Origin of the sequence: Oceanihabitans sediminis (genome assembly GCF_003337215.1) — a bacterium.
Lineage (GTDB): Bacteria > Bacteroidota > Bacteroidia > Flavobacteriales > Flavobacteriaceae > Oceanihabitans > Oceanihabitans sediminis.
Genome location: NZ_QPIG01000002.1, coordinates 461372 through 570785 on the forward strand (window position 1 = coordinate 461372; position 109414 = coordinate 570785).

Here is a 109414-nt window from a genome sequence, read left to right on the forward strand (position 1 = left end):
GCTCTGTTTTTACAATTAACACAGGAGTGCTGCTGTTTCTAACCATTTTTTCTGCGTTAGAACCAGCAAATATACCGTCTTGAAGTGTAAGACCTTGAGATCCCATGATAATTAAATCTGCTTGTAACTCTTTAGCTACAGCATCAACTTCACTATAAACTTTGTGTTTTTTAATTACAGGTACTACTTCAATTCCTTTCAAATAATCTTTATCTAAAAAAGCTTCAAATTTCTTTCTTGCTAAAGCAAGCATGAACATCATTTCGTTTTGGGTATCTGAACTAGAAATAGAAATTATAGAATCTGATAACTCTAACATATGCAAAACATGTAAGGTTGCCCCATGCTTTTTTGCTAGTATAGCTCCTGTTTGTAATGCGTATTCAGATTGTTGAGAGAAATCAACTGGAATGATAATGTTTTTCATAATAAATTGGTTTTGCCTAAATATATTAAGAATTATTTAATTGTAAGCAGAGTTTAGTTTTCTTTAGCTTTTTCTGTTTCATTTTTAATATAAACAGTTCTAGTAGGAAATGCTAAACCGACACCTTCTGCATCAAATCGCTTTTTTGTACTCTCAAAAACATCACATTTTAAAGTAAAAGCATTTCCAAAAGTTTCCGCCCAAGCCCAAGCTCTAATGGTTACAGATGAATCATTAAATCTCGTTAAAGCTGTTTTTACCATTGGTAAACCATCTTTCTTATCAGCCTCTGTTCTGTTATCAAAAATAAATGGATGTTTCTCACATTCTTCTCGAAGTATTTTCTTTGCTAGCTCAACATTACTGTCGTAGGTAATTCCCAATTCAATATGTTCACAGCATTTCTTTTCTCCAAGGTCGTAGTTAATTAACTTCTCTTTGTTTATAATCGCATTAGGAATTACAATCATTTTATTCTCAAAGTTTCTAATAACAGTATGACGCAAAGTAATATCTGTTACAGTTCCAACCATTGTATCGGTTACCTTAATGACATCGCCAATTTTAAAAGGTTTAAATGAAATGATAAACACCCCTCCTACAAGGTTAGATAATGCTTCTTGAGATGCAACACCCGCAATAATAGCAATAACTCCTGCTCCACCTAAAGCTGTTTGTGCAACACTTTTCATAGAAGGAAAAGCCATTAACCCAACAAGAACTCCTATAAAACAAATAGTAAAAACAGCTACGTAACGTAAAAACCTATAGCTTGTTGCATCATAATCTAAAGAAACTTTCTCTTCTATTTTCTGCTTAAACCATACATTACAACCAGTAGCTAATATGATGGTAATAACCGCTACAAAACCTAAATAACTAATTAGCTTAAAATAACCTACAAGTACAATGTCTGTTTCGCGATCTACAAAAACAAAAGATACAGCTATAAAAGCAAGCAATAACCAAAGAGTATTTAAGACCTTTTTCATTATGGTTAAAGATCTTCCTGAAGAGTGTGAAAACTGCTCTGACTTTTTCTTTAATAACCACTTATGAAGAACATTTGTCAACATACGAAGTAGCATAAATGCTACTAAAACTATAGCTATATAGATAAGATGTGACTTGTATGCTTCTAATAATTCTGTCATTTTATTTCAATAGGTTTTAAAACTACTTATTTCATTTACTAAAGATAAACAAAGTAATGCTATTATACATTACTTCCACCCACCTCCAAGTGCTTGATATAAATCAATAATAGCTTGTAACTGACTGTTTTTTGCAGTAACTAATCCTAAACTTGAATTAAGTGCATTTTCTTCTGCTCTTAATACTTCTAAATAATTAGCTAAACCGTTGTTTAATAATTCTTCTGAATAATCTGTAGCTACATCGTAGGCATCAAATTCTTTTTGTTTGATTTCGATTTTTTCTGAAGCTGCATTATACGCATACATTGCATCAGAAACTTCTTTTGAAGCTACTAATAAAGATTGTACAAAGTTTAAACGAGCTTGTTCTTGTCTAGCTTCTGAAACCTCGTATTGCGTTTTAATTTTTCTTCCATTTAAAATTGGTTGTGCTATTCCTCCAATAACATTTGCAAACAGAGAGTTAGCGCTAAACAAATCTTCTAATTCTAAGCTTTGTAATCCTCCATTTGCTGATAAAGATAAAGAAGGATAAAAGTTAGTACGTGCAACGTTAGTCAGTTCAAAGGCATTTCTTAAATTATATTCAGCTGCAATAACATCTGGCCTATTACTTAATAATTGCGCAGGAACACCGTGCGTAAGTTCTGTATCAATTTTCTGCTCCGCTAAAGTTCCTCTTTCTATTTCTTTTGGCATGTCTCCTAAAAGAATAGATAAGGTATTTTCTAAAATATGCGATTGCTGTTTTAAATCAACTAAAAGAGCTTGCGCTGTATAAAGCTGTGCTTCGGTTTGCTTTACACCAACTTCTGTTACACTTCCAGCTTCTTTTAAAGCTTTAGAAGTTTCTAATCCATTCTCTCTAGTTTTAATAGTTTGCTCTGTAATTTTGATTTGCTCATCTACAGCAAGCAATTGATAATAAACGGAAGCAATATTTGCTATTAAACGAGTTTTAACGGCTTTATGTGCTGCTACTGTTTGCAAATAACTTGCTTGAAAAGCGCGCTCATTAGATCTAATTTTACCCCAAATATCTGCCTCCCATGATAAAGCTCCAGAGAGTTCATATTGGTCTAAAGAACTACCAAATGCTCCCATCTGACTGTTTTTAGACATTTCTTGATGTGTATATTTTGCATTTGCAGATAAAGTTGGATAATATCCAGCTTTACCTTGTTTGAAATAAGCTTCAGAAGCTACGATTTGCTGTAAAGCTACACGGATGTCGATATTATTTGCTAATCCTTTCTCTATGTGCTTCGTAAGAACAGGATCGGTAAATATTTCTTTCCAAGAAACATCTGCTATAGTCAAGCTATCTTCAGCAATGTTATCTGTTCTAAACTTCGCTTCGTCTATATTTAATTCTGTTAATTCTGGTTGCGTATATTCTTTCGCTACAAAACAAGATTGAAGCGTTAGCATTAAAGCAATAAACGAACTGAATTTTATAATTGTATTTTTCATTTCTTTAAAATTTTCAAAAATTAATGCTTAAGCTTCTTCTGTTACTACTGCTGGTTTTGTACTCACTTTTTCGTGTAACCATTGGAATAATATATACAGAATAGGAATAATAAATAAACCTAAAATAGTACCAATTACCATTCCTCCTACAGCTCCAGTACCAATTGCACGGTTTCCTTCTGCTCCAACTCCTGTTGCAATTACTAATGGTGTTAAACCGAAGATAAATGCAAGAGATGTCATTAAAATTGGTCTTAAACGTGCTTTAGCTCCTTCAAATGCTGCATCAGCAATACTTAATCCTTGACGTCTTCTTTGAATAGCAAACTCCACAATTAGAATCGCGTTTTTCGCTAATAAACCAATTAACATGACCAGTGCAATTTGGAAATAAATATTGTTCTCTAATCCAGACAACTTGGTAGTTATAAATGCTCCAAAGATTCCTAACGGTAATGATAAAATAACTGCAAACGGAATTAAGTAACTCTCATATTGCGCTGCTAATAAGAAGTACACGAATACAACAACTAATATTAAAATCATAGTTGTTTGGTTTCCTGCTGCTAACTCCTCACGAGTTAAACCGGAATATACCGTTGTATAATTACTTGGTAAAGAAGCAGCAACTTCTTCTACAGCTGCAATACCATCTCCAGTACTAAATCCAGGATTTAAAGCTCCTGTAATAGATGTAGAGTTAAATAAGTTGAAACGAGTTACCGATTGTGGTCCAAAATCACGTTCTAAGGTTACGAATTGTGTAATTGGCGCCATTTCTCCAGAACCAGTTTTTACATACAAGTTATTTAAGGCTTGCTTATCTGCTCTATCTTCTGGTTTTGCTTGAATATAAACTCTAAACTGTTTACCGAAACGAGAGAAATCTGCAGCATAAACACTACCTATATAACCTTGCATAGTATTAAAAATACTATTGATATTTACACCATATTCCTTTGCAAGTGGCACATTGATATCTAACTTATACTGTGGATATCTTGTACTAAATGAAGAGTTTGCATATTGAAACTCAGGTCTCATACTTAAGTTTCTAATAAACTCTTGGTTAGCAGCATCTAAATCTGTAAAACTTCCTCCAGAACGATCTAATAAGTTCACTTCTACACCAGCAGAATTTCCGAATCCTGGAATACTTGGTGGAGAGAAGAATATAATCTTAGCTTCTGGAATTGTAGCGGCCATACCAAATAACTGACCAATAATAGCTTTTGCTGAAGTAGCTTCAGTAGTACGTTCTTCCCAGTTTTTAAGTTTAATAAATCCTAAACCGTAGTTACTACCTTCACCACTAATTAAACTTCTACCATTTACCAAAGTAACAGCTTCAACTCCTTCAATTTGTCTAATCTTTTTGCTTAACATTTCGTTTACCTCAGCAGTTCTATCTACAGATGCTCCTGTTGGTAATTCGATATTTGTAAAGATAATTCCTCTATCCTCATCTGGAACGAAACCAGTTGGTGTTGTATTTGCAGCATACCAAATTCCTACTACTGCTCCTACAAGAATAACAACATTGATCCATTTGTGTCTATATAAGAAACCTAATGACTGACCGTATTTTCTAGTCATTGCACTAAAACCTCTGTTAAATGCATCATAGAAACGCTGTAACATAGATTTCTTTTTATCTTCTTCGGAATGTGGTTTTAAGAAAATAGCACATAAAGCAGGACTCAGTGTTAATGCGTTTACTGCAGAAATCATAATAGCTACAATAAGTGTAACACCAAATTGTTCATAGAAAACTCCTGTTGGACCTGTGATAAATGTTACCGGAACGAATACCGCTGCCATTACTAAAGTAATAGAAACAATTGCTCCAGAAATTTCACTCATCGCTGTTATTGTTGCTTTCTGCACATCTTTTGCTCCTTCATCAATCTTAGCATGTACGGCTTCTACCACAACAATGGCATCATCTACCACAATACCAATGGCAAGCAGTAAGGCGAATAAGGTTAATAAGTTAATAGAGTAACCGAATAAATTCAGGAAAAAGAAAGTACCAACAATAGATACCGGAACCGCAATTGCCGGAATTAATGTGGATCTGAAATCTTGTAAAAACAAGAATACAACTAAGAAAACTAATATAAAGGCTTCAATTAAAGTAGAAACTACCTTATTTACCGAAGCATTTAAGAATTCATTTGTGTCATACGGAATCAGGTAATTAATTCCTTTTGGGAAATCTTTCTCTAAACTAGCTAATTCTGTTTTTACTTCTTCAATAATTGCTTGTGCATCGGAACCTTTTGTTTGAAAAACCCCTAAAGCAACAGCTGGATTACCATTTGTTTTTGCACTAGAAGCGTAAGACAAGGCATCTAATTCAATTTCAGCTACATCTTTTAATCTTAAGAATTCACCATTACCTAAAGATTTAATGATAATATTCTCATACTGTTCTTGGTTATTAAAACGTCCATCGTAAGTAATTACATACGAAAAAGATTCTCCACTGTTTTCACCTAGTGTACCTGCAGCTACTTCCTGACTCTGCTCATTAATAGCAGCAGAAATATCTGAAGGAGCTAAACCGTATGCCGCTAACTTATCTGGCTTAATCCAAATACGCATTGCGTAGTCTTTACCACCAAAAATAGATACATTACCAACCCCTTTTACACGTTGGAAAGCTGGTACTACGTTAATCTTTAAGTAGTTTTGAAGATAAGTATCGTTATAAGCTTCGTTTTCACTAAAGAAACTAATAAACATTAACGCACTAGTTTGTTGTTTTTGCGTTAAAACTCCTGTTTGTCTAACAGCAGCAGGTAATAATGGATTTGCACGTGCTACACGGTTTTGAACGTTTACAGCTGCAATATCTGGATCAACATCTTGATCAAAATACACAGTGATACTTGCCGTACCTGAGTTTGTTGCAGTAGAAGTAATATATGTCATTCCTTCTACCCCATTAATTTGTTCTTCAATAGGAATAATAACACTCTCTAATACTGTTGCAGCAGTTGCTCCTGGATAGGATGCTGAAACTTGAATGGTTGGAGGTGCAATATCTGGATATTGGGTTACAGAAAGGGATTGCAACCCTAAAATTCCCAATATTACTATAATGATGGAGATTACTGTAGAAAGTACAGGTCTCGTTATAAATGTTTTTAACATGATTGCTTATGTTTTGATTTCGTTATGAAACACTAAAATTTATTGAAACTCTGCTTTGATAGGTTCTGTTACGCTATCAAAATCTGTTTTTTGAGGCTCTACTGGTGTACCATCACGAAGTTTACCAATACCAGTAACAATAACAGCTTCTCCTTTTTCTAGACCTGATTCAACAATAAATAAATTATCTGTTTTACCTTTAATTTTAATCGCTTTTGCTAATGCAAGCATTGCATTACTAGAGTCCTTTTTAACTGTATAAACAAATCTGCTATTTTGGTTTTCAAAAGTTGCCGATTGTGGAATCACTAAAACATCTTCAAAAACAGTTGGTACTTTTAAGGTTCCACTATTTCCGTTGTTTAAAATTCCGCTTGCATTATCAAACAAAGCTCTAAAAGAAATAGTACCTGTTTGTTTGTTTACTTGTGAGTTGATGGTTTCAATTTTTCCTTTTGAAGCATATTCGCTTCCGTTTGCTAAAACTAAAGTTACTTTGTCAAGATTTTTGATCTTTTCATCTTTTGTTTCTCCTTTAGCATTCTGAATAAAATCAATATACTCACTTTCGTTCATAGAAAAATAAGCAAATACATTACTAATATCTGAAACGGTAGTTAAAGGCATTTGATTTGAAGGACTAACTAACGACCCTTTTCTTAATCTTATTTCACCAACATAACCATCTACTGGACTTTTTATAGTACCATAACCAATATTAGAAGCAATACTGTTATAACTACTTTTAGCTTGTTCTAACTTAGCTTTAGCAGTTTCTAATTGTACAGCACTAATAATATTTTTTTCTACTAATGGTTTTAATTTATTCACCTCCACTTGAGCAGCATTTACATTAGCCCTTGCTGCTGCAGCATCTTGGTTCATAGATTGGGTTTCTAGTTTGAATAAGGTTTGACCTTTACGAACTTTCTGCCCTTCATCAACTAATACATCTGTGATATAACCTGTGATTTTAGCTCTAACTTCACTATTTACAACACCTTCAATACGGGTCGGGTATTCTTTATAAGTTGTAACTGTTTTAGTTGGCACTTCTATTACTGGTAATGGCATTGCTCTTTGCTGTGCAGCCATTGGGTTTTGAGATGCTTTATCATCTCCGCAAGAAGTTGCTAAAAATAGCAACGAAATAGATAAAATGGATTTAGTGATTGTATTCATTTTTTGGTAGTGTTTATTTGCTTGTTTCTTTTAATTTTTCAAATTGTATTAAGGTGTCGTTCAATTTTGTTAATTGATCATGTAACAAGTCCTTGTATAAAGTGCCTATTGCTTTTTCAACTTCAAATTTATTAGGATTATTATTTTCATTAAAATCATTTACCTTTTGGATAATTTTAAGCGACTTCTCTATAAGATGCGCCTGTTGTTCCATGGTGTTTTTAAGATAATAATCCGATGTTCTAAAATATCTTTTCCGATCACCAGGCTTTGTGTAGTACTCTATATAATGTAATTGTAAAAGCACATTAACATTATTAGACACCGAGCTTTTACTTGCTTGCATGGCGCAAACAATGTTTTCAAAACTCATTCCTTCGCGAGAAGACAGAATTAGTAGCGCGTAAATTCTAGAAGCTAAAGGCGAAAGTCCTGCCCGCTCTTCTAAATACACCCCTACTTCTTCAATAAGTTGTTGCTTTTGGTTTGACAACTCCATTTTCTTAACTATCATTTAAATTAACTTTGCAAAGATAGCTTTAGTTCGTTTACTTACGAACTAAACAACGTTAAGTGTTTGTTAAAAATTTAATAGGTAAGATTGGAGATAAAAAAAACTAACTAAAAGACTGCCAATCAACCTTTTAATTAGTTCATGTATTATTTGAGTAAGCTTATTAGTTAGGAAAGCTTTGCTTCCGATTTTTTCTTGTTAAAGTCTATTCGTAGAATAGTGTATCCTATAATTGCGGAAATAAAGGATCCAATTAATATTCCGATTTTAGCGGAATCTATATATTCTGGATGGGTTGCAAATGCTAAACTAGCAATAAAAATAGCCATAGTAAAGCCGATTCCTGCTAAGAATGAAACCCCAATAATTTCTTTAGTTTTAATGTCTGAAGGAACTTCAATTAACTTCACTTTTTTAGCAATCCATACAATTGAAGAAATTCCTACACTCTTACCTACTACTAAACAAACAATAATATTAACTACTAATACAGTATCTAGGTTTTCTGAACCAGCAATTAAAACTCCTGCATTAGCTAATGCAAATACCGGAATAATAAAATAGGCCACAATGCTGTGTAAGTTATGTTCTAAGTTTTGTAATGGTGATTGGAATTTAGAAGACCAATCGTTTAAATCATCCATATAACGAAGCTGTTCATGTGAAAGAATAGGTTTCTGTAAAACACTCGCATTCTTAATGTTATTATACACATTAGACAGTTGAGATAAGAACTCTGTACTCTCTATTTTTTGTCTAATAGGGACTGCAAAGGCCATTAAAATACCTGCTACTGTAGGGTGTATTCCTGAATTTAAGAATAAGAACCAAATAATAATTCCGAAGAATAAATATACGTAAGTATTGTAAGCACCTTTACTAGAGTACCAATATAAAATTCCTAATAACGCTAAAGCAATTAACAAAGAGCTAATAACAATACTACCACTATAAAACAATGCAATTACTAAAACTGCACCTATATCATCTACTATTGCAAAAGCCGTTAAGAATACTTTTAAACTTAATGGTACACGGGAACCTAAAGCATTTAAAATAGCCAAAGAAAAGGCTATATCTGTAGCCATAGGAATACCCCAACCTTTTACTGTTTCTGGATTTTGATTAATTAACAAGTAAAACATTACAGGAATTAACATCCCTCCTAGAGCCCCCACTAAAGGAAAAGCTATTTTTCTTGCAGAATTAAGCTCTCCAATTAAAAGCTCTCGTTTAATTTCTAAACCAATTAGAAAGAAGAAAATTGCCATTAATCCATCATTAACCCATAAGATTAAAGGCATTTTAAATTCGAAAGATTCTGTAACAATTCCTAAATCATACTGCCATATATCCCTATACAAATCTCCAAAGCCTGAATTAGCCCAAGCTAAAGCTACCATAGTTGCGAGTAAAAGTAAAATACCACTAGAACTTTGTAGTTGAAAAAACTTTCTAAAAGGAGACAGGAATACTTTCTTTATCATATAATTAGATTTGTTACTGCGAAAATAAATTCAAAGATAAGATTTCAATATTAGAAATTTTAATATTAAATCTTCATTTTAGAATTTTTAACTAAAAAACAATATACGAAATTCAGCAAGGTTTCAAAAAATCGACGCTTGTTTTTTAAGAATATTCTTTAACAAACATCACATTAAACACTAAAAATCAAAATCTTATAAAAACACTTTAAAACTCTTCCTGTTCCTTCCTAAATCAAATCCAAGCAGTTTTAAGCTAAAAGAGAAGTTTATAATCTTAACAGACAATTAACATTGAAAAGGTATTTTGAAATAGAAAAATCAAGATAAAACCGGATTAAATAAACTAAAACAGATCTTGTTTTTTATAAAAATGGAGACAGTAGTCGCACAAATTTTTCCCATAACTTGACATATTTTGGTCGACTAAGCCAAGCTTCAGCATCAATTTGCTCGGAGTCTTTTAAATCGTTCTCGAAGGCTTCTGCTAGTTGTTTATTTAGGTTTTTACTATACAACATGGCATTTACTTCAAAATTAAGATCGAAGCTTCTATAGTCCATATTAGCAGAGCCTATAATAGCTAAATCATCATCTATCACCATTGTTTTAGCATGTACAAATCCTTTATCGTATTTATAAATTTTCGCACCGTACTGAAGTAATTCGGTATAATAAGAACTAGCTGCAATATTTACCGTTTTAGAATCTGAAACTCCTGGAACTAAAAGCTTAACATCCAATCCGCTTTGAATTGCTATAATTAAAGCATCCATTAAACTCTCTCCTGGAATAAAATAAGGACTTGTAATATAAATTCTATTTTTAGCAGAATTAATAGCTTCTAATAGGGAGTAAAAAATTACCGGTTGCGGACTATCGGGTCCGGATGCTGCTATTTGCACTACTTCATGCTCTATAGTTTCTTGCTTAAGAAAATCTGGAAAATAATTTTGTGTGTACTCTAATTTATTTTTACTACAAAAATTCCAATCACACATAAACAGGTATTGCAGGTATGAAACCGCTTGCCCCCTTAACAAGACATGTGTATCACGCCAATAAATATGTTTTTCTATATGTAAATCATTTCGGTATTTATCACTCATATTAATGCCTCCAACAAAACCAACATTGCCATCTATAACCACTATCTTTCTATGGTTTCTGTAGTTGATTCGGTTTGCAAAAGCGTACCAGGTGATTTTATAAAAAGGAGCCGTTTCTATACCTGCATCGTTTAACTTTTGAATAAAACTTTGTCCTAATCCATGACTTCCATAGTCGTCATACAAAAAACGAACCTCAACACCTTCTCTAGCCTTTTTAATTAAAACGTCTGCAACTTGATTTCCAGTGATATCATTTTGATATACATAATATTCGATATGTATATGAGAAGTTGCTTTTTCTAAAGCTTTTAATAATTCCGGAAACTTCTCCTCGCCATTAATAAGTAGTTTTACTTCATTGTTCGCTGTTAATGGACTTGTTCCTGATCTCCGAAGATATTCGGTTAAATTTGCACGTTTACTTGACACTAATCCGGAATCTCTAACAGATTCTGAATAACGTTTCATCTTTTCCTTAATTCGGTTTCGGAAAGGTTCGTCATGGGAGATTTTCTTGGTGTAGAGCTTTCTTTTTCGATAGTTAATTCCGAAAGAAAAATAAAAAATCACTCCTATCAACGGAAAAAACACAATAAACAATATATATGCAAGTGCCTTTGTACTACTTCTTGTATCGTGTAATACTCTAAGAATAGCGAATACTACAATTAAAACATAAACTAATTGCCCAAGTAAAAACCAACTCATAAAATAGATTTAAATATGAGGTTAAATTAAGATAGTTTTTTGAAACAGCCCATTTAATCTATAAAAAAACCTCATAAGCTTTAACACTTATGAGGTTTTATGATTAAGAGATTTTAGTTCTTAATTATAAAAAAACTTTATACTGGTTCTTTTTCTAATTTAGCATCCTCTTCTACTTCTTCTTTATCTTCAGCGTATAAGTAACGTTCTTTACTATCGTCTAATTCATCCATCCATTCGGTATGGTGCTTTTCAGCCATAGTTCCTGTTACAACACTTTGGAAAGTTTTATCTCTATACGTTAAGATGTTCTCATCTTTATCTTTTAGCCATTCTTTAAACATTTCTGCTACTTTATCTACATTAAAGTCTGGATAATCAGATAAGCTTAATAGGTCTTTGATATAATCTGATTGGAAATCAACATGGTCAAAACTAGTTTTTAGTTTTTCATTTTGAATTAACCATTTGTTTATATCTAAACGACGCTCTGCTTTCGCAGGAATTTTATATGTTCCCATGATATAATCTCTAGAAACCCATGCCTGAGCATCAAACATATTAAAGGTATAATACTGATCTTGCATACCTAAGTAAATTAAGTTTGGTGCATCGTTGAAGAATATTCCTTTATATAAATGATCTGGGTAAAGATTGTTTTTCGTTTTTAAACGTAATTCATCTGGTAAGAATGGGAATTTATGTTGGTAGCCCGTACACATAACAACTGCATCAAACCTTTTAGAAGTTCCATCTTTAAAGTGTGCAACATCTCCTTCAAAATATTTCAATAAAGGTACTTCTGTAATACCTTCTGGCCAATTTACCCCAATTGGATTACTTCTATAACTTAAAGTAACAGATTTTGCTCCGTGCTTATGACATTGTACCCCAATATCTTCTGCCGAATAACTACTACCTATTATTAATAAGTCCTGATCTTTATAAGGATCTGCCCCTCTAAAGTCGTGAGCATGTAATACTTGTCCTGGGAATTCGTCAATTCCTTCAAAATATGGCATGTTTGGTGTGGAGAAATGTCCGGATGCTACAACTAAGTAGTCAAACTCTTCTGTGTACGTTTTATCTAGTTTTAGGTTATCTAAAACAATTTTAAATTTCTGAGTATCCTCATCATAATTTACCCAACGAACAGTAGTATCAAAACGAATATAATCACGAACGTTGTTCTTTTTAATTCTTCCTTGAATATAATCGAATAATACAGGTCTTGGAGGATAAGATGAAATTGGTTTTTTAAAATGCTCATCAAAAGAATAATCTGAAAACTCTAAGCACTCTTTCGGTCCGTTAGACCATAAGTACTTATACATACTCCCGTGAATTGGTTCTCCGTATTTACCAACCCCAGTTCTCCAAGAGTAATTCCACATTCCTCCCCAGTTACTTTGTTTTTCAAAACAAACAACCTCTGGCACATCTAATCCTTTCTTTTTTGCGGCCTCAAAAGCTCTCAGTTGTGCTAATCCACTGGGACCAGCTCCGATAATTCCTACGCGTTTTTTACTCATATTTAATATAATACTGTTTTGGTCTATAAGTATATTCCATTGAAAAAAGGAAACACCTACAAACAATTAATATTTAATAATTCATTTTTAAAAGCTGCGATTTTGCAGCAAAGGAAATAATAAGTCCATGTAAACTATAGTAAGTACTACTATGTAAAATCGAATTTACAATGGAAAAATATTTATTATTTCAAACGCGGAGAATATAAGCATTCCTTTAGGTCTTTACAAGCCAGGAACAACACTTAACAAAACATTAGCAAATCCTTTAAATTTGAGGATTTCCTTCTTTCTTAATTAGGAACGAGGAACAAGCTTCGGGTTCTTCCTTTTTTCTCTAATAAGATAAATTCCTATTAAAATTAAAACGCCTCCTAAAATATACCAAAAGGTAAATTTCTCGCCATCTATCACACCCCAAATTACAGCTACTATAGGCAATAAGTAACTTACCGAACTTGCAAATACAGCCGAAGTATTCTGAATTAATTTATAATATAAAAGCATCGCTATGGCAGTACCAAAAGTGGTTAGAAAAAGTAAGTAAATAAAAGGCTCTACATACGCGTCTTGCATTTCGAAGTTTTGCACAAAACCAGTAGCATATAAAATCACTAAGGAAGGAACTGCCCAAACGGTATATATAGCTGCAGTTAATTCCACAGCCTTCACCTCTGCTGTTTTTTGTTTTATTAGAACCGCATTAACACCATAAGATGCTCCTGCAAGCACAATTAACATAGCGTAAGCAAATTGAGATGTTTCGGAATTTGCTTCTGAAAAATAGATAAGGCTAGTTGCTCCTATAAAACCTATAATAGCACCAAGTATCTGTGATTTTTCACTTTTTATTTTGAAGAATATATAGCCGAAAATCAACACAAATATTGGCACTAAAGAATCTAAAATACCCGCTAATGAACTACTAACTCTTGTTTGTGCTATAGGAAATAAGAACATTGGTAAAAAGTTTCCGAAGAAACCTACAATCGTTACCCAAAGCAAAGTACTTCTAGACATTTTTCTAATTGCTGGAATTCCTATAAAAGCTAATAACAATCCAGAACCAACAACACGAATAGCTCCAATTTCATAAGGAGTAAACGCCACAAGGGTTTTCTTTATAAGCATAAAAGAGCTCCCCCAAGTTAATGTGATAATCAACAATAAAAACCAACGATTATTAAAAACCTTGCCCATAACACAAAAGATTAAAGCAGCTATTTTTACATAACTGCTTTATTAAAAACTAAAACTAACGAAAATTCTAAAGAATCTAGCGGAGTTTTTTCATTTTAAATTACTCCGCTATACTCTTATTTTTATCGTAACTTAATATCACCACCATCTGCCATAAGTGTTTGTCCTGTCATATACTGGCTGTCATCACTTAATAAAAAGGCTACGATTGGTGCTACATCTTTTTGTGGATCTCCAAAACGTCCTAGCGGATTTTTACTAATAATTTCCTCATATTGCTCTGGAAAATGCTCTTTCCATTGCTTTACACCTTCGGTAAGTGCTAAGGGACAAACAACATTTACTCTAATACCATCTTCTGCCCATTCATTTGCTACCACACGAGACAAGCCTCTAATTGCTTCCTTTGCTGCAGCATAACTTCCTTGGTTTTTTTGACCAAGTAAACCTGCTCCGGAACCAAAGTTTACAATAGATCCTTTTGTTTTTTTAAGTTCTGGGTAGGCTGCTTTCATAAAGTTTAATGTTCCTTTTAAACCTGTATTCATAGATAGCTCCCAATCTGCATCGGTAAGTTCCAGTATTGGTTTTTGACGAGATGCATGTGCATTATTCACCACACTTGTTAATTTTCCGAATTTAGAAACAGCTAATGCTACAGCTTCTTTTGCAACAGCTTCTTTGGATATATCTCCTTTTATAAATGCAATTTGTTCTGGATTTGATGCTACTTTCTCTTTTCCTGCTTCTTCATTCAAATCTACTGCAACCACACAAGCTCCTCTTTCGGTTAGTTCTGTTGTCATTGCTCCACCAATTCCTGCAGCTCCTCCTGTGATGATTATCACTTTGTCTTTTAAATTTTTCATAATATTTATGTATTTTAATTTAATTAGAGAATTCTTTTCTTTTTTAGTTAACAGCTAAAGTCATAACAATACGCGCTTCATTATCTAAAAAATAGTTGTTTAAAACCGGACTTCCTTCAAAACCTAAATCCTTATAAATTTTTATAGCTGCTTTATTTTCTGGAAATACTGTCAAAGCAATTTCTTTAAGATCTTCCGTTTTTAAAACTTCAATCAATTGTTCTGTTAATTGCTTACCTAAGCCTCTACCTCTAGCCTTTTCTGATACACCGAGAGATAAAACCCATGCCTGCTTTTGTTTAGTATTAACCGCCCCTAAAGCATAACCTAAAATCTGATTATCTTCTTCTGCTACTATAAAATAATGCCCTGAAACATCAAAAAGTTGCCTTACTACAAATGCCGGATAACTACCAGAGCCAAAAATTTTCTTTTCTATTGCAATGATGCTTTCTAGGTCTGTTAACGCTGCTTTTCTAAAGTTTACCATTTAAACTATATTTAGATTTTACTTATTCTTAATTAACTACAACTGATTGCTTAAAAACACGTTATTCTTAGTGCATGTAAATAGCTTCAAAAACTGCTAAAGGTGCTCTTCTGCCAACATTTAAAGATAATACATCTCCATCTATAATATAGTTATCTGCAATTTCGAAAATCTTTAAAAATTCTGCTTCGTTAAAATCAACATCTGGACAAGCCTTTAAAGTTGTTGCCATGTTTGTAAAACGAATTCTGTTTCCTTCTTCTAAAACATATACTCCTTGCATAATATTACAACCTGCAAATCCGGTAACGCTGTTATTATGTCCTTTTAAAGTGAAATAAACTTCTCGCTCTTGGTTGTCTGTCATGCTAACTTCTTTCCCTTCTAGAGTTTTAAGTTTCCAGTATTTTTCAACAATAGGTTCGTTTGAAACTACAGCTTTTTTAAACACTGCTAAAGGTGCTCGCTTCGCTTTGTTTAAAGAAAGAGTTCCATCTGAAACAGTAAAATTATCGGCAAGCTCAAAAACACTTAAAACTTCCGCTTCATTAATTTTTAGATCTGGACACATCATTCGTGTAGATCCTAATTCAGAAAACGAAATACGATTTCCTTCCTCTATAGTATATGTCCCCATAAAGGTATTACATCCTGATTTTCCGCTTACACGATTCGTTTCAGCATCTAAAATGAAATATATTTCTTGTTCCCCTGTAAGGTCTTGCCCTTCCAAGGAACTGATAAGCCATTTTGTGTTTTCAATGCTTTTTTCTACTGTAGTCATTGTTTTCTCTGTAGATGTTTCCGGATTTGCTTCAATAGCTTTCTCTCCTTTTTTCTTGTCTGAATTACAGCTTACCATAGACAATGTTATAACTGCAATTAATAATGCTTTCGTTTTCAATAGTATGTTATTTAGTTTTTCAATAATTAATTTACACAAAAGTACGTTTAGTTCGTTACGTTGCGAACTAAAATCACTTAAGATATTGTTAAAGTTGTATTTTAAGTACTTAAACTAAAAAAAGAATAAAGGTAGCGCCTAAAAATAAAATAGTTAATCTCCAACTTAAAACTTAGCTGTAATCTTGATCATTTTTTCGCTTATAGAAAACAACCAATATAATTGCTCCCAAACTAAATGTGCTTCTTTATGGTTACGTTCGTCATTGCTTTGCAGAATTGCTTCATAAGTAATTCGGCTAGCAGGAAATTCAAATTTTTCTGTTTTCAGCGTAACATCTTTTACATGGGCTTTCGGAAGTTCAAAATCAACAGATTTTAAATTTTCGCAAACTATATCTAAATTATCAGAAATTTTATTAGATATAACCTTAAAGTCTTCTGAAGCTTCCGTTGTTTGATGGTTTTGAATATAGGTATTCAAAGAAGACAATGAAGATAAGAAACTATGGTTTAACACCACCAACTCATAAATATCTTCGATGTGGTTTTGTTTAGATTCAGGTTCTTGCGCCATTCGTTGAAAAGCAGAACTTAAGTTAGAGGTTTGTAAAAAGGCTTCTTTTCTTTTTACTTTCAAGGAAGTAGGCACTTTTCCTTTGATTTGATAATAATTGCTAATGGCATTAAAAAATTCGGCATTCGCTTTTAAACTATCTTTTAGGTTGGAACCAATTTCCATAAAAGACCAGGCTGGCCATAACCAAAGCATAGCAATAAAGGATAGCACAGAACCAATCACGGTATCTAATACTCTAAAACCAATTACCTCTATAATATTAGGTTGGAGAATAGCATATATGAAAATAACACTCAGTGTAATAAAAACTGCAGATGCTTTAAAATTCTTCTGAACCATCGAAAAGGCTACCACTAAAGTGATTACCCCTAAAGCTCCATAAACGTATGGATTCTGAATTAAAAACACCAAACCACTTGCTAAAACCGCACCAATAAGTGTTCCTATAATCCTATCTTTAGAACGCGTTTTTGTAAGTCCGTAACTTGGTCGCATGATTATAATAATGGTAAGCATGATCCAGTACGGATTTTGTAAATGGAAAAATACTCCTATTCCATAACCTAGCATCATGGTTACCGACAAACGCAATGAGTGCTTAAAAATAGTAGATCGGAAACTTAAACTTCTAAGCAATAACTTAGGGTTATAATCTGGCGAATTTATAAAGTTTTTAAGAATATCTTTCTTTATATAATCTTCAGAACTCAGGTTTGGGTTACCTAACAACCATTTTATCTTATTGAGTTTATTGTATTGTTTTTTCTGATATTCAAAGTAATTCTGAAGCATTAAATAATGTTCATAATCTTCTGGATTATCTCTTTCCTTTAACTCTAAAATATCCTGTTCTAGAGTTTTAAAAGCTTCAGAAAACTTTTTATTAACAGTTATGGTTTTCGATTTACCAATTTGCTCAGCAATCCATCGTAAATGCGTAGAAAGCTCTAAAAGAATATCCTGAAAATCGGTTTTAAACTTTGGATGTTTTTCAAAAAGCGCATCCATTTTTTTATAATTAACCGGATTTGCAACAGCTGTTTCTAAAAACTCAATAAGCTGAATAAAAACCAACAAACGCTTTCCTTGGTAATTAGATTTACCTGAACTACGTCTAGAAGTAAGAAGTATTTCACGCAAAGTATCATGACGCTCCATCAAATCACTTTGAATAGTCATAAGTTTGGTTTGCAAGGCTTCTCTATCTGGCTGCTCACCTATTAACTGTCTTCTGGTATCTAAAAAATCTGCAGTAAGCGTAAAGGTTTCTATAAAGGTTTCTTCGGTATGTGCCTTTGGATTTATATAATGTAAAATAGTAGATAGCAATAAATACCAAATCCCACCAAGACCAACAAGTAAAGCATATTCATAAATTTCTAAGGTTTTAGAATCATAGGCAAAACTCAAAACAAGTGCCAATAAGCCCGAAAAACTAATTAACGAAGCTCTAAACCCATAAATAGAAATAAAAGCAATACTAAAAGTTAGTATTCCTAAAACAGGAAATAAAATAATATTTGAAACATCTAAATAACCTCCTACAAAACTGATAACAGCTACCAATATAGCGGAAATAAGAATTCCTATTTGTTTGTGCTTTAAACTTCCCGGTACATCACTTGGCGAACACCAAAATGCACCAAAACAAATGGCTAAACCAACATCTAAATGTTCATAAACTATACCTAAAACAACAGGAATAGTAACCGCTAACCCTATTAAAATGGATTTTGAAAAGTTGGTGCTTTTAAAGAATTCTAATAATTCCCTAAGGTTATTTGATAAGAATTTAATGATAACTTACAGTTTAAATTTCCTTTACAAAGGTACAATTTGATTAAAGATGAAGACAATTTAAAACATATTTATTAATCAAAAAAACGAGCTGTTTTTCTAAAACCTTTAGCTAAAAATTTTAAGACAGATTTACAGTTTAGATTTATAATATGATTTATCTTTATATTTTAATATAGAAAGATACTAGCTTATGCTTACTTGGAAAAACATTATAAATTTCACTGTAAAAGGAAATCCTACTCCAGACAAACGAGTAGAAAAAACCGAAACCCAATGGAGAGAATTACTTACTCCAGAACAATATAGAATTACTAGACAAAAAGGAACCGAAGCTCCTAACAGTGGCGCTTTATGCACCACTTATGATGACGGACAATACAACTGTATTTGTTGCGATACTCCTTTGTTTGATTCTACCATAAAATTCAGTTCCGGATCTGGTTGGCCAAGCTTTACACAACCTATCAAGGAAAATGCTATCAAGTATGAAAAAGACACTGCTTTTGGAATGATACGCGTAGAAGTTATGTGCAATACTTGCGATGCGCATTTAGGACATGTTTTCCCTGACGGACCAGAACCAAGCGGATTACGTTATTGTATAAACTCTGCTTCCATGCAACTACACAAAGAAGAAACCAATGACCAATAAAAATATGCAAATTGCTACCCTTGGCGGTGGTTGCTTTTGGTGTACCGAAGCTGTTTTTCAAGAAGTAAAAGGAGTAGAAAAGGTTGTTTCTGGATATGCTGGAGGAACAGTACCGGGCCACCCAACCTACAGAGAAATTTGTTCTGGATTAACTGGTCATGCTGAAGTTATTCAAATCACATTCGATGCAAACATTATTTCTTATGAGGATATTTTAGTTGTTTTTATGACTACTCACGATCCTACAACTCTAAACCAACAAGGAGCCGATAAAGGAACCCAATATAGGTCTGTAATTTTTTACCATAACGAAGAACAAAAAAACATTGCAGAGGTGGTAATAAAAGAAGTCGCTAAGTTCTACGAAAAACCAATCGTTACAGAGATAAGTCCCTTAGAAACTTTTTACGAAGCCGAAAAAGAACATCAAAATTATTACAGAAACAACCCAACACAAGGTTATTGTAGTTTTGTAATTAGTCCGAAGTTAACAAGACTCAGAAAGCTACATGCAGAAAAATTAAAATAGCCATTGAAACGCACCATTATTATAAATATTCTAAATATATATTAGGTTAAATGCTTCGGCATAATTCATGCTCTATTCTTATATATTTGAAAATTATAAACTTTATGAAAAAAATAGTTTTAGTACTTTCTTTACTTGTCAGCATTGCTTCCATAGCACAAAACAATGCCTTTCAAGCTGGTGAAAAATTAGTTTTCACTGCGGCCTATAATATGTCTGGTGTTTTAACCGAACTCGCCGAAGTGCGTATGGAAACAAGCGAAGTAAAAACTTCAAAAGCTACCTTAATGCGTTTAAAATGTACCGCTACAACTTATAGTAAGTGGGATAACTTTTTTAAGATTCGTGATATATACGAGAGTTACGTAAACCCGAAAACGCTTACCCCTTACTTATATCAAAGAGATATTGATGAAGGCGGACATGATAAATTTGTAAAGTATACCTTCAACCATAAAACAAATACGGTTAAAAGCCTTATTAGAAAGAAAAGTAAAAACTTCCCCTCTGGTTTTTGGGATAGGAACAATAACGTTTCCATAAATCCTGGAACAAAAGATTTGGTAACTACTTTATACTATATTCGAACTTTAGATATTCATAAAGCTGCTATTGGAAGTACCGATACTTTTACTGTTTTATTTGACAATAAAGAAACTAAAGTTTCCTTCAAACTTTTGGCAAAAGAAAGCATACAAACGAATATAGGTAAAAAAGAGTGCTATAAACTTGCTATTAATGTAATAGGTAGCGATGTTTTAAAAGGTAATAACGATAATCTTATTTGGCTAACTGCCGACGAAAACAAAATACCAGTTTATGCTAAATTTAAAATTCCGGTAGGAAACGGAGAGCTTAGAATTAAATCGGTAACAGGACTAAAAAACTAAACATATATTATGAGAAAAATTTCTATCATTTTAGGCTTAATCACAGCAATAGCCGCAATTATCTTATCTACGCTACCGCTTTCAAATATGGCATTTATTCCTGCAATTGCTTCTTTAGTTTTTGGTTTATTGGCTTTCTTTTTATCTAAGCAACAAAACGAATCTAATAAAATAGTACAGCTTATATTCTTACTAACTATAATTGCTTTAGGACTTTCTACATACAAAGCTATTTTTGATAAAACAGAAGTTGGCGATACACAAGAGCTAGAGGAACGAGTAAATAAAGCAGAAGAAAATGCTATGGAAGAATTAGAAGGTCTTGATCTAGAAGATATAGATCTTTCAGAATAGTCTCTTTTAAAAAAAACCAAGCTTTAAAACACAATTGTTAAAGCTTTAATAAAACAAAGGTGTTATGTTAGATAATACCTTTGTTTTTTTGTATTATAGTAGCTTCATATTTCTTATAAAATAAAATTACATCAATACTTAAAAATTTATTCTTATGAAAAAATTCCTATTCCTTATAGGTATATCAACAGCTTTAGTCGCTTGTGGTTCTTCTCAAAAAAAGAATACAACAAGTAACAATACTATTATTTCAGAAAAATCAGATGCTACCACCTATGCAAATAGCATTACGGAAGCAGAATTAAAAGAAATGCTCTATACCTATGCTTCCGATGAATTTGAAGGAAGAGAAACAGGACAACCAGGCCAAAAGAAAGCTGTAGAATATTTAAAAAACCATTATATCGATTTAGGTGTAGCATCGGCTTTAGCAAATGACAAATACTTTCAAACGGTTCCTTTACAAACATTAAAAACACCAAGCGTAAGTTTAACAGTAAACGGAAAAAACTACGAAGGATTAGAAGATTTCGTTTCTGTAAACCTAAGTCCTGACGGAAAAATAAACACAGAAGATATTGTTTATGTAGCTTACGGAATTGACGATGAAAAATATTCTAACTACGAAGGATTAGATGTAAAAGGCAAAGTAGTTTTAATTAAAGCTGGCGAACCAAAAAATACCGATGGTGAATACATCATTTCAGGTTCTTCAACAACTTCTAAATGGTCTAACTTCAGACAAGAATTTGCAGCAAAACGAGATGCAGCAAAAAACAACGGAGCAAAAGCTGTTTTATTCTACAACCCAGAAAACTTCCATTTTGCTGTAAGACGCTATGGTAGCCCAAGCGGAAGAATGGATTTAATAGAAACCAAAGGAGACTTTTACTATTTCATGATTACCAATGAGCTAGCCAAAGCAATACATAGCGATATTGAAAAATCTGATGAAACAAAAACACTAGCAGCTTCTATAGCTATAGATTATAAAAATGACGGAGAAATTTTTGATTCTGAAAACGTTGTAGCTTTTATTGAAGGAAGCGAAAAACCAGAAGAATACATTGTAATATCTGCTCACTTAGACCACGAAGGTATAAAAGATGGCGAAGTTTATAACGGAGCAGACGATGATGGTTCTGGAACAGTTGCTATTTTAGAAATTGCAGAAGCATTTAAAAAGGCCGTAAAAGATGGCAAAGGACCAAAGCGTTCGGTAGTATTTTTACATGTAACTGCAGAAGAAAAAGGCTTACTAGGCTCTAGATACTACACAGATGTAGACCCAATTTTCCCTTTAGAAAAAACGGTTGCAAACCTTAATATAGATATGATTGGTCGTACAGACCCTAAGAGAAAGAAAACCAACAGAAACTACCTATACTTAATAGGAAGTGATAAATTAAGCACAGAACTTCATGAGATTTCTGAAGCCGTAAACAGCAAGTATTGTAATATAGATTTAGACTATACTTTTAATGCCGATAATGACCCAAATCGTTTTTACTACAGAAGCGATCATTACAACTTTGCTAAAAACAATATTCCAGTAATTTTCTATTTTAACGGTACTCATGAGGACTATCACAAACCAGGAGATACTCCAGATAAAATTCAGTATGATTTATTAGAAAACAGAACTCGTTTAATTTTTCATACCGCTTGGGAACTAGCTAATCGTGATAAAAAAATTATAGTAGACAAAGCTAAATAACACATAAGAGTAATGTATATGAGGGCGTTACCTAAAGGTCGCGCTCTCACTACTCGCTCTCTGCGAGGAGCTCAAACAAACCGTTCCATCGCTAACGCAAAAAATGCTTCCAATCGAAATTTGGAAGCATTTTTTTATTTCTAATTCCAACAGAAAAATAAATGCAAAAAAATCTAAAAAATTTTCAAAAAAGTCTTTGTAATAATCCTTAAATAATATACATTTGCACTCGCAATAACTATTGCACTCGAATGCAGATTTATCTAACGGATAAACTAAACATTTGAGAAACTTTTTCGAAAGTTTGACATGGTGGTTGTAGCTCAGCTGGTTAGAGCATCGGTTTGTGGTACCGAGGGTCGCGGGTTCGAATCCCGTCTTCCACCCAAAAGCAAAAGCTTCTCTATTTTAGAGAAGCTTTTTTTGTTTCTAATGTTTTGTGATTGAATTGTATAACTATTACACCTGGAGCAAACCAACTATATTAACTTGAAAAACAAACTTCATATATTTTTCTACTTATTCATTATCTGAAACCTTGACAATCTTTTTATCTATTTGGTTTCCGTGTTTATCGTAGGTGTATAAATATATTTCTTCGTTTTTGATAATTGGCAACTGGTACTGCATCCCACTTTTTAAAATAGAAGTATAATACGGGACCTTATTATGGTAATCGAATTTATGTTTGATTTCGCTTCCATAAAACAAAACTACCTGAACGTCAGATGGTGAATTATTTGTATATAAAAATGAAGAAGCACTTTCCATATCAGCAATACTTTTATTGTTAAGCATAAAATAATCTACGGAATTGAACTTATCATTTTCCAATATTTCACTGCTTATCAATCCGTAAGTAGCCTTAATTTCTGAACGATAAGAGTTTAAATGTGTCTGACTCATGGTAAGAGGATCCATCTTATATTTATTTTTAAAAATAGAGGCCATCCATTCCTTACCACTGAAACTTGGTTTTTCGAGAATATGATCAATTCCTGCTAGTACCAATACTTTACTTTCAGGGTTTATCTTGAAGGTTTTATTATATAAATTTTCTGCTTGCCCCTGTTCTCTGTTTTTATTTGCATCGTTGTTTTCATAAGCAACAAATTCATATCCTAGATGCTTTGCTTTTCTAATTAGATTGCTAAAATGCTGCTCTGAAGTATAAAAACCCGTCTTTAAAGCTGGATAAGAACCCTCTAAGTTTAGCAAACTATCTTGTTTAACATCTAATGCTTCTATTGCTATATGTGTATAGCCAATTTCTTTTAATTCCTCTAACAAATCTAAGACTAGTAACCTATGATTGGGATAGAAATGATTTTCGTTAATCATTACAATTTTATGCTTTTCAGCTTCTTTTAAAATTGTATTTATTGCTTCTGAATCTCTTAAAAAATTCTCTTTTATCGTTTTTGAAATTATATTGTTAGGCTTAAACCTAGACTCGAGCAGTTTTAAAGATTCTTTATAAAATGTATTATCCCCAAGAAAAGAAGAAAAAGTTAACTGCATTTGAAGCTTTACCCATTCTTCTTGTTTATCATAGGCAGGAAATTCATTGATTTCTTTTAGTGCAGCCAAAAACTTATTTGAGTTTTGATGTTTTTTTACAACATCCATAACCGTACTAATATCTTTTCTATAAGTAGCTCCTACCTCCAAACTAGAAAACATATTATGCAAATCTGGCTCTAAAGATTTTCTAGAATTTTCAGCTAAAGGCTTACCAATAAATTGAATATTTAAGCTTCCAACTACGGTATCTAAAACGATAAGTTTTTTTGGATACTCTTTTTTCGCACCTTTAGATACGGTTACAAAATATTCATAAGGAGGATCATTGGTTCTTCCATAAACTAAAACTTTATCTTTTAGCTTAAAACCTGCATTTTGAATAGCATTTTTTAGTTCTTCACTTTCTGTTATATAGTTTATATCTGCTGGTGATTTAAAATATAATTGTAATGAATCATTTATAATATGAACACTGTAATTTCGTATGTAATTATTGTGTTCGAAGTGCTTACTTATCTTTGGGGAGTATGCAGAAGAAACCAATATCAGGAATAAAAATATTAGTCTGCTTGTTTTAATGAACCCCAACACCACACTTTAATTATTTCAAATCAAATAAACTATCAACAGTAACATAGCGACTTGTAGTAAAGCCTTCTGCATACTCAACTCCTACTAGCCTACCTAAGTCTCTTGCTCTATACTCTATACTATCGGTAAAGTTTTTACTTGAAATAGGCGTTTCTGGCTCCTTACTTGAAGGATCAAAGAATTGGGTTTTATAAGCAAATACAGATTTCATTTTAGCTTCTATATCTTCTGAAATGTCCACAATAAAATCAGGCTCTATGTTTTTCCATTGTATGTAGTGGTAAACTTGTTTTGGTCTCCAAGCATTTTGCTGCTTCCCTTCTATTTCCGTTTCAATTTTTATTAAACCACTTAAAAAACAAGCATCGGCAACCAACTTACTTCCCTTTGCATGATCAATATGCCTGTCTTCAATAGCATTACAAAGCACTATTTCTGGTTGATACTTACGTATCATTTTAATTACCTCTAACTGGTGCTTTTTATCGTTAACAAAAAAACCATCTGCAAAACCAAGGTTTTCTCGTACAGTAACTCCCAATGCTTTTGCTGCATTTGCAGCCTCTTCATCTCTAGTTTCTGCCGTTCCTCGGGTTCCAAGTTCTCCACGTGTTAAATCAATTATTCCAACTGTTTTACCTTTTTTTATTTCTCTTGCAATGGTTCCACCACAACCTAATTCTACATCATCTGGGTGTGCTCCAAAAGCTAATATATCTAATTTCATAAAGTTTGTGTTTTATGTATTTATACCCCAAAAACTACAGGGATGATCTAATTTTTAATAGATTACGAATTTACAATTATTTTTTAGCTTGTTAGCTAAACCTAGCTTAGCCAATCTTGCTGTTCTTTTTTACTTAAAAAGGTCCAAGCTACTACTCTACTTATTTTATTTCCCAACTTCATTTGTATCACTTTAACTTGGGTAGCTCCGAGTTTTTTTAAGGATTTCTGCATAGACTTTACTAGGTCTTTATTAGAAACCAAACTCGTGTACCAAAAACAATTGGTTTTAAACAAAGAGCTCTCATACAAGTAACTGTGCAAAAATGCCTTTTCTCCGCCTGAAAACCAAAGCTCACTCGCTGTACCACTAAAATTTCTAGTAACAGAACTCACATCCTTACCTAAGCCTTTTAATTTTCGTTTTGTAGCTTCTAAAGCTTCTGCTTCATTTTTATAAAATGGCGGATTACACATACTTAAAGTAAAAGCATCAGATTGTTTTAAAACACCTTGTAGAATCTGCGATTTATCATTTTGTAATCGAAGTTCTATATTTTCTGATAAAGCATTTTTATCTATTATTTTCTGTGCATTTTTCAAAGAATCCTTATCAACATCTGAAGTAACAAAATTCCAATTATAAACTGCATTTCCTAGTAAAGGATAAATACAAGTTGCCCCTGTACCAATATCTAAAACCTGAATTTCTTTTTGAAAAGAATAGCCTTGTAACAAATCGGCTAAATGATGAATATAATCTACTCTTCCCGGAATTGGCGGACATAAATGTGCATCATCAAACTCCCAATAAGATATGTTATAATACGTATTTAACAACGCTTTATTGAGTGTTTTTACAGCATCCGGATTAGCAAAATCAATGGTTTGGGTATTATAGCTATTGGTGAAAACAAAAGGTTTTAAATCTGGATACTCCTTTATTAGAGTTTCAAATTCGTAACCTTTTAAATGCTTATTATTTTTATGCAAAATATCGATAATTATGTTTTGAAAAGAAAAATAAATTATTGAGCACCTTCTTCTTTTGCTCGTTTTACTATTTCTTTTAATCTTTCTTTTCGCAAAGCTTTTTCAGCTTTCTGTTTATTCACCTTTCTAGCCATTAGCTTTGAGTGCTTGGTTTTGTTTTTAGTGTTTTTCTGTGCTCCTTTTTTCGACATAAGTAAATGTAAAATATTTTTTAGTTTTACTATATAAAACACGGACACTTTTTAAATAAAGTGTGTAATTTGCTACAATTAGAAAAGATAAACAATTTGAGTAACACCATAAAACATCATCATTTTATACTTCATAAACCTTATGGTTATTTGAGTCAGCTAATAAACAACCAAAACAAAAGAAGAAACAAACGTTTATTAGGGGAATTGTTCGACTTTCCAGAAGGGACCATGGCTATAGGTAGGCTGGATGAAAACTCGGAAGGATTACTTCTCTTAACTACAAACGGAAAAGTTAGCGAAGAAATACGAAGTGCCAAGTATGAAAAAGAATATTACGCACAAGTAGATGGTATTATTAACCCGGAAGCAATAAAACAATTACAGGAAGGAGTTGAAATAGGAATTAACGGAAAGAAGTATAAAACAAAACCATGTAAAGCTAAAAGTATTACAAATCTTGATCATATACCTTTAGCAGATAGAAAGGTAAGAGACGAACGTCACGGACCTACCTCATGGCTTAGCATCACACTAACCGAAGGAAAGTTTAGACAAGTAAGAAAAATGACAGCTGCAGTTGGCTTTCCAACCTTAAGGCTTGTTAGGGTTAGGATAGCAAATATAAAGTTAAACTGCAGTGTTGGAGAGGTATACGAAGTGAATAATCTTCATTAGCAAAATCACAACTAATTGATTTTTAATTCGATAGGTTTTGATTGAAAATTTTTGTATCTTTCGAATTATGATAACAACAGATAAAAAAGAAAACTTAGAGTTTTTAAAAGAAAGCATTTCCTATTTAGAAAACAAAGGCTACAGCAACATTAAAGCAGATGTTGAAGGCTACGAAAAACCAAAGTCTTACATTAAAAAAGGAAAAGACAGTGAATCTTCAATCACACCAAACATTGTCGCTGAAAAAGCTGGAAGAAAACACTATTTTGAAATAGGTTTAAAAAGTGAAGAGCCTACGCTGTTAAAGTCTAAATGGCGTTTTTTAGATGTACTTACAAGAATGCGTGACGACAGATTTAAAATTATTACTCGTCGTGGTCATTACAAGTTTACACAGGATATGCTAGATGATTTAAATTTGGACAAAGAGCCAATTAAACTCACTTAGTTTTTAGAATTTTTCATTAATTTATTTTGCTCCTCCATTAATTCGGTAAGCTTTGCTAAAAGCTCGATATCTTTTGGAGTAGCAACTGTTTTGTCTTTTTCGTCGTGAGCCTTTTTACGTAATCGGTTCATTGCTTTTACTACCAAAAACACCGTTACACCAACAATAAGAAAGTCTATAAAAGCTTCAATAAGCGCTCCGTATTCTAGAGCTAAAGATTGTTTAATTACTTCACCATCCTCATTTAAAATAGCTTCTCGTATTATATACTTTTGATCCTTAAAGTCAATAGTATCTGTAAGTAAGGATAATGGTGGCATCATAACCTTTTTAACCAATACATCTATCACTCTATTGAAAGATGCACCAATTATGATACCAATAGCCATGTCCATCATATTACCTTTTACGGCAAACTCCTTGAACTCCTTAATAAACTTCATTGGTAAAAGTAGTTAGGTTTTATTTTTTATAGAACTTCAAGTACTTTCTGTATGCAAAACCTCCTAGCATTGCTACTACAGCGCAGCAGATTCCTATAATTTTAACACTCATTACTTGGTCTCCACTTGCATAAGAATGTAATCCTGCTAAGTAGAAGTTTACTCCAAAGTATGTCATCATAATACTTGCAAAAGCAATAATAGAAGCTAAATTATAAGCAAAAAGACCACGTAAACCAGGAACTAATCGCATATGAATAACAAACGCATATACCATAATACTAATTAAAGCCCAAGTTTCTTTAGGGTCCCATCCCCAGTATCTTCCCCAACTTTCATTCGCCCACATTCCTCCAAGGAAGTTTCCTATGGTAAGCATTACTAATCCAACCGTAAGAGCCATTTCGTTAATAATAGTTAGTTCTCTGATGTTGATTAACATCTTCTTTTTGTTTTTCTCTGTAGTTGAAATCATAAGGAAAAGTGAAACTACTCCTAAGATTAAACCTAGAACAAATGGTCCGTAACTTGCAACAATTACCGAAACGTGAATCATTAACCAGTAACTATTTAATACAGGTTGCAGGTTAGCAATAGCTGGATCTAACCAGTTTTGATGTGCAAAGAATAAGATGATAGATGCAACAAAAGCTGTAGATGCTACTGTTAAATCACTCTTCTTAATAAATATTAACCCGAATAAAACGGCAGACCATGCTACATAAAGCATTGTTTCATACGTATCACTCCACGGTGCGTGACCTGATATATACCAACGAACTATAAGTCCAAGGGTATGAATAGCAAATAGGGCAACAATAAAACATTTACTTATATTAACAGATACATTAATCCATTTTTTATTGCTGTTTAATATCTGAATAATTAAAAATACAAACATTAAAACACCCGCCAATAAGTAATATCTGTACAGTTTCTTGAAAATATTGTACTTATTATAACTAATCTCAGCATCAATTTTATTGTCGCTAAGCATTACAGCACTACCGTATTTATGTTGTGTTTTACTAAAAGACTCTAAAAGTTTTTCAGCTTCAGTATAATCACCTGTTTGCTTGGCTTGATTTAAAGTAAATAAATAAGCTGAAAAACCAGAGTTTATAAAGTTTCCGTAAAGGGAATCTGAAATCTTTTCTCTGTAGTTTTCTTTTCTATATTCTAAAGGAGAAATCCATTTGTTATTTTCATCATCTGGAACAGGGAATATCTTTAAAGTTAACCCTTCAATAGCATTAGATAAAATAGAAGCACGTTGATCTGCTAATTTAATTTCCTTTTGGTATCCGTTAGGCGACTGCGCTTTATACGCGTCTTCTAGGTACGGATTTAATTTATAATTTAAATTATCATCAAAGAAATCTACAATAGTTGCGTATTTCTGTTCCTTCGGAATACCTAAAATAGACTTTAATGAGTCTGTTTGCATAGGCTTCATATAAATGATTGGCACATTGTACCAAAGCAAAGGACTTTCGCTTATAGAAAGTAAAATTTGATTCGGACTTAATCCAGCGTATGTTTCATCGTGATGGATTTTTCTTACTAACTCTGATGCATATGTATTCATTGGCATCATACGCCCGCTTAAATCTTGAATAACTAATCTACCAAACTTATCGGCATGCGCTTTAGGCGTTTTATTAGCTACTAAAATAGAATCTATTTGTTCTGGAGTTGGAGCTTGATGATCTCCTTCGTGTTGCTCTTGTGAGAATGTTTGTAGTGCAAAACAGAAAAACACTAGAGAAAGCAACTTCGCTTTTTTCGTCTTAATTTTATTAAGCTGTCTACGTAAGTCTCCAAACCTTGTTCCTTTTGCAATTAAAATTGCTATCATACCAATATAAAGTAAAATGTATCCTATATATGTAATCCAAGTTCCCCAGAAATCGTGGTTTACAGAGAGAATGGTTCCTTTTTCGTCTGGATCAAAATTCGATTGAAAGAATTTATAGCCACCATGATCTAGAATATTATTCATATAAATTCTATAATCAAAATCACCTTTTTCTTTATCAAAAACAGTCACTTCACTCGCGTAAGAAGAATAACTTTTTTCTGTACCAGGGTAACGTTCTGCAATAAAATCGTTTAGTTTAATATCAAAAGGTAACTCAAGAATCTGAGCTCCATAACGGAATGCAAAATCTAAGCCCCCAATTTTAACTTGTTTAAAAGCATTGTTTTTATATTGACCGCCTAGTAAACCTACTTTTTTAGTTTCACCATTTGCAGTAACATTTAGAATTAATCCATTTTCATCTCCTTGTAGCAGTTCTGATTTTTTTACGATACCAAAAACACCTTTAGTTACAGGCTTAGGAAATACCATTTGCATCCCACCAATAATATAACGAGAACGTAAGATTAAAGGTTGAATACTATCTTTTTCTAGCTTACCAGTAGCACCTGTTGCCATGGTCATATATTCTCCTTCAAATGGCGACTCTATAGTAAGGTTGTCACCGTCTTTAGTGATATTTACAGCTCCTTTAGTTGGTTTGTTTAAAGCAAATAAAACATTATGCAAACTCTGAACTTCTCCGGATTTTAAAAAGTGATTATGAGGTCCTGCTCCACCAGATTCTACAATCTTTAAATATTCTTCTCCACTTTCATCTGGAATAATATCTTCCTCTGCTCCACCAATATAATCTTCTAAAACGATACTAACTGGTTGGTTATTATAATCTGTATGAACTTCAAAATTGTTTTTCATACGAGGAGAAAAATCTACTTCCTTCTCTATTGGCAAACGTTGCGGCACACCATCAATTTCATAGTCACCATCTATATATGCAATTAAATATGTTTTCTGTGATAAGAATTTATTTTCGGTTTCTCCTTCACGAATAGCCATTACACCTTCGTAACTAATATACCTTGTAACAAAAGCTCCAACAAGTATTAAAATAAAAGATAAATGCAGAACTAAAGTTGCCCATTTTTCCTTTTTATGTAATCTATATCGAAATATATTTCCAACAAAATTGATAACAAAAAACACCATAACAGCTTCAAACCACCATGTGTTGTATATTAAGTTTCTACTATAAGGAGTTGGAGAAGTATCCATTCCAGCATCTAGAAAAGTACCAACACCCATCGCTACAGCGAAAACAACAAAAAGTATAGCCGTTAGCCTTGTTGAGAACAGAATATTAGAAATTTTTTTTTGCATAATAAAATAGCTTTTTTTTGCTCGTGCAAATTTAAGGATTTTTGTTTGTTAAAAACCGTTAAAACCCAAAAGAGTTTTTTATATAAAAGAAAACTGCAAATAGACATCTAAATGCAGTTATATAATTAATTATAAATGGGAATTTATGCTACTTTTCACCTCTAGCAGCAAAAATATTCATAAACATAAATGTTCCCATTTTCCGAGCTCTTCTCTTTGCGTTTTCAGCGACTTCTCCTTCAAAAAGCTCATCAAGAGTTTCAAACCATAAGTTTAACCATAAACCAAAATGTGTATTGGTTATAGAGTGGTTAAATCTCCTATCTACCTCAACATGTGCAGCTAATGGGTTACCGTAGTACTTTTTATCTAACTTTTTTGTCATAAAAAGACTGGTTTCCCAGAAAGTAGTTAAACGGTCTAGGTGCTCGTCCCAATCTTTAATAACCTTATTAAAAATAGGTCCTAAAGTTTCGTCTACTCGTATTTTTTTATAAAAACTATTTACTAAAGCGGAAACATCCTCTCGGTTTTGAATATCTTTTTTATTCATTTATAATAACAGGTATACGTTTAAAGCCACTAATATAATGTTTATGATTATAGAAGCCAGCAATAAATTAAAAGTTAACTTATAATTAAGTTGCGCCATAACTGCTGCATTAAATGCCATAGTTATAATTACACATAAACTTAATTGAAGAAAAGGGAAAGAATCAGCACTAGCATTTGTTAAAATATATAAAGCCGCTACAGAACCCAGGCAACTTTGAAAAATTATGCTTAAGGGTATAAACATAATGTAGTTGTTTTTAAAATCTTCTAAACTATTTTTATAAAGTCTCATTTTTGATATGTTTTAAATTCATAAACAAAATTCTAAAAGTTATCTTTGTTTATTTATGATTCAAATCATAAACAAGCATGATTCCTACAGAAATTCTTAACGATTTTAAGGCCGTAATAAAGTCTTATGCAAAGGACCAACTTATATTCAACGAGTTAGATCCTGCGAATTTTTATTTCCAAATTTTAAAGGGGCATGTAAAAATGTTTAATCAAACAGAAGATGGTAAAGAATTTGTACAAGGTTTTTTTAAAGATGGAAAATCTTTTGGAGAGCCTCCTCTATTTTCCGATTCGAACTACCCTGCTTCTGCTGTGTGTTTAGAAGACTCTGAAATATTTGTCCTACCCAAGAAAGCTTTCTTTAATCTTCTAAAAATGCATGAGAATATTCATTTAGGCTTTACAAAGTTAATATGTAAGAGAATGCTTTATAAGGCAAAAATCATACAGGAGGTTTCTATACATCCACCTGATCATCGGATTTTAACCTTATTGAATCATTTAAAAGAAAATTCTAAATCTGAAGGTTTATACGAAGTAACCTTAACTAGGCAACAAATTTCTGACCTTACTGGATTACGAGTAGAAACAGTAATTCGCACCATTAAACAATTAGAAAAATCAAATAAATTAAGCATCAAACAGCATAAGGTTTATTTATAATAATATTTATTTTAGCAAAATGATTCACGTAGTATTACTAGGCGCAGGAAATGTAGCAACGCATTTATATAAAGCTTTTGAAAAATCGGGAGAAGTTACCGTTAAACAATGGTATAACAGAAACCTAAAAACTATTGAAACCTATAAAAACCAAGTTACAATCACCAATGATTTAAGCAAACTAGTGGAAGCCGATATTTATATTTTGGCTGTAAGCGATGATGCTGTTTCAGAAATTTCTGCTAAACTTCCGTTTGAAAACAGATTGGTAGTGCACACTTCTGGAAGCGTTAGTGTTTATGATATTGATATGAAGCACAAACGCGGTGTTTTCTATCCTTTACAAACATTTAGCAAAGGAGCTTCCATTGATTTTTCTCAAATTCCTCTTTGTGTTGAAGCGATCAAAAGCAAGGAAGACTTACCTATCTTAAAGAAGTTAGCTAAAGCGATAGGTAGCAAACCACATAGAGTGAATAGCGACCAACGTGCGTCTTTGCATTTGGCAGCCGTTTATGTAAATAATTTCACTAATCAGATATATAGGATTGCGCATGAGATTACAGAATCTACCGGTGCTGATTTTGAAATTTTAAAACCTTTAATTAAAGAAACTGCAAGAAAACTAGACGACCTTACTCCCTATCTTGCTCAAACCGGACCTGCCAAACGAAACGACAAAAAAACTATTAAAAAACATAAAAAGGCACTTACAGACCCAATTCATAAAGAGGTGTACCAACTTTTAACAAAGTCTATTCAAAAAACACACGGAATATAAAACAAACCTGTAAGCAAGACTAAAAAAGAAAATTAAAATGGAAGAGAAAAGCTATAAAGAATACCTAAACCAAATTACTACACTAATATTTGATGTAGATGGTGTTTTAACAGATGGAACTGTTACTGTTACAACTTCAGGAGAAATGCTAAGACGCATGAATATTAAAGATGGTTACGCCTTAAAAACTGCTGTAGATAAAGGCTATAATATTTGTATTATTTCTGGAGGAAGCAACGAAGGTGTTCGAAAAAGATTAGAAGGCTTAGGGCTAACAGATATTTACCTTGGTGCTCATAACAAGATAGAGCAACTAGAAGAATATTTAAATAAAATGAATGTAAAAACAGAAAATGTTTTATACATGGGAGATGATATTCCTGATTATCCTGTAATGAAATTAGTCGCTTTACCTTGTTGCCCACAAGACGCCGCTCCAGAAATCAAATCTATTTCCAAATATGTTTCACATAAAAATGGAGGAAAAGGAGCTGCTCGCGATGTTGTTGAACAAGTACTAAAAGTACAAGGAAAATGGAATGGCAGCTTTGATGCAAAATATGATTAATCACAGATTCATCTACTTGTAACCCCTTTATAAATCTTTATTCTATACTATTAATTTTAAATGTACAGCTTTCTTAACCTTATTCGTTGGAAAAACTTATTACTTATAGCCTTAGTCCAGGTTTTAATAAAATATGCTTTATTCGAGCCTTTTTATATTGATACTTCACTAGATGCCTTTACATTTCCTATATTAATGGCTGCTACACTATTTCTTGCTGCAGCTGGAAACATCATTAATGATATCTACGATATAGAAACCGATACGGTAAACAAACCGGATCGAGTGGTTGTTGGTAAATCTATTTCAGAAAAAGTTGCTTACAACCTGTTTTTTGTTTTTAATATTATTGGTGTGGCGCTAGGATTTTATATTTCACATCACGTGGGGAAGAGTCCGTTTTTTGCATTATTTGTATTAGTTTCAGCATCCTTATATATATATGCTTCTTATTTAAAGCAACTTCCTTTTATAGGTAATTTAATAATATCTGCTTTAGTTGCATTGAGTTTAATTATTGTTCCAATTTTCGATTTACTTCCAGCGATAACGCCTTTTAACAGAGCGACACAAATCACTTTTTTTAAGATTTTATTAGACTATGCATTTTTCGCTTTCATCATCAACCTTATTCGTGAAATGGTAAAAGACATGGAGGATATTGATGGAGATTATAAAGCCGGAATGAATACGATACCTATCGCGATTGGAAGATACCGAGCAGGTAGAATTATTTTCCTTCTATCTATAATTCCGTTGTTTGCAGTTATAAATTATGTTCTACTCTATTTATACAAACAAGAAGTTGCAGTAATTTATTTCTTACTATTTATTGTTGCTCCCCTTATTTACATTAGCATCAAACTATTTACAGCAAAAACTAAAAAAGACTATACACATGTTAGTATAGTATTAAAATTAGTAATGCTATTTGGTATGCTTTCTATGTTACTATATCCGTTTATTTTAAAATAAAAAAAGAACATGTTACAAGAGAAATTAAAAAATCATTATATCATTTTAGCTTCCGCTTCCCCTAGAAGACAAAAGTTTTTTTCTGAATTAGGTATAGATTTCGATATTCAATTGAAACCTGTAAAAGAAGAATATCCGGAAAGACTACGTCATTTTGAAATAACCGATTATTTAGCGCAACTAAAATCACTTCCTTTTAAAGTAGACTTAAAAGACAAAGACATTCTTGTTACTAGTGATACCATTGTTTGGCATAAGGATAAAGCATTAGGAAAACCAAGAGATAAAGAGGAAGCATTTCAAATACTTACTTCTTTAAGCAATACTACCCATGAAGTGATAACCTCTGTTTGTTTTACCACAAAAACAACTCAAAAAACCGTTAGCGCGGTTACCAAAGTAACTTTTAAAGAATTAACTTCGGATGAAATTAACTACTATATAGACAACTACAAACCTTTTGATAAAGCTGGTGCTTACGGTATTCAAGAATGGATTGGATATATTGCTGTTACAAAGATTGAAGGCTCTCATTATAATGTTATAGGGCTGCCTGTTCATTTAGTTTATCAGACACTTTTAGAATTAGTAAACTAAAGTACATAACTATATTTTTTGAATAAAATCTAGAGTATCTTTGCACTTTATTTAAGCTATGACAAATTTTATAGACACCTATCAAAACCAAATTTTCAACTCCCTTATTATTCTTGGGGTTTTCTTTGCTATTTTGATGATTCTAAAAATTTCTATTAGAAAAATAGGGAAGAAATCCGGAATTAACGATGCTAGAATTCATTTAATTATAAGATATACAACCGTATCTTTATTTCTACTTTCCTTACTTGTTTTAGCCTTTATTTTTGGCGCACAATTTGAAGATCTTGCTTTGGTATTTTCCTCTGTTTTTGCAGTAATCGGAATTGCACTATTTGCTATTTGGTCTATCTTAAGTAATATCACTTCGGGAGTAATCATGTTCTTCTCCTTTCCTTATAAAGTTGGAGATAAAATTCAAATTCATGATAAAGATTATCCTATTGAAGCGATTATTGAAGATATTAGAGCTTTCCAATTACACTTACGCCTAGACAACGGAAACTTAATAACTTACCCAAATAACCTAATCCTACAAAAACCTGTAACACTAGTACAAAAAGACGCTATAGAGGATTTTGAAAATGGCACCGATTTAATTTAATTTTATACGTTAAATTATTTCTAAAACTATTAGTTTCCATAGTTACTTTTCTATATTTGACTACAAAAACTAATCAAAACCATGCGAAAGCTAGTATTCTGCTTTGTTGTTCTTTTTTCATTTTTAAACACACAAGCACAACAACCACAAAAACCAAATGCTTCTCAGATATATGAATCTATAAAAAAACTAAACTTTTTAGGTTCTGTTTTATACGTTGCTGCTCATCCAGATGATGAAAACACCCGATTAATTTCCTACATGGCAAACCATGTAAAAGCACGTACAGCATATCTTTCTCTAACTCGTGGAGATGGCGGACAAAACCTTATCGGTCCTGAAATTAGAGAATTATTAGGAGTAATAAGAACACAAGAGCTTCTAGCCGCAAGAAGACTAGATGGTGGTGAACAACTTTTCACTAGAGCTAATGATTTTGGTTACTCAAAACACCCTGATGAAACTTTAGAAATCTGGAATAAAGAAGAAGTTTTAAGCGATGTAGTTTTAGCCATAAGAGAATTTAAACCAGACATTATCATCAATCGTTTTGACCACAGATCACCAGGAAAAACGCACGGACATCACACAAGTTCTGCCATGCTAAGTCTAGAAGCTTTTGATTTAGCAAACGACAAAACAGCTTTTCCTAGCCAATTAGAAAAAACTAGTTTATGGCAAACAAAACGAGCATTTTTTAATACATCGTGGTGGTTTTATGGAAGTCAAGAAAAATTTGACAAAGCAGATAAAAGTAATCACTACACACTTGACATTGGTCAATACTACGCATCCCTTGGTTTAAGTAATACCGAAATTGCTTCCTTAAGCCGTAGTCAGCATAAATCACAAGGTTTTGGAGACACAGGAACTCGCGGAAGTCAATTAGATTATATCGAACTTGTTAAAGGAGAAAAACCTTCGGATAAATCAAATATATTTGAAGGAATTGATACTACTTGGAATAGAGTTAAAGGCGGAAATGCCATAGGAAACATTTTACATCAAGTAGAAAAGAATTTTGATTTCACCAATCCAGCAGCTTCTATTCCGGAACTACTTAAAGCCTATCAGTTAATTGAAAAGTTAGAGGATGCCCACTGGAGAAAAATTAAAAGTAAAGAGATTAAAAACCTCATCTATAATTGTGCAGGATTATACCTAGAAGCTGCTGCCGAAACAAATCATGCTACCGCAAACGAAACCGTCAACCTAAACTTAGAGCTTATAAACAGAGCCTCTGAAAATATTACTCTAAAAGCTATAAACATTTACAATAGCGAAACAATTACAGATGAAAAAGTTTTAGCTAAAAACGAGAAATTAGTACTTACAAAACCTGTTACCATCAAGCATAATCAAAAACCAACTACTCCATATTGGTTAACAAACAAAGGAACTTTAGGTATGTATCAGGTAGCGGATAAAAATCTAATTGGTAAAGCAGAAACCCCTAGAGACTTAAATGTTACTTTCGATTTAAGCATCCATAACGTCGAAATTAGCTACACAAAACCAATCATATACAAAACCAACGACCCAGTAAAAGGGGAAGTGTACAAACCGTTTGAAATCATTCCGGAAGCATCGGCAAAAATCTCAGAAAAAGTATTCATTTTTGAAAATGATCAACAAAAGGAATTACCTGTAATTATCAAAGCAGGAAAAGACAACTTAGAAGGTTTTGTTGAAATATCTCATCCTAAAAATTGGAGTGTCTATCCAGCAAAACAAAAGTTTTCTATTACCCATAAAGGACAAGAGCAAACGCTAACATTTACTGTAATTCCGCCGAAAAATCAGAGTGAAGGCTTTATTAAGCCAAAGATTCATATTGGAGAAAAAATCTACTACAAAGAACTTATTGAAGTAGATTATGACCATATTCCGTTTCAAACAGTTTTACTACCAAGCGAAAGTAAAGTGGTTCGTTTAGACATTAAAAAACGCGGGAATAACATAGGCTATATCGAAGGGGCAGGAGATGTTGTCCCTGAAAGCCTTCAACAAATTGGTTATGATGTTACTATTATCAAACCAGAAAATATTTCAGCAGAAAACCTAAAGGAATTTGATGCTGTTGTTATTGGTATTAGAGCGTATAATACGATTGAAGTATTAAAATTTAAACAAGAGGCTCTGTTTGATTATGTTGCCAATGGTGGAAACCTAATCGTACAGTATAATACAAACCACAGACTTTTAGTTGATGAAGTTGCTCCTTATCCACTTAGATTATCTAAAGATAGAGTAACAGATGAATATGCAAAAGTTTCCTTGTTAGAACCAAATCATGAGCTTCTTAATTTTCCGAATAAAATAACGGAAACAGATTTTGATGGGTGGACGCAAGAAAGAGGTTTATATTTTCCAGACAAATGGTCTAAAGAGTTTACTCCTATCCTTTCGATGCACGACAAAGGGGAAACTCCTAAAAAAGGAAGTTTACTGGTTGCTAAACACGGAAAAGGCTATTATATCTATACCGGTCTAAGTTTCTTTAGAGAGTTTCCGGCTGGAGTTTCTGGTGCTTACCGTTTATTTACCAATATGCTTTCTATAGGAAAAGAAAATAACCGCGAAAATTAATTAATATCTATAGGCAGAAATCCATTAAAAGGAATGCTGTTTCAAAAAATTGAAAATATAATTATGAAAAAATACAAATGGGATAACATGTACACGATAGTGCTTGTTGCAAATGTGATTTATATTATAGCATTCTATTTTATAACCAAAGCCTTTTAGATTATGCAGACTATAGATTGGATTGTACTTATCGGAACCTTATTATTAATTGTTGTTTACGGAACTTGGCAAACCCGAGGAAGCAAAAATGTACAGGACTATTTAAAAGGAGGAAATACTTCTAAATGGTGGACCATAGGACTTTCGGTTATGGCAACACAAGCAAGCGCCATCACCTTCCTCTCTACCCCTGGACAAGCTTTTAATGACGGAATGGGCTTTGTGCAATTCTATTTCGGGCTACCACTAGCAATGGTTATTATTTGTATGGTTTTCATACCCCTATACCATAGATTAAAAGTATATACTGCCTATGAATTTTTAGAAAACAGATTCGATCTTAAAACTAGAACCCTTACTGCTATACTGTTTTTAATACAACGTGGTTTGGCAGCTGGTATCACCATATTTGCACCTGCAATTATTCTTTCTGCTGTCCTAGGTTGGAACTTACTTTTCCTAAATATCATTATAGGTGTTTTAGTAATTATTTACACCGTTTCTGGTGGAACTCGAGCTGTAAACGTTACTCAAAAACATCAAATGGTGGTAATTTTTACCGGAATGATTATAGCATTTATCTTAATCATAAATAAACTTCCTGCAGACATCACCTTTTCAAAAGCATTAGATATTGCTGGAGCTAGTGGAAAAATGGAGGTTTTAGATTTTTCTTTCAACCTTAATAATCGTTATACCTTTTGGTCTGGAGTTATTGGTGGAACCTTTTTAATGCTTTCCTATTTTGGAACAGATCAATCGCAGGTACAACGCTATTTATCTGGAAAGTCCTTAAGAGAAATGCAATTGGGTTTAATTTTTAACGGAATTCTAAAAGTTCCAATGCAGTTTTTTATTTTGTTAGTTGGGGTGATGGTTTTCGTTTTTTACCAGTTTAATCCTGCCCCTGTAAACTTCAACCCTACTGCTTCCGAATTGGTTTTAAATTCTGATTACGCGGAAGAATACAAACAATTACAAGTAGAGCAAGAAAAGATTTTCAACGACAAACAGACTATTATTAACGCATACAATAAATCGGAATCAAAAGAATATGCGAAACTCATTCATTTAGCAAACGAAGCTAGTGATGAATTAAGGACCGAAGCAAGACTTTTAATTGATAAAGCGGCAGATGCAAAACAACTTAAGGTAGAAAGTAACGATAAAGATTATGTTTTCATTCATTTTATACTAAACAACCTACCAAGAGGTTTAATCGGACTACTTCTAGCGGTAATTTTAAGCGCAGCAATGTCTAGTACAGCAAGTGAATTAAATGCTTTAGCTAGTACAACAACTATAGATTTATACAAGAGAAACACGCCTGAGAAATCAGAAACTGAAATGGTAAAAGCTTCTAAATGGTTTACATTAGCCTGGGGAATTATTGCTATTGCAGTTGCTTGTATTGCCAATTTAGCAGAAAACTTAATTCAGCTTGTAAATATTATTGGTTCTATTTTCTACGGAAATGTTTTAGGTATCTTCCTTCTTGCCTTTTTCTTTAAAACGGTAAAAGGGAATGCGGTGTTTATTGCTGCACTTATCACTCAAGTTATAATAATCGGTCTTTTTCTTTTAAATCAATACGAATTAATCAACCTGCCTTTCTTATGGCTAAACTTTGTTGGTTGTTTAGTAGTAATAACGCTAGCGCTTATTATTTCATTTAAAGATTTAAGAAAAAATAGCAGATTGGCATTAGTTTCTATTGCTGCAGTTTTAGGAGTGTTTGGGTATATCGTGATGCAATAAAGATTTTGCAAGTAAAATTTATTCGGTAATCGGAATACCTTGTGTTGTAAAAGACAAGCCTTGTTGGCCATAAGTAGTTACCATTATGGCTTCAAAATAAGGCGCTTGTACATTTTTAGCTGCAGACCAATCAAAAACAAATTTAGCTCCTGTACCACCAGTAGCATCTTTTTCATCTATAATAATTTCGATAGTCTGCAATGGTTTAACAAAAATCGGTTCCTTTATATAACTTTTCACCAAATCGCCTTTGGTATCAAAATAATTTGCTTTAGTCACATAAACAGTATCTCTTTTATTTAAGTTCCTAATGCTCACTGTTGCTGTTAAATCATTTGTTTTATGCTCGGTAGTACTATACACCTGTGAGTAGACTGATAAATAAGTAGATCCTGTCAGCAAAGAATCCGATAGTTTCTTTTTCAACTTTACCGACTGCAAATTAGTTGATGGCAAGTTCTCCTGTTTCGTTTTGTCATCACAAGCAAATACCAATAAAAAGCTAAATAATATAAAAAATACCTTTTTCATATTTTAAATATATTTTGTCAAATCAATTCCACTAATAGCACTATGACTAGCATGAGTAACAACTACGCCATTTTTAATAACTATTAATTGAGGAGATTGATGCATGACTTGAAATTTATATCCAACCTCATTAGACACATCTCTATAACTCAATAAGTCTAAGTAGTACAAATCTACAGGAAGATCTACATCGTAAGCAGAAACAAACTGATTCATCACCATACTACTAATTCCGCATCTAGTAGAATGCTTAAAAATAACCTGAGGTTTTGTTTTCGATTTTTCCGAAATATCCTCCAATTGCTCCACGGTCGCTAAAGCAATCCAAGGCAATACCTTCTCTTCTTTTGGCTCCTTAGAGCCTCCAAATAATTTATTTATTAAACTCATTTTTTAACTATATTTTTTATTAAGTCGTAAACTTTTCAAAAACCTTCCAACTGACTAAAAGTCACTCATTTTACTGGTTATCAAGACATTTTGTCCCCTAATTCTAATTGGTAAGGTAATTGAATAATACTAATCAGAAAAAGAAAAAACGCACAACAATATGAACTTTAACAATTATACAATAAAATCACAAGAAGCCATACAACTTGCACAGCAAATTGCGCAAGGCAATGGACACCAACAAATAGAAAACGAACACATTATCAAAGCAATATTTGATGTAGATGAAAATGTTTTACCATTCTTATTAAAAAAACTGAATGTAAACATTTCTCTTTTACAACAAGTATTAGATAAAGAAATTGAAAGTTTCCCGAAAGTTTCGGGAGGAGATATCATGCTATCTCGTGAAGCTGGAAGGTCTTTCAACGAAGCATCTATTATTGCTAAAAAAATGAAAGATGATTACGTTTCTATAGAACACTTAATCTTAGCAATTTTCAAATCTAACAGTAAAATTGCACAGATTTTAAAAGATCAAGGCGTAACCGAAAAAGGTTTACAAGCTGCTATTGATGAATTACGTAAAGGAGACCGTGTAACTTCACAAAATCAAGAAGAAACATATAACTCTCTAAACAAATATGCTAAAAACCTCAACCAACTAGCTAAAGATGGTAAACTAGATCCAATCATTGGGCGTGATGAGGAGATTAGAAGAATTCTTCAAATCTTATCACGTAGAACCAAAAACAACCCAATTTTGGTAGGAGAACCAGGAACTGGTAAAACAGCTATTGCAGAAGGTTTAGCACATAGAATTATTGACGGAGATATTCCTGAAAACTTAAAAGACAAGCAAATTTTCTCTCTAGATATGGGAGCATTAATCGCTGGCGCAAAGTATAAAGGAGAGTTTGAAGAAAGACTAAAAGCCGTTATTAAAGAGGTTACCGAAAGTGAAGGAGATATCGTTCTATTTATCGACGAAATCCATACACTAGTTGGAGCTGGAGGCGGACAAGGAGCTATGGATGCTGCCAACATCTTAAAACCAGCATTGGCAAGAGGCGAGCTACGCGCAATTGGAGCAACCACTTTAGACGAGTACCAAAAGTACTTTGAGAAAGATAAAGCCCTAGAGCGTCGTTTCCAAAAAGTAATGGTAGATGAACCAGATACAGAAAGCGCTATTTCTATCTTAAGAGGTATTAAAGAAAAGTACGAAACACATCATAAGGTTCGTATTAAAGACGAAGCTATTATTGGTGCGGTAGAACTTTCCGAAAGATATATTACAAATCGTTTCCTTCCAGATAAAGCTATTGATTTAATGGATGAAGCTGCCTCAAAACTTCGTATGGAAATAAACTCTAAACCAGAAGAGTTAGATGTTTTAGACAGAAAGGTAATGCAGCTGGAAATTGAAATTGAAGCTATCAAACGTGAGAAAGATGAAGTAAAACTGAAAGCTCTACGTGCAGATCTTGCTAATTTAAAAGAAGAAAGAAACGAGATTAATGCGAAGTGGCAAAGTGAAAAAGAAGTCGTTGATAATATTCAATCTTATAAATCTAAAATTGAAGAATACAAACTAGAAGCAGAACGTGCAGAGCGTAATGGAGACTACGGAAAAGTAGCAGAAATACGTTACGGAAAAATCAAGGAAGCACAAGAAACCCTAGAAAAACTTCAAAAAGAGTTACAAGAAAACCAAAACCAAAGTTCTTTAATTAAAGAAGAAGTAACTTACGAAGACATTGCAGAAGTTATTGCAAAATGGACAGGAATTCCTGTTACCAAAATGTTACAGAGTGACAGAGAAAAACTTTTAAAATTAGAAGACGAGTTACACAAACGTGTTATCGGACAAGAAGAAGCTATTGTTGCAGTAAGTGATGCCGTTCGTAGATCTAGAGCAGGTTTACAAAACCCAGACAAACCAATAGGAACCTTCTTATTCCTAGGAACAACTGGTGTAGGTAAAACCGAATTAGCGAAAGCATTGGCAGAATACCTGTTTGATGATGAGAATGCTATGACAAGAATTGATATGAGTGAATATCAAGAACGTCATGCAGTAAGTAGATTGGTTGGTGCACCTCCAGGGTATGTTGGTTATGATGAAGGAGGACAACTTACAGAAGCAGTTAGAAGAAAACCATACTCTGTAGTACTATTAGATGAAATTGAAAAAGCACATCCTGACACCTTTAATATCTTATTACAAGTATTAGATGAAGGTCGATTAACAGACAATAAAGGTCGTGTTGCGGATTTCAAAAACACCATAATCATCATGACATCCAATATGGGGTCGGAGCTTATACAAGAACGTTTTGAAGCTATAAAAGATATCGACTCTGCAATGGAAGCAGCTAAAATTGATGTACTGGCGGTGTTAAAACAAAATGTAAGACCGGAATTCTTAAACAGAATTGATGACACCATTATGTTTACTCCTTTAAGCAAAGAAAACATTGTTGATATTGTTGACTTGCAATTAAAGTCTGTAACTAGAATGGTTGCGCAACAAGGTATCACTTTTGATGCTACAGATGAAGCAATCAAATATCTTGCAGAAAAAGGATACAACCCAGAGTACGGAGCAAGGCCTGTAAAACGAGTAATTCAGAAAGAAGTATTAAATGCTTTAAGTAAAGAAATACTTGCAGGAACAGTAACTACAGATAGTATTATTCTGTTAGATGCTTTTGACGGAGAGCTAGTATTTAGAAACCAAAACCACTTGGTTACTGAAGAAATCTAATCCGAAATATATTAAAATATTGTTAACGTAAAATAACTGCAAGGTTATTCCGTTTTCTTTATAAGTTGGTTAGTTAGTTTAAAAACAGCGTAAGTCTTATTCTTAAGATGCACGCTGTTTTTTTAAATACTACTAAATCACCAAGCATTCTTCCTTCCTGCACAAGCAATTAAAGATTTAGTTCTTTATATTGTGTGATAATTATCATATTTTCAAATTAATAAAAATCATAATTTTGTTTACTATGAAATTAAACAAATACATCGATCACACACTTTTAAAAGCTATTGCAACAAAAAGCGACATTATTCAACTTTGTAACGAAGCCAAAGAAAACGATTTTTTTTCCGTTTGCGTAAATTCTTCTTATGTAGCCTTAGCTAAAAAGGAATTACAAAGCTCTTCGGTAAAAGTTTGTAGTGTTATTGGTTTCCCTTTAGGAGCTATGAGCACACAAGCAAAAGTAGCCGAAACCAAACAAGCCCTTCTAGATGGAGCAGATGAAATTGATATGGTAATGAATATTGGTGCTTTAAAAAGTAAGGATTTTGAATTCCTTAGCAAGGATATTGAAGCGGTAAAAAATGCGATGCCTAATAACACGCTAAAAGTTATTTTAGAAACTTGCTATTTAGAGGAATCAGAGATTATAAAAGCTAGTATATTAGCTATAAAGGCTGGTGCAGATTTCATTAAAACTTCTACAGGATTTGGAACTGGCGGAGCAAGCATCAAAGATGTTGAACTAATGAAAAGTGTACTAGGCGATTCTAAAGTTAAAATTAAAGCTTCAGGAGGAATTAGAGATACTAGCACCGCTTTAGCATATATAAATATTGGTGTAGAAAGAATTGGAACTTCCAACGGAATAGCAATTGTAACCGGAGGTAATTCTAAAGAAAATAATTACTAATAAACAGTAAAAAAAGAAATATGAGCAGCATACATATTGGAGCCAACAAAGGCGATATAGCCGAAACTATCTTATTACCAGGAGATCCATTAAGAGCAAAATGGATTGCAGAAACTTTTTTTGAAAACCCTGTTTGCTTTAATGAAGTTAGAGGAATGCTTGGTTACACCGGAACCTATAATGGAAAACGTGTTTCGGTAATGGGAACAGGAATGGGAGTTCCTAGTATTTCTATTTATGCACACGAATTGATTACGCAGTTTGGCGTTAAAAATCTTATCCGTGTTGGTAGCGCAGGCTCTTACCAAAAGCATGTGGAGGTTAGAGATATTGTAATAGCAATGGCTGCATCATCTAATTCTGGAGTAAACGAATTACGTTTTAGTGGTGCCGACTACGCCCCTACTGCAAACTTTGAGTTATTTCAAAAAGCTGTAGATGCTGCCAAAGTCAAAAACATCCCTATTAAAGCTGGAAATGTTTTTACAAGCGATGAGTTTTATGCAGATGATTTTGAGTCTTATAAAAAATGGAGCAAGTTTGGGGTGCTTTGTGTAGAAATGGAAACAGCAGGACTATATACCGTTGCTGCAAAACACGATGTAAAAGCATTAGCTATTTTAACTATATCCGACTCTTTAGTTACTGGAGAGAAAACAACAAGTAAAGAAAGAGAAACCACTTTTAAAGAAATGATTGAGATTGCTTTAGAGTTAGCTTAATATACCTTAAATTAAAACCATTATTGTAAGTATTGCCTGTTTTATAAACACGCACAAGTACTAACGATAATGGTTTTAAAATTTAATAAAGTCAAATTGTTTTATTTGACGCTTATATTTTTAAGTTCTATTTTAGATAATAACTTTAACTTATCATTCTCAAAAACCTTATCTAAATCGAAAAGTTGCAAGCTTTTATCTTCGGTTTTAAAATTATTATAATCTACAAATCGCAAACCATTTACTGTACGTGAGTTGTAGGCTTCACGAAAACGAAGACCTAAATCTCCTGTATATTCTTTAAAAGAATAAGCTAAATAATCCACCGTAAAGGTTTCTGTATTTACCCAATATACAAACACATCATCATGGTCCTCTCCCCCACCTTCTTCATTAAAAGTTACTTGAACCTTATGGTAGTTTTTCTCTTTTATAGAAACTTCTCCTAAATACTTTTTATTTACAGCAGGATCATTTAATCCGTATGGAAGTAAAGCAAAGTAATGTACCGAGTTTACTGAAGCTGCATATTTCACAGCCATACTATCGGCCACGGCAACAACTTTACCATCAATATATCTTTTAAATCCATCGTTATTTAAAACATCTCGAATTACTTGTGTTGAATCTTTAAATTCTCGCTCGTATTGATAGATTCCATGGTCACGAGTAGCTTTATAGTGTTTATCTCTAAAGTCGAATTCTATTTCTACTTGCAGAAACTTTTCACCTCCAGAAACTTCAATGGTCTTGTCAATTATACTTTCAGCATTTACTAAGGTTTCTTCTTTGCAAGCCGTAAAAACTAAAAAAAATAGTATTAAATATTTTAAATTCTGCATATTATAAAAGTTCTTTAGATTGTTGTAAAATTAAACAATTAATAACATATTAGCTCTTGAAATAATTGTGTAATTTTGGCAAACATGCAGAACAGAGTAAACATAAAAAACAAAAGAGCAAAATTCGAGTACGAAATACTTGATAAATATACTGCTGGAATTGTTTTAACGGGAACCGAAATAAAGTCTATTAGAGACAGTAAAGCTTCTATTGCTGAAAGTTTTTGTGAGTTTAACGAGCAAAACGAATTGTTTGTTATAAACATGACTATTCAAGAGTATGTTTATGGAAATTACTACAACCACAAACCTAAAGCTGAACGCAAACTTCTATTAAACAAACGCGAGTTGAAAAAACTTGCGAAAGACGTTAATACAAAAGGATTGACTATTGTTCCTCTTCGATTATTTATAAACGAAAGAGGTTTGGCAAAATTAGAAATAGCGTTAGCTAAAGGAAAGAAACTTTACGATAAACGTGACACTATTAAAGATAGAGACAACAAAAGAAACTTAGATAGAATAAAGAAAATCTACAAGTAAAGTAGATTTTCTTTATAAGCCAAGTAGAAGTTTTGCTTTATCTATAGTTTATTAGTTTTTATCTTCTAACAAAGGAACAAATCGGAATTCACCAAACTCATGTTTTTCGAACTCTTTTTCACTTTTTCTAATAAATAAAGTCATTGTTTGTACCTCATCGCCTACAGGAATAACCAGCCTTCCTCCTATTGCCAACTGACTCAATAATGGCTTTGGAACAAATGGTGCTCCTGCTGTTACAATAATTCCTTTAAAAGGTGCTTCTGTTTTTAATCCTTTATAACCATCACCAAAAATTAGTTGTTTAGCACGAAAACCTAATTTAGGCAAGAATTTGCTGGTTTTCTTAAACAACTCCAACTGTCTTTCAATACTATATACGGTTGCACCTAACTTACATAAAACTGCAGTTTGATAACCACTACCAGTTCCTATTTCTAGAATTTTATCTTTAGGTTTTACCTGTAATAATTCTGTTTGAAAAGCAACAGTATACGGCTGTGAGATGGTTTGGTCTGCAGCAATAGGAAACGCTTTATCTTGATAAGCATGATCTAAAAAACTAGAATCCATAAACAAATGTCTAGGTATTGTATTAATAGCTGCAAGTACATTTTTATCTGTTATCCCCTTAGCTATTAGTATATCAACTAGCTTCTGTCTTAATCCCTGATGTTTAAAAGTATCCTTCAAAAGTATAATAGTTTAAAAGGCTAAAATTACACAAAGATTTTATAGACTGTAAACAAAAAAGCATAAAAAAAGCACCAAGCTTTATAACTTGGTGCTTTACATTTACTTAGTTGTAAATTTTATTTCGATATAACTTTTTTATAGGTAATAATGTCTTTTTTACCAACCAATGCAACCATTTTATTGGCTTCTTCTAAAGAATTTGCATAACCTGTAACTTTCCCATAGTTACTCTCCACCCCCCAATAATACATATTTTCAATACTTGTAACTGTACCCGTATTCGATTTTGAATCTTTAGTACCTAAAGTTGGTGTTTCACTGTTTGCAGAAACACTTGTTGCAATTAACAAAACTGATCCTAATGTCAAAATTAATCTCTTCATAAATAATAATTTTTAAGTTATACATTATCGTGCTATAGTTAGCAGCACAGCTCATTAACTATCTATAATATAACACATTAAAACTATATTATTCTTAAATGGGAGTTAAACCTTGGTTAAGACATTGTTAAAACCTGTGCGTTTCAAAAAGATTGACTAGAATTGACAATTAAAAAATTAAAAATCTTATTTTTGTGGAAAACGTATATCTATGCTAAAAGCTGGTGTTCTTGGTGCCGGTCACCTTGGAAAAATTCATTTAAGACTATTACAACAATCTGAAAAATATAACCTTGTAGGTTTCTATGATGCAGATCCTGAAAACGGAAAAAAAGTGGAAGCCGAATTTGGCTATACTTACTTTGATTCTATTGAAAAACTTATAGATGCTGTTGATGTTGTTGATATTGTAACTCCTACTCTTTCGCATTACGATTGTGCAAAACAAGCTATTGCTAAAGGGAAACATATATTTATTGAAAAGCCTATAACAAATACTGTAGAAGAAGCCGAAACATTAAGAGCTTTGGTTGCAGAACACGGAGTAAAAGGACAGGTAGGTCATGTTGAAAGATTCAACCCTGCATTTATGGCTGTAAAAGACATGCTAGATAAACCAATGTTTATTGAAACGCATCGTTTGGCAGAATTTAATCCACGCGGGACAGATGTTCCTGTTGTTTTAGATTTAATGATTCATGATATAGACATTATTCTAAGTGTGGTACAGTCTAAAGTAAAACATGTTTCAGCAAGTGGTGTTTCGGTAATTAGTGAAACTCCAGACATTGCAAACGCTAGAATAGAATTTGTAAACGGTTGCGTAGCAAACTTAACAGCAAGTAGGATTTCTTTAAAAAACATGCGTAAAACACGCTTCTTCCAACGTGACGCCTATATATCGGTAGATTTTCTTGAGAAAAAATGCGAGGTTGTAAAAATGAAAGATGCTCCAGAAAACCCTGGAGATTTTGATATGGTTTTACAAAATGCCGAAGGAGTAAAAAAACAAATCTATTTTGACAATCCGGAAATTTCTAGCAACAATGCCATTTTAGACGAATTAGAATCGTTTGCAGATGCTATAAATAACAACACAAAACCTATCGTAACACTTCATGATGGAACGGAAGCACTACGTGTTGCTACCATGATTATAGATCAGTTTTAAAAATTTCAGAAAAAAGAAAAATTAATAATAAACAGATTCCTGCAAGCACAGGAATAAAAAATAATATTTTATGAAAAACGTAGCAGTAATTGGAGCTGGAACCATGGGAAATGGAATTGCGCATACATTTGCTCAATCTGGATTTAATGTTCAACTTATAGATATTAGCGAAGCTTCTTTAAAAAGAGGAATGGACACCATTGCTAAGAACTTAGACAGAATGGTTGCTAGAGAAAAAATTTCAGAAGCTGATAAAGCTGAAACTTTAGGAAATATTACAACTTTTACTAGTATTACAGATGGGGTTAAAAACGTAGACCTTGTAGTAGAAGCTGCAACAGAAAATGTTGAATTAAAACTAAATATATTTAAACAACTAGATGAAGCTTGCCAAGCAGAAACCATTTTAGCTTCTAACACCTCATCTATTTCTATTACTCTAATAGCAGCAGTAACTAAGCGTCCAGAAAAAGTAATTGGAATGCACTTTATGAACCCTGTACCAATTATGAAATTGGTTGAAATTATTAGAGGGTATAGCACAAGTGACGAGGTTACCAACACAATCATGGAGCTTTCTAAAAAACTAGGAAAAACACCTACAGAAGTAAACGACTACCCTGGATTTGTTGCTAACAGAATTTTAATGCCAATGCTAAACGAAGCTATAGAAACTTTATATAACGGAGTTGCTGGAGTGGAAGAAATTGATACAGTTATGAAATTAGGAATGGCTCATCCTATGGGACCTTTACAGTTAGCTGATTTTATTGGACTAGACATTTGCCTATCGATTTTAAATGTAATGTACGACGGATTCAAAAATCCTAAATATGCTCCTTGTCCATTATTAGTAAATATGGTCAGAGCTGGTAAATTAGGTGTTAAATCTGGAGAAGGTTTCTATGACTATTCTGAAAGTAGAAAAGCAGAACATGTTTCTAAACAATTTTCTAAGTAAGCATTGAAAAAATCATTGGAAGAATATATAGAAACGTGGTAGTGTTTTAAATATTACCACGTTTTTATCCTTAAAATGTAAACTTTTAACATGGCAAAAATAACTCCATTTAAAGCAGTAAGACCTACTAGAGATAAGGTTAGCCTAGTTGCGTCTCGTTCCTACCAATCCTATACACAGGCACAGCGAGAAGCGAGGTTGGACAACAATCCGTTTTCGTTTTTACACATTGTAAACCCTGGTTATAAATATGCCAGAGAAATTACGGGTGTAGAGCGTTATACTTTGGTAAAAAACCGCTACTTAGAGTTTAAAGAAGAAAACATCTTTATACAAGACGAAACTCCTTCGTTTTATATGTATAAAATTGTAGATAGAGACAAACAAGTATTTCATGGTATTGTTGCTGCAGCAAGTGCTGAAGATTATGAAAATAATATCATAAAAAAACATGAAGACACCATTGAATACAAAGAGATTGTTTTTAAAGACTACCTAAAAACAGTTGGCTTTAATACAGAGCCTGTACTCCTAACCTACCCGGACAACAAAACTATTAATTCCATTTTTAACAAAATGGAAAATGAACGTGCAGAATACGAGTTTACAACCACATTTAGAGATACACATTACCTGTGGAAAATTGATGACAAAGAAACCATAAAAACCATTCAAGATGAGTTTCAAAATATGGAAACCATTTATATTGCAGATGGTCATCATCGTACTTCTTCTTCGTATCTATTAAGTAAAGACTTAAAAGAAAAAAATTCTGAACATAACGGTACAGAAGCATATAACTACTTCATGACTTTTTTAATTCCGGAATCTGAGTTAAAAATTCATGAATTTAATCGTTTAGTAAAAGACTTAAACGGATTAACTAAAGAAGAATTTCTAATAAAACTAGATGCTTCATTCAAAATTGAAAATAGAGGTATTATACCATATAAACCTACGCAGAAGCATCACTTTAGTATGTATCTAGACGGGGAGTTTTATTCCCTCTCTTTAAGAAAAGTAAATCATTCCTTTTCAAATTCATTAGACGCCTTAGATGCACAGCTATTATACAACACTATCTTACAACCTATTTTAGGTATTGAAGATTTACGTAACGACACAAGAATAAATTATCTAAACGGAAAAAAAGATATTATCAATTTAAAAAGCAATATTGATAATGGAGATTTTGCAGTTGGATTCGGTATGGTTCCTGTTACTATTGAAGAAATGAAACAACTTGCAGACGACGGCTTAAAAATGCCACCTAAAAGCACCTATATTGAGCCAAAACTTAGAAGCGGTGTTACTATTTACGAGTTTTAAAATCCGTAATACTAGAAGTTTGATATCTAGTAAATAATTCGTTAATTTCATTCTCTTATAAAAAAACAAATATCTAAATGAGCATTACAAAAAACCTACAAGACATACAATCTCAGCTTCCTGAACAGATAACTCTTGTAGCTGTTTCTAAAACCAAACCTGTTTCAGAAATTATGGAAGCCTACCAAGCGGGACAACGTATTTTTGGTGAAAACAGAATACAAGACATGGTAGAGAAATATGACGAAATGCCTAAAGATATTCAGTGGCATATGATTGGTCATGTACAACGCAATAAAGTGAAGTATATGGCGCATTTTGTTAGCCTGATTCATGGTGTTGAAAATTTCAAAACACTAAAAGAAATAAACAAACAAGCTGCAAGACACGACAGAACTATTGATTGCTTATTACAAATAAAAATAGCTACAGAAGATTCTAAATTTGGTATGTCTGCAACCGAAGCTTCAGAAATATTACAATCTGAAGAGTTTTCAGATCTTAAAAATGTAAACGTAGTTGGCGTGATGGGAATGGCAACCTTCACGGAAAACCAAGAACAAATAAAAAGAGAATTTCTTTCTTTAAAAGCTGTATTCCAAGATTTAAAAAAAATAATCCCAAAACTAGAAACTATTTCTATGGGAATGAGTGGCGACTATAAACTAGCAATTAAATGTGGAAGCACCATGGTTAGAGTTGGAAGTAGTATCTTTGGAGCTAGAAACTATTAAACTGTATTTGTTTTATAAAACAATACACACTTAAATCTTTAAAAACCTACATCGTCACTACCCTTTCGTATTGACAAGTACTAAAAAAACAGAACTCATTTACACAATAGTAGACATAGAAACCACTGGTGGTAAGTATAATGAAGAAGGCATAACAGAAATTGCCATTTATAAATATGATGGCCATGAAGTGGTTGACCAGTTTATTAGTTTAATAAATCCAGAGCGCGAAATTCAACCTTTTGTAGTAAACCTAACCGGAATTAACAGCAAAATGTTACGCAATGCGCCTAAATTTTACGAAGTAGCAAAACGTATAGTTGAAATCACCGAAGACACAATATTAGTTGCTCATAATGCAAAATTTGATTACCGAATTCTGCGTACTGAGTTTAAGCGCTTAGGCTTCGATTTTACACGCAAGACTTTATGTACTTTAGAACTTTCTAAAGAACTAATTCCGGAACAAGAATCCTATAGTCTTGGGAAGCTTACTAGAGCATTAGGCATTCCTGTTGCAGATAGGCACAGAGCTGCCGGAGATGCTTTTGCAACGGTTAAATTATTTAAAATTCTTTTAGAAAAAGATGTAAAGAAAAACATCATTCAAGAATCTATAAAGCACGAACCTAAAACTCAAGTAGAGTCTAGACTTTTAAGTATTATTGAAAGCCTACCTGCTATTACCGGTGTATATTATATACACGAAGCAGATGGAGAAATAATCTATATTGGAAAGAGTAAAAATATTAGAAAGCGTATTAACCAGCACTTTACAGGAACTACTCGTAAGGCTAAAAAAATTCAACTTCAAGTTGCTGCAGTAACATACGAAGCATGCGGTAGCGAACTTGTTGCACTTTTAAAAGAAAGTGAAGCTATAAAACAAAATAAACCCATCTACAATAGAGCATTGCGAAAAACTGTTTTCACCCACGCTCTATACAGTTTTACAGATGAAAATGGCTATATCAATCTAAAAATTGATAAGGTAGACGGAAGAAAAAAACCTATTACTACTTTTAGTAACAGACAAAGTGCTAAAAGTTTTATGTTTAATAAAGTAGAAGAATATCAATTATGCCAAAAGCTTACAGGTTTATATGATTCTAAAAGCCACTGTTTTAATTACACCGTAAAAACTTGCGAAGGAGCTTGTGTACAAGAAGAAGCTCCCGAGGAATACAATAAAAGAGTTCAACAGCTAATTGATAAAAACTCTTTTTCTAATGAAAATATAGTAATTGTAGATAGAGGTCGTGAAGTAGATGAACGCTCTGCTATTTTAATTCAAAATGGTGTTTTTAAAGGAATTGGATTCTTTAATTTAAACTATCAAATAAATAATTTAGATGTCTTAGAATCTATAATTACACCAATGGAAAACAATAAAGATACCCAACATATTATTAAAAGCTATTTAAGACGAAATAAAAATATAAAAGTTTTAAATATAAAGTAAATGAAAAAAATATACCTACTAATTAGCTTTCTTCTTACTACCGTTTTTTTGGGGCAAGCACAGCAGTTTCATCATAATTATTATGCTGCAACCAAAGCTGATTTAGAAACCAATATTTTTGAAAAAGATTCTACAGCAAATGCTTTAGTTATCTACGAATTTGGTAAAACCTATGTTGATGATAGTTCTTTTGAATTAAAACACGAGTTCAAACAAAAATTAAAGATATTAAATAAAAAAGGCTATAATCATGCTACGGTTATGATTTACCTTTATAACTCGGGAAGTAAAAAGGAAAAAGTTTCTGATATTCAAGCCACCACACATAATCTTGTTAATGGAAACATCCATAAAACAGAGCTTAATAAAAATGAAATCTACACAGAAAAATATAATGAGAATTACACTTTAGTTAAATTTACATTTCCAAATATTCAAGAAGGCTCTGTAATAACTTATAGTTACACCCTTACATTACCTTTTATTTACAAGTTTAAAGGTTGGGAGTTTCAAAGTGAAATACCTAAACTATATAGCGAATACAATACTAGCATTCCTGCTAATTATGATTATAATATAAAACTTGTAGGCACTATTCCACTAGCAAAAAACAAATCAGATTTAAAACATCATTGCCTAGAAACTGCTAGAGGAGGTTCTTCAGACTGTACCGAATCTATTTATATCATGAAAAACATTCCTGCTTTTATTGAAGAAGATTTTATGACAACTAAAAGCAATTACCTATCAAGAATAGAATATGAATTAAAAACTTTTAAAGGATTTGACGGAACTGTTGAAAACATAACCAAAACCTGGAAAAACACAGATAGAGAAATTAGAGACAACAAAAACATAGGCAAACAATTAAAAAGAAAAGTAGATAAAAAACAGCTCTTAAGTGCCGATATTTTAGAAGAAAAAGACGCTCTGAAAAAAGCTGAACAGATTTACAAACACATTCAGGACAACTATACTTGGAATAGCAATTATAGTATTTTTGAAGATGTTTCTATAAAAAATTTAATAGATAAAAAATCTGGAAGTGTTTCCGAAATTAATATTCTTTTGCATAATTTACTAGAAGCATGCAATATAGAAGTAAAACCCATAATTCTTTCTACTAGAAACAATGGTTTACCAACAACTATATATCCTGTAATTTCCGATTTTAATTATTTAATTGTACAAGCAAGCATTAATAATAAAACCTATTTATTAGATGCTACAGATAGGTATTTAAGCTTTGGTCAAATTCCGTTTAGAGCTTTAAATCAATATGGAAGACTTCTAGATTTTAAAAACGGAAGCAAATGGGTAGATATTGAAGCGCTTCCTGGTTCTAATATAAACTATAGAGTAAATCTTCAATTACATGCAGATCAAAATATAACTGGCGAGATTCAATTTAATAATAGAGGATATCCTGCTTTAACTGAAAAAAAATCGTATTTCGAAAACCCAATACAACACCAAAAGGATTTACAAGATGAATATGAGAATTTAGAAATTTTTGAATACCAAGCAGAAACCGAAGCAAAAAACAGCTTAGACTTTAATGAGAGTTTTAAAATTAATTACGAAGCAGAACAAATTGGAGAACAGCTTTATATAAACCCGTTTATCTTTACTTTTTTTGAAGAAAACCCTTTTAAACTTCAAGAACGTAGCTATCCATTAGATTTTGGATATAAAAGAGCTTATATATATTCGTATAAAATTAAAATAGATACTGCTTTTGAAATTCTAGAAACACCAAAAGAAACTATTTTACAATTACCAGAAAATACAGGACAATTACTATTTAATACCCTTGTAAATAATAATGAAATAATTGTTTATTTTAAACTAAGCTTTAACCAAGAAATATATACTAAAGAATTTTATCCGTATATAAAAAAAGCAATGAGTACCGTTGTAAATATCCAAAAGAACAGTACTATTGTATTAAAACGAAGTAATTAATCTCTTTTCACTACTTTTGAGAATATAAGTAATTATTTAAATACTTAATGGCCGAAAAAAAACCACATATAGATTGGAAAATAAAAGTTCATGATATTATTTATGAAGCGGAAACTCCTGCCGGTAAGCTATTTGACATTATTTTACTTATAGCCATACTAGCGAGTATCTTATTAGTGATGCTAGAGAGTGTGGAATCTTTAGATAATCAATACCATGCATTCTTTGATATTTCAGAATGGGTAATTACCATTATGTTTTCTATAGAATATATCTTACGTATTATCTCTGTAAAAAAACCCCTGAAATACATTACCAGTTTCTATGGTGTTATCGATTTACTTTCTACCCTCCCAAAATATCTATCTTTAATATTTGTAGGAACGCATGCACTTGTAGCATTTAGAGCTATTAGGCTATTGCGTGTTTTTAGAATCTTAAAACTTGTAAGATTTCTTTCTGCATCGAACCATTTAGCAACAGCTTTAAAAGCAAGTAGGGCCAAAATTTTAGTGTTTGTATTAACCATGTTAATTACCACTATTATTCTAGGAACAGTAATGTACCTGGTTGAAGGAAAAGAAAACGGCTTCGACAATATTCCGAAAAGTGTTTATTGGTGTATTGTTACACTTACAACTGTTGGTTTTGGAGATATTACTCCGCAAACACCACTAGGGCAAGTTATCGCCTCCTTTGTAATGATTATGGGGTATGGAATAATTGCTGTACCTACAGGAATTGTTACCGCAGAATACGCTAAACAAGACAGCAAAATGAATGACTCTGACGATAAACATAAGCATAGTGTTTCACCTATACCTCCGCACCCAAGTGAAATAGACACAAACTCCTTATCCTGCCATAACTGTATGCAAGAAGGTCACAAAGATGGAGCTAAGTTCTGCTTCAACTGCGGTCACGATTTAAATACCTAACCTCAATACTCCTAAATTATCTCTAGTATAGAAAATAATAAGTATCTAATTTCTATTGTAGGTCCTACTGCAATAGGAAAAACTTCGCTAAGCATTAAATTAGCGCAGCATTTTAATACGGAAATTATTTCGGCAGACTCTAGGCAGTTTTTTAAAGAAATGCAAATAGGAACTGCTGCACCAACTCCTGAAGAATTAGCAGCTGCACCGCATCATTTCATTCACCATAAATCTATTGAAAATAAATATAGTGTTGGTTCTTTTGAAAAAGACGCTATACAAAAGCTAGATACGCTTTACAAAAAACACGATATAGTTATTATGGTTGGTGGCTCTGGGTTATATGTAGATGCTGTAACCAGAGGCTTAGATCATTTTCCTGATGTAGATAAAAGTATTAGAGAAGAATTAAACTTAAGGCTAGAAAACGAAGGTCTAGAAAAACTACAAGAGCAGCTTAAAAACCTTGACGAGGAAACCTATAACACTATTGCCTTAAAAAACCCACAACGAGTGGTAAGAGCCTTGGAAGTGTGTTTAGGAACAGGTAAACCTTATTCCTCCTTTTTAAACAAAGACAAAAACAAAAGAAACTTTAAGACGATATCTATTGGCTTAACTGCTGAAAGAGAAATTATATACGACAGAATAAACCAAAGAGTAGATATAATGGTTTCGGAAGGTTTATTAGGCGAAGTTCAAAAACTAATACCGAAGAAACATTTAAACGCATTAAATACGGTAGGCTACAAAGAATTATTCCAATATTTTGACCAAGAATGGACATTGGAATTTGCTATAAGCGAAATTAAAAAGAACAGTCGTCGCTTTGCAAAACGCCAATTAACATGGTTTAAAAGAAATGAAAACACACTTTGGTTTGATTATAAAACCAATGTAGAAGACATTATAAAAGAAATAAATAACAAGAAATTATAATTAAGCTCAAAAAAAAATCCAACTTTAAAAGTTGGATTTTTTTATACTATAAAGTTAAGTCTTACTTAGCTTCGTTATTAACAACTAATCTAAAACCTTCCCCATGAATATTAAGAATTTCTACATTTTCATCTAATTTTAGATACTTACGTAATTTAGCAATGTATACATCCATACTTCTAGACGTAAAATAATTATCGTCTCTCCATATTTTAGTTAACGCTAATTCTCGAGGCATTAAATCGTTTTCATGTAAAGCTAATAGTCTTAAAAGTTCGTTTTCTTTTGGAGATAATTTCACTTGATCACCACCTTTATAAGTTAAAAAACGAAGCTTAGAGTTTAGATTAAATCCACCAATTTGAAATTCAAACTGTTTACTATCTGTAACAGAGTCTGAAGCTTTACGCTGAATGATTGCTTTAATCTTCATTAAAAGTACTTCACTATCAAATGGTTTATTTAAATAATCATCTGCACCTACCTTATAACCTTTCAGCACATCTTCTTTCATTGCTTTTGCAGTCAAGAATATAATAGGCACATCTGTATTTTTCTCACGTATTTCTTTAGCTAAAGTAAATCCGTCTTTATAAGGCATCATTACATCTAAAATACATAAGTCGAAATCATCTTTTTTAAATTTCTCAAAGCCTTCCATACCATTTTTGGCATGTGTAACTTCATAATCATTCATCATTAAATAATCCTTCAAGACTGTTCCAAAGTTAGGATCATCTTCTACTAGTAAAATTTTCTTTTGTTGTTCATTCATAACTTTATGATATTAACGGAAGCCTTATAGTAAAGGTACTTCCCTTGTCTTTTTCACTTTCTACTGTAATATAACCATGATGGTCATCTACAATTCTTTTTACATACGCCAATCCTAGTCCGTGACCTTTTACATTGTGTATGTCTCCTGTGTGTTCTCTATAAAACTTTTCAAACACTCTTTTTTGAGCTGCTTTGCTCATTCCACTTCCGTGGTCTTTTATTTTAATTAAAATGTTTTCTCCAACATTTTCTGTACTTACTTCTATTATTGGTGCTTCTGGCGAATACTTTATAGCATTATCCAGCACGTTTACTAAAACATTAACAAAATGCGTATCATTTGCTAAAACTGAAGTTTTTTCTGCTTCCAGTTTTGATGTTATAGCACCTTGTCTATCTTCCACTATTAGTTCTACATGCGTGATTGCATCTTCTAATAAGTCGTGTAAATCCACATTTTCCTTACTAATGTTTAACTCGTTTTTTTCAAGTTTAGATATTCGTAATACATTTTCTACCTGTGCATGCATACGTTTGTTTTCCTCCTTAATCATTCCTAAGTAACGAAGCACCTTTTCCTTATCATCTATAATCTTTGGGTTTCTAATAGCATCTAAAGCTAGATTAATAGTAGCAATAGGTGTTTTAAACTCATGCGTCATATTATTGATGAAATCGGTTTTAATTTCAGAAATTTTACGTTGCCTAAAAAGCTGAAGTAATGCACTTGCATAAGCAATAATGATAATGGTTGTAAAAACGAAAGACAACACAATCATACTGATTATAGAAGACCAAATGAATTTATTATGTTTCGGAAAATTAAGTAGCAACCTGTAGTTATTTTCTTTTAATTCATTATCGAAAATTGGTACGCTAAAAGTAGAACCATTCTGCAATTCGAAAGCTTCACTTTGTACTTTAGTTGCTAAATCGTTATCATAAATTGCAAATTCAAAATCTATATCAATATTATCTTCTCTCAATTGTTTTTTAAGCAATCTCTTTATTTCACTTGGAGATACTCTTTTATAAATTGGCATTCTACTTGCAAAAAACCTAAAAGCCTTTTCAAAGGAAATTTTTTCTGCTTCGGTAAGTCTTCCAGAGTTGGAAATACTTAATACCGGATTCGTATTTAAATCATTTGAAGTAGAAGAATTTGAGTAAATCTTCGTTTCAGAATTACTTAATATTTTCTGAATATTAATACTATCTCTATCTAAACCTAAGTCAAAGAACGCAGAAGACAATGTGTAATTCTCTTCAAAAATACCGCTTTTATATACTATCGTTTCATTGGTATTTTGGTTTTGCTGTACAATAAATAAGTTTCTAATTGCTACGGTATCTGCTAGCTTTTCTTGATCTGCTAATTGCTGATACTTGGTATAGTACTTATCAATCTCTTTATTCTCTATTGTAGAAGTAGTATAACTTAATGCCTTTTTTACATTAAAAGTAAACTGTTCCTTTTTATTATCTACAGAGTTTTTTATATAGTACGCCTGCAATGAGATAATCCCAATTAGAGATAAACTCATTAAAACCACCAATAAGATGAATAGTTTTTTGCTCATCTGTTCAAAATTAACATTTTAACATTTAGAAGGCCTACCATTTAACCTTACCTTAACAAAAATGTTAAAGTTAACGTTTATAAATAGAATTAAGTAGTTGGTTATGTGTTTCTTGAACCTGTTTTACAGTATCTTCTAACACATTATTTTTAATGACAAAATCAGACAAGGCAATTTTCTTATCATCTTGCCATTGGTTTTTCATAATTGCTTCAATTTTAGAGACTGTAGTATTATCTCTTTTAAGCAAACGTTCTATTCTAGTCTGTATTTTTGCAGTAACTGTTATTATAAAGTCGCAGTGTTTGTAGCTTCCGTTTTCAAATAAAATTGCTACCTCTTTAATTATATATGGAGAATCTTGTTTTTTTACCCACTTTTGAAAGTGTTTTGCTACTCTAGGATGCACAATAGCATTCATTTTTTGTAAGTAGCTTTCATCATTAAAAATAATTTTAGCCAAATAAGGTCTGTTTAATTCCTCATTAATATAAGCTTCTTCTCCAAATAACTCTACCAACTTTCTTTTAATTACCTTAGAAGTATTCATGAGTTTTTTAGCTTCATCATCTGCAATATATATAGGAACACCTAATTTCTTAAACTCTTTTGCTACGGTAGTTTTACCACTACCAATACCTCCTGTAAGACCAACTATTTTCATGGGATGCTTATATTTATTTTGGCAGACTATCTTCTTTATTTCTAAAACGCTATTCGGTTATTATAAATTCTACAAACTCTTGTTTTAATTTACAATACTTCGCGAATTCTGGCTTTTTTACCAATTCTGGAATTAAAGAGGTTTGCCCTTCTACTAATTTACTATAATCGCAAACAACTTTAAAATCTGCCACATGAATATCATTAAAATTCGCCAAGCTAGTATAATACGATACGTTTACTGATTTAGGGAAATGTTTCAAGTTAATATCTATAGGGACATTAATTACCTGAACAGGAATAGGCAAGGTTCCTTCGGTATATTTTTCTACAACTGCAGAAAGCATAGTTTCTTTATTCGAAAACTTTAAATCTTTATCAAAATCTTCTAACTTCAGCACTACTCTTTTAGTAATATTTTGATTCACGTTACTTAAAGTAATTGTATCTGTTTTTATAGTTTTAATATTATCTAATAAAGACTTAGCCCCTATCACTCTTATAGAGTCAGGCTCTAACACAACTTTATCGGTTAGATTATACCCTGGACTATAACTTATATTTGAAACAAGCTCTATTGGTACATTCTTTACGTCATATACATCATAAGAAAACCACAAACTGTCCGGAACTATATTAACTAGCTCAATGTTTTTATTAAACTGTTTATGTAAGGATGCAAAGCCTTTGTTTTTAGACCATATATATAGAGAGTCGGTTTGATCTATATCTGTTGAAAAGTCAATTTTTATAGTTGGTTTAGATAAATGATACTGTAATAATTCAAATCCATAAGCTTTCATGGTTATTTCTAGCACTTGGCTAGAATCGTTTAAAACCACTTGCTCCTCAGGAATATTAGTTTTAGCTATATTGAATGTAAAGGTGTTGGTATAGCTTTTTGAAAGTTTTGTCAGCAATAAAATTCCAAAAGATAAAACTAGAAACAATAAAAAAATATTGATTTTTTTAGTTCTTATAAAAGAAAGTAATTTCGTTTTAATTGTGTTTATCATTATTTTTTGAAAAATAAATCTGGAAATTTTTGTTCCGGTTTTTTGTTTAAGACACTAATAAATAAAGTTGTTTTTAAAAACCCGTAACCGTAACCTAAAAACTGTATACAGATTGCAAACAATGCTTGTAATGCTATAATTATATTTTTAGTCTGAAATAAAGCTGCTATAAATACTATTATAAAATAAGCTATATATACATAAAGTAACACTTTAAATCCAAACAACCACAATAATAACGAAGCAATTAGTCCTATAGTAAAAACTGTTGGAAACCAATAAGTGATTTTCTTGGTATGTGGATGCCAAGAGTTAAGTATTGGCCTTACTAAACCAAATTTATGCACTTGCTTGTAAAATTTAAACCATGAAATTCTTCTTTTATGATATACAAAGGCTTCTGGAATTAGTTTTGTATTATAACCAAGTTTCCATAATCGAATAGACAAATCCGGATCTTCACCAGGGTGTATATTTCCAAAACCTCCTGTTTTTTGAAAGGCTTCTTTAGAAATTCCCATATTAAAACTTCTAGGCTGAAAAGTATTCACGCTATTCTTCTTACCTCTTATCCCTCCTGTTGTTAAAAAAGAAGTCATAGCAAAATTTATTGCCTTCTGAATATTAGAAAAAGATTCATGCGCTGCATCTGGCCCACCAAAACAGTCTACATAATCATTATCTAGACTTTTTGTTACCTCACTTAGATACTGTGGGGGCAAAATACAATCACTATCTAAAATTATATAATAATTCCCTTTTGCTTTTTGCATTCCGAAGTTTCTAGAATCTCCAGGTCCGGAATTTGCTTTAAAGTAATAGGAAATATTTAATTTATCAGAATAGCTTTCAACTACTTCCTTAGAGCTTACAGCCGAACCATCTTCCACAATTACGATTTCGTAATCTACAGTTGTTTTTAGTTGAAAAAAACTAGCTAATAACTCTTCAATCTCTTGAGGTCTATTATAAACAGGAATGATAAATGAAAACTGTAATTGCATAACACAAATGTACGTGTTACGCATAAAAAAAGCCACTCTTTCGAGTGGCTTTTTAATAATATATAAAGAGTTAAGATTAGTTCTTAATAATTCTTACTGTTTCTGTAGCATTACCAATAGTAACTTTTACAAAGTAAGCCCCTGTACGTAATGCAGACATATTAACTTCTGTATTAACTGTATTTGGTGCTGTACGTAAAACTTCTTGACCTAACATATTATAAACAGCTACACCATCTATATTTTGTTTAGCATTTAAAGTTAGCGTATTGTTTACTGGGTTTGGATAATATCTAAATGAATTAAGATTATCAAACGACTCTGTAGATAAGGATTGATCTACAACAATATTATCTAGGCGTAATTGATTCATATTCGCATCAGAATACGCATGAAAACCAAAGTAATATACTCCAGTAGCAGGAGCCGTAAAAGTCACGCTATCACTTTGTAAATCTCCACCTGAAACTGCTGGGTAATCTGCTAATACAGTTGTCATAGCTGCTGAAGTGTTAGCTGTTCCGTAAGCTACTTTCATTTTTTCATCCCAAGAACCTGAATTACCGAAATCGTAAGAAATATAATATTCCTGACCTGCTACTAAGTTAATAGCTTGTGTAAAGTACCAAGAATCTGCAGGATTTGAGTAATTGTAAGAGTAACGCATATGATTCGTTGTAAAGCCAGCACCCATTGTAGACGAATATGTCCATTCATTACCTGTACCCTCATTAATCACAGTACCACAAACTGTTGCAGCTTCAAAATTATCTAAGAAAGGAACATCCAAAGGTGTTGGGTCACATCCTGTTGAAAAACTAAATGGTCCCGACCAAGCACTTAAATCACCACCACCACAATCTGCTTGAACATAAAACTCGTAATTATTTAGAGCTATCAAGCCTGTTATAGTAAATGGATTTGATGTTACTCCTGCGTTTGTAGCTGTCATAGTCTGAGTCCCTCCAGCTGATAAATCAACCAATTCAATGTTCCATGCTGTCTCAGAACTTCCTACTGTCCAAACTAAATCAGCAGAATCATGATTAATATTTGATACATTTAAACTTAAAGGTTCTGGGCAAGTTGGAGCTTCAATTATAGACATATCATCTATAGCAATGTCATTTTCATAATTAGAATTTGTTTCTGTATCTACTACGAATCTCACTTTTATATTTCCTGTAATTGTTAAAGAGGATAAGTCTATACCTACCATTTCCCAAGCATCAACATCTCCATTACCATCCATATATACTTGATTCCAAGCTGCACCATCCCAGACATCTACAGTAATTGTGTTTGAGTTAGTCCCTCCTGCTACATAATGATGTACATAAAATTTAAGGTAAGGTGTTGTTAAACTAGTTACATCAATTTCAGGAGTCTCTAAAGTCGCATCAGTTGCTGTATCAGAAGTTGACGCATCTACATAGGCAAAATATCCAGACCCCGAAGTATTATCAAAGTAATCATTTCCAAATGTAGGAGATGTATTAAAATCCCAAACTCTTGTCCCTGTACTATATGTACTCCAACAATTAGGAATTGTTCCGCCATTTTCAAATGACTCTGTTAAAGGTGTTGTAAAAGCATCACAAAGCGTTGCAAAACTATAAGGCCCTATCCATGCACTTTGCTCTCCTGCTCCACAAAAAGCTTGCACATAAAACTCATAAGTTGCTGATGGATTTAAGCCAGTAAGACTATAAGGCTTTGTCGATGTTTCTGAAACTATTGTTCCCGTTCCTTGGGTAAAACCTAATTCACCGTATTCTATATTCCAAGATGTTTCTGCATCTCCAATAGTCCAATCTAAATCTGCGCTAGTAGTGGTAATATTTGTTGCTGTTAAACCAGAAGGTGACGGACAAGTTTGTGCAATTCCTTCAAATATAATATTAGAAGTATAGCTTAAACGAGCACTAGCATCTAAAGGTGATGCAGGATCTGGATTCGTCGAATCACTTCTATAGTACATTGCAATATTAGCAGCTCCATCTGTTTTTCTCCAAGACATTGAGCAGTTATACCCTTGCTTGTTTTCATCAATAGCTACTATTAAATTATCAGTGCCATTATAAGTAAATGGTGCATCTAATGTTAATGTAAACCAATTATCCTCTGCTGGAAATGTAACAACTCCAGTAAAAGCTTGTGTTAAATTAGCAACTGGTTCCCAATCACTTGTTGATGCGAATTCTGTTTTTGTTGAATGTCCTAAATAAACTGTCCACTCATCACTAGAGGAGAAATCTGATGTGCTTGATGCTGCATCTAAATAAAAAGACAAAGCAGTTATATCACCTGAAGCATTAATGTCTGAAGCAAAATAGATTTGCTGCGAATAAGTATATCCATAACAACTGGATATAGGAAGCAGGGTTGTTGTCCCTGTGTCATCACCTACTTGCACCTGACCAATGGATAGCCAAGAACTAATAAGCATAAATAATAATAAAGTAGTTTTCTTCATAATAAATTATTTGGTTAGTTAATTAACTACGAAAAATATCTATTTTAATTCAATATTAACATACGAAAAAATCATTATCGACAAAATACTTATTTTATCGATAAAATGATTTACAAAAAAAGCCACTCTATCGAGTGGCTTTTTAATAATATATAAAGAGCTAAGATTAGTTCTTAATAATTCTAACTGTTTCTGTAGCGTTACCTATAGTAACTTTTACAAAGTAAGCCCCTGTACCTAATGCAGACATATTAACTTCTGTATTAACTGTATTTGGCGCTGTATGTAAAACTTCTTGACCTAACATATTATAAACAGCTACACCATCTATATTTTGTTTAGCATTTAAAGTTAGTGTATTGTTTACAGGGTTTGGATAGTATGATAATCCATTAGAAGCTTCGAAGTCATCAATAGAAGCTGTAGGACACTCTATATTAATAGTATGTGTTCCTGTAGTCGTCCCTGACCCACTCCAATGTGCTATATATACATAATAAGTTTCTCCATCTACAGAATCTGTGATAGTATATGTCTCTTGACCAGATGAACTATCTTTACACCCTACATTAACTAAAGCACCACAAGTTCCACTTGTAATTGCTAGTTCATGATCAAAAGAAGCATCTACTGTTACGATAATATCTCCTCCATAACCAGTAAATGTATACCAAACTCCATTACTTCCCATAGTACAACCACTACCTTCTTGATTCCCTGTAGAACCAGCACTAGTTCCCGAAATAGTTTCTCCACAAGCAATAGGAGTAGCTGTTGCACACGCTATATTACTTGGCGGTGGTGGTGGTGTTCCTACACAAATATCAAAAGTAGTTTGCGCTCCGCTATTACTGCTATATGAATTAACTCTCACAAAATACGTTTCTCCAATCGTTAACCCGTTTGCTGTACTTGAATCAGGATCACTACAATTTATATTTGTTAACGTACCACATGAACCCGACCAAACAGAATGATATAAATCTGAAGGGGAATTTGCTTTATTTAAAATAGAAATAAGATGAGATTCATTTGTTGCTGTAAAAGAAAACCATACATCATCATTTTCTGTACCAAAACAAGTTGATTCATCTTCTCCAGAAGCTGTTGCAGCAGCAATAGTTCCTGATGTTGTTACAGTACAGCTATCATCTCCATTTACTGTCAATTCGATAGCGTTTATACATTCATCATTTGCTGGTGGACAAACAGATTGTGTGATTGCTGAACTAGTTACCGTACAGCTATCATCATCATTATCATCATCAATAGTAATTATAACATCTGTTCCATTTACATAAGGACCAAACTGTAAAGTTCCTGCAGCTGTTAAAGCTTGAGATGGACTCGCTTGATCATCTGAAACTGTTAAGGCTGTAGCACTTCCCATATCTGTAACATTTACATCAATATAGAAGCCTCCACTTACGTCACAATCACTAACAACATTATAAGATGCAGTAACAGGCGAACATGTGTTTTCTGTAATATCTAAGGTGTATGCAGTACTTTGTGGTGAAGGATATGTAGATATTGCAATATAATAAGTTGTTCCTCCAACCAAATCAACATTTGGTAAACTTGGGTTTCCTCCAGATTGAGTATCAGAAGCAACACAAGTAACTAAAGGACACTCTTCAAACACAAACAAGCCTGTCCATGAACCTGTTCCAGATGTTGCTATATTTACAGACATATCTACTGCAGGTGTAAAGCTATAAAAAACATCATCCCCATTCATGTAATTTGAAGAACAAGGTGTGTCTGCTGAACTATAATCATCTCCATAATTCACTGTATTGTCTGTTGTTGTATAAGGAAGTGAACCAACGGTTATTGCATTTTCACAAACTTCACCTGGAAGAGTACATGCAGTATTAAAATCTCCTAATGAGAAGTCACATGCTCCATCAGAATGCTGTACGGTTAATGTTACCGTTTCTCCTATAGTGTATGGCCCTGCTGTTACTGTTCCTGCTACAATTGGGAAAGTATTAGTACCGTCTGAAACAACCGTTCCATCTCCTTCAGTAGAAACCACTAAATCTATAGAAAACTGAGATGCACCACAGTTATCAACTACTGTTGAACTATCAACTACGGTTGGTGTACATGTAGGAGCTGCATCATTTACAAACTCATCTATATGCAAATAAAATCTATCTGTATCAGTAGCTCTAATCGCTATATAAACCTGAGTCCCTACATAAGCAGATAAATTATAAGTAAATTTCTCATAAGTTGAAACATCAACTGTTGCTGTTTCACTACCTAAAAGTTCTGTAAAGTCAGCTGGAGCTGTTCCGGTAGTTGATAATCTTACCTCAAAAGTTTCAGTCCACCCTGAACTTATAGCTGCCCAAAAAGAAATTTGATCTGACACACCGGCAGTTACGTCAAATTGTGGAGTTATTAAATAATCATCATGAGCATTAGAATCCCACTTAATATAGGCATGACCAGCCCCTAGATAATTATTAGTTGTAATATGCTCCCAAGTATCCCCACCATCTACATCTACAATTGTCCATGTAGCAGGAATCTCGGTATCGAAACTCTCTGTAAACTGTGCTTTACTTTGCCAAGAAAAGGCTAGCATCGCAAATAATAAAAAAGTAATTTTTTTCATAATATTTTTTTTTAATTAGTTAATCAATTACTAAAAATATCTATTTTAATTCAATATTAACATACGAAAAAATCATTATCGACAAAATACTTATTTTATCGACAAAATGATTTGCAAAAAAAAGCCACTCTTTCGAGTGGCTTTTTAATAATATATAAAGAGCTAAGATTAGTTCTTAATAATTCTTACTGTTTCTGTAGCGTTACCTATAGTAACTTTTACAAAGTAAGCCCCTGAACGTAATGCAGACATATTAATTTCTGTATTAACTGTATTTGGTGCTGTACGTAATACTTCTTGACCTAACATATTATAAACGGCTACACCATCTATATTTTGTTTAGCATCTAAAGTTAGTGTATTGTTTACAGGGTTTGGATAGTATGATAATCCATTAGAAGCTTCGAAGTCATCAATAGAAGCTGTAGGACACTCTATATTAATAGTATGTGTTCCTGTAGTCGTACTTGATGAACTATAATGAGCTATATATACATAATAAGTTTCTCCATCAACTGAATCTGTAATTGTGTATACCTCTTGCCCCACTGAACCATCTCTACATCCAACATTTACTAATGCACCACAAGTTCCGCTTGTAATTGCTAGTTCATGATCAAAGGATGCATCTACTGTTACAATTATATCTCCTCCATAACCAGTAAATGTATACCAAACTCCATTACTTCCCATTGTACAACCACTACCTTCTTGAGTTCCAGTAGAACCAACACTAGTTCCCGAAATAGTTTCTCCACAAACAATATCTGTAGCTGTTGCACAAGATATATTAGTTGGCGGTGGTGGTGGTGTATTTAAGCAAAAAGCAACACTTCCAAAATCATCATTACCCCAATCATACATTCTTAAATAATATGTTTCTCCAGAAGTTAATCCTGTAAAAGTATTATTTGAAGCTGTAGTACAAGCCACTTCCACTAAAGTCCCACAAGAACCACTATAAAGCTCTACTTGAGTTGTAGAGAAGTCTGAAGAAAATCTTGAATAAATAACACTAGTATCTGTTGTTGGCACAACAAATTCATACCAAAAGTCCCCTCCTGCATATGTTGCCGTTGCACAACTAGCTTGAGCTACTCCAGAGTCGGTTGCCCCAATATTATGACCTGTTACTTCTGCTCCACAAGCCTCTATTCCAACAGTTATAAGCTCTGCATTTGCACAGTCATCGTTTGCTGGAGGCGCTAGTGCAACAAAATTGTATGGGCCAGCCCAAGTACTTAATCCACTTGTATCACAGTTAGATTGGACATATAAGTCATAACTAGCTCCTGCAGTTAAACCTGTAGCAGTATCGGTTGTAACACCGACTCCTGTAGTCCCCATAGACACAGCTGTATCTACAGTAGGATCTTCTCCTGCTAACATTACAGACCAATTATAACCTGCTGTTGCCCCTGATTCCACGTCCCAAGAAACAGTTGCTGAAGTATCTCCCGTAAGCACTGTTGCATTTAAATTTAAAGGTTCCAAACAAGTTGGTGCAGCATTTACAACACTATTAAGCGTAAATGGTGTTGGACTTTCTGCCCAGTCCATTACAACAATATAATATGTTGTTCCTGCTATTAAATCAGGTGTTGTAACTGCAAGATCATCTGTAGAATTACTATTTCTAACAGATACAACACAATTAGGAGAGGAATCTGGACAGTTATCAAATATAAAAACACCATAATAAGGTATTTCTAAATCTGAAACAGAAATATCTAATGTTTCCCCTGTTTCGACAGCAGTATATTCAAACCAATACTCATGGTCGTCAGAAGATCCATGACAAGGATTACTCGCTCCAGAACCATCATCTGCAAAACTTCCTCCTTCAGTAGTATTCCCAGCTTGTGATGTTCCTGGCGTCAATTCTACAGCTAAATCACAAGAGTCTCCTGGTAAAACACATGAAGTATTAAAGCTTCCTAATGTATAATTACAAACAGTGTCAGAATGCTCCACCATAAGCGTAACTTCTGTCCCGATGGTGTATGGTCCAACGGACATTGGTCCTGATACAACAGCATAAGAACCTCCTAATCCATCTGTAATAAATGTACCATCACCAACTGAAGATACTACTATATCTATTGTAAATTGAGATGCTGCACAATCATCTACTACTACAGAACTATCAACAATAGTTTGCGTACATGAAGGACACGAACCTGTTATTGTCCCAGTTGTTATACTTGTTTCAGCTCCAGCACCTACTGCTGTTCCAAAAAAGTCCAATATCCTATAAGATGTTTCAAAGGCATAAGAGCCTCCTCCTAACCATTCCGTAGTTATGTCATCACCATCATTAACAGGAAATAGTAAAGTACCTTGAGCTCCACCATCTAGTGTTACTCCAGATAAAACAACCGTTCCATTTACTAAAACGTTCATGGTGTTGCCATTCCATCCATCTCCGTAGGAGTCATTCATTTCTAATGTATAATTACACTGGGAATTAGCATTAAAGCTAAATGCAAGTGAGATTACACAAAAAAACAATAAAGTAATTTTTTTCATAAGTAAGTTTTTAATTAGTTAGTTAATATCTAAAAATATTGCTTTTAATTTAATTTTAACACATCATAAACAAACATTCGACAAAACAACCATTTTACCGATGAACTGTATTTTAGGGTATAAAAAAAGCGAACCCCAAAAGATTCGCTTTAACACTTTATAAGATTTTAAATAAATCTACTCTAATCCTTTTACAAAAGCTTCCATTACATCGTCGCTAACTCCTGTATTACTAAATCCACCATCATGGAAAAGATTCTGTAAAGTTACCATTCTAGTTAAATCACTAAACATTGCTACGGTATAGTTTGCACAATCTAATGCTGAAGCATTTCCTAATGGAGCCATTTTGTCTGCATAAGCAAGGAATCCATCAAAACCTTTAACACCAGAACCTGCAGTTGTTGGTGTTGGTGACTGTGAAATCGTATTTACTCTAACCGTTTTTTCTTTTCCGAAGAAATACCCAAAACTACGAGCTATACTTTCTAAATAAGCTTTATTGTCTGCCATATCATTATAATCTGGAAAAACACGCTGTGCTGCCATATAGGTTAAAGCAACAATGCTTCCCCATTGGTTCATAGCTTCTTTTTTGTATAGAGTTTGCATCACTTTATGAAAAGACATTGCAGAGATATCTGTACCTTTTTGGGTCCAATCGTAATTTTGACTTGTATAGTGGTTTCCTTTTCTTACGTTAATAGACATCCCTATAGAGTGAAGAACAAAATCTATCTTACCTCCTAAAATCTCCATAGATTTTTCAACAAGGTTTTCTAAGTCTTCTAAAGATGTTGCATCTGCAGGGATTACTTGCGAACCTGTTTTTTCTGCTAAAGCATTAATTTGCCCCATTCTTAAAGCTACTGGCGCATTAGTAAGTACAAACTCACCACCTTCTTCATGAACACGTTCTGCTGTTTTCCATGCAATTGAATTCTCATCTAAAGCTCCAAAGATGATTCCTTTTTTTCCTTTTAATAAATTATACATATTTATTACTTTATTTGGTATGATTATTTTTACAAATTGTAATTCAAAGATAACTAAATTAATATTTAACAGCCATCAAATATCTAGCTTTTAGTTATGCTTATTTTGTTTATTATTTAATTGAGTAATTCTTTTGCATGCGCCAATGCAGAGTTAGTAACCTCTATCCCTCCCAACATTTGCGCTATTTCTACAATACGATCTTCTTGGCTTAACTTTACCAAATTGGTAGTGGTAACCTCATCTATATCTTGTTTATACACTTTATAATGTGTATTCCCTTTTGCTGCTATTTGCGGTAAATGCGTAATGGCAAATACTTGCATAGTCTCACTCATGCCCTGCATGATCCAAGCCATTTTATGAGCAATTTCACCAGAAACACCGGTATCAATCTCATCAAACATAATGGTTGGTAACTGAATGTATTTTGCTAAAATAGATTTTATAGCAAGCATGATTCTAGCCATTTCCCCTCCAGATGCAGCTTTTTTCAATTCATTAAACTGCCCGCCTTTATTTGCTGAAAACAAAAAGGACAATTGATCTTTACCATGATGTAAATATTCTTCTCCTAAGTTAACTTCAATTTTAAATTGGGCATTTGGCATTCCTAAATCCTGTAAAATACTTTCCAATTGCTTGGTTAAACCTGGAATTGTTTTCTTTCGGTTTTCGTGGATTTTTGAAGCTATGCTATCTAGTTTATCGGAAACAGCTTTAATTTCTTTTTGCTTAGAATGAATGGTTTCTTCCATATTTTCTGTAACCGAAACTTTTTCTGTTAAGGCTTCTCTAATTTCAATTAATTCTGAAACATTTTCTGCTACATGTTTCTGCATTAAGTTATGTAGAAGCTGAAGTTTATTATTTACTACCACCAACCTATCTGGATCTGCATCTAATTTTTCTTGAAGCGATTCAATTTCCGCGAAAGCGTCATCTAAATCTATAAGACTGCTATTTACTCTTGTGTATAACTCGTTATAAGTAGTTGAATAATTGGCTAGTTTCTGTAAGTTGTTTTTTAACAAGGTAAGAGTTGTAAGTATTCCGACCTCTTCATCTTGTAATAACTGATGCGACTCGGTTAATCGCTCTTGGATTACTTCAACATTATTTAAAGTTTCAAACTCTTCTTCTAATAATTCTAATTCGCCGTCTATTAAATTAGCTTCGGTAAGCTCTTTTAATAAGAAAGTATTAAAATCTTGTTCTTTTAGTGCTTCGGCTTGAAAAGCAAATAATTCTTTAAGTTCCTTTTGAAGTTTTTTATAGCTTTTTAACTGCGATTGATACATCTCCAAAGAGGTTCCATTTTTAGCTAAGGCATCTATAACCTGAAATTGAAACTCATCATCGACCAATTGCATAGTCTCATGTTGTGAGTGTACATCTATCAAATGTTTTCCCAAAGTTTGTAGTGCACTTAAATTAACCGGAGTATCATTTACAAAGGCTCTTGACTTACCAGAAGGAAGAATTTCTCTTCGTATAATGGTTTGCTTTTCAAAATCTAAATCTTCGGTTTTAAAAAGACTTTCTAACTTATAATTAGATATATCGAAAACCGCTTCGATAATACATTTTTGTTCTTTGTTTTTTAAGCTACTTAAATCTGCTCGTTTTCCTAAAATCAAAGATAAACCACCAAGTAAGATCGACTTACCTGCTCCTGTTTCTCCTGTAATAATGGTAAAACCTTGTTCAAAACGAACCTGAAGTTGGTCTATTAAAGCGTAATTTTTTATAGAAAGTGAGGTTAGCATCCTTAAATTTAAAAGTTAAAAATGAAAATTGAAAGTGTGTTCTACAACATGAAGTATACGAACAAATACTGATTTAATACGTGATATTTCGCCACTTACTAGAATGCATTGGCGCTACTTTATTAAGTACTTCTATTAACTTACTGATATCTACTCTTGGTCCGCCAGTAAATATTTGTTCTATTTCGTCTGCTTTAGCATCAAAAAACACACGAGATAAGTAAGAGTTTGGACGTTGTCTGTGAAGTTTATCCATTTGCATAATAGCTTCTGCAATTTGCCCTTTTGCCTCCTTATCATTACTACTCATAAGGTCTAAACCTTTACGATGGTAATTGTACATAACACTTCTAAAGTCCTTATATGTTTGAGATAAAACATTATCAATTAAAACATATCTACTTTGTAAACCATCTTCAAGTTTCCACCCTTTAAAGTTTTCTTGCTGCGAATAGCTTACAATATTTTGTGCTTGTTTAAAAAAATCATCTCCTCCATTTAACTCAAAAGAATCAGCATCTAATCCTAAAATCATATACACGTGAAAAGCTAATACAGAAACTAAGTTAGATTCAAATTGATTTGGATTATAAACAAGGTTTTCAAACTCTAAATACTTAAACGAAAAGTTTTTATCATTTACATTATAAATAGGTGTTGCATAAGTTGAACCATACACTGGTCTTGCAGATTGCACCTGTATAGAAGCACTAAATGTATCGCTACTTTGCCCTGTAACATTTATTACCATGCTACAATCAATAAGCTCTTGTTGTGAGAACTTTCTCCCAGACCATTCGGTTTGATTTATAAATTCGTTTAACTGCTTTTCAAGAGTTTTAAAAACTTGTAAATTTTCGTTTCCTGTAAGCTGCGCATTAACAACTACATTACAGTTTAATTCTTGCGAATAACCTGCAATAGAAAAACACATAAAAAGTACTAAAAGTATATTACGCATGTATTTGAGTTATAATTTTGTTTAAAATATCTATAGCAACTTCGGCTTTAGATTTTAATTCATATTCTGTAATATTCTCCTCTGCATCAATAAGTGTAACCTTATTTGTTTCGTTTTTGAAACCTGCTCCCTTATCATTTAACGAATTTAAGACAATTAAATTTAAATTCTTTCTTTTTAGTTTTCCTTTAGCGTTTTCTAATTCATTATTAGTTTCTAAAGCAAAGCCAACCAAGAATTGTTTTGTTTTAACTTCACCTAAAGAAGCTAGAATATCTTTTGTTTTTTCTAACTCTAATGTTAACGTTGTATACTTCTTTTTTATTTTTTGTGTTGCAATATTTTTAGGTCTGTAATCTGCTACTGCTGCCGAAAGAATAGCAATATCTACCTCTTTAAAATATCTATGCGCTGCCTCATACATATCCTGAGCACTAGTAACAGGAACAATTTGTATAAAACTATGGGAAGCTTTTTGATTTGTAGGCCCGGTAATTAAAGTAACCTCAGCACCTAAATTAGCCGCTGCTTTAGCTAGCTCAAAGCCCATTTTCCCCGAAGAATGATTCCCTACAAAACGAACAGGATCTATAGCTTCATAAGTTGGGCCTGCAGTAATTAATATTTTTTTATTGCGTAGCGGAAGTTTACTGACAATATCTTTTTCAATAAACGAAACAATATCTTCTGGCTCTGCCATTCTGCCTTCACCTACTAAGCCACTAGCAAGTTCGCCACTAGTTGCTGGAATTATAGTATTTCCGAAGGATTTAAGTTTATCAAAAGAAGCTTTTGTTGAAGGATGTTTGTACATATCTAAATCCATTGCTGGAGCGAAATATACAGGGCATTTAGCAGAAAGGTAGGTTGCTAAAAGCAAGTTGTCACAAACGCCATTTGCCATTTTAGACATGGTATTTGCTGTTGCTGGAGCGATTACAAAATAATCGGCCCAAAGACCAAGGTCTACGTGGTTATTCCAAATCGCATTGTCATCTTCTTCATTTGTAAAAGAAGAATGCACTGGATTTTTAGAAAGTGTAGATAAGGTTAAGGGGGTTATAAAATCTTTAGAAGCTGGAGTCATAACGACTTTAACGTTTGCTCCAGCTTTTATAAATAACCTCACTAATGATGCTGTCTTATAAGCAGCAATACCAGCACTTATGCCTAGAAGTATATTTTTGCTACCTAGTACAGACATCTTATTGCTTTTTACTGATTGTCTTCTTCTGTGTTTCTATGGTAAATTTTACCATCTAACCATTCTTTTACCGCTAAAGCGTGTGGCTTTGGTAATCTTTCGTAGAATTTAGAAACTTCAATTTGCTCTTTGTTTTCAAAGATTTCCTCTAAACTATCGTTATAAGTAGCAAACTCTTCTAATTTCTCGATTAATTCTTTTTTGATTTCAGAATTAATTTGCTCTGCTCTTTTAGATATAATTGAAATAGACTCATAGATGTTACCGGTAGCTTCATCTAATGCATTTCTATTATAAGTAACTGTAGTTGTTGGAGCATCAATTTTCTTTAAATCCATAGTATATATTAACTTTTAGTACTGTATTTTTTTAATTCTTCTTCTATATTTTCTAGCATATCTTTCGTGTCATCAAGATGTTCTGAATTTGCATATCTATTTACAAAAGAATGGTAGTAAACTTTAGCTTTTTCTAATCTTTCCTGTTTCTTTCTCTCTACACTATTCATAGCTAGTTTATATGCAGCGTCTAATCTATAAAACAATGCTGTTTCACGTAAAGTAGATCCAGGAAATTCAATGATAAAGTTATCAAATGATTTTATTGCTGCATTATAATCTCTAGTATATTCTACTGTTTTATAATATTGATAAGCAATATCAAATGCTTTTTTCTCTAATTTACCATCTAATTCTCTTACTAGTTCATTCGCTTCTTCTATATATTCAGAGTCTGGGTAAGAGTTAATAAATAACTGAAATTTTGTAATGGCATCTTTAGTTGGGTGCTGTTCTTTTCCGTACTCTGGAGAAAGCATATAACTACTTTTTGCTGATAAAAATTCTGCTTCTTCACGTTTCTCACTGTTAGGATAAGAAGATGCAAAACGATCGTATTGATATCCTGCTGTATAATAATCCTTCATATTGTAAAAGGAATTAGCATACAAAAACATTAGCTTTTCTGCTTGTGGCTTACCGCGGTAACTAGGAACTATTTGTGCAAATAATCTGTTTGCTTTACCAAATTTCCCATTGTTATATAACTCTTCGCCAATAGAAAATTTAGCAGCCAAATCTTCGCCATTTAAGGCCTTTTGATATTCGCTACAAGAACTTAAAATTGAGCCAATTAATAATATGTATATATATTTCTTCATAATTTTTAAACAGAATGCAAAATTAGTCTTTTAATATGGATTTTAAAAATATTTTATTAAGCTAATATATAGGTTGAAATCTAAGCATTTAAGGCTTTGTGCTAAATTTAACTTTTATTTAAACTCTTTTAATGCTTGGGTGATTTTTTGTTTTAATTCAGCAGTAGCTTCAACAAGCGGAAGCCTTACCGTTGCATCACATATATTTAAAGACTCAAAAACAGCTTTTATTCCTGAAGGATTATTTTCTGAAAAGATTAAGCCAGTAATTTCCATTAATTTATAATGCAAAAAATATGCATCTTTTACATTTCCTTCTAAGCCTAATTTTATCATTTTAGCAAACTCCTTTGGAAGTGCCTGACCAATTACAGATATCACTCCTGCTCCACCAGCTAAAACAACACTTAAAGCAAGGTCGTCATCTCCTGAAATCACTAAAAAGTTTTTTGGTTTATCTTTTAGTAACTGCAAGTATTGATGCATATCGCCCGCAGCCTCTTTTACTGCAATAATATTTTCAAAATCATTTGCTAAGCTTATTATTGTTTCTGGCAACATGTTTTTAGAAGTTCTCCCTGGTACATTATATAAAATTACAGGAACCGGACTAGCCTCTGCAACTGTTTTAAAATGTTGATAAAGTCCTTCTTGTGTTGGTTTACTGTAATACGGAGAAACAGATAAAATAGCATCTATACCTGTGAAATCTGTGTTTTTAATTTCTTCTACAACAGATAAAGTATTATTACCTCCTATTCCTAAAACCAATGGTAATCTTCCTTGATTAGTATTAGAAATCGTTTTAATTATTTCCTTTTTTTCTTCAGCAGTTATGGTTACACTTTCACCGGTAGTTCCACTTATTACTAGGTAATCTGTCCCGTTTTTAATATTATTTTCAACAATATTAGCCAGAGATTTATGGTCTACACTTAAGTCTTTATTAAAAGGGGTTACTAGTGCAACACCAGTTCCTACAAACTTTTTATTCATTATTAATTTTATTAAATATGTTAAGGTATTTTATTGTTTCCGATTGAAACAATTCAACATCCTTTAATTCGGTTTTTATAATTAAGTCGTTTATTCTATTATCCGACTGTAAAATTCCAATTTTACATTTTGCTTGTGATGCTGCTGTTATATACTTCAACTCCAATATATCTTCTTGATAAAAACTTATTAAAGCATCAAAAGGTTGGTTTATAAATGCTTGAAGTTCTTCATTCTTTACCTTTCCTTTCCATCCAAAATCTTTAGCGCTGAAAAAAGCTTCAGCAACAGCATTCTTTTTGTTTTTATTATTAGATGTAAACGAAATAATCTTCAAATTATTTGGCTTAACATGTAAAGCTTCCGCTAGTTTTTCAAAAGCCTTAAAATCATTCATTTCATCTATATGAAGCACAACACCTAGACTTTTAATTTTATCATCATTCAACAAAACCTGCCTAGCATGTAACATAGCCTCCAAGCTTTTTTTAGTAGAATTTTGTTTGAATCCTTTTAAAATCATTTATATTTATGCTTTATTACAAAGGTAACAAAAGTAGTTAGTTTTGTTTATTAAACCATACACCAATGCACATGAATTACAAACATCTTATTGTATTTCTTTTTACAATTCTCCTTTTTAATTGTAAAGAAGAAAAAATGAACCTTGTAAGAATCGAGGGAAAAAAAATAAACATTAACGACAGTATAGAACTTAATCAAGAAATTGATGATTTTGTAAAACCTTATAGAGAACATGTAAACAAGGATTTAGACAGTGTCATTTCTTACGCCGTAGACACCTATTCAAAATCGGATGGAGATTTTAACACAGCTATAGGTAACTTATTTGCAGACGCGGTTTTAGAACAATCTAATATCATCTTCAATAAGCGAACTGGTGAAAATTTAGATATGACTTTATTAAACCACGGTGGAATAAGATCGATTATATCTAAAGGGAATATCACTACAAGAACTGCTTTTGAAATTATGCCTTTTGAAAATAGCTTAGTAGCCGTAGCAATGAAAGGACAAACGATTCAAGATAGCCTAGTTCGTTATTTAAGTAGAGCAAAACGCGCACACCCAATCGCAGGTTTAAAAATAAAATTAGACAAAGATTTTAAAGCTATTGAAGCTACCATAAACAATAAACCTATTGATCCTAATAAAACATACTATGTAGTTACTAATGATTATTTATATCATGGTGGAGACGGAATGTCTTTCTTTCAAACAAATGATAGTTTGTATGATTTAAACTACAAAGTTAGAAATGCTCTTTTAGATCACTTTAAAAAAGTAGACACTATTAACCCTGTTAGAGACGACAGATTTATTAAATTAAATTAAAAACTTATGAAACGTAGAGAATTTTTACAACAATCAACCGCTGCTACAGCATTAGTTACTCTTGGCGGATTAAGTTTACCATCTTTTACAACAGGAAGCAGAGAAACTAAAATAACCATTTTACATACCAACGACGTACATAGTCATATTGATGCATTTGGTCCAAACGATGGAAGAAATCCAAATCAAGGTGGAGTTGCTAGGAGAGCTACATTAATACAGAATATTAGAAACGAAAACCCGAATACACTCTTACTAGACGCTGGAGATATTTTTCAAGGAACCCCATATTTTAACTACTATGGTGGCGAACTGGAATTTAAACTAATGAGTAAACTTAAGTATGATGCCGCAACGGTTGGAAACCACGATTTTGATAATGGTATAGATGGTTTACTAGCGCAGCTACCACATGCTAAATTCGATTTTCTTTCTGCTAATTACGATTTTTCAAATACCGTTTTAGACACTTTTGTAAAACCATATAAAGTATTTAAAAAAGACGGAATTAAAATTGGAGTTTTCGGCTTAGGAATTAAGCTAGACGGTTTAGTGGATAAGAAAATGTATAAGGAAACTAAATATCTGGATCCTGTTGAAATTGCTACAGATATGAGTAGAATACTAAAAGACGAAGAAAAATGCGATTTAGTGATTTGCTTATCGCATCTTGGTTACCATTACAGAAATGCTCCAAACAAAATAAGCGATTTAAATTTAGCAAAAGCAACTAAAAATATCGATTTAATTATAGGAGGACACACACACACATTCTTGCCAAAGCCTACAGTTGCTCAAAACATGGAAGGCAAAAATGTACTTGTAAATCAAGTTGGATGTTTCGGTATTAACTTAGGAAAAATAGATTTCTACTTTGATTCTGACAAGAACAAATCTGCAAAAGGAACATCTATTATAGTTTAAAAAACTTAGCTAAAAAGAAGTCATAAAGATCAAAAAGGAAGTCTTACTTATGAGGTAAAAAGACTTCCTTTTTTATTTGCTCTTAAGCTAGTTTTAAAACGTGTTTGAATAAAAAGTAAGGAAAAGGAAATCACATTTAAAGCTATCGCTAAATATTTTAATGTATCTAATTCTAGAACAAAATAGTATCCTATTAGCAGTATTTCAGAAAAGATGATCCCTATACAACCTAGAAATAAGAACAATGATTTACGGTTAGACTTTTCCAGAAACAGTAAAAAGGAAAATGATAAAAGCAACAATAAAACGAAGTTATAAGCATATTCCATAGTTTTTACCCAAACAACATAATCTGTTGCATACATAAACTCTTCTATTAGTCCGTACAAAACTATAAACAGATATGCATCCAATATAAACAAAACAATTATTTGCAGTAAAAAATTCTTATAAAGTCTTTTAAAATCTATCGCCCTAATAATAATGGCCAATAAAAACACATTTGAGAGCAAGTATAAGGAGTTACAAACAAAATATAAGGTTGTTGAATCATTATTTGTATCCGACAAGTGTAGAATATCTGCTACAGAGTAACTGACTAAAAACAGAACAAAGAGTAAAGATTTGTTTTTGGAAACTAATAAATATATGATAGTTATAAGAGGTACAAAAAGCAGTTCAACCCTTGGCAGAACTGATAATTCAATCATTTCTAAAAGAGTTAGAGTATTAAGCGCAGAACTTAAAAAGCTAGCTAGCATATAGTTATTAAATCACTTTTAATAGATTAATAGCGTTCAAATATAACAAAAAAAAATGCAATTAATCTATTTAATCGTACACTTTACCGATGCAACACTAACTTCGTCGGTAAAAAACACTCTTTATCCTATAAAAAAGTAAGATATAAACTACAGCCCTAGCATAAGTAAAAACTCTTGTTCCGTTATAATAGCAACACCTAATTTATCTGCTTTATCTTTTTTACTTGGCCCCATTTTATCACCTGCAACTACATAACTTGTTTTAGAAGAAATAGAAGATGAAACCTTACCTCCATTATCTTCGATAAGTTTTTTAAGTTCATTTCTAGAGATCGTTTCAAAAACACCAGAAACAACAAAAGTTTGTCCTTCTAATTTATTTGTTTGATTCGCTAGTTTTTCTGCAGAAACTTCTAACTGCACTCCACTATTTCGAAGCTTATTTATAATATCTCTGTTTTCTTCTGAAGCAAAAAATGCCACAACACTTTCTGCTATCTTCACTCCTATTTCATCTACTGTTACTAATTCTTCTAACGAAGCATTAGCGATGGCTTCAATACTTTTATAATGTTTAGCTAATTTTTTAGCTACCGTTTCTCCAACAAAACGAATTCCTAAAGCAAAAAGAACTCTCTCAAACGGGATTTCTTTTGAAGCTTCAATACCATTAATCAAGTTTTCTGCACTTTTTTCAGCCATTCGCTCTAAAGGCATCACTTGCTCTTTAGTTAATGTGTATAAATCGGAATAATTTAAAATAAGTCCTTCGTTTACTAAAAGTGCAACCGTTTCCCCTCCTAATCCTTCAATATCCATTGCTTTTCTCGAAATATAATGCTGAATTCTTCCAACAATCTGCGGATTACAACCATTATAATTCGGACAAAAGTGCTTTGCTTCCCCTTCCAACCTTTCTAATGGCGTATTACACTCTGGGCAGTTCGTGATATATTCCGTAGGTTTTGAGTTTTCAGGACGCTTACTAAAATCTACTGCAATTATCTTTGGAATAATCTCTCCTCCTTTTTCGACAAAAACCGTATCATTTACTCGAATATCTAATTTTTCAATCTGATCGCTATTATGAAGTGAAGCTCGTTTTACAGTGGTTCCTGCCAATTCCACTGGCTCTAAATTAGCTACAGGAGTTATAGCTCCCGTTCTTCCAACTTGATATGAAATACTATTTAATAATGTAGAAACTTGTACTGCTTTAAATTTATAAGCCATTGCCCAACGTGGCGCCTTAGCTGTATAACCTAATTCTTCTTGTTGTTGCAGATCATTTACCTTAACTACAACCCCATCTGTTTCGTATGGTAAATTATGACGCTCCTTATCCCAATAATTTACAAACTGCAAAACTTCGTTTATAGAATTTACAAGCTTTGCGGTTTCAGGAACCTTAAATCCCATTTGTCTAGCTCTTTCTAAACTTTCCATTTGGGTTGCTATCCCTAAATTATTTCCGGTAATATTGTACAATAAACACTCTAAAGGTCGCTTTGCAACCTCTGCACTATCTTGAAGTTTTAAACTTCCTGAAGCTGTATTTCTTGTGTTTCTATATGGCTCCTCTCCCATCTCAATACGCTCCTCATTCATTTTATTAAAACCTTCAAAAGGCAAAACAATTTCTCCTCTTATATCAAACTTAGCCGGATAATCTCCTTTTAACTGCAAAGGAACAGTCTTGATTGTCTTGATATTTGCTGTAACCTCATCTCCTTGCACACCATCACCACGAGTTACTGCTCGTAACAGATTACCGTTTTCATAGGTTAGACTAATAGATGCTCCGTCATATTTTAACTCACAGACATATTGGATATCGCCATCAACCATTTTTTTGATTCTAGCCTCCCAATCTAGCAGATCTTCTAAGGAATAGGAATTATCTAAAGAATACATTCTATGATCATGAACCACCGTATTAAAGTTTTTGGTAACCTCTCCTCCAACTCGATGCGTTGGTGAATTAGCATCATAAAACTCAGGATGTTTTTCCTCTAAAGCTTGAAGCTCTTTTAGTTTTATATCAAAATCATAATCACTAATAGTAGGATTATCTAAAACGTAATAATTATAATTATGCTCACGAAGCTCATTTCGTAAGTTTTCTATGTATTCCTTCGTATTCATTTATTTCTTAATTCCTTTTAACATTCTATCTTTTCTAAAAAAGTCTTGTTTCAGCTCTATATTTCTGAAATTATTTTCCTCTAATAAAGCAATCATTTCTTTCCCAAGATACTCGTTTATTTCAAAATATAATTCGCCACTAGACTGCAACTTTCTATCTGCAAATTTGCTAATTGCCTTATAAAATAACAACGGATTCTCATCTCCTACAAACAAAGCTAAATGTGGTTCGTTATTTAACACATTTGGCTTCATTTGCTGCTTTTCTAGTTCTCGCACATACGGCGGATTTGAAACTATTATATCAAATTCTAACGCTGAAAATTTTACATCCCAGGATTCTTTATCTAAAATATCTGTTTCTATAAAAGCGACTTCTACATTGTTTAAAGCTGCGTTTTCTTTTGCTTTTTCTATCGCTTCCGCAGAAACATCTACAGCATAAACCTTTGCGTTTGGTAAGTTTTTAGCTAATGTAATTGCTATACAACCTGTTCCCGTACCTATATCAAGTATAGAAAAAGACCTATCCTTTTCAATTTTTTCTTTCGTATTTTCAATGATAAGATTTACCAACTCTTCTGTCTCTGGACGTGGTATTAAAGTATTTTCATTTACTTTAAATGGAAGTCCGTAAAACTCTGTTTCACCAATAATATACTGTATAGGCTCTTGGTCTTTTAATCTTGTTAGAGCTTTAAGAATAGTATCTACTTCCGACTTTGTAATTGATTTTTCGGGATCTAATGCCAATTTAAGTCTATTGAAATCGAATAGTTCTTCAATTAGTAAATAGAAAAAACTCCGCACTTCATCTTTTCCATAAATAGCATCTAACTCCTTATGAAACCTTTCTTTTATTTCTTTTAACTTCATTAAATATAGTATTTCACAAAGGTTTTATGATTAAAAAAATGTGTGTTCGTAAATAGATTATTACAATTTTTTAAGCATCCAAACTCCGCAAGAAGAATGTCCTGTATCCCCTAAAGGAGCATCTAGATGGTTAAACCCGAAGGTTTCATAAATATGAATTGCTGCTTTAAGTTGCGGTGCAGACTCTAAATAAATTTGTTTAAAACCTAAGTCTTTTGCTGTTTCAATACATTTTTTAAATAGTAATTTCCCTAAACCTTTTCCTCGTAATGCAGGAGAAAAGTACATTTTTTGAATCTCGCAAACGTCAGCATCAAAATCCTTTAAAGGCTTTACTCCGCCACCTCCACAAACTTTTTCGTCTAATTCTATCACAAAATAAACTTCCTTTTCATCTTGATAGGACTCAAACATTTGTGTGGTTTCAATGTCTTCATAAGCAGTACCCACCAAAGGAATTCCAAACTCATGAAAACAAGCTCTAATAGCAGCTTCTATCTGCGCATTATCTTTTTGCTGAATTTCTCTTATAATGATATTATTAGTCACTTATAAATATTATTTTTGCGTAGGTGAAGATACGTTAAATCTCAAAATTTTAATATGAAGAAACTTATAATTTTATTAACAGTAGCGCTTAGTTTCGCAAGTTGTTCTATAAAAGAAAAACCTGAATTTTTGAGAGTTGACAATATAAAGGTAGACGATTCTAATTCTAAATACATTACCCTTACTGCCGACGCCTATTTTCTAAACAAAAATGACATAAGTGGTGAGTTAAAAACAGACGAAATAAAGGTGTTTGTTAACAACAACCAGATGGCTACAGTTACTACCGAGAGTTTTAAAGTACCTGCGAAAAAAGAATTCTCTATACCACTTTCTGCAAATGTACCTACAGATAGTCTTTTGAGTAATAAAAATTTAAGCGGATTATTAGGTAGTTTGCTTACTCAAAAAATGACAGTACAGTATAAAGGACAAATAAAATATAAGGTTTTTGGGTTCTCACACACTTATGATGTAGACAAAACCGAAGACATAAAAATTAAATTCTAAATCCACTAAATATTACACACGAAGATTACATAAAACGCTGCATACAAATTGCCAAACTTGGACTAGGAACAACTAGACCAAACCCAACGGTAGGTGCTGTAATTGTTTATAACAACACGATTATTGGTGAAGGATTTACAGACCCTTACGGTGGTAATCACGCAGAGGTAAACGCTATTCGCGCTGTAAAAAACAAAGAGCTTTTAAAAGAAGCTACTCTGTATGTGACTTTAGAACCTTGCAGCCATTTTGGAAAAACCCCACCTTGCAGTGATTTAATTATAAAGAATAAAATTCCTAATATTGTTATAGGTTGTGTAGATGACAATCCAGAAGTTGCCGGCAAAGGAATTAAAAAACTTCGTGATGCTGGGCATCAAGTTACAGTTGGTGTTCTTGAAGCTGCTTGCAAAAAACATCATAAGCGCTTTTTTACATTTCATAATAAAAAAAGACCATACATTATATTGAAATGGGTAGAAACCGAAGATGGATTTATTGCCCCTAAAACAAAAAATGAAAACAAACCTGTTTGGATTACCAATGAAATTTCTAGACAACTAGTTCATAAATGGCGTGACGAAGAACATGCTATACTTGTTGGCACCAATACAGTTATTCAGGACAATCCGAGTTTAACAGTTAGAGATTATACAGGAAACAATCCTATTCGGGTGGTTTTAGATAAAGAAAATAGCCTAGACAAAAACTATGCTGTTTTTAATGAAGCTGCGGAAACCATTATTCTTAAGGAGCATACAGCTAAAGATATTTGCGACTCCTTATTTAGTCGTCAAATTCAATCTATCATTATTGAAGGCGGATCTAAAACGCTACAAATGTTTATAGATGAAAATCTTTGGGATGAAGCTAGAGTTTTCTACGGAAAAACACTATTTAACGAAGGAATAAAAGCTCCCGTTTTCTCAGGCAAACTTCATGCAACAGAAAAAATACTAGAGGACACTCTTGAAGTATTTACTAAGGAATAAAAAACATATAATTCCTGTAAAAGGAGTTTTATAACACTAAAAATCAAGTTTCAAATTTTATTGAAACAACTTAAAATATGATTAAAACACTAATATTTGATTTCGGAGACGTTTTTATAAATCTAGATAAAGCTGGAGCCATGCAAAATGCTTTAGATTTATTTGAAGAAAAAGAGCTTCCGGAAGAACTTGTTGCAATTAACACCTTATACGAACAAGGCTTGCTTGAAACCGAAGAATTTGTATCGTTTTACAAAGAAAATTTTCCAAAGTTAAGCGAAGAAGAAATCATAGATGCTTGGAATTATATTCTAAAAGACTTTCCTACATACAGATTGGAGTTTATTCAGAAACTAGCTTCAGAAAAAAAACACAAACTTATTTTATTAAGTAATACCAATGAGCTTCATATAAATTGGATTAAAGAAAAAGTTTCGTTTTACGAAGATTTCAAAAAATGCTTTGATGCTTTCTACCTTTCGCATGAAATTCAATTACGAAAACCAAACAGTAATATTTACGAATTCGTTTTAAACGAAAACAACATAAAACCGGAAGAGTCATTGTTTATCGACGATACAAAAGAAAACACAGAAGCCGCAAGAGAACTGGGAATTCACGTTTGGAATATTGATGAAACCAAAGAGGATGTCATACATCTTTTCAACATTAAAAAAGAGTTATTTTGATATACCTTTTACTAAGCATACTAGCTTCTACCTGTATATTTATAATTTTCAAGCAACTTGGAAAGTATAAAATTAACACCATACAAGCCATTGTAGCAAATTACTTCACTGCTTGTTTAACTGGTATACTAGCCTATTCCGAAACTATAAATGTTACTAAAATTGTAAGTGAAGATTGGTTTTGGGGAGCTATATTCTTAGGTTTTCTTTTTATTACAATTTTTAACGTTATGGCTTTAACAGCACAACGTAACGGACTTTCTGTTACTGCAGTTGCAGGAAAAATGAGTGTTGTAATTCCTATACTTTTTGGATTATATGCCTATCAAGAAAGTTTAGGCTGGCAAAAAGGAATTGGTATTATTTTGGCTTTAGTTGCGGTGTATCTAACTTCGGTGAAAACACAAACAAACAAAGTAAATTTAAAAAGTTTATGGCTTCCAATTATCTTATTTTTAGGTTCAGGAACCATAGACACAACTATTAAATACGTAGAATCCTCTTATGTTTCACAAAATGATGTTCCGGTATTTTCGGCAACTATATTTTGTTTTGCAGGAATTATAGGCGTAGGAACCTTAATTGTACAAGCTATAAAAGGAACTTTTAAATTTGACTACCGAAGTATTTTTGGAGGAATCCTTTTAGGAGTTGTAAATTACTACTCCATATATATGTTACTAAAAGCGCTACAATATGAAGGTGTTGAAAGTTCTACTATATTTACCGTAAACAATGTGGCCATAGTGATGCTTTCTACAATAATTGGACTAATTGTATTTAAAGAAAAATTAGAAAAGAAGAACTGGATAGGAATTCTACTTGCAATAATTTCTATTGTATTAGTTACTTTAGCATAAATGGAAGAAAAAGACACCTATAAAACAATTACAAAACCTTCGGAAGAAGTTCTATTTAAAGACAGGAATTCTAAATTCTTAGGCTATGCCTTTCCTGTTACTACAGAAGAAGAGGTCAAAGAGCATCTAGAAGAATTAAAAAAACAACACCATACAGCAGGACATTTTTGCTATGCATACCAATTTGGTACAGATGAAAAAAACCTGACTTACAGGGCAAATGATGACGGCGAACCTAACAATAGCGCCGGAATGCCTATTTACGGACAAATACAATCTTTTGAATTTACCAACATTCTTATTATAGTACTACGTTATTATGGCGGAGTAAAACTTGGCGTTGGAGGATTAATAAACGCATACCGAACCACAGCTCAGTTAGCTTTAGAAGCTTCAAAAATTGTTAAGAAGACTATTAACATAGAATATTGCATCTCTTTTGAATACAAAAACATGAATAAAGTGATGCGTATTATAAAAGAGAAGAATTTGAATGTAACGAATCAGATTCTAGAATTAGATTGTAAAGTTTTTATTTCTGTTAGAAAAAGTAAATCTCAAGAAATATTTGAAACTTTTGATAATCTATTTGAGATTAAAATTATAGAAGTTTAAAAACTACTTTTCTAATTTTTCTAAGATATAATCTGGACATCGCATTGGGCGTTTTGTTTGCATGTTAATAAATGCCAAAACAGTATTCGCTTCTACTAAAAGTTCACCCGCCTGATTAGTAATCTCATAATCAAATTCTATCTTTACAGAAGGTGTTTTTGTGAGTTTCGTTTTCACCCTAATCACCTCATCATAATGCGCAGATTTTTTAAAATTTAAAGACATAGAAATCACCGGCAACATAACGCCGTCCTTCTCCATCTGGCTGTATGAAATCCCAGATGATCTTAACCACTCTGTTCTACCCATTTCTAAGTATAATGCGTAATTTCCGTGATGTACTACTCCCATTTGATCGGTTTCACCGTATCTAATTCTTATTAAAATTTCATTGTCTTGCATTCGTAAATTTGATTTATTTTTTGTAGTTTGACCTTTCGTTTAAACATGCGAAATTTTTTCTTAATAATCAACCCTTAAAGATTTTTTTATTAAGAATTTTGTTCACATATTTGTCGAGCTATAAACAATAGACGAGGAAATGCAATTCCTCTTATTTAATAACACTAAATTTCACTAATTATAATGAGTATCACTGCGCAATCGGTATGGACTAACTGTCTTCATTTTATACAAGATAACATCCAACCGCAAGCTTATAAAACTTGGTTTGAACCAATTGTTGCAGTTAAACTTGCAGATAACGCTTTAAGCATTCAGGTACCAAGCAAATTCTTTTACGAATGGTTAGAGGAGCACTATGTAAAAATCTTAAAAAGTGCACTTACTAAGGAATTAGGAGAGAATGCCAAACTTGTTTACATTATTAAAATGGAAAACACTTATGGCAACAAGCAACCTTTTACTGAGAAAATCCCAAGTTCAAACAGATCTGCAATGAAAACGCAGGATGTTGATATTCCATTAAATAATAAAAACCCAGAACTGCGTAACCCATTTGTTATACCTGGAATTAGGAATATTAAAATAGAATCGCAGTTAAACCCTAACTACAGCTTTGACAACTTCTTAGAAGGTGATTCTAACCGTTTGGCTAGAAGTGCCGGATTAGCAGTTGCAAACAAGCCTGGAGGTACTTCTTTCAATCCATTATTAATATTTGGAGGAGTAGGTTTAGGAAAAACCCATTTAGCACACGCTATTGGTATTAATATAAAAGATAAGTACCCAGAAAAGACGGTCTTATTTATTTCAGCTGAAAAATTTACACAACAATATATAGATTCTGTAAAGAAGAATAACAGAAACGACTTTATTCATTTCTATCAAATAATTGACATCTTAATTATTGATGATGTACAATTTTTATCTGGTAAATCTGGAACACAAGACGTGTTCTTCCATATTTTCAACCATTTACACCAAAACGGAAAGCAGGTTATTTTAACAAGTGACAAGGCTCCTGTAGATATGCAAGATATTGAGCAACGCTTATTATCTAGATTTAAATGGGGACTTTCTGCAGAATTACAAAGTCCAGATTTTGAAACTCGTGTGTCTATCTTAAAAAACAAACTATATCGTGACGGAGTTGAAATGCCTGATGATATTGTTGAATATGTTGCAAAACACATTAAGTCCAACATTAGAGAGCTTGAAGGAGCAATTATATCTTTAATCGCACAATCTTCTTTCAACAAAAAAGAAGTTACTATTGAACTTGCTAAACAAGTTGTAGAGAAGTTTGTTAAAAATACGAAGCGCGAAGTTTCTATAGATTATATTCAGAAAATAGTTTCTGATTATTTCCAAATGGATGTAGATACGCTTCAATCTAAAACGAGAAAACGTCATATTGTACAAGCTAGACAACTAGCAATGTTTTTCGCAAAGAAACTAACTAAAGCTTCCTTGGCAAGTATAGGTTCTCAAATTGGAAAACGTGATCACGCTACCGTACTACATGCTTGTAAAACAGTAGACAACTTATCTTCTACAGATAAGCAGTTTAAAAAATACGTAGAAGACTTAACGAAGAAGCTTTCGGTTTAAATTTATAAATCTTTTTAAATAAATTTTTATGACTAAAATACTTATGGTATGCCTTGGTAACATTTGCCGTTCGCCTTTGGCTGAAGGTATTTTACAAGCTAAGCTTCCGAAAGATAAATTCCAAGTTGATTCTGCTGGTACAGGTAACTACCATGTTGGTGAGCTTCCTGATAGTCGCTCTATTAAAGTGGCAAAAAAATACGGTATCGATATTACTAACCAACGAGGTAGACAATTTAAAGTTTCCGATTTTGATGCATTTGACTTCATTTACGTGATGGATAACTCAAACTTCAAAAATGTTGTAAAGCTAGCTAGAAATGAAACAGATATAGCTAAAGTAAAACTCATTTTAAACCAAGTATACCCGAATCAAAACTACGATGTTCCTGATCCTTATACAGACACGCAACAAGGATTTGAAAACGTGTTTAAAATGCTAGACGAAGCTACAGATGTTATAAAAGAAAATCTTACGAACTAAGATAATTCGTTTTACAGCCCTTTCTTCCCCTAAAATAATTGTAAATTTATAAGCTTTTAATGTTTGGATTTTTTGTGTTTATTTCAACAAAACAAGTATCAGAAAACACACAAGAAGCTTGAAACAAACAACATACTTTAATTTAGAATACTAAAATCATGGATAAAACTATTGGAAAATTATATTTAATTCCTACAACACTTGGTGATAATGCGCCATTAGAGGTTTTACCTATTTCAGTAAAAAAAGTAATAGAACAAATTGATATTTTTATTGTAGAAAATGAAAAAACAGCTAGACGCTTTATCAAAAGCATCCATCCTAGCAAAAAACAATCTACTCTAACTTTATTTCCTTTAAATAAATTTACCGAAATAACCGAACTACCAACCTATTTAGATCCGTGTTTAGAAGGTAAAAACGTAGGAATTCTTTCTGAAGCTGGTTGTCCTGGGGTAGCAGATCCCGGTGCCGATGTTGTTAAAATTGCACACTCTAAAAACATACAGGTTGTTCCTCTTGTAGGTCCTTCTTCTATCCTATTAGCTATTATGAGCTCTGGCATGAATGGCCAAAGTTTTACTTTTAATGGCTATCTACCTATTGATAAAGGAGAAAGAAAACAAGAACTAAAAAACTTAGAACGTCTTTCTTTTGAAAAGAACCAATCTCAGTTATTTATTGAAACACCTTACAGAAACAATAAAATGCTTGAAGACATCTGTCAGGCATTAGGAAACAATACACAGGTTTGTGTTGCTTGTGATATCACGCTTCCAACAGAGTTTATTAAAACAAAATCTGTTCAAGAGTGGAAAAAAAATATGGTCGAACTTCATAAAAGACCAACCATATTTATAATTCATAAAAACTAAAACCTAAACAGTCGTAGCTTTTGCTTTTTTATTTGCTTTTAAAGAAGAGGTATCATAACCAGAGAACCTTTTCATATAAGAACGTATAGAAGTTCCAAAAGCATCCTTAAAACCTGTTTTACCAAAACTTCTTAAGTATTTTTTTACGCTTCCTGGTCCTGCAAGATGTGCAGCAGCAAGAATACCTGACTCGGTAATATACACACCGTTAATAGTCATTCCGTTAAAACGCTTAATGTCTTTACGTAGAATCCATTTATTACGTTGTGCATTTGCTATGAATGCTTTTTCTTGCAATTCTGGATTCTTTAAAAATTGATTTGGATTATAAATCCCAATAGTTTTTAATGTTTCAGCACCAAATTGGTATTTACCAAGGTATCCAAATTCATTTACAACAAAATAATCTCCTCTAGATTCTTTAAAAGCTAATGCTTCCTTAAAACCTACAAATGATTTCCCTAAAGTTGGTGTGAATTTTTCTTTTGGAGTGTGAAACGTAAAATGTTGGCTTTCGTAATTGGTTGCTAATTCTTCTTGTTCTTCAAAATGAATGAAATTTACAAAAGCTTCCGATGAAAAGGAAAGCTTTAATAATGTACAAATAGCAAACAATAAGCTAAACTTTACAATGTTTTTTATCATATAGAAATATTTTTCAGCAACAATTATTAGTAATAGTCACTTTTAAATTTCAGCTTGCAAATATACAACTTTATTTCTAAACCTCAAAATCAGACAGTTAGCCTAAAAAATAACTTTTAAATTGGGCGATTTACCGTTCTAAAAGATTCATTTAAAAATAAATAGGATGAAACTTAAAACCACTTTCATCATGAAACTCCAATGTTGGAAATGGCACCTTAAGTACGTTTAAAATACTGAAAACGGATTTCAATAGGTGAGAATTTGTTTTTATACGAGTAAAATCAACATCTAAGCTTAGATAATATTGTCTTGCTCTTTGCTGTGGACTAGACATTCCGTCGATTGGTTCTGAAATTCCTGTAAGCATTCCATCTGCGCCACAACCCAAAGCAATATTTAGCCATTTTGGTATTTTTTCGTTCTTTACAAAGGAATGCAGGTTTGCACTTAACCAATAAGTTTGTCCATTATAATCTTTTAATATTTCTTCTAAAAAGCCTTCTCCCAACTTATCTGGTCGCTGCTTGGCGTATTTTGTTCTATGGAAAGAATATTTTAAAGAGATACGTTGCTCCTTCCATAGCAACTCTTGTCCAATATACAAGCCGGTACCGGAAGCATTTGCAAGCACATCGCCCCAAGAAAAACCCCATTCTTTAGAATATCCATCCAAAATTTCTACAGCAGTTAAAAAACCAAATCCTAGAGTTGCGCCATATAATAATTGGTCTTTTTCTCTAACTCCAGACCAATTTAAAAGCTCTGCTCCTGCTCTACCCATTTGATAGGATGTAAACACATGGCCAAACTTATCCATTTGCAACCACTCAGCATTATCATCAAGCGTATGAAACTTTGACTTCTCGTAATCTGCATACCAAAGCTGGTTTAAACCAACTAAAGTTAGTCCGACAACGGAAGCTTCAGACATAATTATAGCGTTTCTTCTCTGCTTATGAAGCGTATCGCTTGGTGTAAGAAAAGCATTCATTTTAGATTGTGAATACAGACTAGTAGAAACAACCAAAAAATATACAATAAGGAAAAGTCTTTTCAAGATTACTTATTTATTCCTTGTCTAGACAAATAGCTTTGATATTCTCTAGCATTTGCATTATGCTGTGCTAAGGTTTTTGCGAATTTATGAAAGCCTAAATTTTTAGCATCTGCGCAGAAATACAAATACTTATGTGTTTCGAAATTTAAAACTGCATCGATAGCTGATATATCCGGCATAGCTATAAGCCCAGGAGGCAATCCTAAATTCTTATAAGTATTGTAAGGAGATTCAATTTCTTTATGCACATTTAAAACACGTTTAATAATGGTGTTTTTATATTCTGGTAATTGATAAGCTGCATATTTTAAGGTTGGATCGGCCTGTAAGGGCATACCAATTCGTATTCTATTTAAGTAAACACCTGCAATTCTTGGTTGTTCACTTGCTTGTTTAGACTCTTCATGAACTATAGAAGCTAAAGTCATAACTTCATCTTTAGTTAAGTTTAATGCCTTTGCTTTTGCTAATCGCTTTTCATTCCAAAATCTATTGTATTCTTTTAACATTCTAGCTCTAAAAGATTCGGCTGAAGTATTCCAGAAAAACTCATAACTATTGGGAATATACATTCCCAAAGCTGTTTTATCAGAAAAGTTATTTTCATTTAAAAAGGCTTTGTCTGTCATTGCCTGCAATAAGCTTAAACTATCTGCTTCAATTTGAGAGGCAATTCTTCCTGCTAATTTTTCAATAGTTTCTTGATTATTAAAGGCTATATTTATTGGTAAGTTTTTGCTTCTAATGGTATTAATAATATCATTATTACTCATTCCTTTTTTAATAGCATACTTCCCAGCCTTTATGTTTGAAGTATATTTTTTTTGTTTAGCTAAAGCATCGAAAGATTCTAAATCTATTAAAAGAGAAGATAGTTGCTGCTGAACATCTTTATATTTTGCGTCGGAGGGAATGTAAATATATGCTTCTTCATTATTAAAAGCGGTGTTTGGTTTAAACATTGCTTTATATACGAAGTTTGCAAAAAATGCCGCAACGACTAGTCCGATTAAAGCGATTGCTAAAAGTATTTTCTTAATGTACATTTATTTATGAATGAGTTGGTATAAATATTCGTTTTTGAATTTTCCGTTAAGGTAGTTCCAATCTTTTTTTAGTCCAATTTCTTTAAACCCTTGGCCTGTAAAAAGTTGAATACTTGCTTTATTATCTTCAGAAATATTACAATATAATTGGTGTAAATCTAAGTGCGTAAAGCAATAATTAATCAGCAAACTTAAAGCTTCTTTTCCAAAACCTTTTTGTCTATTAGCTTCTTCTTTTACTAAAATTCCAATTCCTGCTCTTCGGTTTTTAAAGTCGAAATCAAAAATATCAATCATACCAAGTGCTTCATCATCATAACTAGAAATTACTAGCCTTAATTGTTTCACTTCGTAAATATCTTTATGAGCATGTTCTAAATATTGTTTTATTAAATATTTAGAATATGGCGTTTGGGTATTACTAATTTCCCAAATACTTTCATCATTTTCAATAGTATGAATGAATTGTAAATCTTCAGGTTCTAAAGCACGCAGATATATTTGTTTGCCTTTTAATGTTATCATGAAATTGTGCCTTTAAAAACTTGTTTTGCTGGACCAATTAGCCAAATATCTTGATATGAATCTCCGTTTTTCTGGAAAGACACTTGAAGTTTCCCTCCCTTGGTTTCTAGAGTAATGAGATTTTTTTCTGTTTTCCCTATATAATTCATAGCAAGTGCTACTGCAGTTACTCCCGTGCCACAGGAAAGAGTTTCACCTTCTACCCCACGTTCATAAGTTCTTACTGCAAAAATGTCATCAGCAATTTTTGAAACAAAGTTTACATTAGTCCCTTCAGAATGATAAGGAGCTCCATATCTTATTTTAGCACCTACTGATTTAATTTCTAAATTTTCTAAATCTTTTTCAATTTGTACATGATGTGGTGATCCTGTATCTAAAAACACATGCTTTTCATAACTATTTACATCATGCACATCTTGCATTTGTAGTTGGATAGTTTCACCATCAATCACGGCCTTATGCATACCATCTATGGCTTCAAAAGTAGTAGCCTTATCTACAATATTTAAATACTTAGCAAAAGCTACAATACATCTTCCTCCATTACCACACATAGAGCTTTCATTTCCATCTGCATTAAAATAAACCATTTTAAAATCTGCAGATTCATGATTTTCTAATAATATCAAGCCATCAGCTCCTATACCAAAGCGCCTGTCACACAAAAAAGAAATGTATTTGGCATCTTTTTTGTTAAAATTACCTTGACGATTATCTATCATCACAAAGTCGTTACCGGCACCTTGGTATTTATAAAAAGTATTTGTCATTAAATAGAAATTAATGCGACAAATATAGTGATATTAAACGGTTTTTTGGGGTGTTAAATACTCGTTAAAGTTGAATTTATTGAGCAACAAATTTTTAAATTTAATCGTTAACCTTTTAAACTAAACAGAAAAAGATGAAGAAGATTTTAACCATGTTATTTGTTTCAGCATTAGGAGGAGCCTTAACTCTAGGTGCTTACAAGACTTTTATTGAAAAAGAAGAAAATAATACACCACTAGCAAATCAAGAACAAGCTTTCACATTCCCTGTTAGCAATACAACAAACGCTAAATTTATAGCAGATACCGAAGTTAGTTTTGTTAGTGCTGCAGAAAAAACCGTTCATACAGTAGTTCACGTTAAAAACGTAACCATAAACTCTAGACAAATGACTTTTGAAGATTTGTTTTTTGGAAGACAACCACAACGTTCACAAGTAGGTTCTGGTTCTGGAGTTATTATTTCACCAGACGGTTATATTATTACCAACAATCACGTAATTGCAGGTTCTAGGGAACTTTCGGTTACTTTAAATAACAATAAAACTTACGATGCCAAAATAATTGGTGCAGATGATAAAACAGATATTGCTTTAATTAAAATTGATCCAGAAGAAGAATTACCTTTTACAACCTTTGGTGATAGCGATCAAGCAAAAATTGGAGAATGGGTTTTAGCGGTTGGTAATCCTTTTAACCTAACTTCTACCGTAACTGCAGGAATTATTAGTGCAAAATCTAGAGATTTATCAGGATTACAAAACCAGTCTTTTATACAAACCGATGCTGCTGTGAACCCAGGAAACTCTGGAGGTGCTCTAGTAAATACTAACGGAGATTTAATTGGTATAAACACAGCAATTACTTCGCAAACTGGTTCATATATAGGATATTCGTTTGCGGTACCAAGTAATATTGCAAGGAAGGTTGTGCAAGACATTATGGAGTATGGTAATGTTCAGCATGGAATTTTAGGAGTTACCGGAGGTTCTGTAAGTGCGGGTTATGCAGAGAAATTCGGACTAGAAACAACAGAAGGATTCTATATTGAAGAGGTAGAGGAAGATTCTGGAGCAGATATGGCTGGATTAAAAAGCGGAGATGTTATTCAAAAAATTGAAAATATTAAGATTAAAAAATTCACAGATTTAAAAGGGTTTTTAAACTCTAAAAGCCCTAACGATGTGGTAAATGTTACCGTGTTAAGAGACGGAAAACAAAAAACATTCTCTGTAACCTTACTTAAAAATCAAACTTTAGCAGTACCTATTATAGGTATAATAAAAAATGCTAAGCCAGAAGACTTAAGAAAATATAAAACTAAAAATGGAGTAAAAATATCTAGACTTACTACCAATAAAAGCTATTTAAGTTATTGGATAAGCAACGGTGTTAAAGAAGGAGACATTATAACTTCCATCAATAATTCTAAAGTAAATAGTATAGAAGATGTTCAGGAAGTTTTAAAAAACAGACACCCAAATGAATTGCTACGTATTGAATTAATTAATTCTAAAGGCGAGAAAGAACGCTATAACTTTAGATAAGATATAGTATTCAACAACAACACTAAACGCTCTAGTACATCCTAGAGCGTTTTTTATATAATATTTAGTAACTAAAACGTTAAAAATGTGTTACTTTTGCACCCAAATTCAACTAGGGCTTATTGCCATGTTGAAAAAACGTAAACAACACAAAAAAATATTTTAACAATGCCTATTAACGAAACTTATGAAAGCGAATTAGCTTTTCAAGCAGATAGACGTAGAGCTACTGTAGAATTTATTAAAATTGTTAGTGACCTTTGGTATGACAAATCTATTGAATTAGTTATTTTTAGAAATCAATTAATTGATAGAAATGTTAGCGAAATTTTAAACCTTCACGAATACGCTTGTGAGTTTGTTCAAAAACCTATTTCTATTTTTGATTCTGTAGAAATAGCTCAAGCTATCAAAACATTAGATCTCCCACCAGCAAAGTTAGACATAGGAAAACTTACCTATGAATATCATATGGAAGAGGATAAATACAACAATGCTACTGCCTTTGTTTCTGCTAAACTTAAAGGAGCTAGCGATAACGAAACAATCAAACCTAAAGATGTAGTTCTATATGGTTTTGGAAGAATTGGTCGTTTAGTTGCTAGAGAATTAGTTAGCAAGGCTGGAAAAGGAAACCAATTACGTTTAAGAGCTATTGTTACTCGTGGAGCTATAGATAAAGTTGTATTAGAAAAAAGAGCTTCGTTATTACGTAACGATTCTGTACATGGTGATTTCTTAGGAACCGTTTCTGTTGATGTAGAAAACAGTGCTTTAATCATTAATGGTATTTCAGTAAATATTATTTCTGCAAACGCGCCAGAAGATATTGACTATACAAAATACGGGATTAAAGATGCATTAGTAATTGATAATACTGGAGCATTTAGAGATAAAGAAGCTTTAAGCAGACATTTAAAATCTAAAGGTGCAGATAAAGTATTATTAACTGCTCCTGGAAAAGGTGTTCCTAATATTGTTCACGGTGTAAACCACTTAGAAAACAATCCTGATGAAGTAAATATTTTCTCTGCTGCATCTTGTACTACAAATGCTATTACGCCTATCTTAAAGGTTGTGGAAGATTCTTTTGGAGTAAAATCAGGTCACTTAGAAACTATTCACGCATATACTAACGATCAAAACTTAGTAGATAACTTCCATAAAAAATATAGACGTGGACGTGCTGCTGCTTTAAACATGGTAATTACAGAAACTGGTGCAGGAAGCGCAGTATCTAAAGCTTTACCAAGTTTTGAAGGAAAATTAACTTCTAACGCTATTCGTGTTCCTGTTCCTAATGGTTCTTTAGCTATTTTAAATTTAGAGCTAGAAAACCCAACTTCTGTTGAAGGGATGAATACTATCATGAAAAAATATGCTCTTGAAGGTGACTTAGTAGAGCAAATTAAATATGAATTAAGTGACGAATTAGTATCTAGTGATATTGTTGGTAGCTCTGCTCCTTCTATCTACGATAGTAAAGCAACTATTGTAAGAAAAGATGGTAAAAACGTTGTACTATATATATGGTATGATAATGAGTACGGATATAGCCACCAAGTTATACGATTAGCAAAATATATTGCTAAAGTTAGACGTCACACTTACTATTAGTAGTAAACTCTTTATCAGTCTATTTAACTTCTATTAAGTAGATAAATAAAGATAGATTATACAAAAAACCTATATGGGGAAGATCTAAATTTTATTTAGCATCGTATATATTAAAGCCTCACATTTTTGTGAGGCTTTTCAATTAAATCAAATATACTAAACATAATTTATTATTTTCGTAACTCATAAAATCAACATACCCCTAATGAATATCTCAAAATTTATTGTAGTTCTATCCGTTTCACTTTTTTCAATCAATATTAGTGCACAAACTACGCAGGAAGACGAGGAAAAACTATCTTTAAACAGTGGAACAATAGATAATCAATTTGAATATGTTATAACAAAATCTAACAACTACCAAGAGTATAAAGTTGTAAAGAAAAATTGGTTATACAGCCTAAAAGCACATACTTTAGATTCTTTAAAAGCTGTTCAAAAAAACTTACTAGACACCCAAGCAATTGTAGATAAACAAGCAGAAGAAATTACTTCTCTAAAAGAAAGCTTATCAGATACACAGAATACTTTAGAGCAAACTAATCTTGAAAAAGACAGCATGTCTTTATTTGGTTTCCCTATGAGTAAGTCTGGTTACAATGTTTTAATGTGGTCAATAATTGGTGGTTTATTAGCCCTATTATTACTTTTTATATTCAAATTTAAAAGCAGTAATGCTATAACAAAAAATGCTAATAAAGCTTTAGCTGATATCGAAGAAGAATTTGAAGAGCACAGAAAAAGAGCTTTAGAACGTGAGCAAAAAGTTAGAAGACAATTGCAAGACGAACTAAACAAACAAAAGAACAACAACTAGAATATACAATTCCATTTTCTTTAATCCTTTTTCAGTTTCAAAAGGCTGAACTATTTACATCTATACAATGCGAATTGACATTATAACCGTTTTACCAGAATTACTAAAAAGCCCATTTGAAGCTTCTATTTTAAAGCGTGCAATTGAAGCTGATTTAGTAGAAGTACATTTTCACAATCTACGCGATTATACTACAGATAACTATAAAACCATAGACGATTACCAATTTGGCGGAGGCGCTGGAATGGTAATGATGATCGAACCTATAGATAAATGTATTTCTAAACTAAAATCTGAAAGAGATTACGACGAAGTCATTTATATGACTCCAGATGGCGAAACCTTAAACCAAGGAATTGCTAATCATTTATCTTTAAAAGAAAACATTATTATTCTTTGCGGACATTATAAAGGTGTAGACCAAAGGGTACGCGACCAATTTATAACACGTGAAATTTCTATTGGAGATTACGTTTTATCTGGAGGTGAATTAGGAGCCGCAGTTTTATGTGATGCTATTATTAGATTAATTCCTGGAGTTTTAGGAAATGAAACTTCTGCACTAACAGATTCCTTTCAAGATAACTTATTAGCACCACCTATTTATACAAGACCTAGAGATTATAAGGGATGGAAAGTCCCAGAACTTCTATTTAGTGGGAATTTCCCTGAAATAGAAAAATGGCGAGAAGAACAAGCATATAAGAGAACAAAAGAAAGAAGACCTGATTTGCTTGATGAATAAAATTATTCCTTTTTGGCAATGAAAATACACATCAAAAAATATAATTTTTGGTTGTCTATTCTTAATTATTACTTATATTTGCACCACTTTTGAGTTAACCTCTGGCGAGAATCGTGAATGTTACCTTGAAATAACTAATAAAATCAATAAAGATGGAATCTTTAGTAAAATTTGTACAAGACGAGTTTGTAACAAAAAAAGACTTTCCAGAGTTCGCAGCTGGAGACACTATTACAGTGTATTACGAAATTAGAGAAGGAGAAAAAGTACGTACACAGTTCTTTAGAGGTGTTGTTTTACAACGCAGAGGAACTGGAACATCAGAGACATTCACAATTAGAAAAATGTCTGGAACAATTGGTGTAGAGCGTATCTTCCCTATCAACTTACCTGCTTTACAGAAAATCGAAGTAAACAAAAGAGGTAAAGTACGTAGAGCACGTATCTTCTACTTCAGAGGTCTTACTGGTAAGAAAGCAAGAATTAAAGAAGAAAGACGTTAATAAACGTTCATAATTTTAAAAAGCCTTGAGAAATCAAGGCTTTTTTTATGAACAAATGTTAACAATCCGTGTTGATAACCCACTGAAAACTAATGTGTTAAATTCATTTGATTTATCAAGAATCTGACTTATATTAGCAATAGAATTACAAACCACAAAAGGTGGGTTTCTTTTAGAAAGAATGAAAATTGAAATTCTATTAAACACACGTTCTTATTATAATTATTTTTTGAGGTTTATAAGAAATGTATATTATTATGTTTTCCGAAAACCATGAAGTCTTAAAAAGTGTCCTTAATCTGGCACAAAAGACAGAAAGCTTCTGTATATAGTTAAACGAAAGTGATAACTAGAAATGAAGCAGTGTCTACAAAACATGAATCACTCAGTGAAACATTATAGCTAGGCATAAAGAAAAATAATTAACTAAAACATTTTAGTAACAAGTCATTTTATTTTGAAGTTACATGTATAAAATGTTTTATTGAAATAGGGAAACTGAAATCGAAAGACAAAGTTAAACTATTTCAAAAAAGCCATATCAGACAAGGGTAAAATCTATGTGATATGGCTTTTGTATTTTGTATAAAATCTTCCTCCCTATTTCCTATATTCGCATTTAAATTGAAAACATGAACCTTCCTTTAATAGTTGACAAAACATACAATAATGTAGATTTTACCATTTCAGAATTACCCAAAGCAGAATATGATAATTGTACTTTTACAGAATGTGATTTAAGCAATAGCTTTCTTTCTAATATCTCATTTTCAGATTGTGAATTTATAGATTGTAACCTTAGTAACATAAAAATCAAGGGAGCTTCTTTTAAAAATATAAGTTTTTCTAATTGTAAAATGTTAGGCTTTCCATTATATGAATGTAATCCCTTTTTGCTAGAATGCAGTTTTAATCATTGCAACTTAAGCTTGGCTTCCTTTTATAAACTGAATCTAAAAAATACAAAATTTCACACTTGTAACTTACAAGCTGTAGACTTTACTGAAACAAACTTAGTTAACGCTTCTTTTGAAATTTGCAATTTAGCAGAAGCAACTTTCGATAATAGTAATCTTGAAAAAGCTGATTTTACTTCAGCAAAGAATTATTCTATCCATCCAGAAAGAAATAAATTAAAAGGAGCAAAATTTAGTCAAGAAGGACTTATCGGGCTATTAAGTATGTACAATATTAAGGTAGAATAAATCATATTTCATAAAAAAGGCTATAGTTTTTTAAAGTCTTTGTAAATCTTAATATCTACATCCTTCACACTTCTATAAGCAACTGATTTTTTGTATATTTGCAACTCTTAAATTGGAAGCAATCTTTTATTATTCAAACTAATTAAACATGACAAAAATTTCTACAATCTTTTATACAAAAACAGATGAAGCTCCAGCTTTAGCTACGCATTCATTTTTACCAATAGTTCAAGCATTTACAAACTCTGCAGGAGTTAAAGTAGAGACTAGAGATATTTCTTTAGCAGCAAGAATCTTAGGGGTGTTTTCTGATATGTTACCAGAAGACCAACGAGTAAATGATACATTGGCAGAATTAGGAGAATTAGTTAAAAAGCCAGAAGCAAACATAATTAAATTACCAAATATTAGTGCTTCTGTACCGCAATTAAAAGCAGCTATTTCAGAATTACAAGCAAAAGGATACGCATTACCTTACTATCCAGATGAGCCTAAAACAGCTGAAGAAAAAGATATTAAATCAAGATATGATAAAGTAAAAGGTAGTGCTGTAAACCCAGTATTACGTGAAGGAAACTCAGATCGTCGTGCACCAAAAGCGGTTAAGAACTATGCAAAAAAGAACCCACATTCTATGGGAGCTTGGAGCAAAGACTCTAAATCACATGTAGCAACAATGACTCATGGGGATTTCGCTCACAACGAGAAGTCTGTTGTAATGGATGCTGCAGATAGTATCAATATTCAATTTGTTTCAGAAAACGGAAACACTTCTTACCTAAAAGAAAACTTAGAATTATTAGAAGGTGAAATCATCGATGCAACGGTAATGAGCAAAAAAGCATTAATCAGCTTTTTACAAGAACAAGTTGCAGACGCTAAAAAACAAGGCGTTCTGTTTTCATTACATATGAAAGCTACGATGATGAAAGTAAGTGACCCTATTATTTTTGGTCATGCTGTTCGTGTATTCTTTGCTGATCTTTTTGAAAAGCACGGAGATACTTTTGAAAAAATTGGTGTAGATGTAAATAATGGTTTTGGTAACCTAGTAGCACAACTTCAAGAATTACCTGAAGCAAAACGCAAAGAAATTGAAGCCGATATCCAAGAGGTATTTGCTAATGGTCCAGACTTAGCTATGGTAAATAGCGATAAAGGAATCACAAACTTACACGTACCAAGTGATGTAATTATTGATGCTTCTATGCCAGCAATGATTAGAACTTCTGGTCAAATGTGGAATGCTGAAGGAAAACATCAAGATACAAAAGCTGTTATTCCAGATAGTAGTTATGCAGGAATGTACACAGCAACTATAGATTTCTGTAAAGAACACGGTGCTTTTGATCCTACAACAATGGGAACTGTTCCTAACGTTGGACTTATGGCGCAAAAAGCAGAAGAATATGGTTCTCATGATAAAACTTTCGAAATTGCAGAAAACGGAACGGTTAAAGTAATCGACTCTAAAGGAAACACTTTAATGGAGCATAAAGTTGAAGCTGGTGATATCTGGAGAATGTGTCAAGTAAAAGATGCACCTATTCAAGACTGGGTAAAATTAGCTGTTACAAGAGCTAGAGCTTCTCAAACTCCTGCTGTTTTCTGGTTAGACGAAAACAGAGCACACGATGCACAACTAATCAAAAAAGTAAATGCATATTTACCAAATCACGATACTTCAGGATTAGACATTAGAATTTTAGATCCTATTTCTGCAACTAAATTTACACTAGAAAGAATCAAAGATGGTAAAGACACTATTTCTGTTTCTGGAAACGTATTACGTGATTACTTAACAGACTTATTCCCTATTTTAGAATTAGGTACTTCAGCAAAAATGCTTTCTATTGTTCCTTTAATGAATGGAGGAGGTTTATTTGAAACTGGAGCTGGTGGATCTGCACCAAAACACGTACAACAGTTTGTTGAAGAAAACCACTTACGTTGGGATTCTTTAGGTGAATTCTTAGCATTAGCAGTTTCATTAGAGCACTTAGGAGAATCAACAGATAATGCAAGAGCTCTAGTTTTAAGCGAAGCTTTAGATGAAGCAACAGAGAAATTATTAGAAAACAAAAAAGGTCCTTCTCGTAAAGCAGGTGAGTTAGACAACAGAGGAAGTCACTTCTATTTAGCAATGTATTGGGCTGAAGCTTTAGCAAACCAGTCTAAAGACGCACAGCTAAAAGAAACCTTTACTCCAATAGCTAAATCCTTATTAGAGAATGAAGCTAAAATTGTTAACGAGCTTAACGAAGTACAAGGAAAGCCTGTAAATATTGATGGTTACTATGAGCCAAACGATGGTTTAACTAGCAATGCTATGAGGCCAAGTGAAACCTTCAACAGTATTTTAAATACAATAAAGTAATTAACAATGTTACTAATAAAAAAGCTCCTTTTTAGGGGCTTTTTTTATACATTTAAGTAAAATCATTTTTATGTTTAAAAAGCATTTATTTTTATACCTTCTTTTTTTCTTTAGCATTGCATTTATTCATGCTCAAGAAAAATTTACACTTAGCGGTACCATTCTAGAAGCAGCAAGTAATGAAACCTTGATAAGTGTAAATATTATTATTCCAGATTTACAAACAGGAACTACTACTAATGAGTATGGCTTCTACTCTATTACTTTACCAGAAGGTACTTATCAAATTATTATAAGTTATATTGGTTTTGCAGATGTAGTGGAAACTATAGAACTAACACAAAACATTACCAAAAACTTTAAACTAAAAGAAGCTACAGAAAATTTAGACGAAGTAGTAATTATTGAAAATATAGAAAAATTAAATATTAAAAAACCACAAATGAGTGTAAACGCTCTCTCTGCAAGCACCATAAAACAAATTCCGGTAGTTCTTGGTGAAGCAGATGTAATTAAGGCAATAACTCTACTTCCTGGTGTTACTACAGCAGGAGAAGGTGCTTCTGGTTTTAATGTTCGTGGTGGTGCAGCAGATCAAAACTTAATTTTATTAGACGAGGCTACTATTTATAATTCTTCACACTTATTTGGTTTCTTTTCTGTGTTTAATCCAGATGCAATTAAAGATTTAAAACTATATAAAGGCGGTATCCCTGCTAGGTATGGCGGACGCGTTTCTTCGGTTTTAGATATGTATCAGAAAGAAGGAAATAGCAATGAGTTTCATGCCAATGGGGGCATCGGACTAGTTTCTAGCAGATTATTATTAGAAGGACCAATAAAAAAAGAAAAGGCTTCTTTCCTGTTAGGAGGGAGAAGTTCATATGCGCATTTATTTCTTCCACTTTTTGATGTAGACAATAAGGCTTATTTCTATGACTTAAATACTAAAATAAGCTATAAAATAAATCCAAATAATAATATTTATCTATCTGGATACTTCGGAAGAGATGTATTTAGCATCAACGACAGCTTCAAAAACACTTACGGAAATTCCGTTTTAAACTTTAGATGGAATCACTTGTTTTCAGATAAATTATTCTCTAATATGTCTTTAATCTATTCAGACTATTACTACGGGTTAAACCTGAATTTTGTGGAATTTAAATGGGACTCCGGAATAAAAAACTTCAATTTAAAATATGATTTTAAACATTACCTAAACAATAAAATAAAGCTTCAATATGGTTTAAACAGTATATACCATGCTTTTAATCCCGGAGAAATAAATCCTTCAACAGAAACTTCAGGAATAAACACCAGGAAATTAATTGATAAATATGCTTTAGAAAATGCGATTTATATAGACACAGAACATAGTATTTCTAAAAGACTTACAGCTTCTTATGGTTTGCGGTATAGTTCCTTTTTACGCTTAGGGCAAAAAGAATTGAATATTTACGAAAACAACAACCCAATTATTTTTAATGAAGAGCTTCAAATTTACGAAAAAGCAAATCCCATAGGTACAGAGAGCTTCAGTAAAAGCAAAGCAATTAAAACATTTGGAAACCTAGAGCCTAGATTAGCTTTGGCATATCAATTAAACGATGAGTCTTCAATAAAAGCGAGTTATAACAGACTAAGTCAATATCTACATTTGCTTTCTAATACAAGTTCTCCTGCACCATTAGACGTTTGGACACCTAGCGGTAAATACATAAAACCACAAATTCTAGATCAAGTTGCAATAGGGTACTTCCAGAATTTTAAAGACAGAATCTATTCTTTAGAAGTGGAATCTTTCTATAAAAAAGTAAAAAATAGAATTGATTATATAGACGGTGCCGATTTAATTGCTAACGATGCAATTGAACAAGTGATACTAAACGGAAAAGCTAGAGCCTATGGCTTAGAAATGCTATTTCGTAAAAACGAAGGCCGGTATAAAGGTTGGTTAGCCTATACTTTGTCTAAGTCAGAACAACAAACACCGGGAAGAACTACTTCAGAAACTGGTATAAACAATGGCAATTGGTACAGTACGGCTTACGATAAAACACATGATATATCAATTACAGGAACCTATGATTTAAATCCTAAATGGACTATAAGTGCAAATTTTCTATTGCAGACAGGACAACCAATCACATACCCTAACGGTCAATATGAATATAACGGTATAAAGATTCCTAGTTATACTAATAGAAATGAATACAGATTACCAACTTATCACCGCTTAGATATTTCAGCGAATTACACTCCAAAACCTAAAAATAAAAAAGGATGGCAAAGCTATTGGACATTTGGTGTTTATAACATGTATAACCGACGAAATGCCGCATCTATAAGCTTTAGACAAAATAGAGATACCAGAGAAAATGAATCTGTAAAACTTTCTATATTCGGTATAGTACCAGCAGTTTCTTATAACTTTAAGTTTTAAATCATGAATAATCTTATCCAAAATATAAAACACAACAAACTCATAAAAAAGATACTTATATGTTTTATAACTGTATTTGTTATTTCTTGCGAAGATGTTGTAGAACTAGATTTACCAACTACAGAACCTAAATTAGTTATAGACGCATCTATAAATTGGTTTAAAGGAACATCTGGCAATGAACAAGCTATAAAGCTATCTCTTTCCGCTCCTTATTATACAAACCATGTTACACCTGCCAACAACGCTGATGTGATAATAACAGATTCAAATAATAATACCTATTTTTTTATAGAAGATGAAAATACAGGAATCTATCAAAATAATAATTTCACACCAATTATAAATGAAACTTATACACTAAACATCAGTTATAAAGGTGAGGAATATATTGCTACAGAAACTTTAAAACCCGTAGCAGACATTGAATATGTCGAACAAAATCTAGAAGGAGGTTTTTCAGGAGAAGACACAGAAATTAAAGCCTTTTTCACAGATCCTGCTGAAGAAGAAAATTTTTATTTCTTTGAGTTTTCACCAAGTTTAAATGTGACTTCTACCCTTTCTGTTTTAAAAGATGAATTTGTAAACGGAAATGAAATTTTTGGGTTTTATGTAGAAGAAGATTTAAATCCAGGACAAAGTGTTGTTATAAGAAACTATGGCGTTTCTCAACGTTTTTATGAATTTATGTTTGTGCTTTTACAACAAAGCGGTCAGTCGGGTGGCGGACCATTTGAAACGCAGCCTGCAACCGTCCGCGGAAACTGTATCAATCAAACTAATCCAGAAAATTATCCTTTTGGTTATTTCAGACTCTCAGAAGTTTCAGAAATAAATTATACTATAGAATAAAATTATTTGGGCGTTACAATACAAATTTTTCAGAAATTTGTATTGTCGTGCTGTACACTATATCTTTTGCTTAGGCAAAAGGATGCCGTTTCCATCACTAACGCAAAACAAAAATCCCTATTTTTACAAAATGACATTTATTAAAACTACAGAACAAGACTCCAATTATAACCATCTCGAAAAGATGAGTATTGCTGAGTCACTTAAAAATATAAATACAGAAGATAAATCTGTTCCATTAGCTGTTGAAAAAGCCTTACCGCAAATTGAAAAACTAGTAGAACAAATAGTTTATAAACTACAATCTGGAGGAAGATTATTTTATTTAGGAGCAGGAACAAGTGGTAGACTAGGTATTCTAGACGCAAGCGAATGTCCTCCAACTTTTGGAGTTTCACACGATCTTGTTATAGGAATCATTGCAGGTGGAGATATTGCAATAAGAAAAGCTGTTGAATTTGCAGAAGACTCAACCAATTTAGGTTGGGAAGATTTACAGGAGTATAAAGTAAACGAAAATGATATTGTAGTTGGTATTGCTGCCTCTGGAACAACTCCTTATGTAATCGCTGCACTAGAAGCTTGTAATAGAAACAATATTATAACAGGTTGCGTAACTTGCAATAAAAATAGTCCTCTTTCCAAAACTGCACAGTTTCCAATTGAAGCTATAGTCGGACCTGAATTCGTAACTGGAAGCTCAAGAATGAAAGCAGGTACAGCACAGAAATTAATTCTTAATATGATTACTACCACAACCATGATTCAATTGGGTCACGTAAAAGGAAACAAAATGGTAGATATGCAGTTGAGTAATAACAAACTTGTAGAAAGAGGTATAAAAATGATTATGCAAGAGATTAATGTTTCTAATAAAGAAGCAGAAAATCTATTAAAAAAACATAAAAGCGTTAGAGTAGCTATTCAAAACTTTAAAGATGGAAACAAATAGAACAGATAAAGAAATATTGGTTAAAGGAATAAAAACAATGCTTTTTACATTAGGACTAATGTTTATTGGTCCAATACTATTATATATTGGTTTTAGTAATCCTGAAAAACCTTTGCATTATCCTTTAGTAATAGCTGGAGCGCTTGCATGTATAGGTGCTATATATTTCGCCTTTAAAGGAATAAACACTATAATGGATAGTATGTTTGGCAAAAAATCTAAGAAGAAATAACTCAAGTATATAGTTCCTTTTTATATAGAACATATTAAATATATAGGAGAGCTAATATAAACTTATACTAAAAAAGGTTCTTTGCTTAATTAATAAGTATAAAACCTTTTTTAGTACCTAGTTAGTTGATGAATAATATTATTTGGAAGCAATAACCTTGACAATAAAGCATAAAAAAACCCTTCATTAAATAAATAATGAAGGGTTTAAAAAAGGCGACGACCTACTCTTCCACAATGTAGTACCATCGGCGCTAATGGGCTTAACTTCTCTGTTCGGAATGGTAAGAGGTGAG

At 32.5% G+C, this 109414-nt stretch carries 101 protein-coding genes, 1 tRNA gene and 1 rRNA gene (1 of these 103 only partly in view); 49 read left to right on the forward strand and 54 right to left on the reverse strand.

Going from position 1 to position 109414, the window contains the following annotated elements:
- From DU428_RS07845 to DU428_RS07910, 14 genes are all read right to left on the reverse strand, one after another.
- On the reverse strand, positions 1-427 hold the 5' portion of the coding sequence (locus DU428_RS07845; RefSeq protein WP_072351647.1) for a universal stress protein. Its footprint begins 392 nt before the window's first position; the window shows 427 of its 819 coding nt (coding positions 1-427); its start codon is at positions 425-427; its stop codon lies beyond the left edge, outside the window.
- A 53-nt stretch (positions 428-480) separates the two neighbouring features.
- Positions 481-1581 (reverse strand): mechanosensitive ion channel family protein, encoded by a 1101-nt coding sequence (locus DU428_RS07850; RefSeq protein ID WP_072351646.1) that lies wholly within the window; start codon positions 1579-1581, stop codon positions 481-483.
- A 69-nt stretch (positions 1582-1650) separates the two neighbouring features.
- Positions 1651-3057, reverse strand: coding sequence for an efflux transporter outer membrane subunit (locus DU428_RS07855; protein ID WP_072351645.1), 1407 nt, complete (start codon positions 3055-3057; stop codon positions 1651-1653).
- Between the two features lie 27 nt (positions 3058-3084).
- Complete coding sequence (locus tag DU428_RS07860; RefSeq protein ID WP_113965953.1) at positions 3085-6216, reverse strand: efflux RND transporter permease subunit; 3132 nt, start codon at positions 6214-6216, stop codon at positions 3085-3087.
- Positions 6217-6255: 39 nt separating this feature from the next.
- Positions 6256-7398, reverse strand: coding sequence for an efflux RND transporter periplasmic adaptor subunit (locus DU428_RS07865; protein WP_072351643.1), 1143 nt, complete (start codon positions 7396-7398; stop codon positions 6256-6258).
- A 13-nt stretch (positions 7399-7411) separates the two neighbouring features.
- On the reverse strand, positions 7412-7912 hold the full coding sequence (locus DU428_RS07870) for a GbsR/MarR family transcriptional regulator (RefSeq protein ID WP_243633464.1): 501 nt from the start codon (positions 7910-7912) through the stop codon (positions 7412-7414).
- A gap of 167 nt (positions 7913-8079) precedes the next feature.
- The gene (gene nhaA / locus DU428_RS07875) at positions 8080-9399 is read right to left on the reverse strand and encodes a Na+/H+ antiporter NhaA (protein WP_072351642.1); all 1320 of its coding nucleotides are present in this window, start codon (positions 9397-9399) and stop codon (positions 8080-8082) included.
- Between the two features lie 365 nt (positions 9400-9764).
- Positions 9765-11219: a cardiolipin synthase gene (cls, locus tag DU428_RS07880; protein WP_113965951.1), complete on the reverse strand. Its 1455-nt coding sequence runs from the start codon at positions 11217-11219 to the stop codon at positions 9765-9767.
- Positions 11220-11356: 137 nt separating this feature from the next.
- Positions 11357-12751 (reverse strand): flavin-containing monooxygenase, encoded by a 1395-nt coding sequence (locus tag DU428_RS07885; RefSeq protein WP_072351738.1) that lies wholly within the window; start codon positions 12749-12751, stop codon positions 11357-11359.
- A gap of 297 nt (positions 12752-13048) precedes the next feature.
- Positions 13049-13951, reverse strand: coding sequence for a DMT family transporter (locus DU428_RS07890; RefSeq protein ID WP_072351640.1), 903 nt, complete (start codon positions 13949-13951; stop codon positions 13049-13051).
- 122 nt (positions 13952-14073) lie between these two features.
- Positions 14074-14820 (reverse strand): SDR family NAD(P)-dependent oxidoreductase, encoded by a 747-nt coding sequence (locus DU428_RS07895; RefSeq protein ID WP_072351639.1) that lies wholly within the window; start codon positions 14818-14820, stop codon positions 14074-14076.
- A gap of 43 nt (positions 14821-14863) precedes the next feature.
- Positions 14864-15310 carry a GNAT family N-acetyltransferase gene (locus DU428_RS07900; RefSeq protein WP_072351638.1) on the reverse strand — a complete coding sequence of 149 codons (447 nt, stop codon included), beginning with the start codon at positions 15308-15310 and terminating at the stop codon, positions 14864-14866.
- Between the two features lie 67 nt (positions 15311-15377).
- On the reverse strand, positions 15378-16214 hold the full coding sequence (locus tag DU428_RS07905; protein WP_072351637.1) for an META domain-containing protein: 837 nt from the start codon (positions 16212-16214) through the stop codon (positions 15378-15380).
- A gap of 165 nt (positions 16215-16379) precedes the next feature.
- Positions 16380-18593: an FUSC family protein gene (locus DU428_RS07910; RefSeq protein ID WP_394340975.1), complete on the reverse strand. Its 2214-nt coding sequence runs from the start codon at positions 18591-18593 to the stop codon at positions 16380-16382.
- 190 nt (positions 18594-18783) lie between these two features.
- Between DU428_RS07910 and msrB the strand changes: the two genes are divergently transcribed.
- The 6 genes from msrB to DU428_RS07940 all read left to right on the forward strand — a co-directional run bounded on the left by msrB (position 18784) and on the right by DU428_RS07940 (position 23122).
- Positions 18784-19245, forward strand: coding sequence for a peptide-methionine (R)-S-oxide reductase MsrB (gene msrB / locus DU428_RS07915; protein ID WP_072351635.1), 462 nt, complete (start codon positions 18784-18786; stop codon positions 19243-19245).
- The gene (msrA, locus tag DU428_RS07920) at positions 19235-19774 is read left to right on the forward strand and encodes a peptide-methionine (S)-S-oxide reductase MsrA (RefSeq protein WP_072351634.1); all 540 of its coding nucleotides are present in this window, start codon (positions 19235-19237) and stop codon (positions 19772-19774) included. Before msrB ends, msrA begins: the two co-directional genes overlap by 11 nt.
- Before the next feature lie 104 nt (positions 19775-19878).
- Entirely contained in the window at positions 19879-20664 is a 786-nt protein-coding gene (locus DU428_RS07925) for a DUF3108 domain-containing protein (RefSeq protein ID WP_072351633.1), read from the forward strand.
- Between the two features lie 9 nt (positions 20665-20673).
- Positions 20674-21018, forward strand: coding sequence for an FUSC family protein (locus DU428_RS07930; RefSeq protein WP_072351632.1), 345 nt, complete (start codon positions 20674-20676; stop codon positions 21016-21018).
- A gap of 154 nt (positions 21019-21172) precedes the next feature.
- On the forward strand, positions 21173-22735 hold the full coding sequence (locus DU428_RS07935; protein ID WP_113965949.1) for a M28 family peptidase: 1563 nt from the start codon (positions 21173-21175) through the stop codon (positions 22733-22735).
- A 311-nt stretch (positions 22736-23046) separates the two neighbouring features.
- Positions 23047-23122 (forward strand) — tRNA-His (locus DU428_RS07940).
- A gap of 132 nt (positions 23123-23254) precedes the next feature.
- Here the strand turns inward: DU428_RS07940 and DU428_RS07945 are convergent.
- The 4 genes from DU428_RS07945 to DU428_RS13420 form a co-directional block, all read right to left on the reverse strand.
- The gene (locus DU428_RS07945) at positions 23255-24847 is read right to left on the reverse strand and encodes a hypothetical protein (protein WP_123796497.1); all 1593 of its coding nucleotides are present in this window, start codon (positions 24845-24847) and stop codon (positions 23255-23257) included.
- A 13-nt stretch (positions 24848-24860) separates the two neighbouring features.
- Positions 24861-25577: a bacillithiol biosynthesis deacetylase BshB1 gene (gene bshB1 / locus DU428_RS07950; RefSeq protein ID WP_072351629.1), complete on the reverse strand. Its 717-nt coding sequence runs from the start codon at positions 25575-25577 to the stop codon at positions 24861-24863.
- Between the two features lie 101 nt (positions 25578-25678).
- Entirely contained in the window at positions 25679-26569 is an 891-nt protein-coding gene (gene rlmF, locus DU428_RS07955) for a 23S rRNA (adenine(1618)-N(6))-methyltransferase RlmF (protein ID WP_113965947.1), read from the reverse strand.
- A 35-nt stretch (positions 26570-26604) separates the two neighbouring features.
- Entirely contained in the window at positions 26605-26760 is a 156-nt protein-coding gene (locus DU428_RS13420; RefSeq protein WP_165839153.1) for a hypothetical protein, read from the reverse strand.
- Between the two features lie 96 nt (positions 26761-26856).
- Between DU428_RS13420 and DU428_RS07960 the strand changes: the two genes are divergently transcribed.
- Together DU428_RS07960 and DU428_RS07965 are read left to right on the forward strand one after the other, a co-directional pair.
- Positions 26857-27438, forward strand: a complete 582-nt coding sequence (locus tag DU428_RS07960) for a pseudouridine synthase (RefSeq protein ID WP_243633466.1) — start codon at positions 26857-26859, stop codon at positions 27436-27438.
- A 67-nt stretch (positions 27439-27505) separates the two neighbouring features.
- Entirely contained in the window at positions 27506-27886 is a 381-nt protein-coding gene (locus DU428_RS07965) for a hypothetical protein (RefSeq protein ID WP_072351627.1), read from the forward strand.
- Here the strand turns inward: DU428_RS07965 and mscL are convergent.
- The 4 genes from mscL to DU428_RS07985 all read right to left on the reverse strand — a co-directional run bounded on the left by mscL (position 27883) and on the right by DU428_RS07985 (position 32378).
- A complete protein-coding gene (gene mscL, locus DU428_RS07970; protein WP_072351626.1) occupies positions 27883-28329 on the reverse strand; it encodes a large conductance mechanosensitive channel protein MscL in 447 nt (148 codons plus the stop codon). The genes DU428_RS07965 and mscL overlap by 4 nt on opposite strands.
- Before the next feature lie 19 nt (positions 28330-28348).
- The gene (gene ccsA, locus DU428_RS07975; protein ID WP_113965946.1) at positions 28349-31531 is read right to left on the reverse strand and encodes a cytochrome c biogenesis protein CcsA; all 3183 of its coding nucleotides are present in this window, start codon (positions 31529-31531) and stop codon (positions 28349-28351) included.
- Between the two features lie 148 nt (positions 31532-31679).
- Positions 31680-32084, reverse strand: coding sequence for a group III truncated hemoglobin (locus tag DU428_RS07980; protein WP_113965945.1), 405 nt, complete (start codon positions 32082-32084; stop codon positions 31680-31682).
- Positions 32085-32378, reverse strand: coding sequence for a hypothetical protein (locus DU428_RS07985; protein WP_072351623.1), 294 nt, complete (start codon positions 32376-32378; stop codon positions 32085-32087). It lies immediately after the preceding gene.
- 77 nt (positions 32379-32455) lie between these two features.
- Between DU428_RS07985 and DU428_RS07990 the strand changes: the two genes are divergently transcribed.
- The 8 genes from DU428_RS07990 (at position 32456) to DU428_RS08025 (ending at position 41074) form a co-directional block, all read left to right on the forward strand.
- Positions 32456-33043, forward strand: coding sequence for a Crp/Fnr family transcriptional regulator (locus DU428_RS07990; protein ID WP_072351622.1), 588 nt, complete (start codon positions 32456-32458; stop codon positions 33041-33043).
- A 19-nt stretch (positions 33044-33062) separates the two neighbouring features.
- Entirely contained in the window at positions 33063-33824 is a 762-nt protein-coding gene (locus DU428_RS07995) for a Rossmann-like and DUF2520 domain-containing protein (protein ID WP_072351621.1), read from the forward strand.
- 37 nt (positions 33825-33861) lie between these two features.
- On the forward strand, positions 33862-34392 hold the full coding sequence (locus tag DU428_RS08000) for a KdsC family phosphatase (protein WP_072351620.1): 531 nt from the start codon (positions 33862-33864) through the stop codon (positions 34390-34392).
- A gap of 60 nt (positions 34393-34452) precedes the next feature.
- The gene (locus tag DU428_RS08005) at positions 34453-35367 is read left to right on the forward strand and encodes a geranylgeranylglycerol-phosphate geranylgeranyltransferase (RefSeq protein WP_113965944.1); all 915 of its coding nucleotides are present in this window, start codon (positions 34453-34455) and stop codon (positions 35365-35367) included.
- 9 nt (positions 35368-35376) lie between these two features.
- The gene (locus DU428_RS08010; protein WP_113965943.1) at positions 35377-35964 is read left to right on the forward strand and encodes a Maf-like protein; all 588 of its coding nucleotides are present in this window, start codon (positions 35377-35379) and stop codon (positions 35962-35964) included.
- 58 nt (positions 35965-36022) lie between these two features.
- A complete protein-coding gene (locus DU428_RS08015; RefSeq protein ID WP_072351617.1) occupies positions 36023-36568 on the forward strand; it encodes a mechanosensitive ion channel domain-containing protein in 546 nt (181 codons plus the stop codon).
- Positions 36569-36649: 81 nt separating this feature from the next.
- Positions 36650-39157 carry a PIG-L family deacetylase gene (locus tag DU428_RS08020; protein WP_113965942.1) on the forward strand — a complete coding sequence of 836 codons (2508 nt, stop codon included), beginning with the start codon at positions 36650-36652 and terminating at the stop codon, positions 39155-39157.
- Between the two features lie 162 nt (positions 39158-39319).
- The gene (locus DU428_RS08025; protein ID WP_072351615.1) at positions 39320-41074 is read left to right on the forward strand and encodes a sodium:solute symporter; all 1755 of its coding nucleotides are present in this window, start codon (positions 39320-39322) and stop codon (positions 41072-41074) included.
- An 18-nt stretch (positions 41075-41092) separates the two neighbouring features.
- On the opposite strand, the gene DU428_RS08030 is transcribed toward DU428_RS08025, so the two are convergent.
- Together DU428_RS08030 and ytxJ are read right to left on the reverse strand one after the other, a co-directional pair.
- The gene (locus tag DU428_RS08030) at positions 41093-41605 is read right to left on the reverse strand and encodes a DUF3124 domain-containing protein (protein WP_113965941.1); all 513 of its coding nucleotides are present in this window, start codon (positions 41603-41605) and stop codon (positions 41093-41095) included.
- A gap of 3 nt (positions 41606-41608) precedes the next feature.
- A complete protein-coding gene (ytxJ, locus tag DU428_RS08035) occupies positions 41609-41995 on the reverse strand; it encodes a bacillithiol system redox-active protein YtxJ (protein WP_072351613.1) in 387 nt (128 codons plus the stop codon).
- A gap of 160 nt (positions 41996-42155) precedes the next feature.
- On the opposite strand from ytxJ, the gene clpB reads away from it, so the two are divergent.
- From clpB to deoD, 3 genes are all read left to right on the forward strand, one after another.
- Complete coding sequence (gene clpB, locus DU428_RS08040; RefSeq protein WP_113965940.1) at positions 42156-44765, forward strand: ATP-dependent chaperone ClpB; 2610 nt, start codon at positions 42156-42158, stop codon at positions 44763-44765.
- A 244-nt stretch (positions 44766-45009) separates the two neighbouring features.
- Positions 45010-45678 (forward strand): deoxyribose-phosphate aldolase, encoded by a 669-nt coding sequence (deoC, locus tag DU428_RS08045; protein ID WP_113965939.1) that lies wholly within the window; start codon positions 45010-45012, stop codon positions 45676-45678.
- A 20-nt stretch (positions 45679-45698) separates the two neighbouring features.
- Positions 45699-46400 carry a purine-nucleoside phosphorylase gene (gene deoD, locus DU428_RS08050; protein WP_072351610.1) on the forward strand — a complete coding sequence of 234 codons (702 nt, stop codon included), beginning with the start codon at positions 45699-45701 and terminating at the stop codon, positions 46398-46400.
- A gap of 101 nt (positions 46401-46501) precedes the next feature.
- On the opposite strand, the gene DU428_RS08055 is transcribed toward deoD, so the two are convergent.
- On the reverse strand, positions 46502-47242 hold the full coding sequence (locus tag DU428_RS08055; RefSeq protein WP_113965938.1) for a DUF6503 family protein: 741 nt from the start codon (positions 47240-47242) through the stop codon (positions 46502-46504).
- 84 nt (positions 47243-47326) lie between these two features.
- On the opposite strand from DU428_RS08055, the gene smpB reads away from it, so the two are divergent.
- On the forward strand, positions 47327-47785 hold the full coding sequence (smpB, locus tag DU428_RS08060; protein WP_072351608.1) for an SsrA-binding protein SmpB: 459 nt from the start codon (positions 47327-47329) through the stop codon (positions 47783-47785).
- Between the two features lie 51 nt (positions 47786-47836).
- Here the strand turns inward: smpB and DU428_RS08065 are convergent, their stop codons facing one another.
- Together DU428_RS08065 and DU428_RS08070 are read right to left on the reverse strand one after the other, a co-directional pair.
- The gene (locus DU428_RS08065) at positions 47837-48478 is read right to left on the reverse strand and encodes a protein-L-isoaspartate(D-aspartate) O-methyltransferase (RefSeq protein WP_113965937.1); all 642 of its coding nucleotides are present in this window, start codon (positions 48476-48478) and stop codon (positions 47837-47839) included.
- A 119-nt stretch (positions 48479-48597) separates the two neighbouring features.
- Positions 48598-48864 (reverse strand): hypothetical protein, encoded by a 267-nt coding sequence (locus tag DU428_RS08070; RefSeq protein WP_113965936.1) that lies wholly within the window; start codon positions 48862-48864, stop codon positions 48598-48600.
- Between the two features lie 211 nt (positions 48865-49075).
- On the opposite strand from DU428_RS08070, the gene DU428_RS08075 reads away from it, so the two are divergent.
- The 8 genes from DU428_RS08075 (at position 49076) to miaA (ending at position 58363) form a co-directional block, all read left to right on the forward strand.
- Positions 49076-50035 (forward strand): Gfo/Idh/MocA family protein, encoded by a 960-nt coding sequence (locus tag DU428_RS08075; RefSeq protein ID WP_113965935.1) that lies wholly within the window; start codon positions 49076-49078, stop codon positions 50033-50035.
- A 70-nt stretch (positions 50036-50105) separates the two neighbouring features.
- Positions 50106-50996, forward strand: coding sequence for a 3-hydroxyacyl-CoA dehydrogenase family protein (locus tag DU428_RS08080; RefSeq protein ID WP_113965934.1), 891 nt, complete (start codon positions 50106-50108; stop codon positions 50994-50996).
- Positions 50997-51086: 90 nt separating this feature from the next.
- Positions 51087-52325 (forward strand): DUF1015 domain-containing protein, encoded by a 1239-nt coding sequence (locus DU428_RS08085; protein WP_072351603.1) that lies wholly within the window; start codon positions 51087-51089, stop codon positions 52323-52325.
- 77 nt (positions 52326-52402) lie between these two features.
- Positions 52403-53059 (forward strand): YggS family pyridoxal phosphate-dependent enzyme, encoded by a 657-nt coding sequence (locus DU428_RS08090; protein WP_113965933.1) that lies wholly within the window; start codon positions 52403-52405, stop codon positions 53057-53059.
- A 97-nt stretch (positions 53060-53156) separates the two neighbouring features.
- Entirely contained in the window at positions 53157-54521 is a 1365-nt protein-coding gene (locus DU428_RS08095; RefSeq protein ID WP_113966177.1) for an exonuclease domain-containing protein, read from the forward strand.
- Positions 54522-56486, forward strand: a complete 1965-nt coding sequence (locus tag DU428_RS08100) for a DUF3857 domain-containing protein (RefSeq protein ID WP_113965932.1) — start codon at positions 54522-54524, stop codon at positions 56484-56486. It abuts the gene before it with no gap.
- A gap of 47 nt (positions 56487-56533) precedes the next feature.
- On the forward strand, positions 56534-57424 hold the full coding sequence (locus DU428_RS08105) for an ion transporter (RefSeq protein ID WP_113965931.1): 891 nt from the start codon (positions 56534-56536) through the stop codon (positions 57422-57424).
- A gap of 27 nt (positions 57425-57451) precedes the next feature.
- Entirely contained in the window at positions 57452-58363 is a 912-nt protein-coding gene (gene miaA / locus DU428_RS08110) for a tRNA (adenosine(37)-N6)-dimethylallyltransferase MiaA (RefSeq protein WP_113965930.1), read from the forward strand.
- Positions 58364-58424: 61 nt separating this feature from the next.
- Here miaA and DU428_RS08115 read toward each other — a convergent pair whose 3' ends face one another.
- The 16 genes from DU428_RS08115 to DU428_RS08190 form a co-directional block, all read right to left on the reverse strand.
- Positions 58425-59138 carry a response regulator transcription factor gene (locus tag DU428_RS08115; RefSeq protein ID WP_072351598.1) on the reverse strand — a complete coding sequence of 238 codons (714 nt, stop codon included), beginning with the start codon at positions 59136-59138 and terminating at the stop codon, positions 58425-58427.
- Positions 59139-59142: 4 nt separating this feature from the next.
- Positions 59143-60720, reverse strand: coding sequence for a sensor histidine kinase (locus tag DU428_RS08120; RefSeq protein ID WP_072351597.1), 1578 nt, complete (start codon positions 60718-60720; stop codon positions 59143-59145).
- Positions 60721-60790: 70 nt separating this feature from the next.
- Positions 60791-61384 (reverse strand): dephospho-CoA kinase, encoded by a 594-nt coding sequence (coaE, locus tag DU428_RS08125; protein WP_113965929.1) that lies wholly within the window; start codon positions 61382-61384, stop codon positions 60791-60793.
- A gap of 49 nt (positions 61385-61433) precedes the next feature.
- Positions 61434-62399, reverse strand: a complete 966-nt coding sequence (locus DU428_RS08130) for a CdaR family protein (protein ID WP_083585098.1) — start codon at positions 62397-62399, stop codon at positions 61434-61436.
- Positions 62399-63403, reverse strand: a complete 1005-nt coding sequence (locus tag DU428_RS08135; RefSeq protein ID WP_072351594.1) for a glycosyltransferase — start codon at positions 63401-63403, stop codon at positions 62399-62401. Before DU428_RS08135 ends, DU428_RS08130 begins: the two co-directional genes overlap by 1 nt.
- A 76-nt stretch (positions 63404-63479) precedes the next feature.
- Positions 63480-65879 (reverse strand): fibronectin type III domain-containing protein, encoded by a 2400-nt coding sequence (locus DU428_RS08140; protein WP_113965928.1) that lies wholly within the window; start codon positions 65877-65879, stop codon positions 63480-63482.
- 166 nt (positions 65880-66045) lie between these two features.
- A complete protein-coding gene (locus DU428_RS08145; RefSeq protein WP_113965927.1) occupies positions 66046-68508 on the reverse strand; it encodes a T9SS-dependent choice-of-anchor J family protein in 2463 nt (820 codons plus the stop codon).
- Between the two features lie 168 nt (positions 68509-68676).
- Entirely contained in the window at positions 68677-71037 is a 2361-nt protein-coding gene (locus DU428_RS08150) for a T9SS type A sorting domain-containing protein (protein WP_114436828.1), read from the reverse strand.
- A 177-nt stretch (positions 71038-71214) separates the two neighbouring features.
- Positions 71215-72033, reverse strand: a complete 819-nt coding sequence (locus tag DU428_RS08155) for an enoyl-ACP reductase FabI (RefSeq protein WP_113965926.1) — start codon at positions 72031-72033, stop codon at positions 71215-71217.
- Between the two features lie 116 nt (positions 72034-72149).
- Complete coding sequence (recN, locus tag DU428_RS08160) at positions 72150-73802, reverse strand: DNA repair protein RecN (protein ID WP_113965925.1); 1653 nt, start codon at positions 73800-73802, stop codon at positions 72150-72152.
- Between the two features lie 73 nt (positions 73803-73875).
- Positions 73876-74763: a type IX secretion system protein PorD gene (gene porD / locus DU428_RS08165; protein WP_072351589.1), complete on the reverse strand. Its 888-nt coding sequence runs from the start codon at positions 74761-74763 to the stop codon at positions 73876-73878.
- Entirely contained in the window at positions 74756-75967 is a 1212-nt protein-coding gene (gene coaBC / locus DU428_RS08170) for a bifunctional phosphopantothenoylcysteine decarboxylase/phosphopantothenate--cysteine ligase CoaBC (protein ID WP_072351588.1), read from the reverse strand. The genes porD and coaBC overlap by 8 nt, the downstream gene beginning before the upstream one ends.
- Before the next feature lie 11 nt (positions 75968-75978).
- On the reverse strand, positions 75979-76305 hold the full coding sequence (locus DU428_RS08175) for a DNA-directed RNA polymerase subunit omega (RefSeq protein WP_072351587.1): 327 nt from the start codon (positions 76303-76305) through the stop codon (positions 75979-75981).
- Positions 76306-76313: 8 nt separating this feature from the next.
- A complete protein-coding gene (locus tag DU428_RS08180) occupies positions 76314-77126 on the reverse strand; it encodes an outer membrane protein assembly factor BamD (protein WP_113965924.1) in 813 nt (270 codons plus the stop codon).
- 114 nt (positions 77127-77240) lie between these two features.
- The gene (dapA, locus tag DU428_RS08185) at positions 77241-78122 is read right to left on the reverse strand and encodes a 4-hydroxy-tetrahydrodipicolinate synthase (RefSeq protein WP_113965923.1); all 882 of its coding nucleotides are present in this window, start codon (positions 78120-78122) and stop codon (positions 77241-77243) included.
- Positions 78115-78645, reverse strand: a complete 531-nt coding sequence (locus DU428_RS08190) for a DUF6913 domain-containing protein (RefSeq protein ID WP_113965922.1) — start codon at positions 78643-78645, stop codon at positions 78115-78117. The genes dapA and DU428_RS08190 overlap by 8 nt, the downstream gene beginning before the upstream one ends.
- Positions 78646-78782: 137 nt before the next feature.
- Here DU428_RS08190 and DU428_RS08195 point away from each other — a divergent pair, with 137 nt between their 5' ends.
- Together DU428_RS08195 and DU428_RS08200 are read left to right on the forward strand one after the other, a co-directional pair.
- Positions 78783-79478, forward strand: a complete 696-nt coding sequence (locus tag DU428_RS08195; RefSeq protein ID WP_243633467.1) for a 5'-nucleotidase C-terminal domain-containing protein — start codon at positions 78783-78785, stop codon at positions 79476-79478.
- Between the two features lie 6 nt (positions 79479-79484).
- Positions 79485-80402 (forward strand): bifunctional metallophosphatase/5'-nucleotidase, encoded by a 918-nt coding sequence (locus DU428_RS08200; RefSeq protein ID WP_072351582.1) that lies wholly within the window; start codon positions 79485-79487, stop codon positions 80400-80402.
- A 47-nt stretch (positions 80403-80449) separates the two neighbouring features.
- On the opposite strand, the gene DU428_RS13485 is transcribed toward DU428_RS08200, so the two are convergent.
- The 4 genes from DU428_RS13485 to DU428_RS08220 form a co-directional block, all read right to left on the reverse strand.
- On the reverse strand, positions 80450-81112 hold the full coding sequence (locus DU428_RS13485; RefSeq protein WP_146778639.1) for a hypothetical protein: 663 nt from the start codon (positions 81110-81112) through the stop codon (positions 80450-80452).
- A gap of 201 nt (positions 81113-81313) precedes the next feature.
- A complete protein-coding gene (ligA, locus tag DU428_RS08210) occupies positions 81314-83311 on the reverse strand; it encodes an NAD-dependent DNA ligase LigA (protein ID WP_113965920.1) in 1998 nt (665 codons plus the stop codon).
- Entirely contained in the window at positions 83312-84187 is an 876-nt protein-coding gene (prmC, locus tag DU428_RS08215) for a peptide chain release factor N(5)-glutamine methyltransferase (protein ID WP_113965919.1), read from the reverse strand. It lies immediately after the preceding gene.
- 60 nt (positions 84188-84247) lie between these two features.
- Complete coding sequence (locus DU428_RS08220; RefSeq protein ID WP_072351578.1) at positions 84248-84736, reverse strand: GNAT family N-acetyltransferase; 489 nt, start codon at positions 84734-84736, stop codon at positions 84248-84250.
- 54 nt (positions 84737-84790) lie between these two features.
- On the opposite strand from DU428_RS08220, the gene DU428_RS08225 reads away from it, so the two are divergent.
- From DU428_RS08225 to DU428_RS08245, 5 genes are all read left to right on the forward strand, one after another.
- On the forward strand, positions 84791-85246 hold the full coding sequence (locus DU428_RS08225; protein ID WP_113965918.1) for an LEA type 2 family protein: 456 nt from the start codon (positions 84791-84793) through the stop codon (positions 85244-85246).
- A gap of 11 nt (positions 85247-85257) precedes the next feature.
- Complete coding sequence (gene ribD, locus DU428_RS08230) at positions 85258-86238, forward strand: bifunctional diaminohydroxyphosphoribosylaminopyrimidine deaminase/5-amino-6-(5-phosphoribosylamino)uracil reductase RibD (RefSeq protein WP_394340976.1); 981 nt, start codon at positions 85258-85260, stop codon at positions 86236-86238.
- A 77-nt stretch (positions 86239-86315) separates the two neighbouring features.
- Positions 86316-86927, forward strand: a complete 612-nt coding sequence (locus tag DU428_RS08235; RefSeq protein WP_072351575.1) for an HAD family hydrolase — start codon at positions 86316-86318, stop codon at positions 86925-86927.
- Positions 86924-87787: an EamA family transporter gene (locus DU428_RS08240; protein WP_072351574.1), complete on the forward strand. Its 864-nt coding sequence runs from the start codon at positions 86924-86926 to the stop codon at positions 87785-87787. Before DU428_RS08235 ends, DU428_RS08240 begins: the two co-directional genes overlap by 4 nt.
- Complete coding sequence (locus tag DU428_RS08245; RefSeq protein ID WP_113965917.1) at positions 87788-88402, forward strand: IMPACT family protein; 615 nt, start codon at positions 87788-87790, stop codon at positions 88400-88402. It begins immediately after the preceding gene.
- A 3-nt stretch (positions 88403-88405) separates the two neighbouring features.
- On the opposite strand, the gene DU428_RS08250 is transcribed toward DU428_RS08245, so the two are convergent.
- A complete protein-coding gene (locus DU428_RS08250) occupies positions 88406-88804 on the reverse strand; it encodes an acyl-CoA thioesterase (RefSeq protein ID WP_072351572.1) in 399 nt (132 codons plus the stop codon).
- 183 nt (positions 88805-88987) lie between these two features.
- Between DU428_RS08250 and dnaA the strand changes: the two genes are divergently transcribed.
- From dnaA to DU428_RS08265, 3 genes are all read left to right on the forward strand, one after another.
- Complete coding sequence (gene dnaA, locus DU428_RS08255) at positions 88988-90415, forward strand: chromosomal replication initiator protein DnaA (protein WP_072351571.1); 1428 nt, start codon at positions 88988-88990, stop codon at positions 90413-90415.
- 28 nt (positions 90416-90443) lie between these two features.
- Complete coding sequence (locus DU428_RS08260; RefSeq protein ID WP_072351570.1) at positions 90444-90899, forward strand: low molecular weight protein-tyrosine-phosphatase; 456 nt, start codon at positions 90444-90446, stop codon at positions 90897-90899.
- 158 nt (positions 90900-91057) lie between these two features.
- Positions 91058-91774 (forward strand): SAM-dependent methyltransferase, encoded by a 717-nt coding sequence (locus DU428_RS08265; RefSeq protein WP_113965916.1) that lies wholly within the window; start codon positions 91058-91060, stop codon positions 91772-91774.
- A 3-nt stretch (positions 91775-91777) separates the two neighbouring features.
- Here the strand turns inward: DU428_RS08265 and DU428_RS08270 are convergent, their stop codons facing one another.
- The 5 genes from DU428_RS08270 to dapF all read right to left on the reverse strand — a co-directional run bounded on the left by DU428_RS08270 (position 91778) and on the right by dapF (position 95823).
- A complete protein-coding gene (locus DU428_RS08270) occupies positions 91778-92419 on the reverse strand; it encodes a lysozyme family protein (protein ID WP_072351568.1) in 642 nt (213 codons plus the stop codon).
- Between the two features lie 151 nt (positions 92420-92570).
- Positions 92571-93479: a DUF2279 domain-containing protein gene (locus tag DU428_RS08275; protein ID WP_072351567.1), complete on the reverse strand. Its 909-nt coding sequence runs from the start codon at positions 93477-93479 to the stop codon at positions 92571-92573.
- Between the two features lie 2 nt (positions 93480-93481).
- The gene (gene mltG / locus DU428_RS08280; RefSeq protein ID WP_072351566.1) at positions 93482-94525 is read right to left on the reverse strand and encodes an endolytic transglycosylase MltG; all 1044 of its coding nucleotides are present in this window, start codon (positions 94523-94525) and stop codon (positions 93482-93484) included.
- On the reverse strand, positions 94526-95050 hold the full coding sequence (locus DU428_RS08285) for a GNAT family N-acetyltransferase (protein WP_072351565.1): 525 nt from the start codon (positions 95048-95050) through the stop codon (positions 94526-94528).
- Positions 95047-95823: a diaminopimelate epimerase gene (gene dapF, locus DU428_RS08290; protein ID WP_072351564.1), complete on the reverse strand. Its 777-nt coding sequence runs from the start codon at positions 95821-95823 to the stop codon at positions 95047-95049. The genes DU428_RS08285 and dapF overlap by 4 nt, the downstream gene beginning before the upstream one ends.
- 134 nt (positions 95824-95957) lie before the next feature.
- Between dapF and DU428_RS08295 the strand changes: the two genes are divergently transcribed.
- The 11 genes from DU428_RS08295 (at position 95958) to DU428_RS08345 (ending at position 109119) form a co-directional block, all read left to right on the forward strand.
- Positions 95958-97370 (forward strand): trypsin-like peptidase domain-containing protein, encoded by a 1413-nt coding sequence (locus DU428_RS08295; RefSeq protein WP_113965915.1) that lies wholly within the window; start codon positions 95958-95960, stop codon positions 97368-97370.
- A 168-nt stretch (positions 97371-97538) separates the two neighbouring features.
- Complete coding sequence (locus DU428_RS08300) at positions 97539-98987, forward strand: glyceraldehyde-3-phosphate dehydrogenase (protein ID WP_072351562.1); 1449 nt, start codon at positions 97539-97541, stop codon at positions 98985-98987.
- Between the two features lie 205 nt (positions 98988-99192).
- Positions 99193-99804, forward strand: a complete 612-nt coding sequence (locus tag DU428_RS08305) for a tRNA (guanine-N1)-methyltransferase (RefSeq protein WP_072351561.1) — start codon at positions 99193-99195, stop codon at positions 99802-99804.
- Between the two features lie 67 nt (positions 99805-99871).
- Entirely contained in the window at positions 99872-100549 is a 678-nt protein-coding gene (trmD, locus tag DU428_RS08310; protein ID WP_072351560.1) for a tRNA (guanosine(37)-N1)-methyltransferase TrmD, read from the forward strand.
- Positions 100550-100701: 152 nt separating this feature from the next.
- A complete protein-coding gene (rplS, locus tag DU428_RS08315; RefSeq protein WP_072351559.1) occupies positions 100702-101052 on the forward strand; it encodes a 50S ribosomal protein L19 in 351 nt (116 codons plus the stop codon).
- Between the two features lie 632 nt (positions 101053-101684).
- The gene (locus DU428_RS08320; protein ID WP_113965914.1) at positions 101685-102257 is read left to right on the forward strand and encodes a pentapeptide repeat-containing protein; all 573 of its coding nucleotides are present in this window, start codon (positions 101685-101687) and stop codon (positions 102255-102257) included.
- 148 nt (positions 102258-102405) lie between these two features.
- Entirely contained in the window at positions 102406-104634 is a 2229-nt protein-coding gene (locus tag DU428_RS08325) for an NADP-dependent isocitrate dehydrogenase (RefSeq protein ID WP_113965913.1), read from the forward strand.
- 70 nt (positions 104635-104704) lie between these two features.
- A complete protein-coding gene (locus DU428_RS08330; RefSeq protein WP_113965912.1) occupies positions 104705-107080 on the forward strand; it encodes a TonB-dependent receptor in 2376 nt (791 codons plus the stop codon).
- A gap of 3 nt (positions 107081-107083) precedes the next feature.
- Complete coding sequence (locus DU428_RS08335) at positions 107084-107935, forward strand: DUF4249 family protein (RefSeq protein WP_113965911.1); 852 nt, start codon at positions 107084-107086, stop codon at positions 107933-107935.
- Positions 107936-108065: 130 nt separating this feature from the next.
- The gene (gene murQ / locus DU428_RS08340; RefSeq protein ID WP_113965910.1) at positions 108066-108887 is read left to right on the forward strand and encodes an N-acetylmuramic acid 6-phosphate etherase; all 822 of its coding nucleotides are present in this window, start codon (positions 108066-108068) and stop codon (positions 108885-108887) included.
- On the forward strand, positions 108874-109119 hold the full coding sequence (locus DU428_RS08345) for a DUF6095 family protein (RefSeq protein WP_113965909.1): 246 nt from the start codon (positions 108874-108876) through the stop codon (positions 109117-109119). The genes murQ and DU428_RS08345 overlap by 14 nt, the downstream gene beginning before the upstream one ends.
- A gap of 210 nt (positions 109120-109329) precedes the next feature.
- Here DU428_RS08345 and rrf read toward each other — a convergent pair.
- A 5S ribosomal RNA gene (rrf, locus tag DU428_RS08350) occupies positions 109330-109414 on the reverse strand; the annotation flags it as partial.

Bases quoted from the DNA above. Each gene is read 5' to 3' on its own strand.
- DU428_RS07850 (WP_072351646.1), bottom strand. From the start codon at position 1,581: ATGACAGAATTATTAGAAGCATACAAGTCACATCTTATCTATATAGCT.
- DU428_RS07855 (WP_072351645.1), bottom strand. From the start codon at position 3,057: ATGAAAAATACAATTATAAAATTCAGTTCGTTTATTGCTTTAATGCTA.
- DU428_RS07860 (WP_113965953.1), bottom strand. From the start codon at position 6,216: ATGTTAAAAACATTTATAACGAGACCTGTACTTTCTACAGTAATCTCC.
- DU428_RS07865 (WP_072351643.1), bottom strand. From the start codon at position 7,398: ATGAATACAATCACTAAATCCATTTTATCTATTTCGTTGCTATTTTTA.
- DU428_RS07870 (WP_243633464.1), bottom strand. From the start codon at position 7,912: ATGATAGTTAAGAAAATGGAGTTGTCAAACCAAAAGCAACAACTTATT.
- nhaA (WP_072351642.1), bottom strand. From the start codon at position 9,399: ATGATAAAGAAAGTATTCCTGTCTCCTTTTAGAAAGTTTTTTCAACTA.
- cls (WP_113965951.1), bottom strand. From the start codon at position 11,219: ATGAGTTGGTTTTTACTTGGGCAATTAGTTTATGTTTTAATTGTAGTA.
- DU428_RS07885 (WP_072351738.1), bottom strand. From the start codon at position 12,751: ATGAGTAAAAAACGCGTAGGAATTATCGGAGCTGGTCCCAGTGGATTA.
- DU428_RS07890 (WP_072351640.1), bottom strand. From the start codon at position 13,951: ATGGGCAAGGTTTTTAATAATCGTTGGTTTTTATTGTTGATTATCACA.
- DU428_RS07895 (WP_072351639.1), bottom strand. From the start codon at position 14,820: ATGAAAAATTTAAAAGACAAAGTGATAATCATCACAGGAGGAGCTGCA.
- DU428_RS07900 (WP_072351638.1), bottom strand. From the start codon at position 15,310: ATGGTAAACTTTAGAAAAGCAGCGTTAACAGACCTAGAAAGCATCATT.
- msrB (WP_072351635.1), top strand. From the start codon at position 18,784: ATGCTTACTTGGAAAAACATTATAAATTTCACTGTAAAAGGAAATCCT.
- msrA (WP_072351634.1), top strand. From the start codon at position 19,235: ATGACCAATAAAAATATGCAAATTGCTACCCTTGGCGGTGGTTGCTTT.
- DU428_RS07925 (WP_072351633.1), top strand. From the start codon at position 19,879: ATGAAAAAAATAGTTTTAGTACTTTCTTTACTTGTCAGCATTGCTTCC.
- DU428_RS07930 (WP_072351632.1), top strand. From the start codon at position 20,674: ATGAGAAAAATTTCTATCATTTTAGGCTTAATCACAGCAATAGCCGCA.
- DU428_RS07935 (WP_113965949.1), top strand. From the start codon at position 21,173: ATGAAAAAATTCCTATTCCTTATAGGTATATCAACAGCTTTAGTCGCT.
- bshB1 (WP_072351629.1), bottom strand. From the start codon at position 25,577: ATGAAATTAGATATATTAGCTTTTGGAGCACACCCAGATGATGTAGAA.
- DU428_RS13420 (WP_165839153.1), bottom strand. From the start codon at position 26,760: ATGTCGAAAAAAGGAGCACAGAAAAACACTAAAAACAAAACCAAGCAC.
- DU428_RS07965 (WP_072351627.1), top strand. From the start codon at position 27,506: ATGATAACAACAGATAAAAAAGAAAACTTAGAGTTTTTAAAAGAAAGC.
- mscL (WP_072351626.1), bottom strand. From the start codon at position 28,329: ATGAAGTTTATTAAGGAGTTCAAGGAGTTTGCCGTAAAAGGTAATATG.
- ccsA (WP_113965946.1), bottom strand. From the start codon at position 31,531: ATGCAAAAAAAAATTTCTAATATTCTGTTCTCAACAAGGCTAACGGCT.
- DU428_RS07980 (WP_113965945.1), bottom strand. From the start codon at position 32,084: ATGAATAAAAAAGATATTCAAAACCGAGAGGATGTTTCCGCTTTAGTA.
- DU428_RS07985 (WP_072351623.1), bottom strand. From the start codon at position 32,378: ATGAGACTTTATAAAAATAGTTTAGAAGATTTTAAAAACAACTACATT.
- DU428_RS07990 (WP_072351622.1), top strand. From the start codon at position 32,456: ATGATTCCTACAGAAATTCTTAACGATTTTAAGGCCGTAATAAAGTCT.
- DU428_RS07995 (WP_072351621.1), top strand. From the start codon at position 33,063: ATGATTCACGTAGTATTACTAGGCGCAGGAAATGTAGCAACGCATTTA.
- DU428_RS08000 (WP_072351620.1), top strand. From the start codon at position 33,862: ATGGAAGAGAAAAGCTATAAAGAATACCTAAACCAAATTACTACACTA.
- DU428_RS08005 (WP_113965944.1), top strand. From the start codon at position 34,453: ATGTACAGCTTTCTTAACCTTATTCGTTGGAAAAACTTATTACTTATA.
- DU428_RS08010 (WP_113965943.1), top strand. From the start codon at position 35,377: ATGTTACAAGAGAAATTAAAAAATCATTATATCATTTTAGCTTCCGCT.
- DU428_RS08015 (WP_072351617.1), top strand. From the start codon at position 36,023: ATGACAAATTTTATAGACACCTATCAAAACCAAATTTTCAACTCCCTT.
- DU428_RS08020 (WP_113965942.1), top strand. From the start codon at position 36,650: ATGCGAAAGCTAGTATTCTGCTTTGTTGTTCTTTTTTCATTTTTAAAC.
- DU428_RS08025 (WP_072351615.1), top strand. From the start codon at position 39,320: ATGCAGACTATAGATTGGATTGTACTTATCGGAACCTTATTATTAATT.
- DU428_RS08030 (WP_113965941.1), bottom strand. From the start codon at position 41,605: ATGAAAAAGGTATTTTTTATATTATTTAGCTTTTTATTGGTATTTGCT.
- ytxJ (WP_072351613.1), bottom strand. From the start codon at position 41,995: ATGAGTTTAATAAATAAATTATTTGGAGGCTCTAAGGAGCCAAAAGAA.
- clpB (WP_113965940.1), top strand. From the start codon at position 42,156: ATGAACTTTAACAATTATACAATAAAATCACAAGAAGCCATACAACTT.
- deoC (WP_113965939.1), top strand. From the start codon at position 45,010: ATGAAATTAAACAAATACATCGATCACACACTTTTAAAAGCTATTGCA.
- deoD (WP_072351610.1), top strand. From the start codon at position 45,699: ATGAGCAGCATACATATTGGAGCCAACAAAGGCGATATAGCCGAAACT.
- DU428_RS08055 (WP_113965938.1), bottom strand. From the start codon at position 47,242: ATGCAGAATTTAAAATATTTAATACTATTTTTTTTAGTTTTTACGGCT.
- smpB (WP_072351608.1), top strand. From the start codon at position 47,327: ATGCAGAACAGAGTAAACATAAAAAACAAAAGAGCAAAATTCGAGTAC.
- DU428_RS08070 (WP_113965936.1), bottom strand. From the start codon at position 48,864: ATGAAGAGATTAATTTTGACATTAGGATCAGTTTTGTTAATTGCAACA.
- DU428_RS08075 (WP_113965935.1), top strand. From the start codon at position 49,076: ATGCTAAAAGCTGGTGTTCTTGGTGCCGGTCACCTTGGAAAAATTCAT.
- DU428_RS08080 (WP_113965934.1), top strand. From the start codon at position 50,106: ATGAAAAACGTAGCAGTAATTGGAGCTGGAACCATGGGAAATGGAATT.
- DU428_RS08085 (WP_072351603.1), top strand. From the start codon at position 51,087: ATGGCAAAAATAACTCCATTTAAAGCAGTAAGACCTACTAGAGATAAG.
- DU428_RS08090 (WP_113965933.1), top strand. From the start codon at position 52,403: ATGAGCATTACAAAAAACCTACAAGACATACAATCTCAGCTTCCTGAA.
- DU428_RS08100 (WP_113965932.1), top strand. From the start codon at position 54,522: ATGAAAAAAATATACCTACTAATTAGCTTTCTTCTTACTACCGTTTTT.
- DU428_RS08105 (WP_113965931.1), top strand. From the start codon at position 56,534: ATGGCCGAAAAAAAACCACATATAGATTGGAAAATAAAAGTTCATGAT.
- DU428_RS08115 (WP_072351598.1), bottom strand. From the start codon at position 59,138: ATGAATGAACAACAAAAGAAAATTTTACTAGTAGAAGATGATCCTAAC.
- DU428_RS08120 (WP_072351597.1), bottom strand. From the start codon at position 60,720: ATGAGCAAAAAACTATTCATCTTATTGGTGGTTTTAATGAGTTTATCT.
- coaE (WP_113965929.1), bottom strand. From the start codon at position 61,384: ATGAAAATAGTTGGTCTTACAGGAGGTATTGGTAGTGGTAAAACTACC.
- DU428_RS08130 (WP_083585098.1), bottom strand. From the start codon at position 62,399: ATGATAAACACAATTAAAACGAAATTACTTTCTTTTATAAGAACTAAA.
- DU428_RS08135 (WP_072351594.1), bottom strand. From the start codon at position 63,403: ATGCAATTACAGTTTTCATTTATCATTCCTGTTTATAATAGACCTCAA.
- DU428_RS08140 (WP_113965928.1), bottom strand. From the start codon at position 65,879: ATGAAGAAAACTACTTTATTATTATTTATGCTTATTAGTTCTTGGCTA.
- DU428_RS08145 (WP_113965927.1), bottom strand. From the start codon at position 68,508: ATGAAAAAAATTACTTTTTTATTATTTGCGATGCTAGCCTTTTCTTGG.
- DU428_RS08150 (WP_114436828.1), bottom strand. From the start codon at position 71,037: ATGAAAAAAATTACTTTATTGTTTTTTTGTGTAATCTCACTTGCATTT.
- DU428_RS08155 (WP_113965926.1), bottom strand. From the start codon at position 72,033: ATGTATAATTTATTAAAAGGAAAAAAAGGAATCATCTTTGGAGCTTTA.
- recN (WP_113965925.1), bottom strand. From the start codon at position 73,802: ATGCTAACCTCACTTTCTATAAAAAATTACGCTTTAATAGACCAACTT.
- porD (WP_072351589.1), bottom strand. From the start codon at position 74,763: ATGCGTAATATACTTTTAGTACTTTTTATGTGTTTTTCTATTGCAGGT.
- coaBC (WP_072351588.1), bottom strand. From the start codon at position 75,967: ATGTCTGTACTAGGTAGCAAAAATATACTTCTAGGCATAAGTGCTGGT.
- DU428_RS08175 (WP_072351587.1), bottom strand. From the start codon at position 76,305: ATGGATTTAAAGAAAATTGATGCTCCAACAACTACAGTTACTTATAAT.
- DU428_RS08180 (WP_113965924.1), bottom strand. From the start codon at position 77,126: ATGAAGAAATATATATACATATTATTAATTGGCTCAATTTTAAGTTCT.
- dapA (WP_113965923.1), bottom strand. From the start codon at position 78,122: ATGAATAAAAAGTTTGTAGGAACTGGTGTTGCACTAGTAACCCCTTTT.
- DU428_RS08190 (WP_113965922.1), bottom strand. From the start codon at position 78,645: ATGATTTTAAAAGGATTCAAACAAAATTCTACTAAAAAAAGCTTGGAG.
- DU428_RS08195 (WP_243633467.1), top strand. From the start codon at position 78,783: ATGAACCTTGTAAGAATCGAGGGAAAAAAAATAAACATTAACGACAGT.
- DU428_RS08200 (WP_072351582.1), top strand. From the start codon at position 79,485: ATGAAACGTAGAGAATTTTTACAACAATCAACCGCTGCTACAGCATTA.
- DU428_RS13485 (WP_146778639.1), bottom strand. From the start codon at position 81,112: ATGATTGAATTATCAGTTCTGCCAAGGGTTGAACTGCTTTTTGTACCT.
- ligA (WP_113965920.1), bottom strand. From the start codon at position 83,311: ATGAATACGAAGGAATACATAGAAAACTTACGAAATGAGCTTCGTGAG.
- prmC (WP_113965919.1), bottom strand. From the start codon at position 84,187: ATGAAGTTAAAAGAAATAAAAGAAAGGTTTCATAAGGAGTTAGATGCT.
- DU428_RS08225 (WP_113965918.1), top strand. From the start codon at position 84,791: ATGAAGAAACTTATAATTTTATTAACAGTAGCGCTTAGTTTCGCAAGT.
- DU428_RS08235 (WP_072351575.1), top strand. From the start codon at position 86,316: ATGATTAAAACACTAATATTTGATTTCGGAGACGTTTTTATAAATCTA.
- DU428_RS08245 (WP_113965917.1), top strand. From the start codon at position 87,788: ATGGAAGAAAAAGACACCTATAAAACAATTACAAAACCTTCGGAAGAA.
- DU428_RS08250 (WP_072351572.1), bottom strand. From the start codon at position 88,804: ATGCAAGACAATGAAATTTTAATAAGAATTAGATACGGTGAAACCGAT.
- dnaA (WP_072351571.1), top strand. From the start codon at position 88,988: ATGAGTATCACTGCGCAATCGGTATGGACTAACTGTCTTCATTTTATA.
- DU428_RS08260 (WP_072351570.1), top strand. From the start codon at position 90,444: ATGACTAAAATACTTATGGTATGCCTTGGTAACATTTGCCGTTCGCCT.
- DU428_RS08265 (WP_113965916.1), top strand. From the start codon at position 91,058: ATGGATAAAACTATTGGAAAATTATATTTAATTCCTACAACACTTGGT.
- DU428_RS08270 (WP_072351568.1), bottom strand. From the start codon at position 92,419: ATGATAAAAAACATTGTAAAGTTTAGCTTATTGTTTGCTATTTGTACA.
- mltG (WP_072351566.1), bottom strand. From the start codon at position 94,525: ATGTACATTAAGAAAATACTTTTAGCAATCGCTTTAATCGGACTAGTC.
- DU428_RS08285 (WP_072351565.1), bottom strand. From the start codon at position 95,050: ATGATAACATTAAAAGGCAAACAAATATATCTGCGTGCTTTAGAACCT.
- dapF (WP_072351564.1), bottom strand. From the start codon at position 95,823: ATGACAAATACTTTTTATAAATACCAAGGTGCCGGTAACGACTTTGTG.
- DU428_RS08295 (WP_113965915.1), top strand. From the start codon at position 95,958: ATGAAGAAGATTTTAACCATGTTATTTGTTTCAGCATTAGGAGGAGCC.
- DU428_RS08300 (WP_072351562.1), top strand. From the start codon at position 97,539: ATGCCTATTAACGAAACTTATGAAAGCGAATTAGCTTTTCAAGCAGAT.
- DU428_RS08305 (WP_072351561.1), top strand. From the start codon at position 99,193: ATGAATATCTCAAAATTTATTGTAGTTCTATCCGTTTCACTTTTTTCA.
- trmD (WP_072351560.1), top strand. From the start codon at position 99,872: ATGCGAATTGACATTATAACCGTTTTACCAGAATTACTAAAAAGCCCA.
- rplS (WP_072351559.1), top strand. From the start codon at position 100,702: ATGGAATCTTTAGTAAAATTTGTACAAGACGAGTTTGTAACAAAAAAA.
- DU428_RS08320 (WP_113965914.1), top strand. From the start codon at position 101,685: ATGAACCTTCCTTTAATAGTTGACAAAACATACAATAATGTAGATTTT.
- DU428_RS08325 (WP_113965913.1), top strand. From the start codon at position 102,406: ATGACAAAAATTTCTACAATCTTTTATACAAAAACAGATGAAGCTCCA.
- DU428_RS08330 (WP_113965912.1), top strand. From the start codon at position 104,705: ATGTTTAAAAAGCATTTATTTTTATACCTTCTTTTTTTCTTTAGCATT.
- DU428_RS08335 (WP_113965911.1), top strand. From the start codon at position 107,084: ATGAATAATCTTATCCAAAATATAAAACACAACAAACTCATAAAAAAG.
- murQ (WP_113965910.1), top strand. From the start codon at position 108,066: ATGACATTTATTAAAACTACAGAACAAGACTCCAATTATAACCATCTC.
- DU428_RS08345 (WP_113965909.1), top strand. From the start codon at position 108,874: ATGGAAACAAATAGAACAGATAAAGAAATATTGGTTAAAGGAATAAAA.